Source organism: Chryseobacterium formosum (genome assembly GCF_026460885.1).
Lineage (GTDB): Bacteria > Bacteroidota > Bacteroidia > Flavobacteriales > Weeksellaceae > Chryseobacterium > Chryseobacterium formosus.
In genome coordinates this window covers 57,672-173,014 of record NZ_JAOVZW010000013.1, presented here as the reverse complement: position 1 = coordinate 173,014, position 115,343 = coordinate 57,672, and the positions used below count along the sequence as shown (strand labels likewise).

Annotated in this window: 101 protein-coding genes and 1 CRISPR repeat array (2 of these 102 cut by a window edge); of the genes, 43 read left to right on the top strand and 58 right to left on the bottom strand. The window is 32.5% G+C overall.

Annotation, left to right across the window (positions count from 1 at the left end):
* From pnuC to OF897_RS11300, 5 genes are all read left to right on the top strand, one after another.
* Nucleotides 1-84, top strand: partial view of a nicotinamide riboside transporter PnuC gene (gene pnuC, locus OF897_RS11320; RefSeq protein ID WP_267265794.1) — the final stretch only. 594 nt of this gene lie to the left of the window's left edge; the window shows 84 of its 678 coding nt (coding positions 595-678); its start codon lies beyond the left edge, outside the window; the stop codon is at nucleotides 82-84.
* Nucleotides 81-644 carry a hypothetical protein gene (locus OF897_RS11315; protein WP_267265793.1) on the top strand — a complete coding sequence of 188 codons (564 nt, stop codon included), beginning with the start codon at nucleotides 81-83 and terminating at the stop codon, nucleotides 642-644. Before pnuC ends, OF897_RS11315 begins: the two co-directional genes overlap by 4 nt.
* Before the next feature lie 99 nt (nucleotides 645-743).
* Entirely contained in the window at nucleotides 744-1,514 is a 771-nt protein-coding gene (gene dapF, locus OF897_RS11310; protein WP_267265991.1) for a diaminopimelate epimerase, read from the top strand.
* 31 nt (nucleotides 1,515-1,545) lie between these two features.
* Nucleotides 1,546-2,571, top strand: a complete 1,026-nt coding sequence (mltG, locus tag OF897_RS11305; protein WP_267265792.1) for an endolytic transglycosylase MltG — start codon at nucleotides 1,546-1,548, stop codon at nucleotides 2,569-2,571.
* Nucleotides 2,572-2,738: 167 nt separating this feature from the next.
* Nucleotides 2,739-5,243, top strand: a complete 2,505-nt coding sequence (locus tag OF897_RS11300; protein WP_267265791.1) for a TonB-dependent receptor domain-containing protein — start codon at nucleotides 2,739-2,741, stop codon at nucleotides 5,241-5,243.
* 51 nt (nucleotides 5,244-5,294) lie between these two features.
* Here the strand turns inward: OF897_RS11300 and OF897_RS11295 are convergent, their stop codons facing one another.
* From OF897_RS11295 to OF897_RS11285, 3 genes are all read right to left on the bottom strand, one after another.
* Entirely contained in the window at nucleotides 5,295-5,735 is a 441-nt protein-coding gene (locus OF897_RS11295) for an adenylyltransferase/cytidyltransferase family protein (protein WP_267265790.1), read from the bottom strand.
* A gap of 18 nt (nucleotides 5,736-5,753) precedes the next feature.
* Nucleotides 5,754-6,776, bottom strand: a complete 1,023-nt coding sequence (galE, locus tag OF897_RS11290; RefSeq protein ID WP_267265789.1) for a UDP-glucose 4-epimerase GalE — start codon at nucleotides 6,774-6,776, stop codon at nucleotides 5,754-5,756.
* Nucleotides 6,777-7,227: 451 nt separating this feature from the next.
* Entirely contained in the window at nucleotides 7,228-8,352 is a 1,125-nt protein-coding gene (locus OF897_RS11285) for a DegT/DnrJ/EryC1/StrS family aminotransferase (protein ID WP_267265788.1), read from the bottom strand.
* Between the two features lie 161 nt (nucleotides 8,353-8,513).
* On the opposite strand from OF897_RS11285, the gene OF897_RS11280 reads away from it, so the two are divergent.
* The gene (locus OF897_RS11280; protein WP_267265787.1) at nucleotides 8,514-10,115 is read left to right on the top strand and encodes a S8/S53 family peptidase; all 1,602 of its coding nucleotides are present in this window, start codon (nucleotides 8,514-8,516) and stop codon (nucleotides 10,113-10,115) included.
* 4 nt (nucleotides 10,116-10,119) lie between these two features.
* On the opposite strand, the gene OF897_RS11275 is transcribed toward OF897_RS11280, so the two are convergent.
* The 3 genes from OF897_RS11275 to OF897_RS11265 all read right to left on the bottom strand — a co-directional run bounded on the left by OF897_RS11275 (nucleotide 10,120) and on the right by OF897_RS11265 (nucleotide 13,583).
* Nucleotides 10,120-11,766 (bottom strand): alpha/beta fold hydrolase, encoded by a 1,647-nt coding sequence (locus OF897_RS11275; RefSeq protein WP_267265786.1) that lies wholly within the window; start codon nucleotides 11,764-11,766, stop codon nucleotides 10,120-10,122.
* 125 nt (nucleotides 11,767-11,891) lie between these two features.
* Nucleotides 11,892-13,022, bottom strand: coding sequence for an 8-amino-7-oxononanoate synthase (locus OF897_RS11270; protein ID WP_267265785.1), 1,131 nt, complete (start codon nucleotides 13,020-13,022; stop codon nucleotides 11,892-11,894).
* A 42-nt stretch (nucleotides 13,023-13,064) separates the two neighbouring features.
* Nucleotides 13,065-13,583 carry a DUF1761 domain-containing protein gene (locus OF897_RS11265; protein ID WP_323809047.1) on the bottom strand — a complete coding sequence of 173 codons (519 nt, stop codon included), beginning with the start codon at nucleotides 13,581-13,583 and terminating at the stop codon, nucleotides 13,065-13,067.
* Between the two features lie 115 nt (nucleotides 13,584-13,698).
* Here OF897_RS11265 and OF897_RS11260 point away from each other — a divergent pair, with 115 nt between their 5' ends.
* Nucleotides 13,699-15,597: an ABC-F family ATP-binding cassette domain-containing protein gene (locus OF897_RS11260; protein WP_267265784.1), complete on the top strand. Its 1,899-nt coding sequence runs from the start codon at nucleotides 13,699-13,701 to the stop codon at nucleotides 15,595-15,597.
* Between the two features lie 58 nt (nucleotides 15,598-15,655).
* Here the strand turns inward: OF897_RS11260 and OF897_RS11255 are convergent, their stop codons facing one another.
* Both OF897_RS11255 and OF897_RS11250 read right to left on the bottom strand, forming a co-directional pair.
* The gene (locus OF897_RS11255) at nucleotides 15,656-15,814 is read right to left on the bottom strand and encodes a hypothetical protein (RefSeq protein ID WP_267265783.1); all 159 of its coding nucleotides are present in this window, start codon (nucleotides 15,812-15,814) and stop codon (nucleotides 15,656-15,658) included.
* 51 nt (nucleotides 15,815-15,865) lie between these two features.
* Nucleotides 15,866-16,924, bottom strand: coding sequence for a Gfo/Idh/MocA family oxidoreductase (locus OF897_RS11250; RefSeq protein ID WP_267265782.1), 1,059 nt, complete (start codon nucleotides 16,922-16,924; stop codon nucleotides 15,866-15,868).
* A 156-nt stretch (nucleotides 16,925-17,080) separates the two neighbouring features.
* On the opposite strand from OF897_RS11250, the gene OF897_RS11245 reads away from it, so the two are divergent.
* From OF897_RS11245 to OF897_RS11235, 3 genes are all read left to right on the top strand, one after another.
* Nucleotides 17,081-19,339: a TonB-dependent siderophore receptor gene (locus OF897_RS11245; RefSeq protein ID WP_267265781.1), complete on the top strand. Its 2,259-nt coding sequence runs from the start codon at nucleotides 17,081-17,083 to the stop codon at nucleotides 19,337-19,339.
* A 97-nt stretch (nucleotides 19,340-19,436) separates the two neighbouring features.
* Nucleotides 19,437-19,952 (top strand): hypothetical protein, encoded by a 516-nt coding sequence (locus tag OF897_RS11240; protein WP_267265780.1) that lies wholly within the window; start codon nucleotides 19,437-19,439, stop codon nucleotides 19,950-19,952.
* 159 nt (nucleotides 19,953-20,111) lie between these two features.
* Complete coding sequence (locus OF897_RS11235; RefSeq protein ID WP_267265779.1) at nucleotides 20,112-20,702, top strand: hypothetical protein; 591 nt, start codon at nucleotides 20,112-20,114, stop codon at nucleotides 20,700-20,702.
* A 100-nt stretch (nucleotides 20,703-20,802) separates the two neighbouring features.
* Here the strand turns inward: OF897_RS11235 and OF897_RS11230 are convergent, their stop codons facing one another.
* Nucleotides 20,803-21,438, bottom strand: coding sequence for a peroxiredoxin (locus OF897_RS11230; RefSeq protein ID WP_267265778.1), 636 nt, complete (start codon nucleotides 21,436-21,438; stop codon nucleotides 20,803-20,805).
* A gap of 92 nt (nucleotides 21,439-21,530) precedes the next feature.
* Between OF897_RS11230 and OF897_RS11225 the strand changes: the two genes are divergently transcribed.
* A complete protein-coding gene (locus OF897_RS11225) occupies nucleotides 21,531-22,421 on the top strand; it encodes a mechanosensitive ion channel family protein (RefSeq protein ID WP_267265777.1) in 891 nt (296 codons plus the stop codon).
* A 35-nt stretch (nucleotides 22,422-22,456) separates the two neighbouring features.
* Here OF897_RS11225 and OF897_RS11220 read toward each other — a convergent pair whose 3' ends face one another.
* Nucleotides 22,457-23,197, bottom strand: coding sequence for a hypothetical protein (locus OF897_RS11220; RefSeq protein WP_267265776.1), 741 nt, complete (start codon nucleotides 23,195-23,197; stop codon nucleotides 22,457-22,459).
* 103 nt (nucleotides 23,198-23,300) lie between these two features.
* A complete protein-coding gene (locus OF897_RS11215) occupies nucleotides 23,301-25,835 on the bottom strand; it encodes a phosphoenolpyruvate carboxylase (protein WP_267265775.1) in 2,535 nt (844 codons plus the stop codon).
* 135 nt (nucleotides 25,836-25,970) lie between these two features.
* On the opposite strand from OF897_RS11215, the gene OF897_RS11210 reads away from it, so the two are divergent.
* From OF897_RS11210 to OF897_RS11175, 8 genes are all read left to right on the top strand, one after another.
* Nucleotides 25,971-26,630 carry a hypothetical protein gene (locus OF897_RS11210; RefSeq protein WP_267265774.1) on the top strand — a complete coding sequence of 220 codons (660 nt, stop codon included), beginning with the start codon at nucleotides 25,971-25,973 and terminating at the stop codon, nucleotides 26,628-26,630.
* Nucleotides 26,631-26,685: 55 nt separating this feature from the next.
* Nucleotides 26,686-27,090 (top strand): putative periplasmic lipoprotein, encoded by a 405-nt coding sequence (locus tag OF897_RS11205; RefSeq protein WP_267265773.1) that lies wholly within the window; start codon nucleotides 26,686-26,688, stop codon nucleotides 27,088-27,090.
* 142 nt (nucleotides 27,091-27,232) lie between these two features.
* Entirely contained in the window at nucleotides 27,233-27,634 is a 402-nt protein-coding gene (locus OF897_RS11200; protein ID WP_267265772.1) for a hypothetical protein, read from the top strand.
* A 10-nt stretch (nucleotides 27,635-27,644) separates the two neighbouring features.
* The gene (locus tag OF897_RS11195) at nucleotides 27,645-27,902 is read left to right on the top strand and encodes a hypothetical protein (RefSeq protein ID WP_267265771.1); all 258 of its coding nucleotides are present in this window, start codon (nucleotides 27,645-27,647) and stop codon (nucleotides 27,900-27,902) included.
* 143 nt (nucleotides 27,903-28,045) lie between these two features.
* Nucleotides 28,046-29,209: an iron-containing alcohol dehydrogenase gene (locus OF897_RS11190; RefSeq protein WP_267265770.1), complete on the top strand. Its 1,164-nt coding sequence runs from the start codon at nucleotides 28,046-28,048 to the stop codon at nucleotides 29,207-29,209.
* A 180-nt stretch (nucleotides 29,210-29,389) separates the two neighbouring features.
* Nucleotides 29,390-29,848, top strand: coding sequence for a lipocalin family protein (locus OF897_RS11185; RefSeq protein WP_267265769.1), 459 nt, complete (start codon nucleotides 29,390-29,392; stop codon nucleotides 29,846-29,848).
* A 61-nt stretch (nucleotides 29,849-29,909) separates the two neighbouring features.
* Entirely contained in the window at nucleotides 29,910-30,566 is a 657-nt protein-coding gene (locus OF897_RS11180; RefSeq protein WP_267265768.1) for a GDSL-type esterase/lipase family protein, read from the top strand.
* An 8-nt stretch (nucleotides 30,567-30,574) separates the two neighbouring features.
* Nucleotides 30,575-31,534, top strand: a complete 960-nt coding sequence (locus tag OF897_RS11175) for a tetratricopeptide repeat protein (RefSeq protein WP_267265767.1) — start codon at nucleotides 30,575-30,577, stop codon at nucleotides 31,532-31,534.
* Nucleotides 31,535-31,667: 133 nt separating this feature from the next.
* On the opposite strand, the gene OF897_RS11170 is transcribed toward OF897_RS11175, so the two are convergent.
* The 18 genes from OF897_RS11170 to OF897_RS11085 form a co-directional block, all read right to left on the bottom strand.
* A complete protein-coding gene (locus OF897_RS11170; RefSeq protein ID WP_267265766.1) occupies nucleotides 31,668-33,020 on the bottom strand; it encodes a DEAD/DEAH box helicase in 1,353 nt (450 codons plus the stop codon).
* A gap of 138 nt (nucleotides 33,021-33,158) precedes the next feature.
* Complete coding sequence (locus OF897_RS11165; protein WP_267265765.1) at nucleotides 33,159-33,674, bottom strand: hypothetical protein; 516 nt, start codon at nucleotides 33,672-33,674, stop codon at nucleotides 33,159-33,161.
* An 8-nt stretch (nucleotides 33,675-33,682) separates the two neighbouring features.
* The gene (locus OF897_RS11160; protein WP_267265764.1) at nucleotides 33,683-35,326 is read right to left on the bottom strand and encodes an ABC1 kinase family protein; all 1,644 of its coding nucleotides are present in this window, start codon (nucleotides 35,324-35,326) and stop codon (nucleotides 33,683-33,685) included.
* Between the two features lie 82 nt (nucleotides 35,327-35,408).
* The gene (locus tag OF897_RS11155) at nucleotides 35,409-36,110 is read right to left on the bottom strand and encodes a hypothetical protein (RefSeq protein WP_267265763.1); all 702 of its coding nucleotides are present in this window, start codon (nucleotides 36,108-36,110) and stop codon (nucleotides 35,409-35,411) included.
* 66 nt (nucleotides 36,111-36,176) lie between these two features.
* The gene (gene pheA / locus OF897_RS11150; protein WP_267265762.1) at nucleotides 36,177-37,013 is read right to left on the bottom strand and encodes a prephenate dehydratase; all 837 of its coding nucleotides are present in this window, start codon (nucleotides 37,011-37,013) and stop codon (nucleotides 36,177-36,179) included.
* A gap of 483 nt (nucleotides 37,014-37,496) precedes the next feature.
* Complete coding sequence (locus tag OF897_RS11145; protein ID WP_267265761.1) at nucleotides 37,497-38,324, bottom strand: GLPGLI family protein; 828 nt, start codon at nucleotides 38,322-38,324, stop codon at nucleotides 37,497-37,499.
* Between the two features lie 67 nt (nucleotides 38,325-38,391).
* A complete protein-coding gene (locus OF897_RS11140) occupies nucleotides 38,392-38,910 on the bottom strand; it encodes a hypothetical protein (protein ID WP_267265760.1) in 519 nt (172 codons plus the stop codon).
* Between the two features lie 93 nt (nucleotides 38,911-39,003).
* Nucleotides 39,004-40,533: a glutamine-hydrolyzing GMP synthase gene (gene guaA / locus OF897_RS11135; protein WP_267265989.1), complete on the bottom strand. Its 1,530-nt coding sequence runs from the start codon at nucleotides 40,531-40,533 to the stop codon at nucleotides 39,004-39,006.
* 207 nt (nucleotides 40,534-40,740) lie between these two features.
* Nucleotides 40,741-41,979 (bottom strand): phosphoribosylamine--glycine ligase, encoded by a 1,239-nt coding sequence (gene purD, locus OF897_RS11130; RefSeq protein WP_267265759.1) that lies wholly within the window; start codon nucleotides 41,977-41,979, stop codon nucleotides 40,741-40,743.
* Between the two features lie 124 nt (nucleotides 41,980-42,103).
* On the bottom strand, nucleotides 42,104-43,618 hold the full coding sequence (gene purH / locus OF897_RS11125) for a bifunctional phosphoribosylaminoimidazolecarboxamide formyltransferase/IMP cyclohydrolase (RefSeq protein WP_267265758.1): 1,515 nt from the start codon (nucleotides 43,616-43,618) through the stop codon (nucleotides 42,104-42,106).
* A gap of 337 nt (nucleotides 43,619-43,955) precedes the next feature.
* Nucleotides 43,956-44,519: a phosphoribosylglycinamide formyltransferase gene (purN, locus tag OF897_RS11120; RefSeq protein ID WP_267265757.1), complete on the bottom strand. Its 564-nt coding sequence runs from the start codon at nucleotides 44,517-44,519 to the stop codon at nucleotides 43,956-43,958.
* A gap of 174 nt (nucleotides 44,520-44,693) precedes the next feature.
* Nucleotides 44,694-45,686 carry a phosphoribosylformylglycinamidine cyclo-ligase gene (purM, locus tag OF897_RS11115; RefSeq protein WP_242801999.1) on the bottom strand — a complete coding sequence of 331 codons (993 nt, stop codon included), beginning with the start codon at nucleotides 45,684-45,686 and terminating at the stop codon, nucleotides 44,694-44,696.
* Nucleotides 45,687-45,953: 267 nt separating this feature from the next.
* Nucleotides 45,954-46,505: an NADPH-dependent FMN reductase gene (locus OF897_RS11110; RefSeq protein ID WP_267265756.1), complete on the bottom strand. Its 552-nt coding sequence runs from the start codon at nucleotides 46,503-46,505 to the stop codon at nucleotides 45,954-45,956.
* 140 nt (nucleotides 46,506-46,645) lie between these two features.
* Nucleotides 46,646-47,374 (bottom strand): pirin family protein, encoded by a 729-nt coding sequence (locus tag OF897_RS11105; protein ID WP_267265755.1) that lies wholly within the window; start codon nucleotides 47,372-47,374, stop codon nucleotides 46,646-46,648.
* Nucleotides 47,375-47,637: 263 nt separating this feature from the next.
* Complete coding sequence (locus OF897_RS11100; RefSeq protein WP_267265754.1) at nucleotides 47,638-48,168, bottom strand: nuclear transport factor 2 family protein; 531 nt, start codon at nucleotides 48,166-48,168, stop codon at nucleotides 47,638-47,640.
* 17 nt (nucleotides 48,169-48,185) lie between these two features.
* Entirely contained in the window at nucleotides 48,186-49,235 is a 1,050-nt protein-coding gene (locus OF897_RS11095; RefSeq protein WP_267265753.1) for a succinylglutamate desuccinylase/aspartoacylase family protein, read from the bottom strand.
* Between the two features lie 17 nt (nucleotides 49,236-49,252).
* Nucleotides 49,253-50,248, bottom strand: coding sequence for a bile acid:sodium symporter family protein (locus tag OF897_RS11090; protein WP_267265752.1), 996 nt, complete (start codon nucleotides 50,246-50,248; stop codon nucleotides 49,253-49,255).
* Between the two features lie 70 nt (nucleotides 50,249-50,318).
* Entirely contained in the window at nucleotides 50,319-52,472 is a 2,154-nt protein-coding gene (locus OF897_RS11085) for a glycoside hydrolase family 97 protein (RefSeq protein ID WP_267265751.1), read from the bottom strand.
* A gap of 382 nt (nucleotides 52,473-52,854) precedes the next feature.
* Here OF897_RS11085 and metG point away from each other — a divergent pair, with 382 nt between their 5' ends.
* A complete protein-coding gene (metG, locus tag OF897_RS11080) occupies nucleotides 52,855-54,891 on the top strand; it encodes a methionine--tRNA ligase (protein WP_267265750.1) in 2,037 nt (678 codons plus the stop codon).
* A 65-nt stretch (nucleotides 54,892-54,956) separates the two neighbouring features.
* Here metG and OF897_RS11075 read toward each other — a convergent pair whose 3' ends face one another.
* Together OF897_RS11075 and typA are read right to left on the bottom strand one after the other, a co-directional pair.
* Nucleotides 54,957-56,561 carry a glycoside hydrolase family 10 protein gene (locus OF897_RS11075; protein WP_267265749.1) on the bottom strand — a complete coding sequence of 535 codons (1,605 nt, stop codon included), beginning with the start codon at nucleotides 56,559-56,561 and terminating at the stop codon, nucleotides 54,957-54,959.
* Nucleotides 56,562-56,741: 180 nt separating this feature from the next.
* Nucleotides 56,742-58,550, bottom strand: coding sequence for a translational GTPase TypA (gene typA / locus OF897_RS11070; RefSeq protein ID WP_267265748.1), 1,809 nt, complete (start codon nucleotides 58,548-58,550; stop codon nucleotides 56,742-56,744).
* 336 nt (nucleotides 58,551-58,886) lie between these two features.
* Between typA and OF897_RS11065 the strand changes: the two genes are divergently transcribed.
* Complete coding sequence (locus OF897_RS11065) at nucleotides 58,887-61,298, top strand: hypothetical protein (protein ID WP_267265747.1); 2,412 nt, start codon at nucleotides 58,887-58,889, stop codon at nucleotides 61,296-61,298.
* A 75-nt stretch (nucleotides 61,299-61,373) separates the two neighbouring features.
* A CRISPR array of direct repeats spans nucleotides 61,374-66,348; the repeat unit is 47 nt; unit sequence GTTGTGAATTGCTTTCATTTTTGAGTATCTTTGAGATATAACACAAC.
* 57 nt (nucleotides 66,349-66,405) lie between these two features.
* Here the strand turns inward: OF897_RS11065 and cas2 are convergent.
* From cas2 to cas9, 3 genes are read right to left on the bottom strand one after another with little or no spacing between them, the layout of a single operon-like run.
* Entirely contained in the window at nucleotides 66,406-66,744 is a 339-nt protein-coding gene (gene cas2, locus OF897_RS11060; protein ID WP_267265746.1) for a CRISPR-associated endonuclease Cas2, read from the bottom strand.
* Nucleotides 66,745-66,794: 50 nt separating this feature from the next.
* Nucleotides 66,795-67,688, bottom strand: a complete 894-nt coding sequence (gene cas1, locus OF897_RS11055; RefSeq protein WP_267265745.1) for a type II CRISPR-associated endonuclease Cas1 — start codon at nucleotides 67,686-67,688, stop codon at nucleotides 66,795-66,797.
* A 2-nt stretch (nucleotides 67,689-67,690) separates the two neighbouring features.
* A complete protein-coding gene (gene cas9 / locus OF897_RS11050; protein WP_267265744.1) occupies nucleotides 67,691-71,533 on the bottom strand; it encodes a type II CRISPR RNA-guided endonuclease Cas9 in 3,843 nt (1,280 codons plus the stop codon).
* A gap of 446 nt (nucleotides 71,534-71,979) precedes the next feature.
* Between cas9 and OF897_RS11045 the strand changes: the two genes are divergently transcribed.
* The 5 genes from OF897_RS11045 to OF897_RS11025 all read left to right on the top strand — a co-directional run bounded on the left by OF897_RS11045 (nucleotide 71,980) and on the right by OF897_RS11025 (nucleotide 79,312).
* A complete protein-coding gene (locus OF897_RS11045) occupies nucleotides 71,980-72,822 on the top strand; it encodes a helix-turn-helix domain-containing protein (protein ID WP_267265743.1) in 843 nt (280 codons plus the stop codon).
* A gap of 92 nt (nucleotides 72,823-72,914) precedes the next feature.
* Nucleotides 72,915-74,225 (top strand): TolC family protein, encoded by a 1,311-nt coding sequence (locus tag OF897_RS11040; protein WP_267265742.1) that lies wholly within the window; start codon nucleotides 72,915-72,917, stop codon nucleotides 74,223-74,225.
* Between the two features lie 126 nt (nucleotides 74,226-74,351).
* Nucleotides 74,352-75,458: an HlyD family secretion protein gene (locus tag OF897_RS11035; RefSeq protein WP_267265741.1), complete on the top strand. Its 1,107-nt coding sequence runs from the start codon at nucleotides 74,352-74,354 to the stop codon at nucleotides 75,456-75,458.
* A gap of 67 nt (nucleotides 75,459-75,525) precedes the next feature.
* Nucleotides 75,526-77,118 (top strand): MFS transporter, encoded by a 1,593-nt coding sequence (locus OF897_RS11030; RefSeq protein WP_267265740.1) that lies wholly within the window; start codon nucleotides 75,526-75,528, stop codon nucleotides 77,116-77,118.
* A 310-nt stretch (nucleotides 77,119-77,428) separates the two neighbouring features.
* The gene (locus OF897_RS11025) at nucleotides 77,429-79,312 is read left to right on the top strand and encodes a PEP/pyruvate-binding domain-containing protein (RefSeq protein WP_267265739.1); all 1,884 of its coding nucleotides are present in this window, start codon (nucleotides 77,429-77,431) and stop codon (nucleotides 79,310-79,312) included.
* Nucleotides 79,313-79,659: 347 nt separating this feature from the next.
* Here OF897_RS11025 and OF897_RS11020 read toward each other — a convergent pair whose 3' ends face one another.
* From OF897_RS11020 to OF897_RS11005, 4 genes are all read right to left on the bottom strand, one after another.
* Nucleotides 79,660-80,217: a DUF4956 domain-containing protein gene (locus tag OF897_RS11020; protein ID WP_267265738.1), complete on the bottom strand. Its 558-nt coding sequence runs from the start codon at nucleotides 80,215-80,217 to the stop codon at nucleotides 79,660-79,662.
* A 226-nt stretch (nucleotides 80,218-80,443) separates the two neighbouring features.
* Nucleotides 80,444-81,898 (bottom strand): sigma 54-interacting transcriptional regulator, encoded by a 1,455-nt coding sequence (locus OF897_RS11015; protein WP_267265737.1) that lies wholly within the window; start codon nucleotides 81,896-81,898, stop codon nucleotides 80,444-80,446.
* Nucleotides 81,899-82,093: 195 nt separating this feature from the next.
* Nucleotides 82,094-83,233 (bottom strand): vWA domain-containing protein, encoded by a 1,140-nt coding sequence (locus tag OF897_RS11010; RefSeq protein WP_267265736.1) that lies wholly within the window; start codon nucleotides 83,231-83,233, stop codon nucleotides 82,094-82,096.
* Between the two features lie 105 nt (nucleotides 83,234-83,338).
* Nucleotides 83,339-84,100: a hypothetical protein gene (locus OF897_RS11005; RefSeq protein ID WP_267265735.1), complete on the bottom strand. Its 762-nt coding sequence runs from the start codon at nucleotides 84,098-84,100 to the stop codon at nucleotides 83,339-83,341.
* A 164-nt stretch (nucleotides 84,101-84,264) separates the two neighbouring features.
* Between OF897_RS11005 and OF897_RS11000 the strand changes: the two genes are divergently transcribed.
* On the top strand, nucleotides 84,265-84,969 hold the full coding sequence (locus OF897_RS11000) for a class I SAM-dependent methyltransferase (protein WP_267265734.1): 705 nt from the start codon (nucleotides 84,265-84,267) through the stop codon (nucleotides 84,967-84,969).
* 219 nt (nucleotides 84,970-85,188) lie between these two features.
* A complete protein-coding gene (locus tag OF897_RS10995; RefSeq protein WP_267265733.1) occupies nucleotides 85,189-85,740 on the top strand; it encodes a ferritin in 552 nt (183 codons plus the stop codon).
* A gap of 56 nt (nucleotides 85,741-85,796) precedes the next feature.
* Here the strand turns inward: OF897_RS10995 and OF897_RS10990 are convergent, their stop codons facing one another.
* Entirely contained in the window at nucleotides 85,797-86,864 is a 1,068-nt protein-coding gene (locus OF897_RS10990; RefSeq protein ID WP_267265732.1) for a DUF2891 domain-containing protein, read from the bottom strand.
* Nucleotides 86,865-86,933: 69 nt separating this feature from the next.
* Here OF897_RS10990 and OF897_RS10985 point away from each other — a divergent pair, with 69 nt between their 5' ends.
* Entirely contained in the window at nucleotides 86,934-87,812 is an 879-nt protein-coding gene (locus tag OF897_RS10985) for a DUF4349 domain-containing protein (RefSeq protein WP_267265731.1), read from the top strand.
* A gap of 66 nt (nucleotides 87,813-87,878) precedes the next feature.
* On the opposite strand, the gene OF897_RS10980 is transcribed toward OF897_RS10985, so the two are convergent.
* The 4 genes from OF897_RS10980 to dnaA all read right to left on the bottom strand — a co-directional run bounded on the left by OF897_RS10980 (nucleotide 87,879) and on the right by dnaA (nucleotide 91,154).
* The gene (locus tag OF897_RS10980) at nucleotides 87,879-88,256 is read right to left on the bottom strand and encodes a hypothetical protein (RefSeq protein ID WP_056078994.1); all 378 of its coding nucleotides are present in this window, start codon (nucleotides 88,254-88,256) and stop codon (nucleotides 87,879-87,881) included.
* A 149-nt stretch (nucleotides 88,257-88,405) separates the two neighbouring features.
* Nucleotides 88,406-89,104, bottom strand: coding sequence for an SAM-dependent methyltransferase (locus tag OF897_RS10975; RefSeq protein ID WP_267265730.1), 699 nt, complete (start codon nucleotides 89,102-89,104; stop codon nucleotides 88,406-88,408).
* Between the two features lie 17 nt (nucleotides 89,105-89,121).
* On the bottom strand, nucleotides 89,122-89,592 hold the full coding sequence (locus OF897_RS10970; RefSeq protein WP_267265729.1) for a low molecular weight protein-tyrosine-phosphatase: 471 nt from the start codon (nucleotides 89,590-89,592) through the stop codon (nucleotides 89,122-89,124).
* 107 nt (nucleotides 89,593-89,699) lie between these two features.
* A complete protein-coding gene (dnaA, locus tag OF897_RS10965) occupies nucleotides 89,700-91,154 on the bottom strand; it encodes a chromosomal replication initiator protein DnaA (protein WP_267265728.1) in 1,455 nt (484 codons plus the stop codon).
* A 135-nt stretch (nucleotides 91,155-91,289) separates the two neighbouring features.
* Between dnaA and OF897_RS10960 the strand changes: the two genes are divergently transcribed.
* From OF897_RS10960 to OF897_RS10950, 3 genes are all read left to right on the top strand, one after another.
* Nucleotides 91,290-91,709: an acyl-CoA thioesterase gene (locus tag OF897_RS10960; protein ID WP_267265727.1), complete on the top strand. Its 420-nt coding sequence runs from the start codon at nucleotides 91,290-91,292 to the stop codon at nucleotides 91,707-91,709.
* A 96-nt stretch (nucleotides 91,710-91,805) separates the two neighbouring features.
* Nucleotides 91,806-93,974, top strand: coding sequence for a DUF2339 domain-containing protein (locus tag OF897_RS10955; RefSeq protein ID WP_267265726.1), 2,169 nt, complete (start codon nucleotides 91,806-91,808; stop codon nucleotides 93,972-93,974).
* Between the two features lie 114 nt (nucleotides 93,975-94,088).
* Nucleotides 94,089-94,526 (top strand): hypothetical protein, encoded by a 438-nt coding sequence (locus tag OF897_RS10950; RefSeq protein WP_267265725.1) that lies wholly within the window; start codon nucleotides 94,089-94,091, stop codon nucleotides 94,524-94,526.
* Between the two features lie 51 nt (nucleotides 94,527-94,577).
* Here OF897_RS10950 and OF897_RS10945 read toward each other — a convergent pair whose 3' ends face one another.
* The gene (locus OF897_RS10945; protein WP_267265724.1) at nucleotides 94,578-95,855 is read right to left on the bottom strand and encodes a replication-associated recombination protein A; all 1,278 of its coding nucleotides are present in this window, start codon (nucleotides 95,853-95,855) and stop codon (nucleotides 94,578-94,580) included.
* Between the two features lie 177 nt (nucleotides 95,856-96,032).
* On the opposite strand from OF897_RS10945, the gene yidD reads away from it, so the two are divergent.
* On the top strand, nucleotides 96,033-96,275 hold the full coding sequence (gene yidD / locus OF897_RS10940; protein WP_267265723.1) for a membrane protein insertion efficiency factor YidD: 243 nt from the start codon (nucleotides 96,033-96,035) through the stop codon (nucleotides 96,273-96,275).
* 448 nt (nucleotides 96,276-96,723) lie between these two features.
* A complete protein-coding gene (lgt, locus tag OF897_RS10935) occupies nucleotides 96,724-97,572 on the top strand; it encodes a prolipoprotein diacylglyceryl transferase (RefSeq protein WP_323809055.1) in 849 nt (282 codons plus the stop codon).
* 27 nt (nucleotides 97,573-97,599) lie between these two features.
* On the opposite strand, the gene OF897_RS10930 is transcribed toward lgt, so the two are convergent.
* Nucleotides 97,600-99,114, bottom strand: a complete 1,515-nt coding sequence (locus tag OF897_RS10930) for an NAD(P)H-hydrate dehydratase (protein ID WP_267265721.1) — start codon at nucleotides 99,112-99,114, stop codon at nucleotides 97,600-97,602.
* A 134-nt stretch (nucleotides 99,115-99,248) separates the two neighbouring features.
* Between OF897_RS10930 and mscL the strand changes: the two genes are divergently transcribed.
* Nucleotides 99,249-99,638: a large conductance mechanosensitive channel protein MscL gene (mscL, locus tag OF897_RS10925; protein ID WP_267265720.1), complete on the top strand. Its 390-nt coding sequence runs from the start codon at nucleotides 99,249-99,251 to the stop codon at nucleotides 99,636-99,638.
* Nucleotides 99,639-99,686: 48 nt separating this feature from the next.
* On the opposite strand, the gene OF897_RS10920 is transcribed toward mscL, so the two are convergent.
* Nucleotides 99,687-100,646 carry a D-2-hydroxyacid dehydrogenase gene (locus OF897_RS10920; protein WP_267265719.1) on the bottom strand — a complete coding sequence of 320 codons (960 nt, stop codon included), beginning with the start codon at nucleotides 100,644-100,646 and terminating at the stop codon, nucleotides 99,687-99,689.
* Nucleotides 100,647-100,745: 99 nt separating this feature from the next.
* On the bottom strand, nucleotides 100,746-101,147 hold the full coding sequence (locus OF897_RS10915; RefSeq protein ID WP_179474488.1) for an LNS2 domain-containing protein: 402 nt from the start codon (nucleotides 101,145-101,147) through the stop codon (nucleotides 100,746-100,748).
* 239 nt (nucleotides 101,148-101,386) lie between these two features.
* Here OF897_RS10915 and idi point away from each other — a divergent pair, with 239 nt between their 5' ends.
* The 3 genes from idi (at nucleotide 101,387) to gcvT (ending at nucleotide 103,629) form a co-directional block, all read left to right on the top strand.
* Entirely contained in the window at nucleotides 101,387-101,896 is a 510-nt protein-coding gene (gene idi / locus OF897_RS10910) for an isopentenyl-diphosphate Delta-isomerase (RefSeq protein ID WP_267265718.1), read from the top strand.
* Nucleotides 101,897-101,904: 8 nt separating this feature from the next.
* Nucleotides 101,905-102,381, top strand: coding sequence for a hypothetical protein (locus OF897_RS10905; RefSeq protein ID WP_267265717.1), 477 nt, complete (start codon nucleotides 101,905-101,907; stop codon nucleotides 102,379-102,381).
* Between the two features lie 171 nt (nucleotides 102,382-102,552).
* The gene (gene gcvT, locus OF897_RS10900; protein ID WP_267265716.1) at nucleotides 102,553-103,629 is read left to right on the top strand and encodes a glycine cleavage system aminomethyltransferase GcvT; all 1,077 of its coding nucleotides are present in this window, start codon (nucleotides 102,553-102,555) and stop codon (nucleotides 103,627-103,629) included.
* A gap of 510 nt (nucleotides 103,630-104,139) precedes the next feature.
* On the opposite strand, the gene OF897_RS10895 is transcribed toward gcvT, so the two are convergent.
* Nucleotides 104,140-104,493 (bottom strand): arsenate reductase family protein, encoded by a 354-nt coding sequence (locus OF897_RS10895; RefSeq protein ID WP_267265715.1) that lies wholly within the window; start codon nucleotides 104,491-104,493, stop codon nucleotides 104,140-104,142.
* 115 nt (nucleotides 104,494-104,608) lie between these two features.
* Here OF897_RS10895 and OF897_RS10890 point away from each other — a divergent pair, with 115 nt between their 5' ends.
* Both OF897_RS10890 and OF897_RS10885 read left to right on the top strand, forming a co-directional pair.
* Nucleotides 104,609-105,076 (top strand): acyl-CoA thioesterase, encoded by a 468-nt coding sequence (locus tag OF897_RS10890; protein ID WP_267265714.1) that lies wholly within the window; start codon nucleotides 104,609-104,611, stop codon nucleotides 105,074-105,076.
* A 4-nt stretch (nucleotides 105,077-105,080) separates the two neighbouring features.
* Entirely contained in the window at nucleotides 105,081-105,956 is an 876-nt protein-coding gene (locus OF897_RS10885; protein WP_267265713.1) for a sugar phosphate isomerase/epimerase family protein, read from the top strand.
* A gap of 66 nt (nucleotides 105,957-106,022) precedes the next feature.
* Here OF897_RS10885 and OF897_RS10880 read toward each other — a convergent pair whose 3' ends face one another.
* The 8 genes from OF897_RS10880 to OF897_RS10845 form a co-directional block, all read right to left on the bottom strand.
* Nucleotides 106,023-106,208, bottom strand: a complete 186-nt coding sequence (locus tag OF897_RS10880; protein WP_267265712.1) for a hypothetical protein — start codon at nucleotides 106,206-106,208, stop codon at nucleotides 106,023-106,025.
* Nucleotides 106,209-106,250: 42 nt separating this feature from the next.
* On the bottom strand, nucleotides 106,251-106,454 hold the full coding sequence (locus tag OF897_RS10875; RefSeq protein WP_267265711.1) for a hypothetical protein: 204 nt from the start codon (nucleotides 106,452-106,454) through the stop codon (nucleotides 106,251-106,253).
* A gap of 233 nt (nucleotides 106,455-106,687) precedes the next feature.
* Entirely contained in the window at nucleotides 106,688-108,256 is a 1,569-nt protein-coding gene (rny, locus tag OF897_RS10870) for a ribonuclease Y (protein WP_267265710.1), read from the bottom strand.
* Nucleotides 108,257-108,481: 225 nt separating this feature from the next.
* Nucleotides 108,482-108,769: a cell division protein ZapA gene (locus OF897_RS10865; protein WP_267265709.1), complete on the bottom strand. Its 288-nt coding sequence runs from the start codon at nucleotides 108,767-108,769 to the stop codon at nucleotides 108,482-108,484.
* Nucleotides 108,769-109,071: a hypothetical protein gene (locus OF897_RS10860; protein WP_267265708.1), complete on the bottom strand. Its 303-nt coding sequence runs from the start codon at nucleotides 109,069-109,071 to the stop codon at nucleotides 108,769-108,771. The genes OF897_RS10865 and OF897_RS10860 overlap by 1 nt, the downstream gene beginning before the upstream one ends.
* Nucleotides 109,072-109,208: 137 nt before the next feature.
* Nucleotides 109,209-109,991, bottom strand: a complete 783-nt coding sequence (gene porT, locus OF897_RS10855; protein ID WP_267265707.1) for a type IX secretion/gliding motility protein PorT/SprT — start codon at nucleotides 109,989-109,991, stop codon at nucleotides 109,209-109,211.
* 3 nt (nucleotides 109,992-109,994) lie between these two features.
* The gene (ubiE, locus tag OF897_RS10850; protein ID WP_267265706.1) at nucleotides 109,995-110,726 is read right to left on the bottom strand and encodes a bifunctional demethylmenaquinone methyltransferase/2-methoxy-6-polyprenyl-1,4-benzoquinol methylase UbiE; all 732 of its coding nucleotides are present in this window, start codon (nucleotides 110,724-110,726) and stop codon (nucleotides 109,995-109,997) included.
* 3 nt (nucleotides 110,727-110,729) lie between these two features.
* The gene (locus tag OF897_RS10845; protein ID WP_267265705.1) at nucleotides 110,730-111,299 is read right to left on the bottom strand and encodes a hypothetical protein; all 570 of its coding nucleotides are present in this window, start codon (nucleotides 111,297-111,299) and stop codon (nucleotides 110,730-110,732) included.
* A 100-nt stretch (nucleotides 111,300-111,399) separates the two neighbouring features.
* Between OF897_RS10845 and OF897_RS10840 the strand changes: the two genes are divergently transcribed.
* From OF897_RS10840 to OF897_RS10830, 3 genes are all read left to right on the top strand, one after another.
* On the top strand, nucleotides 111,400-112,467 hold the full coding sequence (locus OF897_RS10840) for a 3-oxoacyl-ACP synthase III family protein (RefSeq protein ID WP_267265704.1): 1,068 nt from the start codon (nucleotides 111,400-111,402) through the stop codon (nucleotides 112,465-112,467).
* A gap of 75 nt (nucleotides 112,468-112,542) precedes the next feature.
* On the top strand, nucleotides 112,543-113,748 hold the full coding sequence (locus OF897_RS10835; RefSeq protein WP_267265703.1) for a metallophosphoesterase: 1,206 nt from the start codon (nucleotides 112,543-112,545) through the stop codon (nucleotides 113,746-113,748).
* Between the two features lie 20 nt (nucleotides 113,749-113,768).
* Nucleotides 113,769-114,056: a hypothetical protein gene (locus OF897_RS10830; RefSeq protein ID WP_267265702.1), complete on the top strand. Its 288-nt coding sequence runs from the start codon at nucleotides 113,769-113,771 to the stop codon at nucleotides 114,054-114,056.
* A gap of 10 nt (nucleotides 114,057-114,066) precedes the next feature.
* On the opposite strand, the gene OF897_RS10825 is transcribed toward OF897_RS10830, so the two are convergent.
* Nucleotides 114,067-114,819 carry a polysaccharide deacetylase family protein gene (locus tag OF897_RS10825; protein WP_267265701.1) on the bottom strand — a complete coding sequence of 251 codons (753 nt, stop codon included), beginning with the start codon at nucleotides 114,817-114,819 and terminating at the stop codon, nucleotides 114,067-114,069.
* Between the two features lie 84 nt (nucleotides 114,820-114,903).
* Nucleotides 114,904-115,343, bottom strand: the 3' portion of a protein-coding gene (locus OF897_RS10820) for an NAD-dependent epimerase/dehydratase family protein (protein ID WP_267265700.1). 526 nt of this gene lie beyond the right edge of the window; the window shows 440 of its 966 coding nt (coding positions 527-966); its start codon lies beyond the right edge, outside the window; its stop codon occupies nucleotides 114,904-114,906.

The window sequence follows — 115,343 nt, the reverse complement described above, 5'->3', positions numbered from 1 at the left end:
TATTTGGTATTTACAGGTATGGCTATCATGGGATATGTCAGTTGGACAAAAAGTTTTAAAGAAAAAAATACAGTAAAGTCATGAGAAATTTAATAAAAATAACGTTAGGAATCTTCATTGGTTTAAGCTTAACATCATGCGCAGTCTATAGCGACAATTATTCAGCTTACGGAGATCCTTATTATGATAACGGATATTATTATGCACCTCAAGCATATTATGGCACTGGTGGATATTATGGAAACGACGGATATTATTACAGAGATGATATGAGATACTATTATGATAATGGTGCACCTTATTATTACGGAAATAACAGAACGAAAGTTTATGTAGAAAAAAGAAGCGGTTCTTCGGGACAAACTAGTGGTTTCGGAAATAACAATACCGTTACTCCGAGAAACAATAATAACAGCGGAGGTTTTAGAAACAATACTCAATCCACAGTTCCTAGAAGGACAACTCCAAGAAACAACAATGGAGGTTTCAGAAATAGTACTCCACAAAACAACACGCAACAGGCGCCAAGAAATAACAGCAGTGGCTTTAGAAATAATTCAAGCGGAAATACAACGCAGCAAGCACCACAAAACAACAGTCAGCCACGTCAAAATAATGAAAATCGTTCCGGTGGTTTCAGATAATAAATAAGTATTCTAAATAGTAAAACGAGCAGTAAAATCTGTTCGTTTTTCGTGTAAAATAAAGTAATTTTGCAGGTTAATTTAAGAGAGATAGAAAGTATGGAATTTTATAAATATCAAGGTACAGGAAACGATTTTGTCATGATAGACAACCGTTCCGGAGAATGGGATAATTTATCAATTCAAAATATTCAAAAACTGTGCGATCGCCGTTTCGGAATCGGAGCAGATGGTTTAATTAAAATCAATGCAGCAGAAAATGTAGATTTTGAAGTTGATTATTACAATTCTGATGGTTCTAAAAGCTTTTGTGGAAATGGAGCACGGTGTTCTGTTGCTTTTGCTCATTTTCTCTCGATTTTTAAAGATAATAAAACAGTATTTACAGCCATTGACGGACTTCATGAAGCTGAAATCAAAGATGGTATTGTAAAGTTAAAAATGGGAGATGTTGAAACGATTTTAAATGATGGAAACGATTTAGTTCTTGATACCGGTTCACCACATTACGTAAAGTATGTTGAAGATATTGCTGATTACAAAGTTTTCGCAGAAGGAAACAGCATCAGAAATTCTGAAAATTACAAGGAAAAAGGGATCAATGTAAACTTTGTTGAAAATATTTCTGATGATGAAATTTTCGTAAGAACCTATGAACGAGGCGTTGAAGACGAAACTTTTAGTTGTGGAACAGGAGTTACCGCTTCTGCTTTAACTTTTCTGCGAAAAACCAATCTAACTTCTGTAAAAGTTAAAACGTTGGGCGGAAACCTTAAAGTGTATGCAGAAAAAAATGGAGAATCTTTCCATGAAATCTGGCTTGAAGGTCCTGCTAAACAAGTTTTCAGTGGTAAGGTTGATCTTATTTAAAAAAAACAAAAACTTTTAATCTATTGTAATAATGAAAAAAGCTATTCTCATTATCGTACTTATTATTCTTGCTGTGGCAGGATTTTTTGGTTTAAAATTCTACAATAAATATTATGGAAATAACGTATCAAAAGACGGATATGTTTTAATTCCGCATGGTGCAAAATTTAATCAGATTTTAGATTCTATCGCTCCTTATATCGACAATAAAGAATCTTTTCTTGAAGTAGCAAAAGATAAAAACATGGATGAGTTTTTCAAACCGGGTCGTTATCATTTCACAAAAGGTGCAAACAACACGAGTTTGGTGAACATGATTAAAGCCGGAAATCAAAGTGAAAATTCATTCAGAATTGGTGATTTTGGAGATATTTATCAGATGGTAGGAAAAGTGAGTAAAAAAACGGAATTAGATTCTCTAAAATTCGTTAATGATTTAGATAAAATAGCTGCTGAAAAGGGATATAAAAACGCTGAAGATTTAAAAAAATTTTTCTTCATTGATACGTATAACTTTTTCTGGACGGTTACTCCGCAAGAATTTTTCAAAAAATTTGAAGACCAATACAATGAATTCTGGACTTCTGAAAGAAAAGCTAAAGAACAACAATCTGGTTTAACAAGAGAGCAAATCTACGCTTTGGCATCTATTGTCTACAAAGAATCAGGAGGAAAACCAGATGAAATGAAGACGATTGCAGGATTGTATTTAAACCGTTTCAAAAAAGGAATGAAATTACAGTCGGATCCAACGGTAATTTACGCAATAAACAAACAGACAAATTTCAAAGAATCAATCAAAAGAGTTTTGTATAAACATCTTAAAACTCCATCGCCTTATAATACTTATGCCAATGCAGGAATTCCTCCGGGACCGATTTGTGTGGTTGATAAAAATTCGGTGGATGCAGTTTTAAGTCCAGATCAAAACAACTATATCTTTATGTGTGCAGATCCTGCGAAATTTGGTTATCACAAGTTTACAGACAGTGCAGAACAACATGTAATCAATGCAAAAGCTTATCAGGATTGGCTAAATTCAAAAAATATCAAATAATAAATAAATTTAACTTTAATTTAACAAATTAATAATTAACAAATCGCTCTCAAAGGCGACCTATCTATTAAAAATAATAAACGAATCGTAAAATTGTGGTATTAGCGCTTTTAATAATTTCATAAAATTAAAACCTTTTTATTACAATTTTATCTAAAGAATACCTTATGAATCAGACGGAAATAATCAGTATTTTCACAAAGAAAACCCTAGGACTTACTTTTGTACTTTCGGTAGCGGCTTTTGCTTTTGCTCAGGACAAAGTAGGAATTTCGGGAACAGTGGTAGATAAAAGCAATCAACCGGTAGCTTATGCATCTGTAACATTCAGTAATAAAGCAAATAAACTTTTCAGTGATGCGACACTTACTGACGAAAAAGGAAACTATAAATTAGACCTTACTCCCGGAAATTACGACATTACAATAGAAGCTATCGACTATAAAAAAAGTGTTCTAAATAAACAAATTACAAAACCTGGAAGCATTGGTGCACTTTCTATTGAAGCTGAAGCAGCAAGTACCAATCTAAAAACTCAGGATATTCAAGGTGTTACCATTACAGTAGCTCAAAAACCTTACAAAGTTGAGTTGGATAAGAGAACTTATGACCCTTCTCAGGATATTGTAAGTAAAGGAGGAAGTCTTCAGGATGTTTTGTCGAATGTACCTTCAGTTTCTGTTGATACAGATGGAACTGTTTCTATGAGAGGTAGCTCAAACGTTCGTTTTTTAATTAACGGTAAACCTTCTGCTCTTCTTGGAATTGACGACGGAGCAAATGCTTTACAAAGTATTCCAGCTGATCAGATTGAAAGAATTGAGGTGATTACCAATCCTTCCTCTAAATTTGAAGCGAGCGGAACAGCGGGTATTTTAAATATCATTTTAAAGAAAACCAAGAAAACAGGTTTTAACGGTAGTGTTATCGGAACTTTGGGATATTTACCTCAAACCAATTTAAATACTAATTTAAGCTGGAGAAAAGGAAATCTTACGTGGTTCTTAAATGGTGGCGGTGGTTATCGTGAATCTAAAAATACGAATAGAAACAATGCAACATTCTTCAATGCTGTAAATGGTGGAAGAACTCAAACCGATCAGGAATCGATTACTAAAAATAAAAACAGTAATTATAACGTTTCTTCAGGTATCGTTTATGATATTTCTGACAAAACATCTGTAAACGCTTCAGGAACTGTAAGAACTTTTGAAAGTGACAACATCGGAAATATTACTTACGATTATCGTTTTTTAAATACTCCTGGGCTGTTTACAGAAAGGATAAATACAGGTTCTAATAACAATTTAGCTTTTCAGGGAGACTTTGGTTTAGATCATAAATTTGACGATAAAGGTCAAAACCTTGCATTATCTTTAAGTTTACAAAGCAACAGATCGTACAACAATACAGATGTAAATCAGGTTACCAATAATATTTTTGAACTTCAAAATTCAATCAGCCAAAACACAAGAAATAAAACTTTGGTTGGAAAGGCTGATTATGAACTTCCAATTGGTGAAAATTCTAGAATTGAAGCAGGTTACAGATTAGACATCAATAATAACAATTATGATAATGATGTTTTGGAGCGTTATGCTTCCAATGAAGACTTTCATTATCTAAATAATTTTACATATAATGCAAATTATGAGGAAATGTTTAACGCAGGATATGTTCAGTTTAAAAGTAAAATTGGAAAATTAGGATATCAAGTTGGAGTAAGAAATGAATATTCTAATGTTAATATTAAATATTCTAATCTAAATGCAGATACAGATAATATTGACAACAAAAAAAGCTACAACAATATTTTCCCAACTGTATTCTTAAGCTACGAAATTGCGAAAGACAATCAGTTTTTACTTAATTACTCAAGAAGAATTGACAGACCGAGATCATGGTTTTTGATTCCTAATCCGAGTTATACTGATAACCAGAATATCTTTGAAGGGAATATTGATTTAAATCCTTCTTATGTTGATTCTTACGAACTAGGTTACAGCATTTCTAAAGGAAAGTTTACGATTAACCCTACTCTTTATTACAAACATTCTACAGATGACGTAAAAATGTTGGTATATTCTGATGAAGGAATTTTTAAAACTAAACCAATAAACTTAGGAAACAATGACAGCTATGGTTTAGATTTAAACTTTAACTGGGATGCTACAAAATGGTTAAAATTCTTAGGAAATGTAGATTTATTCGGTTACAATTCAACAGGAATTTACAGTGGACCTGAACTTAAAGGAAAAGATCCAATGTCTTTCGAAGGAAAAGGTTTTTCTACAAGGGCAAGATTGACTTCAACCTTTAAAGTTGATAAAACATTCAGTTTTCAGCTACAAGGTTTCTACAGAGGAGCTCAAAAAACAGCTAATCAAGACAGAAACGATATGTATGCTTTAAACTTTGGTGCATCAAAAACAATTTGGAAAGGAGACGGAACTTTATCATTCAATATTCAGGATATTTTCAATACCCGAGCAATGAGAAGTACTACCAACAATGCTGAATTTACCAGAGAATCTTATATGCAATGGCAACCAAGACAGTTTGCGGTATCATTAACTTACAGATTTAAACAAGGTGAAAAGATTGAACAACCTAAGAGAAAGAAAGATGTAAATTCTAATGCTACAGGAGACGATCAAGGCGGACCGATGTAACATCAAAATATTATTCAAAAAAATCCCGAAAATTTAATTTTCGGGATTTTTTTATTTTACTAAATTTTTAGCAGCTTCGGCTTCGTAGATTCTTTTCCTTAAATCACTTGAAGAAAATCTGTGATCTCTTTTATTATAAAAAATCTCAATTCCTTTTTCTTCGCAATATTTTTTACCTGTAAAATCTTTGTCAAGATAATCATCACCGATAATCCTAACATCAATTACAAAAGACTTTAAAATATCCTCCAAATCCTGCTCAGTATAATAAGGAATAATCTCGTCTACAGCATTTACAGCTTTCAACTGAATGTATCTTTCTACAATGGTTTGTGTTGGTTTATTTTTAGTCGGACGGTCATGTGAAGGATCAATCTGCAAGCCAACAATCAGGTAATCACAAACAGTTTTTGCCTCTTCCAACATTTTGATGTGTCCTGCATGCAGAAGATCAAATGAAGAAAATGTGATTCCTATTCTCTCGTTTTTCATGTGTTTTATTTATAAAGTTTAATTCTTTCTTGAATCTAAATATTTCTGCCATTCCCAGACAGTTCTCAATGATTCTTCTAGAGAAGTTTCAGATTTCCAATTCAAATTCTGTTCCGCTTTATCGGCATTTGCATAAGCAATCGTAATATCACCTTCTCTTCTATCACAAATTTGGTAAGGTACGGAAACTTCGTTTGCAATTTCAAAAGCTTTTATTACCTCCAAAACTGATGAACCTTTTCCCGTTCCTAAGTTAAAAATGTCTACAACTACCTCTTCCGAATGATTATCCATTAATTTCTTAAGAGCAGCAACATGCGCTTTTGCAACATCTACTACATAAATATAATCCCGAATTGGCGTTCCGTCTTCTGTTTCATAATCATTTCCCCAAACATTTAATTTCTCACGGATTCCTGCAGCAGTCTGCATTACATAAGGAACTAAATTATTAGGTACGCCAATTGGCAATTCTCCCAACAAAGAGGAAGGATGTGCTCCAATAGGATTAAAATATCTCAAAAGACTTACCTTTCTTTTATATGCCTGAGCAAAATCTTTCAAAATCTCCTCTCCCATTTGTTTTGTCTTTCCGTAAACACTTTCCGGCATTTTCAAGGGAGTGTTTTCGTCAATCGGCATTTCATCTGCTTGTCCATAAACAGTGCAAGACGAACTAAATATAAAGTTAGATATATTTCTTGATTTAAATTCCTGAAGAATATTTATTAAAGAAAATAAATTATTTTCATAATAATCAACCGGTTTTTCCTGACTTTCACCCACTGCTTTAAATGCTGCAAAATTAATACATCCATCAATTTGATGTGCATCAAAAACCTGATTAAGAAGTTCTTTTCTTTTTAGATCAAAAGGATAAAAAATAGGTCTTTTACCCGTAATTTCCTCAATATTATGTAAAATGAACTTTTCTGAATTTGATAAATCATCTACGATTACAACTTCAAATCCACTATTAATAAGTTCTACAACTGTGTGAGAACCGATGTATCCAAGTCCGCCTGTGACTAATATTGCCATTTTTTACTTATGTTTTTAAATTTTGGTTTTGTCCAATTTCATCAATCTCCAATTGAATAAAGTCAGTTTTAACTCTATATTTTATAATCAAGAAAAATAATCCGAATAATATACTATAAACAATAGGAGTCATAATATAATCCATAGAGTCATTTCCAAAATTCCTAAAAAAAAGTTTTTTAAAAATACCAAAAGTGATAATTAAAAAAATTAAAATTAATGATATTGAATAGGTTAAAATTGACAATTTATTTTTGCTAATTAGTAATAACACTGATGAAAAAGAAAGCGCCTCAATTATAAATATTAAAACGGTGTATATATCAAAAAGTGAATTAATTATTATTCTATTGTAAAGCCCAAACCCAAATGCAATACAGAAAAAAATATTTACCAGGAAAACTATCCAATAAACAAATTTATATTTAAAAACTTTCCTTTTCATTAATTACTAACCCATAAATTCCAACACAGCATCCGTAATATACTTCAACTGTTCTTCATCCAATTCGGTGTGCATTGGAAGAGAAATTACCTGATCCAAAAGCTTGTCTGTATTCACAAAATGAGCATCATTACTTTCTTGGTAATACGCTTTTTGTTTTCTTAAAGCAACAGGATAATAAATCATCGCAGGAATTTCCTTTTCAGTAAGGAATTTTTGTAAATCATTACGTTTTCCGTTTAAAATTCTTAATGTATATTGATGAAATACGTGCGTTGAATATTCTGCTCTTTTTGGCGTTAAAATATTTGCATTTCCGGCAAAAGCTTCATCATAATAATCTGCAGCTTTTCTTCTAGCATCATTGTAAGAATCAAGATTTGGAAGTTTTTTTCTTAAAATAGCAGCCTGAATACTGTCTAATCTTGAGTTTACCCCTACTTCATCGTGATAATATCTTTCATACATACCATGATTTACAATTCCTCTTAAACGATGAGCTAAATCATCATTATTAGTAAAAATTGCTCCTCCATCACCATAGCAACCTAGGTTTTTAGATGGAAAGAAAGAAGTTGTTCCAACTGTTGACATTGTTCCTGCATGTCTTACTTCACCACTCGAAAAAGTATATTGAGAACCGATTGCCTGTGCATTGTCTTCAACAACAAATAAATTATGATCTTCAGCAATTTTTAAAATCTCCTCCATATTCGCACACTGCCCGAAAATATGTACCGGAATAATCGCTTTTGTTTTTGGAGTAATTGCTTTTTTGATGGCCTCTGTTGAAATCGTAAATGTATCGTAATCAACATCTACCAATACAGATTTTAATTTTAATAAATGAATAACTTCCACAGTTGCTGCAAAAGTGAAGTCAGCCGTAATAATTTCATCACCTTCCTGTAAATCCAAAGCCATTAAAGCGATTTGTAAAGCGTCTGTTCCATTTGCACAAGGAATAACGTGTTTTACATCAAGATAGGTTTCCATTTCGTTCTGGAAAGATTTTACTTCAGGTCCGTTGATAAAAGCAGCAGAATCCATTACATTTAAAACTGCATTGTCTACATCATTTTTAATTTTGTAATACTGACTTTGCAAGTCAACCATCTGTATCTTTTTCATATAAATTTTATTTTTTTAAGTTTTTCTATCGCTTTTATTTATTGAGTTTTATTTTTTCAAACTGAGCGATTTCTTAAACGAATATTTTCGTAAAAATAAGGAATTTAAAGTGCTATCAAAAATTTTATTGATTTTGTTTTATCTTTATGCAAAATTATGAGATGAAAAAACTTTTACTCTTTTGTTTTTTAGCCGGTTACTCTACAACTTTTGCGCAGACTGAGCTTGTATTTGTTTATTTTACAGGAAAACCAAACAAAGCTGCCTTTTATGCAAATCCACTTTCTGAGCTTACCCAAAAGTCGTTGAACAGACGTACTGCATTAGGAATTGCATTAAATGACCAAGATGCTCCCATTGAGCAAACCTATATTCAAAACTTACAAAATTTAGGATTTACAATTACCGATTATTCAAAATGGCTGAATGGTGTTGCCGTAAATGTGAATCAGGCTCAGGTAAATATCATCAAAGCACAACCTTTTGTACAATCTGTGGAAAGTTTTGCTAAAAATTCTTCGTTGGTTTTAAAAACCAGCCAAACCAATAAATGGTCAGATTTTGAATTGGCTCAAAAAAACATGACTGTTTTTGATTATGGAACAGGTTCAGAGCAAATTGACCAGATAAATTTAAGACCACTCCATCTTGCCGGATTTACCGGAACAGGCGTAACAATTGCTGTTATAGACACTGGATTTCCTACTGTAAATACTGGTTCGGCATTTTCAAGATTATGGACGAATAGTAAAATTAAAGGCGGTTACGATTTTGTTTCAAAAGGAACAGATATTTATAATACTTCATTGAACAATCACGGAACGGTAGTTTTAGGTGCAATTGGCGGTTACATTGCGAATACTTTTGTAGGTTCCGCACCAGATGCAGATTTTTATCTTTACAGAAGTGAAACCACAACTGCAGAAATTCCTGAAGAAGAATTATATTGGATTGAAGCGGCCGAAGAAGCAGACAGAAAAGGTGTCGATATTATTACTACTTCTTTAGGTTACAATAATTTTGACGACCCAAGATACAGTTACACTTACGCCGATATGAACGGCTCAAAATCTTTTATTGCAAGAGCAAGTGAAATCGCTGTAAACAAAGGAATTTTTGTTTTAATTGCAGCCGGAAATTCTGGAGAAGTTCCTTGGCATTACATTACAACTCCGGGTGATAATGTGAAAGTTTTCACTATTGGTTCGGTTGATTCTGCAGGAAATTCATCCGGATTTTCTTCGTACGGACCAAATTCTTTAGGAATGATAAAACCAGACGCAAGTACAAGAGGAAGTTTTTCAACGACTGTAAGTGACAATACTACAATTTCGGTTTCGGGAACGTCGATTGCAACACCGATTGCTGCAGGTGGAGTTGCCTGTTTAATTCAGGCTTTTCCGGCAATGAACAGAGATGTTATGAGAACAAATCTGAGACAGACTGCCTCATTGTTTCCTTCCCACACGAATCAAATGGGTTATGGAATTTTGAATTTCGGGAATTTCTATAATTCAACATTAAACACTTCAGAACTCGTTAAAAAGAAAAATTTGGCAATCTTCCCAAATCCCGTAAAAAATATCCTTAATATTGCTAGTGAAGCACAAGTTAATTCAGTTGAAGTTTACGACAATTTAGGAAGACTGATTTTAAAATCTTCACAAAAATCAATCAAAGTAGAAGATTTTGCTAAAGGAACCTACTATTTAAAAATCCAGACAAAAGATAAAGTTTACTATGAAAAGTTTTTGAAAGAATAATCGATTATTTCTTCATAAACTCCAAAATATCCTGATTGAGCTGCTCTGCATTTTCAAAAGGAATCATATGAGTAGCATCTTTGTAGATTTTCAATTCGGAATTAGGCATTTGTTTAGCCATAAATTTGGTGTGCTCTTTTGTGATAACATCTTTTTCTCCGGCAATTACCAAAACTTTATTCTGAATTTTATTTAACTGTTTCTCAGTGATTTTCGGTTCTTTCAACATTAATTTTAATAATCTGCCTTCGTTAAAATTCTCCGGCTTGTTTTCAAGCTGTGAAACTTTATATTTAATACTGAAATTATCAATCAAATCCTTATCAATACCCTCAGGAAAAGCGTTTGCACCGATTGTAATCAATTTATTCAGACTTTCAGGATATTTTAAGGCAAACTCCAATCCTGTATTTCCGCCGTCACTCCAACCTGCAATATTTATCTTTTGTAAACCTAAATGATTTGCCAAAGTTTTTACATCATCTGCAAAAATCTTATAATTAAAATCTTTTTTAGTCTTATCTATACTTTTTCCCTGCGCTCTTGTATCCATCACAATTACTTTATATTGTTTTGAAAGCACCGGAATCTGCTGATAAAAATCTTTTATACTTCCCGAATTTCCATGTAACAGAAAAATTGGTTCGCCTTCGCCATACACTTCATAATAAAGGTTTGCATCTTTTAGATTTAAAAATTTTCCGGCTTCATTGTTTTTTCCATAAACCCCTTTATTTGCTTCTTCAACATATCTACTTACATCTCCAAAATCATAAGCAAGAGCTTTGTCATCAAATTCTTCCTGCTTATTTTCATCTTTAGCGTTTTTATCAACTTTCACATCAATATTAATCGCAGGAGCGGCGATACTCATTTTTTGCCAGTCACCATAAAACTTTCTTAAGTAACCTGTTCTGAAAAGGGCTGCACTGATATTTAATCTGCCTTCAAATTCTTTTAAGAACTGAATTCCAACAAAAAATTTGCCTTGAACCCAAATATTCTTATCATTGACATCCAAAGTAAAAGTTTGGTCAACAATTTTATCTTTTGTCAGTTCGACTGTAATTTCCTCATCAAGAATACTTTCATTTGGGAAGCCATTTTTTTCATTGTAAATCGTATATCGCATAATCACAGGTCGATCTGCAGTAATACTTGCAATATTCAGATTGATATTTTTGATTTTTGATCTCTTACTTGCCTTAAATTCCAAAGCAGTTTCACCTAAAAAATCTTCTTTTTTAAAAGCTGGATTGACTGAGTACATCACAGATTTTGTTTTTGTATTCACACCCCAGTTTTTATCAACTAATTTTTTAGGTTTTAATTTAACTTCCTGAATATTTTTAATTTTTTCTTTCAGATAAATTTTTTGAGAATTTTGCTTGATGAAATCTGAAACATTCTCAGTGTAGGTTTCATAACCCGCAACTTCAATTTTAATTTTATTTGCAGTATTTGCTTTGGAAAGGTCAATGGTGAAATTTCCGTTTTCGTCGGTAACTACTCCAATATTCTCTTTTTCTACACCGATTTTCACATAAGAAATAGGATGATTTTCATCTTTGGAAATAACCGTTCCGGAAATAGTTTGAGATTGATAAAGTCCAGCTATAAAAAGTGGAATTAGAAAATTGAGTTTTTTCATGATTATAATTTGAAGCAAAAATCTCAAATCTCAATACAATTCACTCTTAAAATCCTATTAAATTTGAGTTTGATTTCGTTAAATATTATTTAAAAAATCACATTAAAGTGAACCGAATTCTTAATTTATTTAAAAGGTTTTCTTTGAATCCACTCCACTTTTGGATTTAAGGATGTAAAAATCTTCTCTATAAAAGGATTGATTGCTTTATTGTTATGTTTGATTAAACCAAAAATCTCAACAGGTTCCGCACCAATTGTCGACTTTATTTCTAAAGCTGTTCTTCCAAAAATAATTCGCTTAAATTGATTGGAAATTCCAAATTCAGTCATATCAAAAAGCATATTCAGATAAATTTGTTTTTCTTTCTGAATATCTTTGTCATAACCTAAAAAGTAAGTATCAATATCCTGATTATTAATAATTAAAGTATAAAAACCAATCACTTTTTCGTCTAAAAAATATCCGAAAACTTTAAAATTTTCATGAAGATTTTCTTTCATACTTTCAAAATGATGGTCTGTAAGAAAAAAAGTATTGAAAGGAGCGTTTTCAGCAACATTTTGATATAAAATATTCATTTCTTTCTGATACTTTCTTAGAGTAGCTAAATCAAACTCAGTTTTCTGAATTCCTTCCAGTTTTTTCTTTGCAGATTTTAGTCTAGCTCTGTACTTTTTAGAAAAATCATCAGCATAATTTTCAAAAGTCTTCCATTCCGGTTTTATATTTAAAATCATATTCGGCTGAACTGAAAATCTAAAAAATGATTTAAATTTTTCTTCTTCAAAATTCTTTAAAAATGATCTCTGATAATCTTTAAAAATGATCAAAGAAGATTTCCCGAATTTATTCTGTAATGTTTTTGAAGCTTCATTTAATAAAGAAATTGATTTTTCTGCGGAAACTTTTGAAATATCAAAGTAAAAACCGTTTTGTCCGGTCAACATATTATTTCCCAAAATCATTACATCTTTGGTGAATTTTTTGGCTAAAAAATTTCTTACACTACACAAAACTTCATCTTTCTGAAAAGTCTTATGCTCGATGAAGCTCAGATATTGAAACAAAGCTCCGCCAATTAGATTTCCATCTGAAAAAAATCCAATAAAGAAACATTTCATATTAGTCGGTTTTGAATCTTCCAGAACACGAAAATATTCTTCAGACAACATAATATTCTGTTGCCCGATTATGAGATTCCAATGAGTTGGAAGCTCTTTTACGGAACTGAAAATTTGAAAAGTATAAGACATAAAAAAGGCCACAAATGTAGCCTTAAAATTTATATTTTGAAATTATTTTTGAGTCACCCAATTGAAACCGTCCATTGCATACCAACCGCAAATAATTCCGCCCATTATTGTTATGGTAATCGTCCAAAATCCGGTGTTTATGAAAACGTATTTCCAAGATTTTCTTTCGAACATTGCGTTGATAGCAATTAAAGGAAAAACAAATAAAATTCCTGTCATAAAAGAATGTAATGCACCGTGACCAAACGAACGATACGCCATTCCGTAATCACGCATGAAAGCTGTGTATGAGGGTTTTGCTAATTTTTCGTCACCTCCAATCATTCCCACTGCGCCAAACTGATGAATCGTCACAAACTGAAGAAACATCCCGATCAAAATTGATAAAATAATTGACAAAATAAAGACCACGCCCATATTTGCGCTTTTCATTTTCTCCTGTGTCAATCCTGATTCTCTCATCCAGACATTCCCGAAAAGCTTAGGATTATACCAGACAAACCCCATAACCAAAGGAACTAAAGCGGCAAAAAGTATTGCCAGAAAATTAATTTGCACCATAGTTTTTATAATTAGTTTAGTGTTTCAAATCTACATTAAAAAATCATATCACCATATATTTAAGCAGTTAAAGCTTTAATATTTCGTACTTTTGCACCACAAAATTTAGATATTCATGAATTACGTTGCTGCTGAGAATCTTACAAAGTCTTACGGAATAAAAACTCTTTTCAAAAACATCAATTTCAATATTAATGAGGGCGACAAAATTGCCATCGTTGCCAAAAATGGAAGCGGAAAGTCTACTCTTCTTAAAATTTTGATGGGAAAAGAAATTGCAGACAGCGGAACTGTAGTTATTAATAAAGACATTCAGGTAGTTTTGTTTGATCAGGAGATTGATTTTGAGTCTGATCTCACGATTGACGAATTTATGATGACTTTAGATTCTGCACCGATTTTGGCTTTAAAAAAATATCATCACGCTTTGCTATCAGGAAATCCTGATGAAATGGAAACGGCATTAGCTGAAATGGAAATTCACAAAGCTTGGGATCTTGAAAACGAGATGACTCAGATTCTTTCTCAGCTGAAAATTACAGATTTGACTGCCAAAATGGGAATGCTTTCCGGTGGACAAATTAAACGTGTTGCTTTGGCAAAACTTTTAACGGAAACCAGAGCTGAACATCGTCATACTTTATTAATTATGGATGAGCCAACCAACCACCTTGATGTGGAAATGGTAGAATGGCTTGAAAATTATTTAAATAAAGCAAAAATCACTCTTCTTTTAGTAACTCACGACCGTTATTTTCTTGATGCAGTTTGTGGAATTATCTGGGAAATGGAAGATCAGAATTTATATTTCCACAACGGAGCTTATGCAACTTATCTTGAAAATAAGATGATTCGTGAGGATAACATGAATTCTACGATTGATAAAGCGCAAAATCTTTACAGAAAGGAATTGGAGTGGATGCGAAGACAGCCGAAAGCAAGAACTACAAAGTCAAAATCCAGACAGGACGACTTCTATGAAACAGAAAAAGTTGCCAAAACCGATACCCGTAAAGAAAAATTAGAACTTGATTTTGAGATGAAAAGATTAGGAAATAAAATTCTTGAGCTTAAAGACATTTCTAAAAGTTACGGGGATAAATTATTACTAAAAGATTTCAGTTATTCTTTTCAAAGAGGTGAGAAAGTAGGAATTGTAGGCAAAAATGGTGCTGGAAAATCTACTTTATTAAATATCATTCAGGGATTTGAACCGAAAGATTCAGGAGAAATTGAAACTGGAGAAACCATCAAATTCGGTTATTTTTCTCAGAAAGGTCTTAAATATAAAGAAGAAGAACGTGTCATTGATTTTATTAAAGATATTTCAGAAAACTTCCCTTTGGCAAACGGAAGAACGATTACAGCATCGCAGTTTTTGAGATTATTCTTATTTGATGACCAAACACAGTATTCACCAATTTCTAAACTTTCGGGTGGTGAAAAAAGAAGATTGCATCTAATGTACATCTTATATCAAAATCCAAACTTTTTGATTTTTGATGAGCCTACGAATGACCTTGACCTTCCTACTTTGACGGTTTTGGAAAATTTCCTTTTGAATTTCCAGGGAAGTTTAATTATCGTTTCCCACGACAGATATTTTATGGACAGAATTGTTGACCATATTTTAGCGTTTGAAGGTGAAGGAAAAATAAAAGATTTTATCGGAAACTTCTCAGAGTACAGAGAAAATTTAAAGTTGGAAACTGACAATCAGAAGCAGGAAGATAAAAAACCTAAGCCTGTTGTTGAGCAAAAAGTTGAAGCAAAAGTTGAAGCACCTGTTGCAAAATCTCAGGCTCCGAAAAAGAAACTTTCTTTTAAAGAACAACGCGAACTGGAAACGATTGAAAAAGAAATTCCTGAATTTGAAGCAAAAAGAGCAGCAATTTTGGAACAGCTGAATAATGAAGCTGATTACGAGAAAATATCAAAACTTTCTGCAGAACTGGAAAATCTTTCTGAAAAGCTTGAAAACCATGAAATGAGGTGGCTTGAGCTTCAGGATTAAGATAAATTAAAGATGAAGAGCTGTTCAGAAATTGAGCAGCTCTTTTTTATATTGAAGATTATCTTTTCTTAAACATTGTAAAAATACTGTAAAAAAGAAATGCCATTCCTAATAAAAGGAAGCCATATCTTAAAAATTTGTTGTCATCTACTAAACTAATTCCGATAACGACAAACAAAAGACCAATTACCGTAAAACTTGAACTTCTTTTTTTCATAAGTTAATTTTATAATAGGTAGTCTGCTAATCAATATTTGTTACAAATATTCTAATTTAAATCTAAAACCTTTCCTTTTTTTGAACTTTCCAAAGCGGCTTCTATAATTTTCATGTTTTGAATTACCTCATTTCCAAGTGAAGGCAAAGCATATCCGAAGACAATATGTTCGTAGATTTGCTGGTAATAATTCATATAATTCCCAGGCTCAGTTGAAGTTAAAACTCTTTCTGTTTCTAAATTTTCATTAAAATAATTTAAAATTCCATCAGTATCTTTTAAGGGTTCAGTCCAGTCTTTTCCATAAGTAGGAATTGCTCCTGCTGTTAATTCATTCTCTTGATTATCTGTTCTTTCTTGTAAAAAACTTCCTTTATTACCATGAATTTTATATGCAAAATGATCTTCTTTCGTAAAAACCGAAGATTTTAGTCTTACTCGCAAATCATTTTTATAATATAAAAGAATTTCAAAATAATCATTAGCATAATCTGCTCCTTTCATCGAAAAAACATCAGCAAAAAGTTTTTCCGGAAAACCAAAAAACTGTGTTGCCTGATCTACTAAATGCGAACCTAAATCATGAATTGCTCCTGAACCATTTAATTCATGATTTTCTTTATGCTCTTTTGAACTCGGCTCAGTTCTGAATCTGTCAAAACGGATTTCCACTTCTCTTACATTTCCCAGTTTTCCTTCGGCCAAAACTTTTTGAACCTGTAAATAATCACGATCAAATCTTCTGTTTTGATAAACACTTAAAAAAAGATTTTTACTTTCAGCTAAATTCACCAACTCTTCAGCTTCAGAAACACTTACAGTAAAAGGTTTTTCAACAATTACATTTTTGCCTGCCTCCAAAGCCATTTTTACGTATTCAAAATGAGTCTGAACAGGAGTATTTACCACAACAACATCAATATCTGCATTTTGAAGCATTTCATCTACAGAACGATAAATAGTTGCGTCAGGATATTTGTCTTTCGATTCCTCTTTTGAACGTTCAACAATCGCCGACATAAAAAAACCGGGATGTTCTTTTAAAAATGGAGCATGAAAAACTTTTCCGCTCATTCCAAACGCACACAGACCTACTTTTACCAATTGCATAAAGATTTATTTTAGACAAAGATATTTAAATTTTAGCATAAGATTATTTTAGACTAAGAAACAGTATATGATATGATAAAGATCAGAAATTTATTTTTAATTATTCTAAACAAGAATCATACATTTGCCATTATTTAAAATAGCTCTAAATAACCAATGAAAAGACAAATTACGACTTTAGGATTTTTAGTAATATCCGCAACAATTAGCGCTCAGCTTAAGAATACAGAAAGTGATACACTGAGAATTACAACTATAGAAGATGTAAATCTACATAAATCTGGAAATCCAAATAAAGCAACTTCCATGACTACAAAGTCGAATTTGACGATCATGGAAACTCCGCAACCTGTTGCAATCGTTACTCACGAAATTATCGAACAGCAACAATCCAGACAGCTTAGTGATGTTTTACAAAACGTAAACGGAATGTATGTAACATCATCAAGAGGAAATTCTCAGGATAGTTTTGGAGGCCGTGGTTTTATTCTTGGTAACGATAATATGTTTAAAAACGGATCAAGAATCAACAGCGGTATTTTCCCTGAAGTGAGCGGTTTGGAAAGAGTTGAAGTATTAAAAGGAGCAAATGCAATGCTTTATGGAAATACTGCTGCAGGTGGTGTTATTAATATGATTACTAAAAAACCTAAATTTAATTTTGGTGGAAGTATCGGTTTGAATGCAGGAAGCTGGAATTCTTACAAACCTACGGTTGATATTTACGGACCTTTAAGTAAAAATATAGCATTCAGAGTAAATGGTGCATACGAGTACGCTGAAAGTTTCAGAGATGTTGTACAGTCTGAAAAATACTATTTCAATCCTTCTTTTGTTTTTAATTTAAGCCCAAAATCACAGTTAATTGTTGAAGCTGATTATCTTAAAAACAATTTTACTCCAGATTTTGGGATTGGCGCCATTGAAAATAAAGACAAAAGCTATTCTTTGAATACAGGATTGGGAAGAAATGTATTTTTAGGAACAGATTGGCAGTATCAAGACGTTGAGCAAGTTTCTACAAATGCAACGTTCAATCATCAGTTTAATAATAATTGGTCTTTAAATTCTACAGTTTCTTATCAGAATTATACTAAAGATTATTTTTCTACAGAAAGAGTTCAATGGGGTTATGCAACAGCAAGTCCTAATAAACTTTCATGGAACAGACCTTTAAACAGAACGTATAACGAGCAAAACTATACTTCTGCACAGGTAAATCTAAACGGAGAATTCAATACAGGAAGTATAAATCACAAAGTTTTAATCGGTACTGATGCAGATTATGGGGTAAGTGACTCTTACACTTATTATAACCCAACAAATAATAAAAACTACGGCACGAGTTATATTTACGGAACAAACGGCGGTTCAGATCTTTTGTATTTAGATAATCCATCAACTTGGATAGGTGGAAGCATGCCTGAATCTCAGAGATTGGAAAAAACCCGTGTCAATACAAGAAGAATCGGAGTTTACGCTCAGGATTTCGTAAGTCTTACCAAAGAATTTAAAGTTATTGCAGGTCTGCGTTGGTCATACATCGAAAATATGCCGACTTTGAACACTAAATTTAAAACCAATTTAAAAAGTGAGATTAACAATTCTGCCACTTCAGATCAGGCAATATCTCCAAAAGTTGGTTTAGTATATAATCCGAACGATAACCTTTCTATATTTGCAACATATACCAATTCTTTTGTAGCAAATACAGGATTAGATGTATCTACCTTAAATTCTCTGAAACCTTCAATGGTAGATCAATATGAAGTAGGTGCAAAGAAAAACTTATGGAATAATGCTGTTGCTGTAAATCTTTCTCTTTATCAGATTTCTTATAGAGATTTTTATCAGGCATTTATTGATCCTGCAACAGGGATAGCAACTACAGATCCGAGAAATCTAAAAGAATTTGTTGGAAAGATGAGAAGCCGAGGTGTAGAATTAGACATTACAGGAAACCCTACAACCAATTTATCAATCATAGGAGGTATTTCTTACAACAATTCAGTGTATTTGGACACGCCTGAAAAAGTAGGTTACGTAGAAAATCAGAGATTGGTAAGAACACCTGCTACAACAGCTAACTTATCTTTATTTTACACTTTTACTCAAGGATTTAAAGGCTTAAAAATTGGAGCATCCGCATATTACATCGGTGACAGATTGGCAGGTTGGAATGATACAAAGATTGGAGCAAACAGTTTAGCAGCCAGAAATGGAGTAAGCAGAGCTTTCGAACTTAAAGATTATACAACAGTTTCTTTATCTGCAGGTTATGAATGGAAAAAATTCATGATTCAGGCAAAAGTGGGTAATTTATTTGATGTAGAGAATTACAATGTTCACGAGAATTACTCTGTAAATCCTATTACCCCAAGAAATTATTATTTCACATTAACGTACAGACTGTAAAATTCAAAATTTTATAATAATAAAAATTTCTATAATCAAAGTGGAAGTTGCATTTTTGCAGCTTCCACTTTTGAAATAAAAAAAACAACCAATACATATGGATAAGATTAAAGATACAAGAAGTTTTATGAGAATTACCCACCGTTATCTGGGATATTTCATGGCGGGAATTATGGTCATCTATGCACTCAGCGGAATACTTCTTATCTACAGAGATACAGATTTTCTAAAGCAGGAAAAAAAATATGAAAAAACAATTGCCAAAGAACTTGATGACAAAGCAATTGAAAAAGAACTAAAACTAAAAAACTTTGAGATTACCAAAAAAGAAGGAACAGTAAGTTATTTCAAAGAAGGAACATACAATTCTGCGACAGGAGAAGCAAAATATTCAAAAATGGAACTTCCGTTGGTTTTAGATAAAATGGCAAAACTTCACAAAGCAAAATCAGCGGATACTTTATCACCTTTAAATGCATTTTTTGGAGTATGCCTTTTCTTTTTTGTAATATCAAGTTTTTGGATGTTTAATCCTAAAAGTAAACCTTTCAAAAGAGGTATTAAATTTACTGTTGCAGGACTAGTTTTGGCAATAATTCTAATTTTTATATAATTCTAAAACTTGACAAAAATCAGCTTAATTAAAGGTTTATAGTTTCTTTTTATGTTTATTTTAACAGAAAAAAAATGGTTTTAATAAAATGATGTGGCACATTTATTGATTTTATCGTTTTATCAAAATAACAAACATTAATTATTAAAATTATAAATTATGAAAAAGTTAATTTTTACAGGTATATTAGCAATCGCTGGTTTGAGTACATCTGCAAATGCACAAATTCAAGAAGGAAACTGGATGGTTGGTAGTAGTATTTTGTCCAGTAATTTTGGTTTAAATACAGGTGGAGGTTACAGCATCGGACTACAGCCAAAAGCTGCTTACTTTGTAGCAGATAATGTTGCAGTAGGTGGATATGTAAACTTGGGAATCAGCAAAGTAACTAACGGTAGCCCTACAAGATTTGACTATGGTGTAGGTGCTTTAGGACGTTATTTCTTATCACCGGGAGAAAAAGGGGTTGACAATTTATTAAATCACGGTAGATGGTTCTTCGAAGGTAACTTAGGAGTAGGAGGTTCTAATGTTGAAAATGGTAATTCTACAACAGGTTTAGACTTCGGAGTTGGTCCTGGTTATTCTTACTTCATTACTCCAAACATTGGTGTTGAAGGTTTAGTAAAATATCAAGGTCAATCAGGATTTGGTAACGAAGGATTGAACTCAAACATTACATTTAATGTTGGTTTCAGTATTTATTTACCAACTTCTAAAGCAAAATCAATTGCTAACGATATGAAATAATTAAAAATTTCAAACAACATACAAAAGCGGCTCAGAAAATTTTCTGAGCCGCTTTTTCAATTAAAACTAAACTATATATAATAAATAAAAAAATCTAAGCCTATTTATTGGGTTGTGGTGTATATCTTAAGTACGGTTTTACTTCGGTAACACCTTTCGGGAAAATATTTTTGGCATCTTCCGTAGAAATTGCAGGTGGAATAATCACATCATCACCATCATTCCAATTTACAGGAGTTGCAATTTTGTGAGAATCTACCAATTGTAGTGAATCTAAAACTCTATTAATCTCATTAAAATTTCTTCCTGTAGAAGCAGGATATGTAATAATCAATCTTACTTTTTTCTCAGGATCAATAATTAACAATGAACGAACTGTCGCAGTTACGGAAGCATTTGGATGAATAAAATCATACAACTCAGAAACTTTTCTGTCTTTATCTGCAATAATTGGAAACTTTACTTCTGTGTTTTGAGTTTCATTAATATCTTCAATCCATTTTTTGTGATCTTCTACTCCATCTACACTTAATGCGATTACTTTGGTATTCTTTTTCTCAAAATCTGATTGCAATTTTGAAGTAAATCCCAATTCTGTCGTACAAACCGGAGTGAAATCTGCAGGATGTGAAAACAAAATTCCCCATGAATTTCCTAAATATTCATAAAAATCAATATTTCCTACTGATGAATCTGACTGAAAATTCGGTGCGGTATCTCCTAGTTTGATTGACATAATATTTTGTTTTATTAGTCTACAAATTTAATAGACTTTTTGTAACTGGCAAAATTTTTGCTAAAAAATATTTTTAAATTTTAAAGATTATTATGGATTATGGCTTAGGTTACATCGATACCGTTTACAAAGTACTGCAAAACTGGTATATTACATTTGCAAAACTCACTCCCAAACTCGTTGTGGGAGTTCTTGTTTTTATGTTTTTTTTATTTACCAGTAAATATCTGAGTAAACTTGCCGTAAAAATCATGCATAAAGTCTTTCCTAATACAAAAAAAGAAGGCTCAGTAATAACCATTATCGGTATTTTCAGATTCCTTATCATGATGATGGGAAGTTTTATTGCCCTTGAAATCATGGGATTCAGTGGTTTTCTGTGGAAATTCATTGGTAGTTTAGGAGTTGCCGGTGTGATTGCAGGGGTTGCACTGAAAGATTTAGTTTCGAGTATTTTCTCAGGAATGCTGATTGGTATTGACAAAGCTTTTAAAGTTGGAGATTATATTACGATTGGAAACCACTCAGGAACCGTTCAGGATATTGGTTTTTTAACGACAAAACTGATTACGGATGACGGAAAGAAAGCCTACATTCCGAATCAGGTAATTTTTAACGCTCCGTTCTACAATATTACAGCATCACCACAGAGAAGAATTATTTTAGATTTTGAAATTCCTGCCGATGAAGATATAAGCAAAGCACAACAGGGAATTTTAGATGTTATTAAAAATTTAGAAAATATAGATAAACTTGAAACCGCTGAAGTTAATTTCACCAGTTTAAAACAGGGGATTTTCAATCTTCAGGCAAAATTTTGGATTGCAGTTGGTTCAAATATGCTTCACATTAAAAGTGAAGCTTTAGAAAAAATAAAAAAACGACTTGATGCAGATGGGATTCCTTTGGTAACTCCGACAAGTATAACTTTAGTAAATCAATCTACTCATGAGGAAAATTTAAATAATAACACTCAATTATAAAATAGAAAACCTTCCAGATTTGGAAGGTTTTCTATTTATAATAAGTCATCAAAATCTTTAATCTCTGATAATTTTGTAAGTTTCTTTGATTCAATTTTTGTCCAAGTTTCTTCAAAAACTTCATCCGCATCGGGATCGCTTTTATTAATATTATCTTTGATTTGTTTTTTACCTGTAAGATAATTAATACTCGTCATACTATTTACAATTGGACCATGATTATCGCTAGAATCGTATCCGATCAAATAAAAATCTGAATTCCTGTATTGAAAAGTATATGTCCAATATCCATATCTTCCATGGGCGTAATGCACAAATAATTTTCCTTTCTCAACAGACACATCCAATTCCGGGGCATAATAAACTCCACCTTCTTCATTTTCAGATGAGAAACAGGTGTCGTTTTTCAAAGCCAGATAATATTGATTTCCTTTTTTGAAAAGAATAATCAATCCTCTTCGGTTACGGTCTAATTCTCCACGATATTCATCATTTACAAACTTGCTTTTATCCGTTCCTTTGATCATTAAAACACAGTCAGTAATTCCATCATTATTCAGATCGCCCTCTGTTTTTTCAAAAAGTTTAAAGCCTTTTGGCACAAAATCTTGGGGTTTATTGGCTATTTCATTATCAACAACTGAAACATTTTTAATTGTATCATTCGTTTGTACTTTATCTTGTTGCTGAGTTATATTTATCTCTTCTGATTTTTTACAGCTTTGCTGAAAGCTAAGTAAAAATACAATAATGACTAAAAAAGTTACTTTTTTCATTGTAATTTGATTTATAATACAATAATAATTAATTTCTTATACCTAAAAAATAAACGTACCAGAAAATCTGATACGTTTAATTCTATTTTAACTTAAAACTTCTTTATGCTGAATTTCTACTTGCATTAATATTTCCAAATAAAGAACGTGTAACAAGCTTTTCATAAGCTTCTTTATTCCCTTCTCCTTTCTGAATTTTCATTAAAGCATATTGCTGAATGCTCAATAACGGAAGTACAATCTTCTCACGAATTTTCACCGATTTTCTTGAAAGCGGATCTTCCTGTTGAAGTAATTTAAATCCGGTCAATTCCAACATAATATCTTTTGAAAGATTGTACTCTGAGAATAATACATTCCAAAACTCTCCAAATTTCGAATTGTTTTTAATATAGTACGTTAATGGAAAATAAGACTTGTTCATACTCATCATTGAGTTTAAAACTAAAGTTTTAAAGAAATCTGAACCTTTATACAAATCGATAACTTCATCAAATCTACCCTGCTCTTTCATCTGTTGCATCGCAAAACCAAATCCGAAAAATCCTGGAACATTTTGTTTCAGTTGTGACCAAGAACCTACAAAAGGAATTGCTCTTAAGTCTTCAAATTTCAGCTCACTGTCTCCTCCACGTTTTGAAGGGCGACTTCCAATATTGGTTTTACCGTAATATTCCAACGTACTCATTTCTTGCAAGTACGGAACGAACATCGGATGTGCTTTTAAATCTGAATATTTTTTATAACTAATATCCGCCAATTCGATAATTAAAGCTCTTTCTTTTTCCGTTAAATCTTTTTTAGAATTTTTGAAAACGTCATTTTCAACTCCAGCTGTCAAAAGCTGCTCAAAATTATATTTTGCCTGTTCTTTATTCCCAAAAATACTTGTAATCGTTTGTCCTTGAATTGTTAATTCAATCTTGTTATTCGCAATAGTTTTTCCTTGAGAAGCGTAGAAATCGTGAGTTTTTCCACCACCTCTTGCTGGTGGCCCTCCTCTTCCGTCAAAGAAAATTACTTTAATTCCGTTTTCTTCAGAAAGTTTGGTCAAAACTTCTTTTGCTTTATATATTTCCCAGTTTGCTTTAAGATAACCGCCATCTTTTGTTCCGTCTGAGAAACCAAGCATAATCGTCTGTTGATTTCCTCGTCTTTCCAAATGTTTCTGATAAACAGGATTTTTGTACAATTCATTCATCACATTTTCAGCGTTGGCAAGACCTTCCATCGTTTCAAAAAGCGGAACAATATCCATATTTATTTCTTCATCCTGATAACCTGAAATTTTGAAAAATGCATACACATTCATCACATCTTTCACCGCATCAGAATTTGAAATAATGTAGCGATTCATTCCACGAAGTCCATTTGCCTGCTGAATTTCTTTGATTTGTGCAACGTTTATTAAAGTATCGGCAACAATTTCATCATAAGATTCAGTATCTATTTTCTCTGAAATTTCAATCAGTTTATTGAATTTTTCAGTGTAATTGGCATCAATATCTCCAAAAAGCTTTGAAAAAACATCATCAATCACTTTCTGATGAATTCTGCTGTCTTGTCTAATATCTAGAGTCGCAAAGTGAGTTCCGAAGATTTTCACACGATCTCTGAAATTCTGAAGCAAATCTAAAAACAAAGAATTGTGTTGACTCACCAATATTTTTTCAACATCATTTAATCTCGTTAAAATATCTTCAGTCGTAATTTTTTCATTTCTAAAAATAGCGCTGTACAATTCATTGCTTAATTGAGTTAAAATTTCAGAAACGCCTCTGAAACTCAATCTTCTTCTTACATCTTTTAAATTTCCGTAATAAGATTTTAAAATCGCGGTACGAAGTTCTTCTGAAACTCTTTTCGTAACCGGAGCTGTAACAAATGGATTTCCATCGCGATCTCCTCCAGGCCAAAAACCAAGCTGAATAATATCTTCATGAAGATTAAAATGTCCGTTATCAAAAGTTTTTCTGATTTTCGTAAACAATTCTCCGATCGTATCATAATAAACATAACGCAAGTAATGAATGATACTCAATGCTTCATCAACCGGAGTTGGTTTTTCTTTATTTACAAAAGGAGTTTTTCCTAATTGTTGCAAAAGTGTATCAATATTCGTGATTGAATCATCAGTAATCGCTTTTCGCAAATCATGAATAATCCTTTGAACTGAACTTGGGTAAAATTGCGTCGGGTGCGCCGTAAATACAACTTTCACCGTGAAATCTTTTAGTTTTTCACGTACTTTTTCCAGTTTATGATCGTGAAAAGATCTTTCATAAAGATTGGTAACGGTTCCGCTGTCACTTTCAGAATGTAATCCGGGAAAAGCTGCATCTTCAATACTATCAAACAAAACTACCTGTCTTTCAATGTACTGAATGATTTTAAAAAGCAATTCTAATTTCTGTTCTTCGGTTTCTAAATCGGTGTGGTTTTTAAAAAATTCCTCAACAATTACTTCCGGAGTTTTTCCTTCATCATACCCTATTTTACTTTCTTCACAAAGAAATGGAAGCAACATTCCAATATTAGTCATTTTATCATAAGGCAGGCTCATAAACAATGAATTGTAGATTTGGAACTTATTTTCCACAATCTGCCTGAATTTTTCTGCGCGCTGGTCGTGTATCATATAACAAATGTAAAGGATTTTAAATTTAATTGCGAGTAATTCGTTTTAAAAAAGTGTGAAATTTTTAAATATTTCTAAAGAGAATCTCTCCAAATAGTGTTTTAAATGTATATTAGAGAAAATTTACAAAAACAAATGAAGTTTGGAATCATTTTTTACGCTATTTTAGGATTTTTAGCCTTGATAATAGGTGTTTATTTAATTCAATATATATTTATCCTTTCCATTATTTTTTTTATTGGTGCGTTTATCAATGGAGTTTTTATTTATAAAGAATATTACATTCATAAAAATAACAAAACTGAATATGATGAAAATTTGTTATCCGATGAAATTATTGTAAAATATTCTCGTTCGGGCAGAATTATTGCGATTTCTATATACAGTATTTTTATGATGATTGGGATTCTTTTTATTTCATCAATCGTTTTTAAGTCTAATTTTATAACCCTATTTGTACTCGCATTTTTAACCGTATTTACAATTTATTTTATCGTAAAAATATTTTTAGAAATCAAAAAAATATCTAAAAACATGATTTCAATTAATGAAAAAGGAATTCAGCTTATTGATAATCAAAGATATTTATGGAATGAAATTCAGCTTGAAAAAATTATTACAAAACAGTTGGTAAGTCGTGAATCTAAGCATGATTATAAACCTGAAGTAAACTATCTATATTTTATTCATAATAATGAGAAAAAGGAAGTTAAGATTGATGATTTTGATATTACAGATTACCAACTTGCTCAAGTTCTAAAAATTTTCAGATCTCGTTACAACTCTGGTTTATAATAATTTTGAATCAAAGACAATATTGATTAATTTTACTAATCACAAAATTAATTCTATGAAAAAAATATTCATATTTCTTTTAATCTCGTTTCTTTTCACAGCTTGCGCAGAAACCTGTTACAATCCGCCGCAACCGATTGTTTTTGAATTTGTAAATTCTAATAATGAAAATCTTATTACAAATGGAACGCTGACTCAATATTCAATCAAAGAAGAAAATCAAACAGGAGTTCAAGTTACGAAAACATCAGATGATAAAATTCTTTTAGAAAACGTTGGCGCTTATAACGGTACAAAAAATTATACTTTCAGTTCAAATCTTAAAGAATTTGAATTTTCAATTGAATCTTCAGAGTTTAATTCGGGTTGTGATGGTTATCAAATTAATAAATTAACGTTTACAGGAATTGCAATTGATGTAAAAGACGAAAATGGTCGTTATAAAATAATTTTCCAATAAATTATAAAATACAGTTACAAATAACTGAAACATTAGTAAATGAACAATTTACAGCTACAACTTTTTCAACTTTAAGGGAATTTTAATTAAGAAATTCCCTATTTTTTTGTAGTTTCGTGATGACCAAATCTAAAATATGTTGATGATAAAGAAAATCTTGCTGTTGTTGTGTTTTTCAATCCTCGTAATTTCCTGTAAAAAAGACTGTTACACTGCTCCCGAAAAAGTGGTTTTTGAATTTGTAAACGCATCGGGAGAAAATTTAATGGAAAACGGAATAATTACATCCGTTGGAATTACAGAAGATACCGGAGTCGGTGTAGAAGTAACAAAAACTGATGATTACAAAGTTATTTTACAGCGTGTAGGCTCATTCAATGGAACTAAGAATTATAGAATCGCTTCCGTTGTGCAGTTTGTTGACTTTTCCATTCGCTCATCTAATGTGACAACTGATTGTGACGGATATCAGATTGATGAAATTAATTTTCAAAATACTGATGCAACAAAAGAAGCGGGATATTACAGAATTGTATTAGATTAAAAAACTAAAAATGATGAAACCAAATAAATTATCTGACCTCAGTTTAGAAAAACTCGAATCAAAGAAAAAAAAAGTACAAAGTTTGGCGATAGGATTAGGAATTGTAATCTTAATTGCGTGTTCCATACTCTTCTATTTTGCGATTACTTCTAAAAATTTTGCTTTAATTGCTGTTGCGATAGGAAGTTTAATGTCTTTGATGCCTATTTTTATTAGTATTAGTCAAATTAATGCTGAAATAAAATCCAGAAAATCTCAATATTTGTAATTGAATTACTGTTCAGTTTTAATAATTTAAATTAAAGCAAAATTTCAATAGTTTAAATAAAATTAAATCATACAAATTTTAAAATTTCCTTAACTCAGTTTTCGTGTTTCTATTCTTACATTTGATGTAAATAATTTAGAACAATGCTTAATTTCGAGTTTAAAAATCCTACAAAAATACTTTTCGGAAAAGGTGAAATTGCAAAAATTTCAACTGAAGTTCCCAAAGACGCTAAAGTTTTAATGATTTACGGAGGCGGAAGCATCAAAAACAACGGTGTTTACGACCAAGTAAAAGAAGCTTTAAAAGATCATAATTTACAAGAATTTGGTGGAGTTCCTGCCAATCCGGAATATGAGGTTTTAGTTGATGCATTAAATTTTATTAAAGAAAACAATATCACTTATCTTCTTGCAGTTGGTGGCGGTTCTGTGATTGATGGTGTTAAATTTCTTTCTGCAGCTGCAAATTACGATGGCGAACCTTGGGAAATTCTGAAAAAACCAGTTCGTACTTTTGAAGGTGAAGGAATGCCTTTCGGAACCATCTTAACTTTACCAGCGACAGGTTCTGAAATGAATTCAGGATATGTGATCTCAAGAAGAGAAACGAATGAAAAACTATCTTCAGGTGGACCGGGATTATTTCCACAGTTTTCGGTTTTAGATCCGGAAGTTATCAAATCAATTCCAAAAAATCAAATTGCAAACGGAATTGCCGATGCTTATACACACGTTTTAGAACAATACACGACGGCGCCATCTTCTGCAGATCTTCAGGAAAGAATTGCTGAAAGTATTTTAATCAGTCTTCAAAATGCCTCTCCAAAAGTAATGTCTGATGATTTTGATTACGATGCTGCCGGAAATTTTATGTGGTGTTGTACAATGGCTTTAAATGGCTTAATTCAAAAAGGAGTCATTACCGATTGGGCTGTTCATGCAATGGGACACGAATTAACCGCTTATTACGGAATTGATCATGCAAGAACTTTAGCTGTGATTGCTCCATCTCATTACCGTTATAATTTCGAAACCAAAAAAGGAAAATTAGCTCAATATGCTGAAAGAGTTTGGGGAATTACAGAAGGAAATGTTGAAGAAAAAGCTGAACAGGCAATTGTAAAAATGGAAGAGTTTTTCCACAGCTTAAATATTCAAACTAAACTTTCAGATTATACTCAAGATTTTAACGGAACTGCAGAAAGAATTGAAAAAGCTTTTACTGAAAGAAATTGGTTAGGTTTAGGCGAAAACAAAAATCTGACACCAAAAGACGCTTTCAAAATTGTAGAAATGAGCTATTAAAAAAGTGATAATGAACGATGGATATTGGAGTAAATTTGTTTTTTTATGACATTTTTGGTTCTCGCTTCCCTCTTGGAACCTTAAATTATCTTTTCTACAAACATTTGTTTAAAAAAGCTTAATTTCATTATAGATATTACAAATTTATTTATATTTTAGCATATTCTTAAATTTGTGAAAATGAAAAAACACTTACTCTTATTTGCCTTTTCTGCATTAGCTCTTACATCTTGTGAAGATGATGATGTTCAGGGTTACGAACTAGATATGCTAAAAGGTGAATGGAAAACAGTAAAGGAAGAAAGAATCTCTGGAGCTGATAATACCACAGTACTTTCTACTGATACACCTATAGGTTGCAGTACCCAAAGCGTTACAGAATTTAAAACTGATTATTATACTGCATACACTAAATTTTCAGGAGTTGGCGCAACATGTACAAGTCAAAAAACTGAAGGTACATACTCTTACGCAAATGAGTCTAAAGAATTAGTTATTAAATATGACAATGATATGGATAGAAAATATAAAGTTGTCATTTTAAGTAATACAGAACTTCGACTAATGCAGATGTTTGACAATATCGATATAAATGGTGATGGCAAAATTGATATAACCTACATTACTTACAAAAGATAAAACGAAACTCCCGATATACGGGAGTTTTTTATTATATTTATTTCCATAAAATTTAGAAACAATGAAGAAGATTTTCTCAGCATTCCTATTGCTGACTTTCGCCCTGATTTTTTCTCAGGAAAAACAGCCAATGTTTTGGCAAGACATTCAAAATTTCAAAAAACTTGATCAGGAAACAGCTCCACCTAAAAATTCTATTTTATTAGTAGGTAGTTCATCTTTTACAAAATGGCAAGATGTTTCAGATTACTTTCCAGGAAAAGTTATTATTAACAGAGGTTTTGGTGGTTCGAGATTAACAGATTTAAATTATTTTTCGGAAGATTTATTAAGCCCTTATCAACCTAAACAAATCATCATTTATTGTGGAGAAAATGATTTTGCAGACAATGCAAAACTAAAAGCGGATGTAGTTGTTGATCGATACAAAACTTTTTATAAAAAAATTCGTGCAAAGTTTCCGAATATTCAGGTTGATTATATTTCAATAAAATATTCTCCAAGTAGAGAAAACCTTTGGCCACAAATGAAAGAAGCTAATAAAAAGATTGCTAAGTTTATGAAAAAAGAAAAAAATGCTGATTTCATAGACATTACCAAAGTTATGAATGATTCAAACGGAAATATCCGAAAAGATCTGTTTGTAGAAGATATGCTTCACATGACTCCGGAAGGTTATCGACTTTGGACTTCTGTGATGAATCCTTATATGAAATAACCCAATTTATGATAAAAACTATAACCATTCTTTCAGCTATTTTATTTTCTTCGATGATTTTTTCACAAAAATCTGATGAGAAAAAATTAATTAAAGAATTATCTGATAACGCTTGTAAATGTATCGATTCTATTTCTGCATCAAATAAGGAGAAATCAGCAGTCGTTAATGAAATTCATGACTGTATTGATAAGCAAGCAGGAGTACTTCAACTAAGTTCTTTGCTTTCATCCGCCGAAAAAATGAAAGAAAATGCTCCGGAAGTCAATGGTAAGAAGCAAATTAATATTGAATTTAATACCAATAAAAATTCAGAACAGTACAGAGAAAGTTACAATAAAATTGAGAGAACCTTGATGAATGATTGTGAACATTTGAAAAAAATCATTAACACCGCTGAAACCAAAGACAATAAATTTTCAGATAATGAAGATGCAATTGAATATTACACCAAAGCAGTTAATTTTTCTAAACAAGAGGATTGGAATGGTGCTATTAAAAACTATAAACTGGCTTTAGAAAAAGATCCAAAATTTGTTTATGCATGGGATAATTTGGGAATCTGTTACCGTAGAATAGGCGATTATGACAAAGCTATTGATGCTTATAAAAAATCTGTGGCGATAGATCCTACTGGTAAGATGCCTTTACAAAATATAGCAATAGCATATATTTACAAGAAAGAATATCAAAAAGCGATTGATGCCTATTTAGATCTCGACAAAGTTCACCCAAATGATGCTGAAGTTTACTATGGAGTCGGTCAGATTTATGCTCTTCATTTGGAAAATAACGAAAAAGGATTAGATTATATATCAAAAGCCTATAAAATTTATACTCAACAAAAGTCTCCATATAGAACCGATGCAGAAAAGATTATAGGAATAATTTATAATAAAATGAAAGAACAAAACAAGCTTGATAAATTTAAAGAGATATTAAAAAAGAACGATATTAATTTTAAGTAATCAAACCAATTTATCAGTCATTATGAAGATGTAAATAATGATAACATTGATGATAAAATCATTTTTGTATTGGCGAAAACATAAAAACCAATTCCTGATGGAATTGGTTTTTTATTATTCTTTAAATAGGAAGCTATTTCTTTCTCTTAGATTTCGAAATTGCCTTCTGTTGCGCTCTGTTGGCTCCAAATTTCTTTGGAGTTTTTCTTTTTGAAGGACCACCCCAGTTTTCTTTTTTATTTTTGTCTTTCTTTTCGTGGAAAGCACCGCCACCGTCAAATAATTTCGCGTGAGCCGGATTTTTCATCAAAATTACATCTTCTTCAGACGCAATTTTCTTAGGATTGATTTTTACAGTCTCAGGGAAATCGATGTAAGCTAATTCTTTATCCATCAACATTTCAATTTCTAAAGCCCACTCTTCTTCTTTTTTCGTAACAAAAGTAACCGCTTTACCATCTTTATCTGCTCTACCCGTTCTACCGATTCTGTGAATATACTGCTCCGGAACTTCAGGAGTTTCAAAATTTACAACATGGGTAATATCTGAAATATCAAGACCTCTCGCCATAATATCTGTCGTAATCAACCCTCTTATTTCTTCATTCTCAAAGCGTTTCATTGCTTTCAGTCTGTAGTTTTGAGATTTATTAGAGTGAATTACATCAAAATCTTCAGGAAAAAGCTCGTTTATTTGTGTAAGAAGTAAATCTGCGTGTTTTTTATTATTTGTAAATATCAAGACTTTAGACATCTCTTCATCCGTCTTCAATAAATACTCTAGCAAGTTAATTTTTGTATTAAAATTTTCAACTTTGTAAGCAGTCTGCTCAATTTTTTCAAGCGGAGTTCCAGATTTAGCCAATGAAATTTCAATCGGACCTGCAAAATACTCATCCAACATATCATCAACCGCTTCAGTCATCGTAGCCGAGAAAAGAATATTTTGTCTCTTTTCACGCATCATTTCGAAAATATGCGTCAATTGTGGTCTGAAACCAAGATTCAGCATTTCGTCGAATTCATCAATGATTAATTTTTGAACTTCTTTTAAAGAAATTGCATTATCAATCGCTAAATCCATGATTCTACCCGGAGTTCCTACCAAAATATCACAACCATTATTAAACAATAATTTTTGTGTATTAATATTTTTTCCACCATAGATTCCTATTACTCTTGCAGTAAGATTTTCTGTCAGTTTTTCTACGATTTCTGTTACCTGAACGACCAATTCTCTTGTAGGAACCAAAACAACAACCGTAGGATTTCCATTTTTGTTATATTTCCAAGTCTTTAAAACCGGTAATAAATATGCCAATGTTTTTCCCGTACCTGTTTGTGCAATTCCCATTACATCACGACCCGAAAGGATAGGACCGATACTTTTTTCCTGAATTGGAGTGGGCTCAAATAAATTTAAATCTGCTAAAACATCAAGAACTTTAACCGGAAGGTCAAAATCTGCAAAAGTGAGTTTTTCCATTTTGCAAAGATAGGTAATTAATTCGATTGTTAATTTGGTTTAAAAACAACAATATTTTTATCAAAAATTTAATTTTTTTTTTTTTCTAAAGTAAAGCATAAAAATTTACTTATAATCAGAGTTTTACTTTGAATGAAATTATTTGACCTTTAAACTCTTAGTTACAAATTTAATATCATCATCAACAAACTGACTAGATGAAACAATGACATATCCTTTCTTCTTTGGATCTTTTTTAATTGGAAACTCATCACTCTCCCATTGCGAACAATGAGTTGAAATAGGTTGAACTAATGGTTCCCAACCTGTTTTTCGAAAAGTATAAACGTAGAAAGGATGCCAACAGCTCGTACACCAATTGGGATAGAAACCGATATCGTCTTTTCCATCGTTATTTAAATCTTTAAGATTATAGAGTGTACCACTTTTTGCGGGAGAAATAGTAAATGACTTTAATTTCTTATCACTGAAATAAATTATTGATTCACATTTCCCATCACATTCATCGTCGCAATCATTAAGCTTGATATGCGCATACTCTTTAGTCCCGTTACCGTCAAAATCTCCTAAAAGACCTTCGTCAGATTCTTTTTGAGCATTGAGAAGTGAACAAAAAAACATTAAAACAGCAGTAAAGAATAATTTAATCATCATCAAATATATTATTTTCTGGTAATTCTCAGCATAAGAATAATCACGAATAAAATCGAAAAGCAAAATCCTAAAATCGCAACCAAAGACATTTCTCCAATTTGCGGTCCAGATTCTGAAACAAAAACGATTGCTGTTGCAATAATATTTGCTCCCAAAATCATGGCTAAAATCAAATTAACAATACTAGATTTAATTAACTGATTGGTCTTTTCAATATTTTTAATTTCACTTGAAATCGTAAAACTGTTATCATCTAATTTCTGAAGTACAGAACGCAATTCTTTAGGAATTTCATCAATATTATCAGTAAAAGTCATTGCCTTTTCCATTCCTTTTTTCAGGAGTTTCTTAGGACTTATTTTGTTTGTAAATATTTTTTTAGTGTAGGGATGAAGACTTTTTACAATATCTAAATCCGGATTAATTGTTCTTCCAACACCTTCTATTAATCCAATTCCTTTAAACAAAAGATAAAAATAATCGGGCATATACAGTCTGTTATCTTTCAGAACGTCTTTCATTTTATTGATAATTACGTTGGGATCAATATCTTTCAAAGAAGTGCTGTGAACAAAATTAAGGACTTCTTCCACATCATTTTCAAATCTTCTTTCATCCGGAATTTCATAGCTTACCGCCATTTTCTTTAGATAACGAACGATTTTATTTGAATTTTTAGCAACAAAAGCCACGATTAAGCTTTCGAGAATTTCTTTATCATTCGGCTGAATTTTTCCGACTGCACCGAAGTCGATGAAAACTACTTTACCGTCTTTTTTCACTAAAATATTTCCGGCATGTGGATCAGCATGAAAAAAACCATAATCTAAAATCTGCGAAACAAACAACTGCAAACCTCTTTCAGAAATAACAACAGGATCAATACCGTGTTTCAGAAGTTCTTCTTTATCGGTCACTTTTATTCCGTCGATAAATTCCATGCATAAAACATTATTGTTGGAAAATTCATCATAGACTTTCGGAACGTATGTTTCTTTATTATTTTTAAAATTTAAAGCAAATTGGTTGATATTATTTCTTTCATTCACCAGAGAAACTTCTTCCAGCAAAGATTTTTCAAAAGTTGAAATTGCCTGTTTCAGATTTAATTTAGAACCGATTTCAGAATAAGTGGAAATTAATTTAACCAAATCTTTTATCAGCAATAAATCGTCTTCAATAACTGATAAAACATCAGGTTTTTTAATTTTTAAAATAACTTCTTCGTCATTTAGTAAAATCGCTTTGTAAACTTGTGCAATTGAAGCTGTTGCCAAAGGTTTAGTATTAATTTCTAAGAAATGTTCAGTCGGAATAATATTAAATTCATTCTCAAGAATTTCTTCCACGTTCATTTCCACCACTTCTACTCTATCCTGAAGCTTTTGAAGCTCTTGAATGAGTTCCGGCGGAAGCAAATCTTCACGATTGCTGAATGTTTGTCCGAGCTTCACAAAAGTAGGACCCAATTCTTCCAAAACGAGACGAATTCGTTCATAAACGGTTCCTTTTGAAATAATTTCGTCAGACTGCACAAAACTTTCTTCATGCTTTTTGCCCATTCTGGCAATCATATCTTTAAATCCGTATCTACTTAAAACGGAAATCAGTTTTGCAGATCTTTTGAGCTTTCGCTGTTGCTTGTCGAACATAATTGAGGATGAATTGAATTGCAAAGTACGTTCAAAAATTATTCCTATTAGAATAATTAACCTATATAAGGGATAGTTAATTTTAAATAACCTTAAAAACCGTCAACAATAAAATCAAAGTTTGCCATCCCAAAATAAGATAGAAAAACAGTCGGCTTGGTTCGGAAATATCTTTTAATTTATCAATAATTTTATTCTTTACAATCTCAGTAAAGCTTACATTCTCGTCTCTGAAATCAATTTCATTGAGTTCGACCTTCTTAAAACCAAAAGCAATAATTTTTTTGAACCATTTATTTTCTTTGGAATCTCTGATTTCCTGCAAAACCTTAAGCTGAAATTTGGTTTTATCAACTCCACTTTGCATTAGTTGAGGCTGATTGGCTTTTACTTTATTTAAAATTCTGTCAATAATCGGGAAAAGTATTTGCTCACCTTTATCAGCAATCAATCTGTTGATGGTACGAGTCATCACATATTTATTCCCTAATGTAAAAAGCAAAAAAGGAGCTCCGAAAACAGTCAAAATAGTCAAACCGAAAGAGATAGGTCTTGCTAAAAACAGAACCAAAACGGCAGCTTGTCCGCTTGTATGAACGGGGCCACCTCCATTATTAAAAGTCTGGGCAATAATTAAAACGATTGTAATGATGCACAAAACAACAATTGAAATTTGTCCAATAAGATTGATTTTCAAGAAACTTAATGTTGCCCGGCTTAGAAGTTTGGCAACATATTTCAATTCATCAGTAACTGTGCTTTTTGATTTTAATTTATCTATCATCTGTGAAAATTTTAATGATGTAAATTAAAAAATTTTTAGCAATTATTGTGAACAAACCAAATTTTATTACTCAGAGAAAGCATATTCGTTATAATGTCCTAAAAATTTCACATTAGAACCTAATGAAATAATCTCATCGATGGCATTTTGTGACAAAACGTTATGCCATTCACTGGCAACATTGATGAAGAAAAAATAGTTTCCCAAACCGGTTTTTAAAGTGCGGCTTTCAATTTTTGAGAGATTCATTTTTCGCCATGCAAAAACGGAAAGCACCTGATGAAGACTTCCTGCTTGATCTTCGGGAAGCGTAATAATCAGAGACGTTTTCTCTGAAGTTTTTGGTAAATCGAGCTGTAAATTTTCCTTATTTTTTGAAATCACAATAAATTTGGTGTGATTCTGCTCAAAATCCTGAATATTTTCTTGAATGATCTTCAATCCATACAATTTTGCTGAATATCGATTCGCAATTGCTGCCCATTTTTCTTGTGGATTTTCAGAAACCAATTTTGCTGAAGCTGCCGTAGAACTAAAATCCTGCGACGGAATATCTTTAAAATTGTCATACCTGAAATGAAAAGTCTGCGCCAAAGCTTGGGGATGAGAAATTATTTTTTCGAAAATCTCGTTATTCGGATGAATCATTAAATGATGCGCAATTGGCATAATTAATTCAGTTTCAATAAAAACCTCAAAATCATAGAGATAATCGAGAGTCATCGAAACAGTTCCTTCAATAGAATTTTCCAAAGGAACGACTGCTTTATCAACTTCATTATTTTTCACCGCATTGAAACAATCTAAAATACTCGATTGAGGAACCAATTCTTCATTCGGGAAAATCTGAGATGCCGCCAATTGCGTGAAACTTGCTTGTGGACCGAGGTAGGCTATTTTCATAGAGCAAATTTAGAAAATATTGAGCAAGTCAGTAAAATTAAAAACTATCAAAATATAAAATGCGTGTCAAAACAGTGTTTAGCTAAAACATAGGCTAAATTATTTCTATTTTTGTAAATAAAAAACATTCCCGTAAACAAATGAAATATCTTAGGTTAGTTTATATTTTCACTATTATTTTCGTCATTTTGTTAAATTTATTTTTCTCTGATTTAAGGAAAAATCTTGTTCACAATATCAACATTTTTTCTTATTCCGTTTTTGATGAAAACTACACAAAACAAGCAGTTAACTTTTTGATGTTTGGTTCAATATTCCTTTCTTATCTTTTGAATGGTAATAATAAAATATTTAAATTTTTATATTGTATTTAAATTGCACTGAATTTTGTAATAATTATAATGTATCTGTATCAATTTTAAATGAAAACAATAAATCCCACCAAATGGCAGGATTTAAAATGATCAATACTATGTGAAATTTTTATTTTACTTCCAATTCTATCGGGTTATTTGTTCTCTTCACGGCATTTTCAAGTTCTTTTTCTACATTTTTTGTACTTCTATCAAGTTGAATTACATTTCCGTCTTTCATTACAATTCCAACTGAATTTTGCTGAACAAACATTTCGCCAATATTTGAATTTATATTTTTAGCTCGATCATCAAATAATTGATTGAGCTGTTTTTGAGTGATTTCTTTCTCATTTTTATAGTCGTTACTTAATTTTAAACTTTTGATATTTTTAATTTCAGTAAGTTCAAATGAATGATTTTTTTCTGTGTCTTCAATTTTCACAATCAAACCGGGAAGATTATTAAATTTATACGGACCATCTTGAATGGCGATTTCAGGACTAAACCATGCAACCCATTTTCTACCGTACAAATCTGTTGTTGCTTTCTGACACTTTAAATTATTGATGGTTTTCGTTTCTTTTGAAATCTTCCAATTAATTGGTTTTGTTTCAGTTAATTTAAATTTAACTCCATTATCTTTGATGTGATAGGCAACAGAATTTTTAGAATAGTTTTTTGTAATGGTATAAATCAAATTAGGATTGTAGTAGGGTAAATTTGCCTTTATAGATTTATTACTTGCCATTTCCTGTCTTAAAGAATCAGAAACACTTTTAAATGAACTGTAAAAAACCGAATTTTTCATATCGGAATCCAAATTCATATAATCTGTAAGCACAGAATCTTTTTTTGAAACATCCGGAACAAATTTATATTCGTATACAAATCTTTTTTGAGAATAATTTTTAATAAAAACAAGAAAAACTAATAGAACAATAATTTTATTTTTCATAGAATCGTGATAAAATATATCTTTGAAATATACAAAAAAATCCTACCAAAAGGCAGGATTTATACTTTTATTTAGAGTAATCAGATAAAGATAGTTCAGAGATATTACTCAATTCAATAGAGTCTTTTGCTTCATCATACTTTACATACATGGTTCGCCATTTTTCCTTCATTGCTTCTTCTTTAGAAAGAGAATGTTCTTTTATTGTAAAATGTTCTTTCATGTCTTCAAAATCTTCATATTTCAGTTTAAAAATATTTTCAAGCTTCTGAGTCACAAGAAATTCGTAATCTTTATATTTAAAATATCCATATTTCTGGCTTTTAATTTCATCATTTACTCTGGGTGAATTATCATTAATGATGGTAGGTTTTTGATTTGTGAACAATAAATCTAATTGCTTCTTTTCGGGATTTTCAAATCCTGACACAATTATAAATTTCACTTTTTTCTTGGCATTAGAATCTTCAATAAATTTATCAATCTCAGTAATTATTTTCTTTTGACTAATAACTTCATTGATTTCGGGATTCTTATTACAAGCAGATAATATCAATAAAATGGCTACAATTAAAATATTTTTCATGATGATAGTTTAAAGATTTAAATGACAAAAATACTAAAACAAAAAAATCCTGCCTGTAAAAGGCAGGATTTATATTTAAAATTCAAGTCAAAATTATTCCCACTCAATGGTTGCAGGTGGCTTGCTTGAAATATCGTAAGCTACTCTATTGATTCCTCTTACTTCATTGATGATTCTGCTCGAAACAGTATCTAAAAACTCGTAAGGAAGTCTACTCCACGTTGCAGTCATAAAATCAATCGTATTTGCAGAACGAACTACGGCAGTATATTCATACGTTCTTTCGTCACCCATTACTCCAACAGATTTTACCGGAAGAAGAACTACAAAAGCCTGAGAAACTTTGTCATACAAATCGTTTTTGTATAATTCTTCGATGAAAATATCATCAGCTTCCTGAAGAATTTTCACTTTTTCAGCATCTACAGCACCTAAAATTCTGATTCCCAATCCAGGACCAGGGAAAGGATGTCTGTGTACCAAGTTATGAGGAATTCCTAATTCTTCACCAACTTTTCTTACTTCGTCTTTGAACAATTCTCTTAAAGGTTCAAGTAATTCAAATTCCATTTCTTCGGGAAGTCCACCAACGTTGTGGTGAGATTTGATTACCGCTGAAGGACCGTTTACAGACTGACTTTCAATTACATCAGGATAAATGGTTCCCTGCGCTAAAAATTTTGCTCCTTCAATTTTATGAGATTCTTCGTCGAAAACATGAATAAATTCGTTTCCGATGATTTTTCTTTTGGTTTCAGGATCATCAACTCCGGCTAATTTTGAAAGGAATCTTTCTTTCGCATACACTAATTTGATGTTCATATTAAAACTTTCACCGTAATTTTTCATCACTTTTACGTCTTCATCTTTTCTTAGAAGTCCGGTGTCTACGAAGATACAGTGAAGCTGATCACCAATCGCCTTGTGAATTAAAACCGCAGCAACAGAAGAATCTACACCTCCGGAAAGACCAAGAATTACCTTGTTATCTCCTACTCTTTCTTTTATTTCTTCAACTGTTTTGTCGATATAATTGGTCAGTTTCCAGTTTTTCTCTGAATCACAGATTGCGAAAACAAAGTTTTCCAACATTTTTCCACCTTCTTCTGTGTGAGAAACTTCAGGATGGAACTGTACGCAATAGATTTTTTTATCTTCATTTGAAATTGAAGCAATTACACCAGATTTTGCATTCAACTCAAAACCTGCAGGTAATTGTCCTACTTCGTCAAAGTGGCTCATCCAAACAATAGAATTGTCGGTAACTCCTTTTAATAACGAAGATTCTTTTACAATTTCCAAGTGCGCTTTTCCATATTCTCCTTTTACGCCTTTGTGTACTTTTCCGCCTAAAAGATGTGCAGTTAGCTGCATTCCATAGCAAATTCCTAAAACCGGAATTCCTTGCTCGTACAATTCTTTCTCAACCAAATGTGCATTTTCTGCATTCACAGAGCTTGGTCCTCCAGAAAGGATGATTCCTTTTGGCTGTTTTTCTAAAATTGTTTCTAATGGTGTATTGAAAGGTAAAATTTCAGAGTACACACCCATCTCACGGATTCTTCTTCCGATAAGCTGATTGTATTGAGATCCGAAATCTAATATGATAATACCGTTGTTCATTTTATAATTGATAAATGATGATTGATAAATGATTTTGTAAAAATGTCCGAAACCATAGCCCCGATTGCAGCGACATCCTTTTTTGTTATTGCGATTGCTGAGAATTTCAACAGATTGCTTCACTTTGTTCGCAATGACAAAAAAGATACAGCGGAAAGCGGGAAATAGCTTCTAACAAAAAAAGCCCCGAAAAATCAGGGCATTATATTAAAACTTTCCGATGTCTTCTCTGTAGAAGCCGTAATCGAAATGTACGTGACTTGCGTCTTCGTAAACTTTCTTACGAGCATCATCGTAAGTAGCTCCTGTTGCCACGATATTTAAAACTCTACCGCCATTGGAAACCACTTTATCTGCTTTTCTAACTGCTCCAGCGTATAAAAGCTGACTGTGTCTTACTTTTTCTTCACCAGTGATTTCAAAACCGGTTTCGATATTTCTAGGATAACCACCAGAACACATTACAAGACAAACTGCTTTTTCGTCTTTAAATTTAAGTTTGATTTCTTTTCCTTCCATACAGTCATTAATAACATCTAACAGATTATTTTCCATTAATGCCATCAAAACCTGAGTTTCCGGATCTCCGAATCTCATGTTATATTCTAATAAGTAAGTTCCGTTTTTAGTAATCATCAATCCGAAGAAAATCATTCCTTTGAAAGTGAAACCTTCAGCTTTAAGACCTTTTACAGTTGGATTCAAAATATTATTTTCGAAATCAACATAATGTTCTTCAGCAAATTCCGGACTTGGAGCAACAGAACCCATTCCTCCTGTATTTGGACCTGTATCACCGTTTCCTACTTTTTTGTAATCTTTAGCTGCAATACATGGGAATATTTTTTCACCATTTGAGAATGCAATAATCGATGCTTCAAAACCTTCTAAATATTCTTCAATAACCAAACGGATTCCTGCATCACCATAGATTCTTCTGATCATGAAATCGTGAATCGTAGCTTCTGCTTCCTCTAAAGTTTCGCAGATTACAACTCCTTTTCCACCAGCAAGTCCACTTGCTTTTACAACTAAAGGATATTGTTGATTTTGAACGTATTCTTTTGCTTCAGGATAAGAATCAAATACCACAGCTTTTGCAGTTTTGATATCATAAGTCTGCATAAATTTCTTAGAGAAAGCTTTACTTCCTTCAAGACTTGCCACTTTTTGATTCGGGCCAAAAACTTTAAGATCGTGTTTCTTAAATTCATCTTTTAAACCTGCAACCAATGGAGCTTCAGGACCTACAATCGTTAAATCTACCTTTTCTTTAATTGCAAAATCTCTAAGTTCTTTAATTTCTGATAAATGAACATTTTTTCCTATTGCATCGGTAGTTGCGTTTCCGTTAGCGAAAAACATATGACTCACTCTAGAGTCTTTCTGAAGTTTTGCTGCTAATGCAGATTCTCTTCCACCTTCACCTATGATTAATATTCTCATGCTTTTTTTATTATCTAGTCTATTTTACAAATATATAATTTTCAGATTAAGAAATTAAGAGATTTAGGAATTATGAGATTACTAATTTCCAAATCTCTTAATTTCTTAATTATTTAATTTTATTCTAATGGAAAAAATGTCTAATACCTGTAAACATCATCGGAATTTTGTGCTCATTTGCTGCTTCGATGCTGTCTTGGTCTTTTACACTTCCGCCCGGCTGAATAATTGCCGTAATACCCTCTTGAGCGCAGAAATCTACCACATCACGGAAAGGAAAAAATGCATCAGAAGCTAAAACTAATTCTCCTGTGAATTTCTCTTTTGCTCTTTCAATTGCCTGTTGAGTTGCCCAGATTCTGTTCACTTGTCCGCCTCCGATTCCGAAAGCCTGAATTCCATTTGAAACAACGATTGCGTTTGATTTTACGTATTTTACCACTCTCTGAGAGAATAATAAAGCTTTTTTCTGCTCTTCGGTCGGTTGAGTTTCAGTAACCACTTTAATATCGTCTGAGAAAATACTGTCGTTATCCTGAACCAAGATTCCACCATCAACTTTTACCCAAGTTTGCTTGTCTGAAACAGGATTAACGATTTTTATAATTCTTAAATTTTTCTTTTTTCTTAAAACTTCTAAAGCTTCTTCATCAAAATCAGAAGCCATTACGATTTCAAGGAATGTTTTGTTTAATTCTTCCGCTGTTGCTGCATCGATTTTGTAGTTCATTGCAACAATTCCGCCAAAAATTGAAACAGGATCACACTCAAAAGTTTTTGTATATGTTTCTAAAGCTGATGTTCCGATCGCTACTCCGCAAGGTGTAGAATGCTTTACAGCACAACAAGCCATTTCGTCTTTGAATTCAGTAACCACTTTCCAACAAAGATCCATATCACGAAGGTTATTGAACGACAATTCTTTACCTCCCAATTGTTCGAAATCTTTCATTGCTCCATTTTCGAAAGTTGAAGCGTAGTACGCTGCAGTTTGATGTGGGTTTTCACCATATCTTAAGTCAGCAACTTTTTTGTAAGAAGCACTTAAATACGTTGGATATTCTTCATCTAAAAGCATTCTTGAGATTGCCGCATCGTAAGCTGAAGTTAGATTAAATACTTTTCCGGCTAATCTTTTACGAGTTTCAATAATAGTGTCACCATTTTCTTCCATTTCAATTTTTACTTTTTCGTAATCTTCTACGTCAGTAATTACTGTTACAGAATCGAAGTTTTTAGCAGCTGAACGAAGCATTGAAGGTCCACCAATATCAATAAACTCTACCTTTTCGTGAAGAGGAATATCTTTATTTACATTTTCAAAAAATGGGTAAAGATTTACGATAACCATATCGATCAAACCAATATTGTGCTCCTGAACGGTTTTCATGTGCTCTTCGTTTGAACGAACTGCCAATAAACCACCGTGAACTTTCGGGTGAAGAGTTTTTACTCTACCGTCTAACATTTCAGGGAAATCGGTTACTTCATCGATTTGGATTGGATTTAAACCAGCGTCTTTCAAATGTTTGAATGTCCCTCCCGTAGAAATCAATTCATAATTTTGGGATTCTAAAAACTGTGCGAACTCTGTTAATCCGCTTTTGTCAGAAACACTGATCAAAACTCTCTTGCTCATAAATTTTTCATTTTTTGAAGCAAAAACCGCAATAAATTGCGATTTTCACTCATTTTTACTTTTGTCCCTTGCGGGACTTTTCAACTTTTACTTTTTACAGTTATTTCAAACTGTAGACCGGTTCTTTCACCTCCGATCTTACTTTTACTTAGATTTTTTACTTTTCGAAATATTTTTTAATCAATCTAAGTGTGTCTTTATATTTTATTAAGAGATGCTTCGACAAGCTCAGCATGACATCTCTAGTAATAACTGTTTTATTTTTCCGTTATGTTTGTCATGCTGAAAGCATCTCAACTGTGCTTAGGTTCCTACGGAATGACAAACTGGATGGATATTAGTTACCTAAAACCTTATTAATTGCTATAGGGAAAATTTCATATTCAATTTTATGAACTTTTTCTGCTAACGTTTCTGGAGTGTCGTTTTCTGTGACTTCGAATGATTTTTGGAGGATTGCTTCTCCTTCGTCGATTCCCACGGTTACGAAATGAACGGTTGCTCCACTTTCTTTTTCATTGGCTTCAATGACTGCGTTGTGAACGTGATGTCCCCACATTCCTTTTCCGCCGTATTTTGGAAGTAAGGCCGGATGAATATTGATAATGTTTCCTGCCCAACTTTCGACAAACTCAGGTTTGAGAATGGATAAAAATCCTGCCAATACAATTAAGTCTGTATTTTCCGGAATGATTTTACCTAATTCGCTGCTGAAGCTTTTTCCTCTCGGAACTAATGCAGTTTCTATGTTGTGGTTTTTTGCTCTTTCGAGTCCGTAACATTCTCTGTCGGCAACTACTAAAGATACTTTTGCATTTTGGATTTCTCCATTATCAATAGTATCAATAATTCTCTGAAGATTGGTTCCTGAACCTGAAACGAGTATAACTAAGTTTTTCATTTTTATTTTGTGAGCCTACAAGGTTTAAAACCTTGACAAGGCTTTGACTGTTATTAACTAGCCCTGATTGAAGCGGCATCCTTTTTTGTTATTGCGATTGCGGAAAAATTCAACGGATTGCTTCAGCTTGTTCGCAATGACAAAAAAGATACAGCGGAAAGCGGGATTAAGCTCCTAAAATTTCAAATCAATCTTTTCAGCTCCTTCTGTGATTTCTCCGATTTCGTAAGCATCATCTAAAAGGTGAAGCACTTTTTCAGCGTGTTCAGGATCAACAACTACGATCATTCCAACACCCATATTGAAGGTTCCGAACATTTCTTCACGAGCAATGTTTCCTCTTTTTTCCAACTCCAACATTACGCTAGGAATCTGAATTTTTGAGGCATCGATTGAAGCACACAATCCGTCACCAATAATTCTTGGGATATTTTCGTACAAACCGCCACCTGTAATGTGAGCAATTCCTGAAACTTCAACTTCTTCGATTACACTGTGAATATCTTTGAAATATAATCTTGTAGGAACCAAAAGTGTTTCGTACAAAGGTTTTCCTTCAAATTCTTCTTCGAAATTCGGGAATATTTTTCTTACCAAAGAGAATCCATTTGAGTGGAAACCTGAACTTGGTAAAGCGATGATTTTATCTCCGGTTTTGATTTTTGAACCGTCAATAATCTGATCTTTTTCAACAATTCCTACACAGAATCCTGCAACATCGTAATCTCCAGGTTGATACATTCCCGGCATTTCGGCAGTTTCACCACCAATCAATGCACAGTTATTATCTTTACAAGCTTTAACCATTCCTAAAACGATTTCTGCAGCGATTTCAGAATCTAATTTTCCACATGCCAAATAATCAAGGAAAAACAATGGTTTTGCACCGTGACAAAGTATGTCGTTTGCACACATTGCGAAACAGTCTACACCTATAGAATCGTATCTTTTTGAATCTAAAGCAACCTTTAGCTTCGTTCCAACACCATCAGTTCCTGAAACCAAAACCGGATTTTTGTACCCTCCGATTTCGTAAAAAGCACCGAAGCTTCCCAAATGATTCAATACATTGGAATTGTGCGTTTCGCCCACCGCTTTTTTGATTTTATCAACGGTTTTGTAACCTTCTTCTTTGTCTACTCCTGCAGATTTGTATGTGTTGCTCATATTTTTAATGTAACAGTGTATCAGTTTAACAATCTAACAAATGAATCGTTTTGTGCTAAAATGGGACATATTATTTCTATTTTATTAAGTACAAATTTTGAAAACAAAAAAGCCGACAATCTTGGTAGATTATCGGCCGTTATTTTATCTCAGAATTTCAGAGTCCACAACATTCCCTTTTTTGGAAAAACATTCTTTAAAAGTGGTCTGAATTTTCATTACTTTTTCTTTTTGCAAAGATATTAATTTTATGTTAATATTCAAATGCTATTTTTCTAAGATTATTTCAACAGCAGAAATCTTTGCTATTTTTTCTTTTAACTCACTGTCTTTCTCCGTATTAGAAATATTTTGATTTTCTTTATCAAAGTTATCGTTAAAATGTGGCAATGTAAATGTATCAACCACATTTCCTGCGTGTAAAGGAAACCTTTTAGATGCCGCTTCTAAAACTCCTAAACCACCTCTTGGTCCTGTTGCTGTTGCCATTAAAAACATGGGAATATCGTTCCATACTTTTCTGCCTTTGATTCTTGACGTCCAGTCGAATACGTTTTTGAATGCTGTTGAGTACGTTCCGTTGTGCTCTGATAAAGAAACTAAAAGCAAATCTGATGCATCTATTTTTGAAGCAAAATCTACAGCTTGTTGCGGAACTCCGCTTTCTGTTTCGAGTTGATGTTTGTAGATGGGCATTTCGAAGTCGTTCATATCTACGATTTCTATTTCTGCATTTTCAAAAAGTGAAGCTGCGTAAGAAACTAATTGTTTGTTGATTGATACATCGGAATTGCTTCCGGCTATAGCTAAAATTTTCATTGTATAATTTAAATTTGTCTGATTTTAATGTATTATTATGATTGTTTAAGTGGCATTTAAACCACCCCGTCAAAAATTTCTTTGAAATTTTCGCCACCCCTCCACTGGAGGAGAATTTTTATCCGGCAAAAATATTCTAATTATTTTAAATAAGAAGGTAATTCCATTGGAACTTCCATTAAAAGAATTTCGGTGTCTTCTGTTGCTTCAATATTAAAGCTTTGGGTATCCCAAATTCCTAATCCGTCTCTTTCATTTAAGATTCTGTCGCCCACTTTTGCACTTCCTTTTAAAACAAATGCGTAAACGCCATTTCCTTTTTTGTTAATGGTATAGTTTTTACCGTTTCCTTGTTTGAAATTAGCTAAATTAAACCACGCGTCCTGGTGAATCCAAACGCCGTCGTCATTTTTATTTGGAGATAAAATCTGTTGAAAACCGTTAATTTTTTCTCCGTCTTTGATGCTTTTTTGGTCGTATCTCGGCTCTACATTTTCTTCTCTCGGGAAAACCCAGATCTGTAAGAATTTTACAGCTTCATCTTTATTCTGATTGTATTCGCTGTGCATTACTCCGGTTCCGGCGCTCATCACCTGAATTTCTCCTTTTTTGATTACCGCAGTAGTTCCCATAGAATCTTTGTGCTCTAAGTTTCCCTCTAAAGGAATTGAAATGATTTCCATGTTCTTGTGTGGATGTGTTCCGAAACCCATTCCCTGAGAAACGGTGTCGTCATTTAAAACTCTTAAAACTCCGAAGTTGGATCTTTCTCTGTTTTGATAATTGGCAAAACTGAAGGTATGGTAAGAATTTAACCAACCATGATCGGCGTGACCTCTTGAATCTGCCTTGTGATATACTGTTTTCATATTGTGATTATTTTTGTTACTTAATTATTGTTGCTATTAATTATGATACAAATGTACAGCTTGCAAATTCCGGAAATGTTGACGTAGGATAAGAAAGTTTTTTGTTGTGAATGACAAATTGTGAATCGTCAATTTTCTTCGAAGTGAATTTTATTGGTGAATTTTTAAAATTAAATTTTGGCTAAAGCCAATTTTCTACCAATATAAAGAAAGCGGACTAAAGTCCGCTCCTATTGATGGTTTTACTATTTTTTTATGCCATTTTATTTTTTAGAAGACTTTAATTCCTGCAACAAAACATCTTCTAAAACAGATTTTTCTAAAACTACTTTATCAACAACATCATTGGGAATTGTCATTGATAAAACATATTGCTTTACTTTCCATTGTCCGTTTATTTTTTCTAAAACTCCTGAACCACGACAGATTTTCATTTGCGTATCTAACAATTCGTCAAACCAAGCCAATTTTCCATCTTTACTGAAGTAGATATTTCTTCTGACAGATGTGAAATTCCATGTCTTTTTTTTGTCGAAATGAGGTTTTGCCCAAACTTTAAATTCCTGTTTGTTCCAGATTTCGGTTGCGTCTGTTCCAATAAAAGTAGATTCATCAGCAAAAAAACTGAAGTATTTTTCAAATTCTGCGTTGGCTGCAGCAACATTGAAATCATCAAGCATTGTTGAGACTTCAGTTTTCTCTTTTTCAAATTTAGCATTTTTAGATTGCGCTGAAAAATTTGAAAAAGCAAATAAAAAGGTTGCTAATACAAAGAATAGTTTTGTTTTTTTCATTATAATAGATTTATATTTTATTCATTATATCCGATACAAAAAAGAGTTTCGCCTTTATTTACCGGCGGAGTTCCTACTTTGTACAAAATAATTCCGTTGGTTTGCGAAACAATATCGTGTTTTTTGTTTCCAAATTTGTCTGTAATATAGCCTAAAATCTGATTCTTTTTAACTTTATCTCCGCTTTTCAGTTCACTATAAAAAATTCCATCTTCCGGAACTCTTATATAATCTTGCTGGTTTAAAAGAACGATTGATTTTTGATTGACCATTTTTGATTTTCTCTTCACAGAATTTCCAGAATTTTCAAGCATGTTGTAAACTGCAGTTTTAATCAAATCAACATTATCTTTCTGTACAGTTCCCAGCTTTCCGGCTTCAATACTCAAAGCCGTAATTCCCTGCTGGGTAGCTTCTTTGAAAGCATATTTTGCGGGTTCAGTTGGAGTTAAAGTGTAAGAATAAGAAACAACATATTGAATTCCTGATTTCAAAGATAAATCGTGAGCTTTTTTAGTATTTTCAGGGATATCTTTTCTGTTGTAATAACAGACAAATGGCAGCAAATCTTCACTAGCATCACCGCCATGAATATCTAAAAATATGGTTGAATTAGGAATAATTTCTTTTGTGATTAAATGGGCAATCTGGTCAGTTGGAGTTCCGTTTGACGAACCCGGAAAAGCGGTGTTTAAATTTTTGCCATCCAATGGATTGATGAAAGGCGTTCTTTTTTGAAAAGATTCCACATTAGCAATCGGAATAATAATTAAACTTCCTTTGATATTTTCGGGTCTAATTTCATTTAATAATTCCTGAACCGCAACAATCGGCGGATATTCGTAACCATGAATTCCTGCTACAATCGTAAACACAGATCCTTTTTCTTTTCCTTTAATAATCGTAACCGGTAAATACGTTTCTTTTGAATCGCTTTTAATAGAAAATATCGTGTCTTTCCTGAATGAACCTTCTTGATTTAAAATTTCCTTTACTGATTGAGATTTCATCATTGAAAAAGCAACAAAAACTGATAATAGAGCGGTTTTGGAGATTAATTTTATCATTTTTAAATATCATTAAATTATGCTTCAACCAATTCCATACGTTTTGCAATTCTGTTTGCCAACCAACTTACATAAAACAACTGGAAACTGTGGTAAACCATTACTGGAAGCAAAAATAAAACTTTTTTTTCGTCGGGAATTCCTAAAACCAAAAGAAATAAACTTCCATGAACCAACGATTTTTTTGAACCACAGAATGTTGTTGTAATGACATCTTTCGGTTTGAAATTCATTTTTTCTGCAATCAATTTTAAAATGTAATACGTCGCGAAAAACAGAAATATAACACTGAATGCTAATACAATAAATACAAATGACGGAACCGCAGCGAAGATATTTTCAATAAATGCCGTTGAGAAACTTTCGTAAACAATCAATAAAATAATTAGGCGATCAAATTCTGCGATAATATTTGAATATTTTGTTACCCATTTTTTCAGTAATGGATTTAATAAAACACCTAAAATAATCGGCAATAAAACTTTAATTAAAAGCTGTTCAATAATTTCCGTCTGATCTCCAGAAGATGAATTTGAAACTAAGAAAAAACTCATCAAAAGTGGTGTCATGATTATTCCGATTAACCCAGAAATAGACGCATTAAAAATGGCTGAAGTTACATTTCCTTTCGCAATCGAAACCATAACAACCGATGAAGAAACTGTTGAAGGCAAACTTGCGAGAAAAAATACCGAAAGCCAGATATTATAATACTCAGAATCTTTAATCAAGGGATAAAAAGCCAATGCCAATAAAGGAAAAATGATAAACGTTCCAGACTGAATCAGCAAATGTAATTTCCAGTTGGATACGTCTTTTACTACTTCTTTAAGATTTAGTTTTAAACCATATAAAAGAAAAATTCCGGCAATTCCCCAATCGATAAAGTCTGAAAGATTGAAATATTGGTTATAAGATTCGTGGAAGGGAATCAGCTTTGCCATGAAAACCATTCCGATAAGCAAAAAGAGAAAAGTGTTTTGTTTGGTAAATACTTTAGATATCAACTTCATTATATATTCATTTAAAAAATAAAAAATCCTTAAAGTTTTCGGCTTTAAGGATAGTAAAATTACGAATAATTTATTTTATAGGCTTTATGGAAACAGCAAAACCTCCACTTCGAGCCATCTTAAAATTGATTTTGGATTTGCTATTAATCTGTTTTTTATAAATGTTATAACTCTGAGGATTTTCGATGTAATCTGCATCTTTTCCATCTTCGTAGATTGTCGCTTCATATTTTTTTCCTTTATCTAAAAATGAAAAATCTACGGTGTATTCTCGCTTATTTTCATCGGTAATTCCACCAACAAACCAATTTTCGGTTCCTTTCGCTTTTCTTGCGGTAATGACATAATCTCCAGGTTCCGCTGAAAGAATTTTCGTATCATCCCAATCTGCCGCAACATCTTTAATAAACTGAAAAGCATCCATGTGTTTTGCATAGTTTTCCGGCAAATCTGCAGCCATTTGAAGCGGCATATACATCGTTACATAGAGCGCCAATTGCTTTGCTAAAGTAGTTTTCACAAAACGCTTATCTCCTGGGAAGTAATAATCTAATTTGGTCTGAAAAATCCCCGGCGTGTAATCCATCGAGCCACCCATCCATCGTGTGAACGGAAGAATCGTTTGGTGGTCTGGATTATTCCCTGCAAAAGCTTCGTATTCTGTTCCACGAGCTGCTTCTGCTGAAATATAATTAGGATAAGTACGACTTTCTCCTCCAGGACGAACCGATTCATGAGAATTCACCATAATTTTATACTCATTGGCTTTTTCTACAATCCTATAATAATGATTAATTGTCCATTGCGAATAATGATGTTCTCCTCTCGGAATAATATCTCCTACATAACCCGTTTTCACAGAAGTGTAACCGTATTTATTCATCAATTGAAAAGCCTGATCTGCCCATCTTTCGTAATTGGTTGCTGAACCGGAAGTTTCATGATGCATAATCAGTTTAATACCTTTTGAATGTGCGTATTCATTCAGTATTTTAATATCAAAATCTGGATAAGGCGTCAGAAAATCAAAAACAGATTCTTTGGAATGACCGAACCAGTCTTCCCAACCGATATTCCAACCTTCGATTAACAATCCGTCGAAACCATTTGCAGAGGCAAAATCAATATATTCTTTAACCCTTGTAGTATTTGCTGCGTGTTTTCCGTTAGGTGTTAATTTAGAAAAATCGGTTACTCCTAAATGAACATTATCTGCTGTAGAATACGCCCACTGTGCTTTTCCGATAATCATTTCCCACCAAACTCCCATGTATTTTGTAGGTTTAATGTAAGAAGTGTCGGTATATTTTGTCGGTTCATTCAGATTAAACAACATTTTAGAATCCATTAACTCTTCTGCTTTTGGCGAAACGATAATTGTTCTCCAAGGTGTTACAGAAGGCGTCTGAATATATCCTTTTGCACCTTGTCGATCTGCTGTAAGATGCGTTTTAAATTTAAAATTCTGAGCATCAACTTCAAGATGTGAAGCTGCATAATTGAGAACTGCCGCTTCTGCAATATTGATATACAAAGGTTCTTTTCCGTCCTTTTTTAACATCAACGGCGACTGAACTGCATTTTTAATTAATTTCTGAGAAGCATTAGAATCAAAAGCTTTATCCCATTTCGCAGGAATTTCTGAAATATTGGTTTCCTGATATTTATATTCCTGAGAATCGTAATCGGCAACCATCCACCAAGCTTTCATGTCAGTTGGAAAATCGAATTCGGTATCTTCTTCTTTGATAACAAAATAATTCAGGTTTTTCTGCTGTGGAAACTCATATCTAAAACCTAAACCATCATTAAACAGTCTAAACTTTACAACAATACTTCTGTCCGTAGATTTTTGATTTAACGTAACTGCCAATTCATTATAATGATTGATATAATTTTTCTTTTCGCCTAAAACAGGTTGCCACGTTTCGTTTTTTGAATCTCTTTTTTCGGAAGTTTTAACAAAATCATTATTTAAATCAAATTTTGCATCTTCAGTTTTAGTAATTTCTGAAGAAAACTGCACCGATGTATCTTTAAAAAGTCTCAAACCTAACTTGGAATCTTCAACAACTGCAGCTCCGTTATATTTTAAATTGTAAAAAGGAACTCCGTTTTTCAGCTGGAAATTCATTTCAAATTTCCCATCGGGAGATTTCAACGATTGCGAATTTGCACCCGTAAACATCATGGTAAGTAAAACTGCGCCAATTGTAATTTTCATCTTATTGAATTTTATAAAGTTTAAAAATAAAAAATTAGCATCAACAATTGGTAATAAATCAAATTAAAGATTCTTTTTATCTTTTATATAAATCTTTGTATCTCTAAAATAAGTGAAACGGCATTGTTTATCCTAAATTTTTCACTGCGTTTATTTCTCTTCGTTTTGCTTTGCGTTTAAAATTATCGCAAGGTTAGACAAAGTCTTTTTCTAAAAATGATTATTTTTTTTGCTAAACAAAGCCACTTTGTTTAATAAAGAAATACAAAAAGTCTAGTTACCAATAAAGCTTATCAAAAATATATTACATACATTATACTAAGCTTATTCGGAAATTTTGGCAGATTATCTTTATCTTTGCAGACTTAAAACTATACTATAAATGTCAAACAGAAAGATGATTACGGCGGCTTTGCCATATGCAAACGGACCGGTTCATATTGGGCATTTGGCGGGAGTTTACATTCCTGCAGATGTTTACGCTAGATTTCAGAGAAGATCGGGAAAAGATGTTGCTTTTATCTGTGGATCAGATGAGCACGGAATTCCTATCACCATAAGAGCTAAAAAAGAAGGAGTTACACCACAAGATATCGTTGATAAATATCACGAAGTTATCAAAAAATCTTTTTCGGATTTAGGAATTTCTTTTGATGAATATTCGAGAACAACATCGGTTAATCACCGCAAAACAAGTCAGGATTTCTTTAAAGTGCTTTATGAAAAAGGAAAGTTCACCGAAGAAATGTCTGAGCAATATTTTGACGAACAGGCTAATGAATTTTTGGCTGACCGATATATCGTTGGAACTTGCCCGAACTGCGGAAATGAAAACGCTTACGGAGATCAGTGTGAGAAATGTGGTTCTACCCTTTCTCCATCAGAATTGATCAATCCAAAATCGATGTTGAGCGGAAACGTTCCTATCTTAAAAGAAACAAAAAACTGGTATTTACCATTAAATGAATATGAAGATTTCCTAAACAAATGGATTATTGAAGGTCATAAAGACGACTGGAAACCGAACGTTTACGGACAGGTGAAATCGTGGTTAACCGATGGTTTAAAGCCTCGTGCGATGACCAGAGATTTAAATTGGGGCGTTCCTGTTCCTCTTCCAAATGCAGAAGGAAAAGTTTTGTATGTTTGGTTTGACGCACCTATTGGTTACATTTCTTTCACAAAAGAATGGGCAGAGAAAAACGGAAAAGACTGGAAAGATTATTGGCAAAGTGAAAACTCAGATTTGGTTCATTTTATCGGAAAGGATAATATTGTATTCCACTGTATTATTTTCCCTGCAATGATGAAAGCTCACGGAGATTACAAAATGCCGAAAAACGTTCCTGCTTTTGAATTTTTGAATCTTGAAAATGATAAAATTTCAACTTCAAGAAACTGGGCAGTTTGGGCACACGAATATGTAGAAGAATTTCCTGGACAACAGGATGTCCTGCGTTATGCATTGCTTTCTTCAGCTCCGGAAACGAAAGATAATAACTTTACGTGGAAAGATTTCCAGACGAAAAACAATTCTGAATTGGTAAACAAGTTTGGAAACTTTATTAATAGAGTAATTTCTTTCACTAATAAAAATTTTGAAGGAAAAGTTCCAAATGGTACTTTAGATGAAGAAAGCAAAACAGCTATAAAAACTGGAATAGAGAAAGTTAGCTATCATTTAGAGAAATATGAATTCAGAAACGCTTTGAATTCATTTATGGAACTTGTTGATTATGGTAACTTATATCTTCAAAATGCTGAACCTTGGAAAACAATAAAAAATGATCCAAACGAAGCCGGGCAGTCAATGTTTGTTGGAGCACAAATTGCAGCTGTTGTAGCACAATTATGTGAACCGTTTATGCCATTCACTGCAGAGAAGTTATTTGGGTATTTTAATATCGAGAAAAAGAATTGGGAAGAATTACAAAATTCTGAAATTCAGATTGAAACTGGACATAAAATTGAAGAAGCTCCTTTATTATTTACCAAAATTGAAGACAATGTTATTGAAGCTCAGATTCAGAAATTAGAAAATACAAAACAAAGTAATAAAAAAACAAATTCTAACGCTAACCCAATGAAAGAGGAAATACAGTTTGATGATTTTACAAAAATCGACTTGAGAACAGCAACGATTATTGAAGCTGAAAAAGTAGAAAAAGCTGATAAATTATTAAAACTAACTGTTGATACTGGAGTTGACGTAAGAACGGTTGTTTCAGGGATTGCAGAAAGTTTTACTGCAGAAGAAGTAATCGGAAAGCAGGTGATGATTTTATTAAATCTTGCTCCAAGGAAAATCAGAGGAATTGAATCTCAGGGAATGTTGTTGTTGACAACTAAACCAGACGGAAAATTATCTTTTGTAACGCCGGATGATAGCAATGTTGAGAACGGTATTGAGATTGGATAATCTTTAATTTTACATAAACAAAAAAGACGCAAAATTTGCGTCTTTTTTTATTCTTAAATATCTTTTTATTTAATTTTCTTCGCCATATAATCACTTTCATTTCCTAAACGGTCAATAGCTTTTATGGCAATTGCTTCAAGAGTTTTCTCAGATTTTAGTTTAGGAATTTCTTTTGATAATTGATCTAAAGTCAAAATCTCGGTTTCCCAAACTCCATTATACTGAGTGAAAAGCACCCATTGAAAAACATTTCCAATATTTTTAGCACTCCAACTTGCCTGCACAAAAAATCCGTTGTCTTTTACAAACAGATCAGGCTTTTGTAATGGAATTGCTTTTATCCACGGACTTTTCGGTGTTAAAGCCTTTTCTTTATAAGGTCCGTTTTTCAAAGTCGGAAGCATGTTTGCGTTTTTGGTTAAACCTGCAATACTCCAATGAACTTCTCCTGCATCATTCGTTAAAATCTGTCTTGATAATTCAACCTGATTTTTAATTTCAGTAGGTCGGTCAGAGGTTTTTATTTCAACTGTGTTTAAACCTGGCCAAAGATGGCGATTCATGGTATTTTCAGATTTCCACCAGTTTAATAATGAAGCAAAAGGTTGCCCTTTAGATTCAATAGGCCAATATAATTGAGGTGAAAAATAATCTACCCAACCATTATTTAACCATAATTTAGCATCAGCAAACAATTCGTCATATTGCGAAGAACCAACAATTCCTTCAGGATAACCCGGTTTCCAGATTCCAAAAGGACTAATTCCGAATTTCACATGACTTTTTTCTGCGTGAATTTCTTTATAAATTCTTTCAACAAATTTATTTACATTATCTCTTCTCCAATCAGCCCTTGATAATGTTCCGCCCGAACTTTGATAAACCGCCCAACTTTTATGGTCTGGAAAATCTGCACCCCGATTGTATGTTGCATAAGGATAAAAATAATCGTCAAAATGAACGGCATCAATATCATATCTTTTTACAATATCTTTCACAACATTCGAAACATGTCCTTGAGTTCGAGGATCTGCAGGATCAAACCAATACATTCCGTTTTTTAGTTTAATCGTAATATCCGAAAGTTTACTCGCCATAGACTGATTTGTAACCGCTCCACCGTTGGAATGATGCGCTCTGTAAGGATTTAACCAGACATGAAGCTCCAAACCTCTCTTGTGAGATTCTTCAATCCAAAATTGCAAAGGATCATAATTCGGATAAGGTGGTTCACCTGTTTTTCCGGTTAAAAAATACGACCAAGGTTCCAACTCACTCGTGTACAAAGCATCTGCAGAAGGACGTACCTGAAAAATAACGGCATTAAAATTATTTTCCTGAAGCATATTCAACATATTAATTGCTTCTGCTTTTTGCTGCTCTACAGAAAGATTATTTCTTGAAGGCCAGTTGATATTGGCAACACTCGCAATCCAAACTCCACGGAATTCACGGTTGATTGCAGGAAGATTTACTTTAAAATCTTCGCCAACAGGAATTGCTGAAATTGGCGGAACATTTTTAGAATCTGGAGATTTGAGACTATTCTTTGAAGTTTTCGCTGTTTGTACAGGTTTAGTTTTCGACGTGTTTTCTCTTACCGCACACGAAGTAGTGAATGAAGCGAACAAACCTAATATACAGACTAATTTTATTTTAGTGATTTTCATATTTAATTCAAGGAAAATGATTTCTGAATTGTTAAAAGACAAAACTAATAATATAAAGATAATATTAAAAGTCTTATACTGTAAAATTTAGTTAAAACAAAAAAGATAAAGAAGTGATGTTTTATTTTCATAAAAAAAGCCCCGAAAATCGAGGCTTTAATTATCTTTAAGAATTTTAGATTAAGCTTTTGCTCCTCTTTCGATTCTTTTTCTTTCTTCTTCAGAAAGTACTTTCTTTCTCATACGGATGAAGTTAGGAGTTACCTCGATTGCTTCATCAGCTTGGATATATTCCATACATTCTTCAAGAGAGAATAAGATTTTTGGTGCAACACCAGTATCTTTATCTTTACCTGAAGCTCTCATGTTATTCAACTGTTTTGCTTCAACGATGTTTACAACTAAATCTCCAGGCTTGTTTTGCTCACCGATAACCATACCTGCATAGATTTCCTCGCCCGGATCAACATAGAACTTACCTCTATCCTGAAGTTTAGCAATAGAATATTCTGTAGCCGGACCTTGAGTTTTGGAGATTAACACCCCATTACTTCTTCCAGGAATAGCACCTTTGAAAGGCTTGTATTCTGTGAAACGGTGTGCCATAATAGCTTCACCAGCAGTAGCAGTTAACATCTGAGAACGCAATCCGATCAAACCTCTTGAAGGAATTTCGAATTCCATGTGCTGCATTTCACCTTTAGTTTCCATAATGTGAAGATCACCTTTTCTCTGAGTTGCCAAATCGATTACTCTAGAAGCAAATTCGTCTGGTACATCAACAACCAAAGATTCGTAAGGCTCCAATTTTTGACCATTTTCATCTTCTCTCAAGATAACCTGAGGCTGTCCGATAGTCATTTCGTAACCTTCTCTTCTCATTGTTTCAATTAAAACTGACAAGTGAAGAATACCTCTACCGAAAACCAGGAACGTGTTTGCATCATCAGTCTGTTGAACTCTTAATGCTAAGTTTTTCTCTAATTCTTTTGTTAATCTTTCTTTCAGGTGGTTTGAAGTAACATATTTACCATCTTTACCGAAGAAAGGTGAATTGTTGATTGAGAACGTCATATTTAACGTTGGCTCATCAATTGAAGTTCTTGGCAATGGCTCCGGATTTTCGATATCTACGAAAGAATCTCCAATTTGGAAAGCATCAAAACCTACAACAGCACAGATATCTCCTGCTAAAACTTCGGTTACTTTTTTCTTTCCAAGACCTTCAAAAACATATAATTCTTTGATTTTTCCTTTTACTATTTTTCCGTCTGCTTGTGCTAAACCAATCCACTGGCTTTCTTTAAGACTTCCACGGATTACTTTACCAATCGCAATTCTTCCTAAGAATGAAGAGAAATCTAGAGAAACAATCTGCATCTGTAAGTTACCCTCCTCTACTTTCGGCTCCGGAACATATTGTAAAATACCATCCAATAACGGGAAGATATCTTCTGTTTGCTCTAATGAAGTGTTGAACCAACCTTGCTTAGAAGAACCGTAGAATGTTGGGAAATCCAATTGCTCTTCTGTAGCATCAAGTGCAAAGAACAAATCAAATACTTTGTCATGAACTTCTTCAGGACGACAGTTTGGTTTGTCTACTTTGTTAATAACAACCAAAGGTCTAAGACCTAATTCTAAAGCTTTCTGCAATACGAATCTTGTCTGAGGCATTGGTCCTTCAAATGCATCTACCAACAAGATAACACCGTCTGCCATTTTCAAAACACGCTCTACTTCACCACCGAAATCGGCGTGACCAGGAGTGTCGATTACGTTAATTTTAACGTCTTTATAGTTAACAGAAATATTCTTAGATAAAATGGTAATACCTCTTTCTCTTTCAAGATCGTTATTATCCATTATTAATTCTCCACTTTCCTGATTTTCTCTGAAAATGTTTGTAGCATGAATAATCTTATCAACCAAGGTAGTTTTACCGTGGTCAACGTGTGCGATAATCGCAATATTTCTAATGTTTTGCATGAATGATTTTTACGGGTGCGAAATTAGTGATTTTTAATCAATTAATCATCATCAATATTTATTAATTAACAAATTCATAATGAGAAGTTTACTTTAAAGTCTTTAATATTTAGATATAAACCATTAATTTAAATCATCTTATCATCGTATTTTTAGGACTAAATAGAATTTTATCATTATTAAAATTTAAATAATTAAAAGGAAATTTTATGAAAATGAATATTTGTTTATAATTTTTTTTAAATTAACGTCATTGTTAAATCACAAAAACTCACAATTATTTTATCAGGTAATCAGTTTTTTATTAATTTGCATTATACTAAATGTAGTACGGCAATGAAAAGAATCATTACTTTCTGTTTTTTGTTGGCTCTTAATAGCCAATTTTCTTCACAACAATCAGCTTACAAAGCGCTCCAAACTTTAAACGAAAATTATTCACAGGAACATATTTATATCTTAACCGATAAAGATCTGTATCTTTCTGGTGAAACAGTTTGGTTTAATGCGATGATTTTCAGAAATTTTTCGACTTCTGATTTATCAACAAATTTCTTCATCGAAATATATGACAGAAATAAAAAACAGATTTTAAGAAGAAGGTTTCCTGTTTTTAATGGTCTTGCACAAGGAAGTATTCAGCTTCCTGAAGATTTGAATGAAGATGTTTATTTTTTCCGTGCTTATACCCCGATGATGAGTAATCTGAGTGAGGATTTTCAGTATTTAAAACAAATTCCGGTTTACAATCCTTCGTCAGCAAAAAAATTGGTGGCAGACAAAACATCTTCATGGTCCGCAACCTTGCATCCTGAAGGAAATTCTTTCATCCAAAATATTCCAAGTAAAATTGCAGTACGACTTCATTCTAAAGGAACTCCGCCATCACAATGGGAAGGCTATGTTGTTGAAAAAAGTGATCCTGAAAAGAAAATTTCTACCTTCAAAGGATTAGACGGAAATGTTGGCGTTTTTACACTGACTCCGCAAAAAGATAAAGTTTACGAAGCTGTCATTACAGACAATAACGGTGTTAAAAATACTGTAGCACTTCCAAAAGTTTCTGAAACAGGAATCAGTCTGCAAGTAATTAGTGAAAAAGATAATATTAAATATAAAATTCAAAATACTGGTGGAAATCTTCCTTATTATAATGTCGTTGCCAATATTGGAGAACAGGTAGTTTATAAAGCTAAAATTAATCAGCTTAAAGATGCATTTCAGTCAATCCCAACCAATCAGCTAATTAATAGTGTTTTGCAGATTACGGTTTTTGATGATAAGGAAAATGTTTTGACAAGCAGAATGTGTTTTGTGATGCCTCAAAATCTGAACATTTCTGTTCCTGAAGTGAAATCTGAAACTTTAAGCACTGAAAAAAGAGGTTTCAATTCATTTGATGTAAAATCTAAGGGTGTTTCAAATATTTCTGTCGCAGTATTCGATCCTGAAGATAAAAAATCACTGCAAGATGAAAATTTTTTAAGTTCTCTATGGCTTACAAGTGTTATTAAATCTAAAATTGACCGTCCTGCACAATATTTTAGCGATAAAAGAAATACAGAAGCTCTTGATGCTTTATTGATTTCTGAACAGTGGAAAATGTTCGACTGGAAAGAAATTATTTCAGGAAAATATCCAACAATTATTAATAATCCTTCAAAATATATTTCTTACAAAGGAAAACTTACAGTTAACGCAAAACCAGCACCTCAGCAAGATCTCATCATGTTTGTGGAAGGTGATAAATCTGGAAATCAAGTTTTTCAGGTGGAAACTGACAGTAACGGAGAATTCTTTTTTGATAATATGATTTTTGAGAAACCAATTAAAATTACTTATCAGGTAAATGGAGCCAATGCCTCTCTTAAAAGCAGAACCAATGTTTATGTAAGTCCTACAAATACTTTCATTCCATTAAAAAAAGAATTGCCTTCTATTGAAAATTTTAGCCTTATTGATAAAAAATCTTCTCCTGAAACTCCACAATCACCTGAAATTACACGAACGATTGAAGCAAGAAAATATAAAAAGGAATACAACGAAAAAGTTACTTTGATTGAAGAAGTTAAGATTAAAGCAAAAAAGAAAAATCTTACTGAAGATCTTAATAATAAACTAAGTAGTTCTCTTTATAGAAGTATGAATGAAATTGTTTTTGATTTGGTGAATGACAATCAGTCAGCCGCAAGTTCTCAAAATATACTTCAATGGCTTCAAGGTCGTGCAGCCGGATTAACCATTAATTATGAAAACGGAGTTCCAACTCCTTATATCCGTCAGACAAAAGCGAATGTTTATTTGGATGAAATGCTAACTGATGCAAGTGCGCTTAGTGGCTTATCAACTGATAATATTGCTATGGTAAAAATTATCAAAGATGGCGCCATCGGTATGAGTGGCGGTGGTAGTGGCGGTGTCCTTATTTACACAAAAAGAGGTGATACCCAACCTGTCTCTAAAGGAAATTCCCTATCAAATATGACTGATATTAACTTTTTTGTAATGGAAGGCTATAATGAGTCTGAAAAATTTCCCGATTCTGATTACGGAAATTCTGATTTATCTAAAATCGGCTATGACTATCGCTCAGTTTTATATTGGAATCCTCTTGTTGAAGAAAATGAAGCTAGTCCTACCAAAATCGATTTTTACAACAATGACACGGCAAAGAAGTTCAGATTTATTATTATCGGATCTGATAATGAGAAGTACATGCCTGTTTATTATGATAAGATTGTTCCTTAAATATGATTTAAGAATGATACTTATAAGCGGAAAATATTTTAGAATATTTTCCGCTTATTTTTTTCCATTACTATTCTTACAAATTATTTTCACTTTTGAGTATCTTTGAGATATAACACAACTAATCATTGCAAGTAATACTGCACACCAGAGTTGTGAATTGCTTTCATTTTTGAGTATCTTTGAGATATAACACAACTCAAAAAGGATTTTTCAATAGCAAAAGGGCGTTGTGAATTGCTTTCATTTTTGAGTATCTTTGAGATATAACACAACTGCTGATAAATAAGCAAATCCGCCATTTCCGTTGTGAATTGCTTTCATTTTTGAGTATCTTTGAGATATAACACAACATACATTTTCAAATTACCGTTTTTGTTGACGTTGTGAATTGCTTTCATTTTTGAGTATCTTTGAGATATAACACAACTGCTGATAAATAAGCAAATCCGCCATTTCCGTTGTGAATTGCTTTCATTTTAGAGTATCTTTGAGATATAACACAACTGCTGATAAATAAGCAAATCCGCCATTTCCGTTGTGAATTGCTTTCATTTTAGAGTATCTTTGAGATATAACACAACATACATTGTCAAATTACCGTTTTTGTTGACGGTGTGAATTGCTTTCATTTTTGAGTATCTTTGAGATATAACACAACTTTCCTCATCTATTTCCAGATGATGGCTGCGTTGTGAATTGCTTTCATTTTTGAGTATCTTTGAGATATAACACAACTTTACTCATATATTTACAGAAGATGGCTGCGTTGTGAATTGCTTTCATTTCTGAGTATCTTTGAGATATAACACAACTTTACTCATATATTTACAGAAGATGGCTGCGTTGTGAATTGCTTTCATTTCTGAGTATCTTTGAGATATAACACAACTTTCCTAATCTATTTCCAGATGATGGCTGCGATGTGAATTGCTTTCATTTTTGAGTATCTTTGAGATATAACACAACTCGCTTTCCATTTTAATGTTCAATATCCAAGTTGTGAATTGCTTTCATTTTTGAGTATCTTTGAGATATAACACAACTACATAAAACATTAATATGGAATCAAATAAGTTGTGAATTGCTTTCATTTTTGAGTATCTTTGAGATATAACACAACGTGGAGAAGCCCGGACTCGAACCGGATATCGTTGTGAATTGCTTTCATTTTTGAGTATCTTTGAGATATAACACAACGTTATGGGTTCTGAGTGTCATCCAATGGTGGTTGTGAATTGCTTTCATTTTTGAGTATCTTTGAGATATAACACAACCGGTGCTCAATATGGAGCTTCTGTAGACTTGTTGTGAATTGCTTTCATTTTTGAGTATCTTTGAGATATAACACAACTTCAGAGGTTTTGTGGAACTTAAAAAAGCAGTTGTGAATTGCTTTCATTTTTGAGTATCTTTGAGATATAACACAACAAATCTCTTAAACTTATTGTTGACGGTTTTGTTGTGAATTGCTTTCATTTTTGAGTATCTTTGAGATATAACACAACTGTCGTCCTCTAGTGCAAGATGATTTAGCCGTTGTGAATTGCTTTCATTTTTGAGTATCTTTTAGATATAACACAACAAAACTTCCTGCAACATATTTCGATTTAATGTTCTGAATTGCTTTCATTTTTGAGTATCTTTTAGATATAACACAACAAAACTTCCTGCAACATATTTCGATTTAATGTTCTGAATTGCTTTCATTTTTGAGTATCTTTGAGATATAACACAACCAACAGATCTTTCACAGTTAAATTTCACGCGTTGTGAATTGCTTTCATTTTTGAGTATCTTTGAGATATAACACAACTTTTGCGAGATTAGTAATCTTGTTAATTAGGTTGTGAATTGCTTTCATTTTTGAGTATCTTTGAGATATAACACAACAATACTTCCTGCAACATATTTCGATGTAATGTTGTGAATTGCTTTCATTTTTGAGTATCTTTGAGATATAACACAACTTGAAGTACTGCGGTATCATTTGAAATTAGGTTGTGAATTGCTTTCATTTTTGAGTATCTTTGAGATATAACACAACAGAATGTCACCATAATTGATATGATTTTGCGTTGTGAATTGCTTTCATTTTTGAGTATCTTTGAGATATAACACAACGGACTTTGGGATAGACGTGGTTACAAACGTGTTGTGAATTGCTTTCATTTTTGAGTATCTTTGAGATATAACACAACCAAACCTGCTTTCTTTAAGATAGATTCTTCGTTGTGAATTGCTTTCATTTTTGAGTATCTTTGAGATATAACACAACTAGAACAATTGCGAATGAATCTGTTGCATCGTTGTGAATTGCTTTCATTTTTGAGTATCTTTGAGATATAACACAACAAAACTCATGCTTATGAAGTGATGGGTGTTGTTGTGAATTGCTTTCATTTTAGAGTATCTTTGAGATATAACACAACCAAACCTGCTTTCTATAAGATAGATTCTTCCTTGTGAATTGCTTTCATTTTTGAGTATCTTTGAGATATAACACAACAAAACTCATGCTTATGAAGTGATGGGTGTTGTTGTGAATTGCTTTCATTTTCGAGTATCTTTGAGATATAACACAACTAGCTGTGCTTGAGCCATTAGAGAGTTTGTGTTGTGAATTGCTTTCATTTTTGAGTATCTTTGAGATATAACACAACAAAACTCATGCTTATGAAGTGATGGGTGTTGTTGTGAATTGCTTTCAATTTCGAGTATCATTGAGATATAACACAACTAGAACAATTGCGAATGAATATGTTGTATCGTTGTGAATTGCTTTCATTTTTGAGTATCTTTGAGATATAACACAACGGTTCCTCCAATTGACAACCATTTATCACTGTTGTGAATTGCTTTCATTTTTGAGTATCTTTGAGATATAACACAACAAAGATCAGTCATGATCCGGTGCTTATTCTGTTGTGAATTGCTTTCATTTTTGAGTATCTTTGAGATATAACACAACTGCATTCTCTGACTACTGCATTTTAGGTGAGTTGTGAATTGCTTTCATTTTTGAGTATCTTTGAGATATAACACAACCCAACCTTCACCTAAATGTTGATCTTCACTGTTGTGAATTGCTTTCATTTTTGAGTATCTTTGAGATATAACACAACTCTGGTGAAAAAACAGAAGAATATAGAATTGTTGTGAATTGCTTTCATTTTTGAGTATCTTTGAGATATAACACAACTGGAACTTTCCTTGTGCTGTATTCTTCTATGTAGTGAATTGCTTTCATTTTTGAGTATCCTTGAGATATAACACAACTGGAACTTTCCTTGTGCTGTATTCTTCTATGTAGTGAATTGCTTTCATTTTTGAGTATCCTTGAGATATAACACAACTGGAACTTTCCTTGTGCTGTATTCTTCTATGTAGTGAATTGCTTTCATTTTTGAGTATCTTTGAGATATAACACAACTGGAACTTTCCTTGTGCTGTATTCTTCTCTGTTGTGAATTGCTTTCATTTTTGAGTATCTTTGAGATATAACACAACAATAGCATCGAAAATAAAGGCAAAAACAAGGTTGTGAATTGCTTTCATTTTTGAGTATCTTTGAGATATAACACAACATCTTTGTAATGTTTTGTCTGATATGTCGAGTTGTGAATTGCTTTCATTTTTGAGTATCTTTGAGATATAACACAACACAATTTCAAATTGAAATATTCTCAGTACCGTTGTGAATTGCTTTCATTTTTGAGTATCTTTGAGATATAACACAACATTATCTGCAGAATCCCATTCATTTTTGTTGTTGTGAATTGCTTTCATTTTTGAGTATCTTTGAGATATAACACAACTTTGCTTTTTAATTCTTCATAATCGGCTTTGTTGTGAATTGCTTTCATTTTTGAGTATCTTTGAGATATAACACAACATAGACCACAACTTGCCAATCGTCCGAATAGTTGTGAATTGCTTTCATTTTTGAGTATCTTTGAGATATAACACAACTACATTAGCAATGTATTCATCAGGTACAGGGTTGTGAATTGCTTTCATTTTTGAGTATCTTTGAGATATAACACAACTGAATATAATTTGTGGGTTTTTTGTTGTGTGTTGTGAATTGCTTTCATTTTTGAGTATCTTTGAGATATAACACAACCTGTTACCCTTTCATTGTAGGCGTTTTGGAGTTGTGAATTGCTTTCATTTTTGAGTATCTTTGAGATATAACACAACTACATTAGCAATGTATTCATCAGGTACAGGGTTGTGAATTGCTTTCATTTTTGAGTATCTTTGAGATATAACACAACTGAATATAATTTGTGGGTTTTTTGTTGTGTGTTGTGAATTGCTTTCATTTTTGAGTATCTTTGAGATATAACACAACCTGTTACCCTTTCATTGTAGGCGTTTTGGCGTTGTGAATTGCTTTCATTTTTGAGTATCTTTGAGATATAACACAACATGATGGGTTATGTTATCACCCACATGAACGTTGTGAATTGCTTTCATTTTTGAGTATCTTTGAGATATAACACAACAGAATATCTAGGTACAAAGCCAAAAACTCCGTTGTGAATTGCTTTCATTTTTGAGTATCTTTGAGATATAACACAACTAATTTTATGAATGAATTCTTTTTTTTCATGTTGTGAATTGCTTTCATTTTTGAGTATCTTTGAGATATAACACAACATCTATTTTTTTCACTAACATCTTTATCATGTTGTGAATTGCTTTCATTTTTGAGTATCTTTGAGATATAACACAACACTTCACGAAGCATTCTCTCATCAGTATCCGTTGTGAATTGCTTTCATTTTTGAGTATCTTTGAGATATAACACAACATAGGTTTTTCGGTAGATTTATCGTTTATAGTTGTGAATTGCTTTCATTTTTGAGTATCTTTGAGATATAACACAACAGCGGTTGTTGATTCAACCCTTGCGATTCCGTTGTGAATTGCTTTCATTTTTGAGTATCTTTGAGATATAACACAACGGGCTAATCGCATCATCTGCTGTGTTGACAGTTGTGAATTGCTTTCATTTTTGAGTATCTTTGAGATATAACACAACCTCAAAAGTTAATCCACTGAATTTCAGTGGATTTTTTATTCATTTAGGATTCAAAAATTAGAACAATTCAAGCTGTTGGAAAGTTGGTGGTGGTTCTTCTTTATTTCTGGCAAAGAAAATTTCTATATCACCAAATTGCTTATCCGTGATGCACATAATAGCTACTTTGCCTGATTTTGGTAGCATAAACTTCACTCTTTTGATATGAACCTCAGCATTTTCTCGACTAGGACAATGTCGCATATACATCGAAAACTGAAATAGCGCAAAACCATCATCCATCAAAGCTTTACGAAAGCGGTTGGCATCTTTCATATTGGCTTTGGTCTCTGTCGGCAAGTCGTATAATACTAAGACCCACATAATTCGATAAGCGTTAAACCTTTCGGCATTCATTTTCTATTGTATTATGTACGATGTAAAAGTACACTGTCTAAACTGTTCATTTATTTGAACTCAGGATAAGAAATCAATCGTTTTTCTCCTTTGTAGCATTTATAAAGCGAAGTAGCAGTTATTTTTACTGCCACCAACAATGGTCTTGTTTTACTATCTATCACTACATCTTTGGTTGCAATCTGCAAAATATGTGATTTGAATTCTTTTGTCAGTTCCTCAATATTCGGATTTTTTGTTAGCCAATCCATTACCAACAAATCTATAAATGGTCGGTAAGGTTCCATCAAATCATCAGCGAGGCAATAAGGATTGTATTTATTCTTATGAAAAATTCCCAACACCGGAAGTAAGCCTGTTTCTACAATCGCCCTCGCCACAATACTCCTGAGAACGGCGTAACCGAAGTTGAAGAATTGATTGGGCGAATCTCCAAAGCGCTGTCTAAGGAAATCCAAACTGATGAGATATTTCCAATAATGTTGTGCTGCAATACCTTCCATATTGGTAATGTCGCCACTTTTAACGTTATTTTGGTAATCCAGCATTGGTTCAAAATAATTCCCTAATCTTCTTAAAACTTCTTTCTGGTTTTCAATTTTACACTCAATGGTCTGTTTCCAGAGTTGCTTTTTGAGAGGTTCGCTGGCCTCTAATTGGTCTTTTATTCGGTCGGAATGTTCTGAATGACCGTAAAGTGGCAACATTATTCCGTGTGGCAAATGATGACTGTCACAACTAACTACAACCACATTCTTTCCCATCATTTTTTGAATCAATTGATGGGAAATTGTAATTTGAAAATGGTCCAACATCAGCAAGCCTAAATCTTCTACAGGAACCTTCCCTTTCATCTCGTTGGAAGAAGGTTCCATAATGTACATTTGCTCATCTTTGAGTTTGAGGTAAGCAGGATTACCGATGTAGATGGAGCGGGTGATCATAGTTACAACTCTCCTACTTTAGTTATCTCTCCTAAATGATTCAGCCTAATTTTCACTGGATTCATTCCTACTAATGCACCGACACTTTTAAATCTAAAATATCGTTTGGAATCTTTTGCTGTTGAAATATTCTTCAGCTCAGTATTTTTTGTTTCTAAATGATGTCTAAAATAGTAATCATTGCTTGAAATACTCCAAACCAAATACAAGTGTTTACTCAATAACGATTTGTCATTATTTTTCAGAGCTCCGTCAAATTCTTCTTGTGATAAACCCAGAATAAACATTTCATTTTGCTGCATACTGAATTTTAAATTGAGATTATCAGCAGGTAATTTATTTAAAAATGATTCTGGAAGTTGTCTGTCTAATAATTGATTCCAAACTTCTGAAGAGTTATTGATGACAGTAGGAATATTATATTTTTTTCTTTCTACTGCGTGCCAAAATGTACAACTATGCTGAATAAGCTTACCGTCTTTATCTTCATAAATAGCGATATGATGATTGTTGCCCATCACAACAAACCCAATTTCTTTTCCGTTTTCATCGGTTTTAATTGCCTGTAAATTATTAGCATCCGGACGAGCAAACAGACGAACAGTTATTATTGGAATTTGTTTTTCCTCATTGAACCAAAGCGTATCCTTGAAGGCTTCTTTTTCCTTATTTCCGAACTGAGCTAGTCTCTCTTTTACTAAAAATTTAACTCTTTCATCAACAATATCATTTGCTTGATTTGCTTTTAAACTCTGTAATTTATATTTCAAGACAGTTGCATCATTATAACAAGATGATTTCTCTAGGATTTCTGTTTTTTCATCATTCAGAAAAATTGGATTTTTCTTTAAAGACGACAAAGCTATTTTTGCATCATTTTTATTCTTATTAAGCCTTTCCTCAACTAAACTTTTAATTTTTGGATTGACAATTTTATCTGAATTTTCAAATAAATATTTTAAAGGCTTATCTTTTTCAATGATTTTTATCTTACCGTAAATAGATTGCTCGTGTAAAGCTCCTCTTGGAACAATCACGCCTTGTTCTTTATTTTTTCCGGTTGCTTTAAACTTTGTTATCGTAGCAACTTTTTTACCTGCCTTGAAAGAAATAAGAATTTTATCGGCTTCCTGTTCCACATACTTCGTAGTGAATATTGATGGTTTTTGTGAGCATAGATAATCGTCTAATAGAGTAGCTTTTTCTTTGTGCAAATGCTCATAATTATCTTCATTAAAAGATTTGCCTAATCGTTTTTTATGCTCCTCAATTTCTTTTTTAAATTCATCTCTAGTCTCACTAGAGTTCAAAGTATTGATACGCTGAATAAACCCTTGTTTTGTACAGGCAATTACCAGAGCATCAATGGCGTGGTGACGATGGTCATCTCTCTTGGTCCAGTTTTCTATTTCTTCTTTTTGATGTTTCCTTTTGCCGTGGTCACTTGTCCATTCTTTCACAACGGTTTGCCCCAAGTCTTTATATTTAGGCATTTGCAGATTCATTAAAACATCATTCCATCCCCAGACATTGCGAAGTTTAGCTGTAACTCCACCTTCCGTTGTAGTCACATTATTACAAACTTTCTGCAAGATTTCTTTCGATTTCCTAGCAATATATTGAGTATCTCTTAATTGTCTGTCAATGAAGTTTTCCCAAAGTTTTTTATCTGTCTCCGTCTCTTTTTGTAAGCTCTTCCGTTCAATATATTCTTTATGTGAAACTTTAAGCCTTTGCATTTTACTGTAAGAGATAATTCCTCTCTTGAACCAATCATCTACACGTTCAGAATAAACACGAACCCGTTCTTCTCCTTTTGTAGCGATATAATCATAAGCTGTTTGATTGGTTTTTGTGGAATTACATTTCCTGTGAACCAAAACTTTATTAGTCTGAGAATCATCAAATAACAATGCCTTTGGAACAATATGGTCAACATCGTAAGCATCACCACTTAAAGCCTCACTCAGATTAAATGTGTCTCCACAATAGATACATTGATTATTAACCTGAGCATCTTTCAGATTTTTACTGAGTGACGGAAAAATGAATTTATATTTTTGAATGTATCGCTTCGTTACGGGCAATCCCAATTCAGCCAAACGTTTACCAATTTCGTCATTAAGCTTTTTATTTTTGGAGTTTTGCAAATCAGCATTGTTTCGCTCATCTTTACTTTGTTTAAGTTCACGGGCAAGCTCAATTCTTATTTCAGAAGGTTTTCCGTATTGTTCAATAATTGCATTGACCACATTAATCATCTGATTCAATATTTTCTCGACAATAGGTTGTCTTAAACTATTCTTTGGAAGAAGTTCTAGTTTTTCCAAAGTCTGTTGCTCTTCTCTTTCTGTTTTTGTTAAAGAATCAGAGTGATTGTATCCTGCCAAACTGCAGGCTTGAGAATAATCATAACCTTCCATTAAAAAAGGTAGGATTTTCCGCATCGATTTATTTGATTTATTTCCGAATGCTTGTTTATTGAAATCGATTCTGGACAATTGTTCCGCAATTCCATCATCAAAACCAAATCTTTTTATGAGAGCATTTTTGCATTCATCCAAATCTTTCAAAGAATATATTGTATGCCACAACTGATACAGAGGTTCTTGTTCCACAGAAGCATCCAGCTCAAGACCTGCCCTTTCTTCCAATATTTCTCCGGTCTTTTTATCTACCAACATTGAAGTATGATTCGATGGAATAATTGAAACATTAAAATTCAAAAGTTCATCATCGCCTAAAATACTTTGAAGAACCGAATATGTTTCATTGCCTTTTATTCCTTTAAGAATCTGCTTATTGACATACACATCACTTTTATTTAATGATAAAATTTCAAGCAATTTTGTAAAGCTTAGGCTTTCATTTTTGAAAAGATAATCTGCCAAAGCTTCTTTCTCTTCCAAATTTGGAATTTTATCACCCCATTTATATTTGCTTCCCTCAGGATTTTTAATTTTAAAAGAAATATTATTGACAACTTCCCAAATACGACATAACTGAAATAATGGAGAGGTTTTGGGAGCAACTTTAGGACCTACGAAAACATCTTTATTTTTATTTTTTTCCTTATCAAAAATAGTTTTTTCAAATCCTTCAAACTCACAAATACTGACTAATCCTTTCTGTGACTTGAGCTTTCTCTGATAATAGATAATCTCATTTCTTAGTTGATTGATAACCTCTTCTGTAAGAAAATCGTGTTTGTCTTTTTGCACATTGATAATTGTGTCAAACTCTTCAATATATGCTTCTCGTGGATAAACCTCTTCCTTAATTCTGAAATAAGAATCATTTACATTTGCATTATAGAGTCCATCATAAAAAAACTGTCCAATGGTCTGATTTTTATCTTTTAATTGAGCATATCTTCCTTTTACTGCCTGTACATAATCTGTATCTTTTTTGTCTGCATTAGCTTCACTTCTTGCTGATTTGTAACCACGTTTTTGATTGAGCATATATAAAATACGTCCCAATTGCTCCGCTGAAATATTTTCGTTTGGATTAGCAGAGTCACTTCTAAGTTTCCACAAATCAAGCGTAGGAAGAGTTAATAATTCTTCTGATGGAAAAATATTATACTTATTCAAAATTTCTTTCAGATAGCTTTTTTTCAGTTGCTTTCGGTCATAGCCTTTTCTTTGAGTTCGGCTGACTGTTCTATTTTGATTCTTAGTAATAGACAAACCTCTTTCAAATTCATCTCTATCGTTTGATGACATTGGTATAATTCTCGAACCCATTGCTATGATTCTTATAGGAGTTCCATTATCATCTATCTCTATCAATGCCCAACCAATCGAGTTCGTTCCCAAGTCCAATCCAAGTATATTTTTCATTGTTATTTAGTTCTATTTTAAAAAGTTACAATAAAATAATCAAACAAATTTAATTAAAATTTTCGGAACTAGTCATTAATAAAATATTTATACATACATTTGTAAAGTTGAAAGAGGTTATTTATGACGATAAATATTTATTAAGGTCCAAACTTAATTTAGTTAATTTCCAAGATTAATTACTTTTTTAATATCACTTAGTCTTTAATTATTTTTTAATTAATGACTGTTGTGAATTGCTTTCTGGCTACTCAAATTTGAGTAGCCATTTTTATATTTTCTAAAATTAAATAGAAATTAATTCATATAAATACGGAAAACCGTAAAGTGATTAAATAATTAATATTTACATTTGTATCCGAAAGCAATTCACAATAAGGATTATTCCGTTGTGAAAACATTCAAGGCGGGGCAACTCGCCTTTTTCATTTAAATTCCACTCAATAATGACTGCTTTAGAAAAATTCGGAGTTGAGATTTTTACTCAGGAAACTATTCACCAGAGAATTGCTACAGACAAACCATTTCGTCCGGATAATCCTGCATTCTTATTCATAAAAAGTGGAACTATAAAATTAAGACAACATCTTAACGATATTGAACTTTCTGCCAATACTTTCATCGTAACTGACCCACAAACCGTATATGAGCTAATTTCTATCAGCGACGATTTCCAGTCCAGGATGGTTTCTTATAAACGGGATTTTATTTCTGCGTTATCTCTGAAATTCAATAGATTAATTACGTATCGGTATTTTCGTCAGCAGATGAATGTTGCAGTTCCATTTTCTCAAAATGATTTAGATGTCGTCTGGAAAAGCGTCAATTTCCTCAAATATATTCTCGATTCTGAAACCGAAATGACCTATAAAAAGGAGATTGTGGAACATCTTTTCTCGGTTTTCTGTTATCAGATGGCAGGAATTATTTCCAATGAAGATAACAGTGCGATGAGCCAAATGTCAAGACAAGAAGAAATTGTTTTTGTCTTTCTTAATGACCTTGCGAATCATCATCTTAATAATAGGAATGTTGAGTTTTACGCAGAACGGCAGTCGATTACAACCAGACATCTTTCATCGGTTATCAAGTCGGTTACCGGAAAGTCTGCAAGTCAGATTATTGCTTCTATCGTAATCAATGAAGCTAAAGTCTATTTGAATTCATCTAAAATGCCTATTTCAGAGATTTCCACAGTTCTTGGTTTCAGCGACCAATATTCGTTTTCGCACTTTTTTAAGAAGCATTTGGAGATAAGTCCGAGTCAATACAGACAACAATACCAGTAATCTAATCCTACATTTGAACATCTTTTTCCAAAATTCAAACATTTATTTGAATCTGTTTGCACCATAACTTTGCATCTGTAAAACAAGGTAAAATGGTTAAGAACATAAAAACAGCACTATCAGTTTTGATAGGTCTTTTTCCTGCGCTGTTTTTTTCACAAGAAATAAAACAGATGACAGCAGATGAAGTTGCCGATTTGGCAATTCAGAATCATCAGCAAATAAAAGTTTCTGCTCAGAATATCGATATTGCAAAACAGCAGACTGATATTACAAAGCTTCAGAAACTTCCAACTATCACAGCTTCTACAAGTCAGTTTTACTTGGGAAATGTGATAGCTATCGACAAAGATTTTTCCAATTCAACAACGATTCCGATGCCGCATTACGGGAGTTCGTATGCGGTTCAGGCGACTCAACTCATCTTCAAAGGGGGATTGGTGAATAAATCTATTGAATTGGCTGGACTTCGTGAGCAACTTTCAGAATTGGATTTAGAGAAAAACAAACAGGATGTGAAGTTCCTCGTGATTTCAAATTATTTGGATATTTATAAAATCATCAATCAGGAAAAAGTTTTTCAGAACAACAAAAAACTGGCTCAGGAAAGATTAAAAAATATCAATGATTTTTACAAACAAGGAATGATTACCAGAAACGAAATCATCCGTGGAGAATTAAATATTAAAAATCTCGACCAGGGAATTTTAACCTTAGTCAACAACAAGAAAATCCTTAATTATAATCTCAACATTGTTTTAGGTTTAAATCCTGAAACACAGATTGTCCCTGTAGAAGATTTAGGAAACAAAGAAACCGGAATCGGAATGGATTATTATCTGAATCTTGCTCACGACAACAATCCACAGATGAAATCAGCAAAAACCAACATCGAAGTTGCCGATAAAAACATCGAAATCATTAAAACCGATAAAATGCCTACGCTCGCAGGTTTTGGAGGTTACACTCTGCAAAAACCGATTACGACGAGAAATCCTGTTCTAGATATGTATGCCAGCGGTTGGCAAGGTGGCGTTTCTTTGAGTTATAATATTGATAATTTGTATAAAACCAAAGAAAGGGTAAAGCTTGGCGAAATACAGAAAAATCAGGCGAATGATGCGATGACTTTAGTACAGCAGAATCTCGATATGGCTGTGAATGCAGCCTACACAAAATATCAGGAAGCGATTCAGCAGGCAGAAATTCTGAATGATGCTAAAAATCTGGCCGATGAAAACTACAAAATCACAGAAGCCAAATATCTGAATCAATTAGCTGTTCAGGCCGAAATGATTGACGCACAAAACCAAAAACTGCAGTCGGAATTAGACTTTGCCAACGCAGAAATCAATGTGCTGTATCAATATTACAATCTTTTGAAATCAACAGGAACATTATAATAAATGTTCTGCGGTCTTAGCTGAGTTTACGGCTTTGCGAACTTAAAAACAGTTAGTAGTCAAAAAAACTTCGCGCACTTTGCGTTAAAAAAAACATTCAATTTATTAAAACTGAAAATCAAGATAATGGAAAACAAGGAACAAAATACTCAAGATACAAAACCTGCGGTTTCAAGCGCAGAAGCTAAGAAAAGACAAAATAAAAAGAATAAAATCAGAGCCATCATTTCGAACGTTATCGTTTTTGTGGTGATTGGTTTCGGATTGTATTGGCTGGTTCGTCAGTACTTTCACATCGGCGACAAAACTTATACGGAAGCCGCTCAGGTGGAGGAATTTATTAATCCAATCAACACGAGAGTTTCAGCTTACATCAAGGAAATTAAATTTATTGAACATCAACAGGTAAAAAAAGGCGATACTTTGGTGATTCTGGATGACAGAGAAATTCTAACACAGCTTGGTCAGGCGGAAGCGGCTTATCAAAATGCTATGGCTCAGAGGTCAGCAACAAGTTCGTCTGTGAATACAGTTTCCAATAATGTAAGCGTGATGGAATCTAATATCGCCGGAGCAGAAGCAAGACTTTGGAATGCCGAACAGAATTTAAACCGATATAAAAACTTATTGGCTTCGGAAGCCGTGACAAGACAGCAATATGACCAGATGAAAACCGAATATGACGCCCAAAAAGCAGCGTATGAAACATTGGTCAACCAAAAGCAATCGGCAAATCTTTCAACGACCGAAGTGAAATCTAAATTAGGAATCAACGATGCGGAAATCAAAAGAACAAAATCTGCATTAGATATGGCGAAAATCAATCTTTCTTACACGGTAATTACAGCGCCTTATGACGGTGTGATGGGAAGAAGAATGATTTCTGAGGGGCAGCTGATTCAGCCGGGACAACAGGTTGGAACCATTGTTTTGAATAATCAAAAATGGGTAACTGCCAACTTTTTGGAAAGCCAAATGCCCAATATCAAAATCGGACAAAAGATTAGGATGACAGCCGATGCTTTAGGCGGAAAACAGTTTGAAGGAACAGTAACTGCAGTTTCTGCGGCAACAGGTTCAAGATATTCCAGCGTTCCAACGGACAATTCAACAGGTAATTTCATCAAAGTTCAACAGAGAATTCCGGTAAGAATCGAGTTTACTTCTTCCAACAAAAAAGAAGATGTTGCGAAATTGAGCGCGGGAATGAATATGAATGTGTCTATAAATTAAAAGATTAAAAAATTATGGGATTCAGAAATTTCTAAAATCTAATTTCTAAACTCTAACTTCTACAAAAATGTACAACAAAGGTCTTTTCAGCGATTGGGTTTCCAAGCCTGTTCAGCTGTTAATCATAGTTTTGCTTCTCACAGTTGTAATGCCATTAGGTGGCGTTTACACAGGGAACATCAGCTTTGTGGTGAGCGGAACAGGACAACTTACCGAATATTTTATGTGGGCAAATTATGCCACAACCATCGGAATGGGCGCTTGTATGCCGGTTGTTCTCAGATTCAAAATGAGATATAAAGTCCGTGATAAAGTCGTGCTTTTACTCGTGCTTTTGGGCTTGCTGAGTTACATCAACGGTTCTACAATGGAACCTGCAATTATCATCGTCAGTGCTTTGATTATCGGATTTTTAAAAATGATGATTACCATCGAACTGTTTCTGCCTTTGATGGCGATGATGGGCGGAAGAGGAATTTTCTACGGTGTATTTTACACTTTTGTTTTGACGTTAAATCAGATTTCAAGTTATTATGCGGTGGAGATTTCCATATTATATAATTGGCAACAGTTTTTCATCATCGCAGCGATTCAGTGTTTTGTGATGGCTTTGATTTGCTGGATTTTTATGCACGATAAATATTTTGCTTTAAAAGTTCCGTTGCATTACATCGATTGGTTAAGTATTTTGCTTTTCGTGTCCACGTTTATGTTTTCGGCTTATGTTTTTTCATTTGGAAAGCAACAGGATTGGCTGAATTCAACCAAAATCATCAACGCAAGTATCGCGGCATTCGTCAGTTTTGCACTATTGGCAATTCGACAATTGACTTTGAAAAGACCTTATCTTTCATTTAAAATATTTGCGAGAAGCAATGTTCAGAACGGATTGTTTTTATTGTTTTGTTTGGGAATGTTTTTAGGAACAACTTCCATTCAGAATATCTTTTCAGTCGGTATTTTGGGTTATGACCAATTGACCAATGCGAAACTTAATCTGATGATGATTCCGGGCTTGATTTTAGCCGGAATTGTCGCAGTTTTTTGGTTCAAAAAAGAAAAACCGCTCAAAATGTTCATCTTCTCAGGATTTTCAGCGATGTTGGGATATTCCATCATTATGTATTTTTCGATGGTGTTGGAATTCAATTATGAAAACTGGTATTTGCCCATGTTTTTGAAAGGTTTTGGGATGGGTTCACTTTTTATTTCCGTTTGGTATTATACATTAGATAAATTGGAATTGGATGATATGTTGGCGGCCATCGGATTGGTTTTGGTATGGCGAACGTTCCTTGCAGTAGGATTTTTCTCCGCCTTATTTTCATGGTTTCAATATCAGTTTCAGGTTGAAAGTCTTGGTGATTTGGCAGTCTATTTAGACGGAATGACACTGACTTCACAAAATCTTTCCACTAACCTAAAAAGTATTCAGCTCAATGCGATTCTTTCAGCCAATAAGAAGATTTTCGGATATATCATTGTGGCTGGTTTCGGAGTGTTGTTGTTTGTTTTGACGCATCATTTCGGAGAAGAGAAATTCAAATATCCAAGATTGATAAGACTTGTAAGCGGAAAATCAGTCATCGCCAGAAGAAGATTACGAGAAAGAAATAAATTGGCGCAGGAACTGAAAGACGCTTCCGGTTCGGCGTTGTAAAAAAAATACCTTGTTTTTACCTGCAAAACCCTTTCTTGTTTGAGATTGGGTTTTGCTTTTATAATAATTATCTATATCTTTAGGAGCTTACTGACTCCATCGAAAAGCTAATATTTAACTTTTATTTGAAGCTTTTTCCGGCTATCCACTATATCTTTTGCTACGCTTTGCTCCACAAAAGGATGCCGTTTCTATCCGGGCTAGAATTATTACAAATCAGAAAAAAAGAAAAATAAAAATCATCAAATTTCTTTACTATTTGCCAAATTCAGGATATTCTCTACATTTGCGAAGTAATCTTCACAAAGACATGAAAAACATTTTATTATTCTTATTTCTTACCTATTCGCTTTTAGCCTATTCACAGGACAATTATGTTCATTCTATCACAAAAAAACAACAGTTCCTGAATCTTGCTGGAAAACCATTGACTGATAAGTTTACCAACATGAAATCTGTAAAAGTGGTGTATGATTACAGTAGTAAAAAAATGTACTTCTTCAACAGTACAAAATATACCTATCACTACGAATTTTGTGTTGAAGTTTTAGGATATAATCAAGATAATGGCGAATTCAACAAACGATCTTACAACCCGACGAATGACAGAATCTATCTTCTTGCCAATATCAATTATTTGGCAGATTCTGACGATTGGGTGATGGAACTCGCTGCATCAGATGAAATGAATGCCGGACTGATTAATTTCTTTTACAAGGAAGTCAATAAGAATGTGTTTTTTAAGGATAAGTTGAAATTTTATCTAAATTCACCTCATGTCATTAATTTAAACTCAAAAACTCAACTGAAAATTCCAACCGTATTTTCTGATTTTATTTTTAAAAGAATTACTGAACAGTCGATTGAGAAAGCTTCTAATGTGGGTATTCTGAGAAAATATGATTTGCAGAAGAAGGAAGAATTTAATCCGAAATCAGATGAAATCATCATTATCAATACTACTCCTGAATTTATTCCGACTGTAAAAGGAATTATTATTACTGAGCTTCAAACCCCATTAAGCCATTTGGTTTTACTCGCAAAAAACAGAAATATTCCTGTATATGTGGATACGAAAGTTTGGGATAAAGAGTCTGTCAATACTCTTTTAGGCAAAAAAGTAGAACTGATTACCAAAGAAAATTCATATTCATTAAAAGCTTCACAGAAAGTAATTCCAGCTAAAAAAGCGGTAAAAGAGATCGTTTTAAAAAGAGATTTATCGGTTACAAACTTGGTCGATTTAGAAGCAACTACTCCATTAAATATTGTCGATGCAATTGGTTCAAAAGCTACAAATCTTGGACTTTTAAAACAAATTCAGAAGGAAATGAAATCCTACAAAACTCCTGAATATGCTTTTGCAATTCCATTTTATTATTTTGACCAGCATATTAAGGATAATCAATTTCAAGATAAGATCAATGCTTTGTATGCGATTCCCAAAGATTCTGTAAAACTTCTTGACAGAGAGCTAAAAGCTTTCAGAAAAACAGTCAAAAATTCAAAAGTTAATCCCGAACTTCTGAAAATGATCGAAGAAAAACTGAATGCTCAAAGTGATTTTAAGAATTTCAGATTCCGTTCATCAACGAATGCGGAAGATATGGAAGGTTTCAACGGAGCGGGATTGTATGATTCTAAAAGTGCCATCATCGGAGATACCGATAAAACTGTAGAAAAAGCAATATTGGATGTGTGGTCAAGCTTTTGGAATTTCCGTGCATTTCAGGAAAGAGATTTATTTGGAATCAATCACGAAAGCTGTGCAATGGGAGTTTTGGTGCATCGTTCTTTCCCTGATGAAAAAGCAAACGGAGTTTTGGTTACAAGGAATTTATACCGTGATAAATATGCAGGAATTACCGTGAATGTACAGTTAGGCGAAGAGTCTGTGGTTAAACCTGAACCAAGCGTAACTTGCGATGAATTTTACTGTCACAATTTCAATTTCTTGGGTTCGTTTGTTGTTGATTACCGCTCTACATCAAGCTTAAATAAAGGAAAGCCAATTCTTACTGAAACTGAAATTAAAAAGCTATTTGATATTTCTCCAGTTTTGGAGCGTAAAATGTATTTGCTTTGGCAGAAAAGAAAAATGGCAAAGAAAAGTTATCCTTTAGATATTGAATTTAAATATTTAGGAGATCAAAAGCAGTTGTATATTAAGCAGGCAAGAGCTTATATGGATTGATTTTTTGTTTAGGTATCTCTCTCAGATTAAGCTGATTTCGTATAAAAATCTGCGTATTTAAGTTTTATCAAAAGGGGTTTTTGTCATTCTGAATGGAATTTTGCGCAGCATTATGAAATGAAGAATCTTTTAAAATTGAAATATGCAAGATTTTTCGACTCCACTTCAGAACTTCGTTCGTTGACCTTCAGTCAATACTCAAAATGACACTCTGTAAAATTTAAACAAGCTCTTAAATAGAGATTTTTATTAAAGTGTGTTTATCATTCCGTAGGAATCTAAATCTTGAGATTCCTACGGAATGACAAACTTTATGATTGTTACTTTAAATCCTTAATCACAAAATTCTAATGCGAAAGCTTCAAAATAACAATATTATCATTCAGATTAATACTTTTAATATTATAGCTGAAGTTTTTTAACTTAGTTTTTTCGGTAAGTACTCTCTTTCGCTCCGATTCTTCCAATTGTAGAAAATCTAAAGAAGAAATAACCTCAATTGAACTTTTCTCAGAAACAATTGGAGATTTTTTCTCGAAATAATTTAAAGCTAAATAAATTGCAACAATCGTAATATTGATTCCTAAAAGAATTTCAAGATTCTTAATAGGTAAAAGTCCATCTAAAAGAGAAAGTGTAATTGAAACAAATAGAAAAACAATCGTCTGAATCGTAAAAGTTTCCGTTCTGAAACGTAGAATCGAAAAGACTGCAAAAAGTCCGAAACCAACGCCAAGACTGTATTCAGCTTTTGTAAAAACCATACACATAAAAAATGTACAGATACTGATTAATCCCAAAAGCGGATGTAATCTGATATTACGGTTTCTGTTTGAAAAATAATAAAGGGTAAAAATCGATAGACAAAGTATCGCTAAACGTTCAAAAAGTTCCTGTAGTTCCAAAATTGTGCTTTAATTTTTGACAAATATACAATTTAGAACTAATGATTTTCATAAAAAATGTAATCCGTCATTTCGAGTAGGTTTTTGAAGAAAACCGTATCGAGAAATTTTTTAGTAAGAGTTGTCGATACGCTTCACTAATCGAATTGAAGAGAAAAAATATTCTAAAATAAAAAAGGAAACATAATCTCTGTCATGTTTCCTTTAATATTATTATTAAAAAAAATTAGTTTCTGAACAATTGTCTTACATCTGCCGAATCAAAAGTATAAGTTGCTTGATTTTCAGACTTATCTAGCTTTTTACTGATTGTCAGCGCCCATAAAACCAATTCTTTGCAGAAGTTTTTGTCTTCTTTGCTTAGTTCTGAGGCATTTTCTTCAATTAAAGTTGTCAGAGGCGTTACATTTTCTAATTTAGTGAAGAATTCTTCGTCAGTATCTGTATAATTCAGTTCAAGCTGATTTTTATTAAACCATTTTATTAGATCTGTATAAGGTGTTTTAATGCTTTCTTTTTCCAGCTTAGAAATGCGTGGGAAAACACTTTCAAATTGCGTCATTACAGCTTTGTCAATCAGAATTTTAGCTACATAATCTGCGCCTTCCTGTTCTCCTTCATATACCAATTCAATTTTCCCTGTGATTGAAGGAATAATCGACATAAAATCAAGCAAACGAACTGTCGTTTTTACGGCATCAGTTTCTATGAGGCGTAATTTTGCGGCAGCAACCAGATTTTCCATTGCACTGATTGTCAATCTTGCACTTACCCCACTTTTCGCATCTACATATTCGCTGTCACGAGCTGCAAACGCAACTTCTTCCAATAAATCTTTTGCCAAACCTGAAATTTGAATTGCAGATTTATCTTCTTCAGAAATCAAAGCTTCCTGTTCTGTAATTTGCCTTGCCAAAGTAATCGTTTTCGGATAATGGGTGAAAATTTGTGATCCGATTCTGTCTTTCAATGGCGTAACAATACTTCCTCTGTTGGTATAATCTTCAGGATTTGCCGTAAACACAAACTGAATATCCAAAGGCATTCTCAACTGAAAACCACGAATTTGAATATCACCTTCCTGCAAAATATTAAACAAAGAAACCTGAATTCTAGCCTGTAAATCAGGAAGTTCATTTAAAACAAAAATTGAACGGTTCGCTCTTGGAATCATTCCGTAATGTAAAACTCTTTCGTCGGAATAAGGCAATTTTAAAGTAGCTGCTTTAATTGGGTCGATGTCTCCAATCAAATCCGCAACATTCACATCTGGAGTTGCTAATTTTTCAAAGAATCTTTCAGAACGATGAACCCAAAAAATCGGAGTTTCATCACCTAAATCAGCAATTAAATCTCTTGCATATTTTGAAATCGGCTGAAACGGACTGTCATTAATTTCAGAACCTTTTACAATCGGCATGTATTCATCCAAAAGATTAATCATGCTTCTTGCAATTCGGGTTTTTGCCTGTCCGCGCAAACCCAAAAGATTAATATGATGACCAGCCAAAATTGCTTTTTTCAATTGAGGCACCACAGAATCTTCATATCCCCAAAGTCCTTCAAATACGGGTTCTTTAGATTTAATTTTCGAAATTAAATTAGCCTGAATTTCCTGATTGATTGTTTTATCTGTATAACCGGAATTTTTTAATTCCTTGAATGTAATATCGTTTTTCATTTTTTATAATGATGTTGTTTTATTGAATGAGTGCAAATTTTTAACGCAAAGTCCGCAAAGTTTTTTTAATACTAACCGCTATATTTTTAAGTTCGCAAAGGCGTTTGACTTCGTCGAATCTTCGATTTCACTTAGCAAAGACTACAAATATTCTTATATTAAATATCTCCATTTACTTTTTACTTTGCTCTTGTTTTAAATCCTTTTAATTCTGTTTTTTTCGTAATCCTCAAAAATCATTTGTCCCAAACCTGAAAGTCCGGTTAAGAAAGCTTTCCCTTTATTTTGAGCGGTGAAAGCATTCACAAATTGGCGCAGGTAAGGATCTTGTGCAATCATAAAAGTCGTGATTGGGATTTTTAGTTTTCTGGCTTGTGCTGCTTTATTCAGACATTCGGAAACAATTTTTTCGTCCAAACCTACACTGTTCATATAATATTCTCCAGTAGGCAATTTCAGGCAACTGGGTTTTCCGTCGGTAATCATGAAAATCTGTTTGTTGGTATTTCTTTTTCTGCGGAGAATATCCATTGCCAATTCTAATCCGGCAACGGTATTTGTGTGATAAGGTCCGACTTGTAGATAAGGCAAATCCTTAATTTTAATCGGCCACGCTTCGTTTCCGAAAACGATAATGTCGATAGAATCTTTCGGATATTTTCGTTTGATTAATTCCACCAATGCCATCGCCACTTTTTTGGCAGGAGTAATTCGGTCTTCACCATACAGAATCATAGAGTGACTGATATCAATCATCAAAACTGTACTCATTTGAGCTTTATGTTTGGTTTCTTCTACAATGAGATCGTCTTCCGTCATCCGAAGATCTGAAATTCCGTTATTGATTTGCGCATTTTTCAGACTTTCGGTCATGTTGACGGTTGATAAATCATCACCATATTGAAAGTTTCGGTTTTCGCCATCGCGCTCGTCACCAACTCCCGTTTTCGTAGTTCTATGATTTCCGATTCCACTTTTTTTAAGCTTTCCAAAAATCTGATCTAACGCAAATTCTCGTAAAGCTGCCTCCAATTTTGCAGTCAATATATTTTTGCCTTTTCCAGTTCCTGAATTGCCATCTTCAGGATCTTCTTCTTTAATATATCCTCGTTTTTTAAGGTCTTCTTCAAAATCTTCAAGCGTATATTCGTCGGTAAAAATATCGTATTCTTTATCGAGCATATCAAGCCACTCAAAAGCTTCTTCAATATCACCAGAAGTATGCGTTAAAAGATCTTTGAAAACATCAAAAACTCTGTCAAAATGGGAAATTTCCTCCGGAATATGTTTGCTAAATGTAAATCCTTGTTGAAAATTAAATTGTTTATCTGTCATGAGATTAATCTCGTTTTTAGAAAAGACAAGTTAGGGAAATTTTGCAGGAGTGGAGTGATTTTAAAAATAGAAAATGTGGATGATGGTGATTTATAATTATTGGTTTTATGATTTTTTAAAAGGAGAAAATACTTTTGTTTTAATATTGTAGATATTATAAGCAACTAAAGCTTTGTTTCTTGTTCTTTTATCATTTGATATAAATGCTTCACAAAAACTTGCGAAATATGCGTGATTTGAATCCCATAAACGAGCGTAATTAGATTTCTCATTGAATTTGTCTTTCCAATAACCAATCATATCTAATAATTCAAAAATACCACCGAATCTATTATGTATTCCAAATGATTTTCCATCATGATGAAATTCTACACTTTTTTCAATAATTTCTAAAAATGAAAAACCTTGTAATACGTCTAATTTTTTGTTTATATGTTGTATGACATCACTTGGTTCATAATTGTTAATTTCCATTAAATTAATTCCAATGTACTCTCTAAAGGTTTCTTTTTGTTTTTCACTTACGATATTTATCATTGATTTCATTGAGTCTCTCGCAAAAGGAATTTGATTAATTGTTTCATATACAACTTTAGGAGATTCTAACTGTTCATAAACTATGTTGCTTGGAAGTTCATGAAATAAATATTTATTTTTCGTTATTTCCTCAATTGTTTGAAATCTTTTTGTTAGACGATTCGTTAGCTCTTCTTTATTATCGGCAGTAATTTCATTAAGTTCATGGATATGAGCAGCAGAATAATAAATATCAGTAATTTCTTCTCCTAAATTTTGACTTAATCCATTAATATCAATTTTTTCTTGTTCAATATCAATTATTACGTTATTGTCTAAATACACTTTCATATCTTATAATTTCATGTTCAAAGCTAAATAACTTTTTAATATTTGCAAATACAATTATATAGTGATTATTTTTCATAATCTCCTTTTTTAATATTGATAATTAGACATCTTAAATAATTAATTATACTTTCAAACCATTATCTTTGCCCTCAATAAAATTCAGCATGAAAGACTTAATGGGAAGTGCAATCTGGGATTATTTTCACAACGAAAATCCTGAAGATCTGCAGACTGAAACTTCAATTTCCGAACTCGATGAGCTTCCGGTAGAATATCTTTTCAGAGATTTTGAAGAGATGAATGATATTGAACAAAAAGCATTGAAATTATCTCAAGGAAAAACTTTGGATATCGGAGCTGGAGCTGGTTCTCATTCATTGTATCTTCAAAATGAAAGAAACCTTGATGTTATAGCATTGGATATTTCTCCAAAATCGATTGAAGTTTGTAAATCAAGAGGTATCAAAAAAGCTGTTTCCGAAAATATGCTTCATTTTTCAGAAGAAACTTTCGATACTATTCTGTTATTAATGAACGGAACAGGAATTTTCCAAAGCTTAAATGTGATTGATATTTATCTTGAAAAATTATATTCATTATTAAATACAAACGGACAAGTCTTGATTGACAGCACCGATATTTTATATATGTTCGATAAAGATGAAGATGGCGGAGTTTATATTCCAGCAGAAGGATATTACGGTGAATTGGATTATACGGTTCATTACAAAGGCGAATCTGAAGATCCAATAAAATGGCTGTATCTTGATTTTAACACACTGAAGAATGCTGCAGAACATAACGGTTTCCAAATAGAAAAAGTCTTGCAAGATGAAGATTCTTACTTGGCTAAACTGACGAAGAAATAAGTTTGATTTTCAAATTTTAAATTCTTTATTATTACAATCTATTAAAAGTCAATTCCGAAGAAGTTTTGGCTTTTTTTATTTTAGACTAACTATAAATTATACTCGCAAACAATTGATTTACAAATTTTTACATATCATAGGTTTTAATATTTCATAAACAAAACTTTTCACGGAATCATTTTTGTATCAATAATCATAATTACACTAAAATATACAATTATGAATACCAACAGACTTTCACCTACGCTGGAAAAAGCATTGAGCGATCAAATGAATAAAGAAATTCACGCTTCACATACATTTTTATCGTATGGAATTTGGGCCGATGACAAAGGTTACAGTGGGATTGCTAATTTCTTGTACCGCCATTCGCAGGAAGAAAGAAATCATTCGATAAAATTTATGGAATATGTTTTAAACAGAGGTGGAAAACCAAAAGTTGATGCCATTCCTGCTCCACCTGCAGATCCTGAAAATTTAACGGCTTGTTTTGATGGAGTATTCCAACATGAAGTTGATAATACGACATCTATTTACGCATTGGTTGATCTGGCTTTGCAAGAAAAAGATTGGGCAACTTGGAATTTTATGCAATGGTTTGTTCAAGAACAAATCGAAGAAGAAACTTTGGCTTCAAATTTAATTGATAAATTGAAAATTGCGGGTGGTGACCGTGCTACAGATGAATCGCTATTTACTTTAGATAATGCAATGGCTTCAGCACCAAATGATGTTCCTTTAGCGCAGGAAGCTACAGGAGCTAATCCATAAAAAATTTACAAAAAATTATTCACAAAATCTGTCAAAATTTGGCAGATTTTTTTGCTTTACTCTTCCAAAGCATATACTGCAAAACTTGCGAGCCAATGATCTCCGCCATAATTCCCTTGAAATAGTAATGGAAGTCCATTATTTAAAAATATAGTTGCTATTTTTTGAAATTCTTTTTTCAAAGGATGATTTTCAGGAAGAGATTTTGCAATTCCTTTCATACACCAAGCTTTTGTGAACGACAAACCAACCAAATGAACGGTTTGATAATCGCTCAAATCACTTACTACTGGGATTTTAGAAATATTTTCAAGACTTCTTTTTTCGTAGAAATTGTCAAGCCAATTTACAAATTCTTTTTGAGGAAGAATTCTTCGCATTAAATCTGCAATTTCAAGACTTGGAGAAAAGAAATCTGAACCATCCGGTTCAAGATATGCGGGAGTTTTTATATTGTTTAAATAAAAATATTTTGCTTTCTCAATCAGTTCGTTCTCAAAAGCTTTATCACCAGTTGCTCTCGCCCAATCGAGTGCAAAAACCATTGCAAAAGCAGTATTTGGATGAACTCCAGTTCTGTTTGGATAGGTTTGTTTTGGCAAAAAGGTTTTCCATGAAGCAAGAATTTTATCCGTTAAAGGTTTTAAATTCTGATGCCATATTTTTGCTTTTGGATGATTCCAGGTTGTTAATTCTTCGTCAAGTTTTAACAACCAGGCCCAACCGTAAGTTCTTTCGAAAGTCGTCGTTAGCTGATATTTTGTAAAATAATCTGCTTCAATCTGTAAATTTTCTTTTTTAAATGAATTGTCTAAAATATTTTCAATGTCTTTTGCAACCGATAAATTAGGCTTTGTTTTTAACAAACGAACCAACATCCAATGTCCATGAACAGAGCTGTGCCAATCAAAACAACCATAAAAACTTGGGTGCAAATCTTTCGGACTAAGAGTTACTTCATTTTCATTATTAATAATATGTGCCGTTTTATTTGGATATTCCTGATTGATGCAGTGAAGTGGTTTTTCTGAGAGTTTTATGGCCATTTCATCCGTTAATTTCGGAGTTTCCTGAGCGAAAAATAAATAAGGTAAAAGCGAAAATACTAAAAGACTCTTTTTCATTTGATAAAAATATAAAAGTAATTCTGATTTTTAAGCATAGTTTTTGCTCAAACTCACAAAAATTGATCTATGAAAAAAATATTTATTCCATTATCCCTCCTTCTCCTTTTTAGTTGCAATAAATCTGAAAATCAGGAGGAAGTAAAAACTCAACTAATGGAAGTTATTTCTGAGGATAAAGTTCCTCCTCCACCTCCACCCAAACAGGAAGTTCCAATAAGTGCAATGGTTTCTGCTAAAGAAGAAAATATCGAGCTCAAAGTTTCAGCACCGGAAAATAATGTCATTGCAAAGAAAATCATTAAAAATGGTGAAATAGAAATTCAGATTGCAGAAATTAGAGAAGCTCAAAATCAAACCACTGCAATTGTAAAAAAGAATAATGCTTATATCCAGACAGAACGTTTTGTTAACACAGATATTGATGAAAGATTGTTTTTAACGATACGGGTTCCGCATAAAAATTTTGATGGTTTGGTTAATTCTTTTTCTAATGGAATAGGTTCCGTTTTATCTAAAAGCATTTCTTCAGATGATGTGACAGAGGAGTATACCGATGTTTCGATAAAATTAGGCAACAAGAAAATTTATCTTGAAAAATACAGAGATATGCTTCGAAGTGCAAAAACAACGAAAGATATGTTGGAAATTCAGGAGAATATTCGTGAGCTTGAAGATGAAATTGACGTTTCAGAAGGCAGACTTCGCTTCATTGATGACCGTGTAAATTACAGCACATTGAATTTAGTTTTATATAAAGAAAAAGTAAGAAGTTCTACAACTTCAAACATTGGTTTTAGAAGCCGTTTCGGAGATTCTTTTACAGAAGGTTGGAATAGTTTTGTCACTTTTTTCCTTGGAATTATCTCTTTTTGGCCTTTCCTTTTATTAATTCCGATTATTATTTTAATTTGGAGGAAATGGCAAAAAAGCAGACTGAAAAAATAATATCCTAAAACAAAAACATCCGAATATCAAAAGTATTCGGATGTTTCTTTGCAATAAACAATTTATTTAAGCATTAAAATGTGTTTTAACAGTTTCTAAAACCTGCTCATCAGACATTTGCTGTGAAGTTTCTAAAGTTATTTTTAAATCCTTAAACTGTGCAGTGTCATGCAAATGTTTTTTTAGTTCCTCCTGAATCGTTCCCGGACCGGTAATCAATACCTCTTCAGAATTTGTAAGAAGATGCTCCACCTCTTTGAAGAATTTTACTTTATTGGTTTGTTCAGCATTGTTTCCCGCATTTTCACTTGAATTCCCGTGCTGAATAATTGCTTTTACCGGACTGCATAAGAAAAACTTGAATGCATTTTGTGCATCATGATTTTTTACAACTACCGCTTTCTGAGTATCGATCCAAAGACCAGCTAATTTTTTGTCAGACATATTTAATAATTTTTAATGTTATAAGTATGTAATGACAAGAATGATGCTAAAGAGTTGTTAATGGCTGTTAAATAATAAATTAAGGATTTTTTGAAACACAAATATCACTAATAATCCGCTCAATTTGTTTAATCTGTCCGACGTTAAAATTATTTCCCTAAAACAAAAACTGCGGGAATTTTATGTAATTCAGGCTTCTGTTTTTGCCAGTCTTTTATCGTTTTTGTTTTGATAAATTCATGCTCAGGATCATTAATATTTGCAGCAATACAAAGCTTTGTATTGGGTGATAGAAATTTAGTTAAATCTTCAAATAGCGCATTATTTCTGTAAGGTGTTTCCATGAAAATCTGCGAGTAACCAGTTTTCTGAAGTTCGCTTTCTAAATGTTGGATTCTCTTTTTCTTCTCACCTTTTTCAATCGGAAGGTAACCGTTGAAAGTGAATTCCTGACCATTAAAACCACTTGAAATTAAAGCTAAAATAATAGATGATGGCCCTGAAATCGGAATAACTCTGATATTTTTTTCGTGACACCATTTTACAATTAAATTTCCGGGATCAGCAATGCACGGAAGTCCCGCTTCTGAAAGCAAACCAAAATCCTGACCGTTCAGCATTCTGTCCTGAGCTTCTTTGATATCTGCATTTTCTGTGTATTTATCTAAAAGAAAAAGTTTTAAATCCGACTGTTTTTTCTCTGGAGCAAAAAATTTGATTACTTTTCTGGCTGTTTTTTCATTTTCAACAAAAAAATAATCGGTCTGCATGATATAATCTTTTATTACAGGCGAAAAATGATTGATAGAAGTATTTTCTGAAAGATAAGCGGGAAGTAGAAAAAGCATATTTGAAGAGTTATGAATTATGAATTTTGAGTTTTTGAAATGAGAAGTTTTTCAGCAATTTTTTCGCAGGCTTCATCCAATTGATGATATACTTTTTCGAAACCATCAATTCCGTCCCAATAAGGATCGGGAACTTCTCCTGAAGCATGATTTAAATCTGCGGCTTCCATTAATAATGAAACTTTACTTCTTTGTTCCTCGTTTTGAGCTAAAGAAATTACATTTTCCAAATTACTCAAATCCATACAATAAATTTTATCGAAATGATTCAAGTCTTCTGTAGTAATAGGTCTTGAAGTCTGTTTTGAAATATCTATTCCGTATTTTAAAGCCGTTTTTACTGATCTTTTATCGGGTTGATTTCCTTTGTGCATATCAATTGTTCCGGCAGAATCTACGAAGAAATGCTCAGGAAGTTTCGACCTCATAATTCCTTCTGCTAAAGGGCTTCTACAAATATTTCCGAGACAAACCATTAAGATTTTCATTTCAATACTATTTAAAATTTAATTAATAAAAATTCCTTTCAAAAACAAAGCTAAATAAAAAAAGGAGAATAATTCTATTCTCCTTTCTATAAATATTTTGTACAGAATTAATGTTTGATTTTTTCTGTCAATTCTTTTACGTATTTTTTTATTTCCTTATCAATTCTAGAAACATCTTTAATTGTTTCACAAGCGTACATTACAGTTGAATGATCTTTACCTCCCATTTCTTCTCCAATTTTGGTAAAAGTAGCATTGGTAAATTCTTTTGCAAAATACATTGCCAATTGTCTAGGAAGAGCGATTTCTCTTTTTCTGGTTTTAGATAAAAGTTGCTCTCTTTTAATTCCGAAATAATCACAAACAACATCCTGAATATAAGGAATATTGATGACTTTTTTCTGATTAGCCGCAATTTTACTAATTGTTTCCTTTAATAATTCAAGACTTAAATCTGATTTATAAATTGTAGAATAAGCAATTACAGAATTAATAACGCCAATTAGTTCTCTAACGTTTGTTTTCACTTCTGCTGCAAGGAAATCTAGCATATCTTCGGTAAGAACAATACCGTCTCTGCTTAATTTATCCACGATAATTTGCTTACGTGTACTCAAATCCGGAGATTTGATTTCCGCAGAAAGTCCCCATTTGAAACGAGAAACAATTCTGTCTTGAATATCCATAATATCAACCGGAGCTTTATCTGAAGTAAGGATAATCTGCTTTCCGTTTTGATGTAAATAGTCGAAAATATGGAAGAAACTGTCTTGTGTTGCAGATTTTCCAGACAAAAACTGAATATCATCAATAATCAGAACATCTACCATTTGATAAAAATTGGCAAATTCTGTCTGTTTATGAGCTTTTGCTGATGAAATAAATTGTTGAATAAACTTCTCTGAAGATAAATAAAGCACCACTTTATCAGGAAACTGACTTTTTACTTCCAAACCTACAGCCTGACCTAAGTGCGTTTTACCAACACCATAACCTCCGTATAAAAATAATGGGTTGAAAGCCGTTGCTCCAGGTCTTTTTGCAATTGATCTTGCAACAGTCGAAGCAAATTTATTGCTTTCTCCTTCCACATAATTATCAAAAGAAAAATCAGCTTTAAGATTAGAATCAATATTTACTTTTTTGATTCCCGGAACGACAAAAGGATTTACAATATTACCGGAAAAGCCTTGTGGCATTGTCTCCTGAACTTTTGGAGTAGGAACAGTTTTCCCTTTCATGTTCATGGTAACAGGTTTTTCTAAACCACTTGGCTTATTTTCCATTACCGAATACCAAAGTTTAACGCCTTTACCAATGTTTTTCTTTAGGGCAGCAGAAAGCAATGACAGATAGTTATCTTCAATATATTCTTTGTAAAAATCACTCGGAACCATCAACGTAAGATTATTGTCAACCAACGAAATTGGCTGTACTTTGTCAAATAGTAAATCGAAAGATTTTTCAAGCTTTTTAAGATCAGAATTATCTTCAGCTGCATTGAGATTGTCTCGCATAAACTGAAGGCATTTCTGCCATATCATCATTAAATTTTCATCCATTTTTTATGCCCTGATTATTCTTTGGTTAGTCGTTTTTAGGAGGAAGACAAAGGTCATGTTTTTTATCTTTAAAAAAAAATATTTCGCTTATTGATTATTTAAAAATATATTTGTATGTATAATTCAAAGCTTAAAATGATACACTCAAAACACTCATTACGAGTACGTTACGCAGAAACAGATCCCATGAAATACGTTTATTACGGAAATTATGCAACATATTTTGAATTGGGCCGCGTGGAACTTTTTCGCAGCATCGGAATCTCTTATGACGAGATTGAAAAGCAGGGGATTTGGCTTCCGGTTTCTGATTATAAAATTAAGTATTTAAAACCAGCACTATACGATCAAAAATTAGAAATTCACACTTTTATGAGAAAAATTCCTGGAGTGAGAATAGAATTTGAATATGAAATTTTCAACGAAGATCAAGTAAAAATCACAGAAGCTTCCACTACCCTTTTCTTCTTAAATGCCGAAACAAATAAAGTAATAAAATGTCCTGATTTTTTAATGAAATTAATAGAAGAAAACTGGAAGGAAGAAAATAATTAAATCTACTCGAAAACCTTCAAGGCTTAAACTTTCAAATCACTATATTTGGTACAAATGAAATGAATGGTTTATGCTTTGATTGTCATATTAATCGTATTGATAATTTTAATTTATCAAAATCTGAACAGAAAAATTCAAATTCTGGAACAGAGAATTTCCGATTTATCAAAAGACAAAATAAATACTGAGCAATCTCATCATACTTTCACGGAAACTATTAAACCTGAAAACCTAAAAAACGAGAAAGTTGAAATTCAGGAAAATTTATTTTCAGAAACCATTCAAAACAATTCTGAACCTGAAAAAGACTGGCTGACTCCGCTATTTGATTTTGTAAAACAGAATATTTTAACCATCATCGGGATTTTCACTTTGGTTTTAGGAATCGGTTATTTTGTAAAATATGCGATCGATAAAAACTGGATTGGCGAAAACGCAAGAACAGGAATTGGTTTTCTTTCAGGATTCATTCTGATTATTACAGCACATTTTATTAGGAAAAATTACAGCATATTTTCGTCAATCATTACAGGCGGAGGAATTGCTGTGCTTTATTTTACGACAACGATTGCATTTCGAGAGTACAATTTATTCACGCAAAACATTGCATTTTTAATTACTTGTGCAATCACACTGCTTTCAATCTTCCTTTCTTACCGATATAATAGTGAAACACTCATCATTTTTTCTTTGTTTGGAGGCTTTTTGGCTCCTTTGATGATTAGTACAGGACAAAGCAATTACGTTTTCCTTTTCACTTATTTGTCACTTTTAAATATAGGAATGCTAATTACTGTTTATTTGAAAAGCTGGAAAAGTGTGGGCTGGATTGCTTTTATTTTCACGGCAACCTATCTTTATTTTTGGACGGTTGAGAAAACTGATCTTACGAGCATTATCTTTTATATTGTTACTTACATTATATTTTATGCTTTTGCACTTCAGAATTACTTTAAATCAAATCAGCTTTCAAAACTCGATATTTTGATGTTGGTTCTGATTAATTTCTCCAGCATCATCGGATTGGTTTACATCTTTAACGTTTTGAAATATGAGCCTTTAAGTATTTTTCCGCTGACTTTTGCTATGGCGAATACATTTTTTATGTTCAGAGAATATCAAAATAAGAAATTCGAAAGAAATTATTCTGCTTTTGCCGGAATCAGCATCAGTCTCTTGACTTTAGCGATTGCTTTACAGTTTAAAACTCATTTAATAACGAGTGTTTGGGCAATCGAAGCTTCTCTCCTATTATATATATGGAAAAAAACCAATCACAATATTTTCAAAATATTTTTCTATTTCCTTTTTCCGTTGGTGATATTATCTCAAATGATGACTTGGACGGAGTATATTAATGGAAATAAAAATTTAACCATCATTTTTAATCCTGTATTTCTGACAAGTTTAGTGGTGATTGCGACGGTTATTTTCAATTTAATTTTACTTAAAAAAGAAGCCAAAGAAAAAAGTGATACCGAATTTTTTGAAAATATTTTTAAAATCGTATGTTTTGGAATTATCTATTTTTCAGGTTTATTTGAATTAATTTATCAGCTTTCTCCTGAAAATTTTGTACTTATCCTTACCTACTGTTTTCTCTACAGCATTTCGTTTGTGACTTTATTATTAATCGCAAAAAACAAATTAAGCTTATCCGAAAAATTAGTCAATACTTTAATTTATGGCTTGCTGTTTCTATTTATTGCACATATTTCTTCATCTCAAATTGTTGATGCTATCATTAAAAATGAAATTGGTTTCAATTTTTACTTCATCCATTTGATTTACCTTTTGCCATTTTTATATTTAGTTTTAAAAATAATTCATCAAACAGAATTTTTGAAAGAAAAAATCGGTTACTGGCTTGTTTCTTTTGTTGGCATTCTTGCCATAAGTTTTGAATTTTACCGAATTTATATTTTCTTGAATACTATAACTATCGAAAATCTTATTCAGCTTGAAGAACATTTCAGTATTTTATATTTACCGATTATTTGGGCGGTTTTAGCTTGTGGATTTATTTTTTCCGGACTTAAAAAAGATATTTCTGAACTCAACAAAATTGGTTTTAGTTTACTCGGAATTACCATTCTCAAATTGTATCTCTACGATGTTTGGCAAATGGATAATGTCTCAAGAATCATCGCATTTATTATTTTAGGAATAATTTTATTGCTCAGCTCATTTATGTTTCAAAAATTTAAAAATATGCTTAAAAATTTGGTTGAAAAGAATGATGATTTTGATGATAAGAATATTTAAAACAGCGTAAAAAACCATTATCTATCAATATTTTATAAATAATTTTAAATTTTCATTGATATTTTGTGAAAAGTAAGTATATTTATCAAGTTTTTAACACTTATATTATTAACTATGAAAAAAATTCTATATTCTTTACTAATCTTCGCTTCCGCAACTTTATTTGCTCAAAAAAATCCTGACGTAAAATTTGCTGTTTCAAATGGTAATGTTGGAACTGTAGCTTTATTTGACTCAAACAAGGAACATTTACAAAAGGTAAATGTTTATAAAACGAAAGCAAACCTGCCTCAAAATCTTAAAAAATATGAGTTTTTAGCAGATAACGGATTATCAGAAGTTACTTTTAAAAGTAGTTTCGGAACCTTAGACTTTATGTCTTTAGCTAAATTTAATGCTCAAAACGGTCTTCCACAAGATACCCCTGTTTTCATCGAAGGATATGAATTCAAGAATACAGATATCAATATTTTTGCAGACATTATTGCAGACATGAAAGTAGAAACTGTAGATGGCAGAAAATCTTTAGTGATTACTACAAACAAGAAATAATTTATAAATTATATTGAAAAACGGCTATTCAAATTTGAATAGCCGTTTTTTTTAGTACTTATGAGACCACTTTTTCTTGAGCTCATCGTAGATTTTCTTTTCAGTTACATTATTTCCAGGTTCATAAAATTTCACATCTTTTATTTCTTCAGGTAAAAAATCCTGATCTACAAAATTTCCATCGTAAGAATGTGCATATTTATATTCCTTTCCATAATCTAAATCTTTCATCAGTTTTGTCGGAGCATTTCTCAAATGTAGTGGAACAGGAAGATTTCCCGTTTTCTTCACAAAAGCCAGTGCCTCATTAATCGCCATATAAGCAGAATTACTTTTCGGAGAAACCGCAAGATAAATTGCAGTTTCACTCAACAAAATTCTCGCTTCAGGATTTCCAATCACGTTAATCGCCTGAAAACAATTATTTGCAATCACCAAAGCATTCGGATTTGCCAAACCAATGTCTTCAGAAGCCAAAATCAACATTCTTCGAGCGATAAATTTAATATCTTCTCCACCCGCAATCATTCTTGCCAACCAATACACAGCTCCATTCGGATCACTTCCACGCATCGATTTAATGAAAGCCGAAATAATATCATAATGTTGTTCACCATTTTTATCGTAAAGCGCCATTGTTTCCTGAAGAACAGACATTACATCATCATTGGTAATTTCTTTAGTTGAAGAATTTTTAAACTGATTCAAAACCAATTCCACAGAATTAATTAATTTCCTTCCATCTCCCCCAGAATATTGAATCAAAGCCTCTTTTTCTTTAATGACAAATTGAGAATTTTCGTCTTTATTAAATCTTTCTGAAGCAATATCAATCAGTTCTTCCAATTTATCATAGCTCAAAGCTTTCAAAATATAAACCTGGCTTCGTGAAAGCAATGCCGAAACCACCTCAAAACTCGGATTTTCAGTTGTCGCACCAATCAAAACTACCCAACCTTTTTCTACAGCATGAAGTAAAGAATCTTGTTGAGATTTATTAAAACGGTGAATTTCATCAATGAAAAGGATCGGTGATTTTCCGGAAAAAAGATTTTGTTTTTTTGCATCTTCAATTACATCACGCACATCTTTTACCCCTGAAGAAACTGCAGAAAGTTTAAAAAATTTTCTTCCTGATTTTTCAGAAATGATTTCCGCCAAAGTAGTTTTGCCTGTTCCCGGAGGTCCCCAAAGAATGAGAGAATTTAAGCTGTCGTTTTCCAGCATTTTTCTTATCGTCCCTTTTTCTCCTGTAAGATGCTCCTGTCCCAAAACTTCATCTAAAGTTTTCGGTCTTAATCTTTCTGCTAAAGGAGTATTATGATTCAATATTTTTTTATTTGAAGTTAAAATATAGTTTCAAACCTATTAAAAGGAATTGAGATAATCTGAATAAAACAGAATCGTCAAAATAATTAATTGATCCTACGACTCACGTCTTCACTGCCCGAAACTTGAAACAAATTTAAACTAAATTTCAATTTTTTAGCCTACTTTTGCAATGTTTTGAAACTTTCATTTAATAAAATCATTACATCACCTTTGGTAATTCTCATCAAAATTTACCAATGGTTTATCTCGCCTTTACTTCCCAAAAACTGCCGTTATGAGCCGACTTGTTCGCATTACATGGTAGAATCTCTGCAGGTTCACGGTATTTTTAAAGGATTTTGGCTGGGTGTAAAAAGAATTTCAAAATGTCATCCTTGGGGTGGAAGCGGTTATGATCCCGTTCCTCCGAAAAAATAAAAAATATTCAATTAAAAATATAAAAATGAATACTATTTTCTTCCGAATTTATCTCGTGGTATTTGCACTGGTTACCCAATGTATTTTTGCTCAGAATTACAAAGATGGTTTGTCAGACGGAACTTTAAAAGTTAATGCTAAAGATATTCCTGTAAAGGTTTTTGCAACTTCAGAACTTTCAGAGCTTGAATCTTTTGCTCAGGTTAATAAAAACCCAAACACTTTGGTCATTCTGAATAAATCTAATGTTGAAAAATCACATTTCATCAGCAGTTCAATGATTTTAGCAAATTATAAAAATGCAAAATATCAGTTTTTTGATAAAGATTTTAAATTAGTTGAAAACATAACGGTTACCGAAGACAATATTGAAACTCTGAAATATGTGGTCAAAACGCAAACACCGATCACTTCTGCAGAAACTGTTTCTTTAGAAACTCCTTATAAAATTTGGGATCCGGTTTCAGGAATTAATTTAGGACCTATAACATTGCATTTTTATAGCTTAATGTTTATTTGTGCATTTGGTTTAGGGTATGTTTTAATGACAAAAATGTTTACCATCGATCATGTAAATCAAAAATATCTTGAGCCGCTTTTCACTTGGACATTGATCGGAACGATTTTAGGTGCAAGAATGGGACACGTTATTTTTTATCAGCCTGAATTATTCAAAGAAGATTTTTGGAGTGTTTTCTTACCAATAAGTACAAAAAATGGTTTGAAATTCACAGGATTTTCAGGATTGGCAAGTCATGGAGCAACCATTGCATTGATTTTCACAACGCTTTATTATTCATTTAAAATCATCAAGAAAAATCCGTTTTGGGTATATGACAGATTAGGAATTGTGGTAGCAATCGGTGGCGCATTTGTAAGAATGGGTAACTTTTTCAATTCTGAAATTATCGGTAAACCAGTTGACCCTAACTCACCATTTGCATTACTTTTTCCACAACAAAGCAGCGAATACGGAGTAACAGTTCCACGTTATCCAGCTCAGTTATTTGAAGCAATTGGATACGTTTTATTATTTGTTTTACTTTGGGTTTTATACAGAAAAACTGATAAAAAATATCAGCAAGGTTGGTTATTCGGATTGTTTTTCATCATACTTTGGGCAATTAGATTCTTTGTAGAATTCCTGAAAGAACCTCAAGGTGACGAGTTTATTTCTTTTGCAGGTTTAAATACTGGTCAAATTCTTTCAATTCCATTTATGATTGCGGGAATTGTAATTATGCTTTATTCTAAAAAGTTTAAAATTACTGAAGCTGAAAACGGAAAGCCAGAATAATTTTCAATTCAAATAAATATCAGAAAGTCACAACAATGTTGTGGCTTTTTTGTTTAAATCAAGAAATACATTTCCGATTTCATCAATAAGATCTGTTGGCTGCATCGATTCTTTTGAATACTTTTCGGCTGCAAAATCAGCAGCTTGTCCATGAATCCAGACTCCTAAAATTGCAGCTTCCTCGGAAGAATATTTTTGAGCTAAAAGTGAGGTAATAATTCCTGTCAAAACATCACCACTTCCACCTTTTGCCAAACCGGAATTTCCTGTGATATTATAAAAAATTGTTCCTTCAGGATTGATAATTTGTGTATGATGGTCTTTTAAAACAATATAAATCCCCAAATCTTTTGCCTTTGTTTTGGCTAGATTTAATCTTTCAATCGAATTTTCAGTTTTACCAAAAAGTCTTTCAAATTCTTTCGGATGTGGAGTAATAATCGATTTTTTCGGAATTAATTTTAAACCGTTTTCGTTTTCAGAAATAATATTCAAAGCATCTGCATCCAGAATTAACGGAGAACTATGATTTTCAAGAAATTTTAACAAAGTTTTTTCTGTTTCTTCATCAGTTCCTAAACCGGGACCAATTCCGTAAACTGCATTTTCCATTTCATCAATTTGAGTGATAAATTTTTCACCACCTTTTATAAACATGGCTTCAGGACAGGTAGTTTTAAGAATTTCATAACCGCAATTTGAAGCTAAAACAAATGTCAAACCTGAACCACTTTTCAAAGCCGACTTCGTAGCTAAAACAGCCGCTCCAATTTTCCCATAACTACCACCAATAATAATTGATTTTCCATAAGTTCCTTTGTGAGAAAAATCTTCACGAGGCTTAAAAATTTTTAAAATCAAATCATCATCAATCACAAAATCATCAGTTTGAGTTTTTTCAATAAATTCATTTGACAAATCAATATTTAAAACAACAACTTTTCCTGCAAACTTACCCGTTTCAGGATGAAGAAATGTCTTTTTCCAAAACTGAAAAGTCAGCGTATAATTTGCTTTAAAAATAACAGAATTTCCATCATTCAATTGATCTGCAAACATTCCTGAGGGAATATCTATTGAGATTTTAGGATTGGTTTTAATGTTTAAATTTTCGATTAAATCTTTATAAATCCCTTCTAAATTTCTCGATAAACCTGTTCCGAAAAGCGCATCAATAATAATCGTTTTATCAAAATTATATTTTTCAATTTCACTAAAATCTTTCACAGAAATTCCGGAAATATCTTTTAATCTTTTAAAATTAATTAAAGCGTCATCCGAAAATTTCGGATTTTCTTTATTAATAAAAACATCGACATCAAAACCTTTTAAATAAAACATTCTTGCAATTGCAAATCCATCACCGCCATTATTTCCGTTTCCACAAAAAATAGCAAATCTTGTATGATGTTTACAGTTTGTAGAAATCCAATCTACACAACTTGAAGCTGCTCTTTCCATTAAATTCACGGATGAAATCGGCTCATTCTCAATCGTATATTTATCTGCTTCTCTGATATTTTCTGTTGTAAAAATTTTCATTAACTCCGATTTTAATTAAATTTAATCATAATTATTTAAAAATATTAATAATTTAAACCAAAAAAGTGCCCAAAACTTTTAAGATTACTATTTTAAAATAATACTTTTGTGTAAAACAATTAAAAATATAAATTATGGGATTTATTAAAGATTTTAAAGATTTTGCTTTTAAAGGCAATGTCGTTGACTTGGCAGTCGGTGTAATTATCGGTGCAGCTTTCAGTGCGATTGTAAAATCATTTGTGGATGATATTATCACTCCTCTATTGTTGAATCCGGCCTTGGAAAAAGCAAATGTAAAAAACATTGCCGAACTGTCATGGAACGGTGTAAAATATGGAAATTTCTTGTCGTCCGTTATCAGTTTCTTAATTGTGGCATTTGTTTTATTTATGCTAATTAAAGGAATTGCAAGTTTGAGTAAAAAAGAAGAAGCACCTATTGAAGCTCCTGCAGGACCAACTGAAGACCAAAAATTATTAATGGAAATCAGAGATTTGTTGAAAACAAAAAACAATATATAAAAAACGCCGCAAAATTTGCGGCGTTTTTTTATTCCCAAAGATTCAAAATTAATGAATCTGAAAAATGCTTGAAATTTGTTCAGCCAAAGAAAGCCCTATTCTATCCTGAGCTTCCAAGGTTGAAGCACCTGTATGCGGAGTTACAGAAATTTTAGAATGCGTGATAATTTCTTTTGCCGGAGTAGGTTCGTTGATGAAAACATCAAGACCCGCAAAACGTACTTTTCCTGAATCCAAAGCTTCAATTAAAGCTGCTTCATCAATTACTCCACCTCTTGAACAGTTTACAATCGCAACCCCATCTTTCATCATTTCAAACTGAGATTTCCCAATCATATAGCCTTCTTTCTGAGCAGGAACGTGAAGTGTGATAAAGTCAGAATGCTTCAAAACAGCATCCAAAGGTTCAGTTTCAATATCAACATTGATGAACTGATTGTTATAAAAAGTTACTTTTATACTCGCTTTTCCAATCATATTATCTGCAGCGATTACTCTCATACCAAGACCTAAAGCAATTTTAGCAACTTCCTGACCGATTCTACCCATCCCAATAATTCCGATGGTTTTTCCTTTCAATTCAATTCCTGCAGCATAAGCTTTTTTAAGTGAAGCAAACTCGGTATCTCCAACTAAAGGCATTCTTCTGTTAGAATCCTGCAAAAATCTTGCTCCAGAAAATAAATGTGCAAAAACCAATTCAGCAACAGATTCTGAAGAAGCAGAAGGCGTATTGATTACATGAATTCCTTTTTCTCTCGCATAGTCTACATCAATATTATCCATTCCTACCCCACCTCTTCCGATGATTTCCAGTGACGGACAGTTATCAATAATATCTTTTCTTACCTGAGTGGCACTTCTTACCAAAACTGTACGAATTTTGTGCTCGTTGATATAATCTAAAAGAAATTCCTGAGGAACTTTTGTTGTGATTACTTCAAATCCTTTTTCTGTTAATGCATCAATTCCTGACTGGTCTAAACCGTCGTTTGCTAAAACTTTCATAAAATGTTTTACTATTTAAAAATTGAAAGATTTAAAAATTAAAGAATTTCAAGTGTTATACTTTAGTTGTTTAATTTTTAAATCTTTTTATATTAGATTTTAATCTTTAAAAACTTCAATGGTTACTTGTTTCTCAACCAAATCCGTAAATTTTCCTTTGTAGCGTGTTGCTCTTACCAAATGATTGTCGATCCAGTGATAATTTCCACCTCTTGGTTTTCCACACAATACACTATGATATTTAAAACCGTGCTTGTCTAACCAATCGATTGTAATTTGTTTCAGATTTTCTGTTCTTGAAGTGAAAAAACAAATTTGATGACCTTCATCGTACCATTTATTTACGGTTTCCAATGCATCGGGATAAGGTTCGCAAGTAACCATTCTTTCCGGCTCTTCATTTGGAACATCGTCTGTAATTGTCCCGTCAATATCGATCAGATAATTCTTTACTCCATCCTTTAAAATCGGACTGATATGCTCAATATAATCTAGTTCCATCGTTCAAAATTTTAAAGTGCAAAGTTACACTTTATGATTCAAAGAGAAGTATTAATCTTAGTTTATGTTAAAAATTTAACACAAAATCAATTTTAAACTTAATAAATTATAAGATTCTGTTGCATTTTTCATAATTATGGCGAATATTTTTCACTTAATGAAAAGCCAATATTTCATAAATATTAAAAAAACTAAACATTTATTTTACAAAATCACGTTTAAAACTTAAATTTGTAGGAATGGAAGAATTGGTAGTTTTAGTAAATCCCGAAAATGAAGTTCTTGGTTTAATGGAAAAACAGCAGGCTCATATCAATGGTTTGCTTCATCGTGCTTTTTCGGTTTTTTTATTTAATGAAAACGGAGAAATGCTTTTGCAGAAACGTGCTTCAGAGAAATATCATTCTCCAAATCAATGGACGAATGCAGTTTGTTCGCATCCCAGAATTGAAGAAACTTATCTTGAAGGCGCAAAAAGAAGGCTGAATGAGGAACTGGGAGTTGATACAGAACTTACAGAAAAATTTCATTTTATCTATAAAGCAGATGTTGGAGGCGGACTTTGGGAGCACGAACTCGACCATGTTTTCACAGGAACCTACAATTCTGAGTTTAATTTAAATAAAAATGAAGTGGACGAAATTCGCTACATTTCGCTGGAAAATTTAGATAAAGAAATTTCAGAACATCCAGAACAATTTACAGAATGGTTCAAAATCATTTTGGAAGAATATAAACATCATTTTTAAACACACCGATGAAAAAAACTTTATTAATTGTAACATTTTTACTGAGCATTTATTCGTTTTCACAGAAATTAGGAAGTGAACTTTATGAAAGTGAAAATTACTCAATCACCGTTCCCGATACCTGGAAATCAACCAATGATGACGGAATAGTAAACATTTTCCCGACCAATCAGATTGGAGCGATTACCATTTCAGAGTATCATGATTTGGAATTACCAAAAACTGAAGTGAAGAAATTTATTTTGGCGCTGTATAATTCTTCTGATGACGAGAAAAAAGTAAAAAATACAGGAAGCAAAAAAGGATATTCAGAGTATCAGTATGAATATTTTGATGAAAAAGAAAAGCTTTTCTGGATTACAAAATTGTATCAGAAAAACACAGATATGTTCTTGATTAGCATTAATTGCCAGGAAAAACACTGGAACGGAAATTATATGAAAGTTTTCAACGAAGCTTTTGAAAGTTTTAAAATAAAAAAATAATTTTTTAAAATACTTTGTGATCTTATTTAAGTGAAACGCCTTTGCCTCAATTATAAATTATTATTTGAATCGGCGAATCTGCGTTTTGCGAACTTAAAAACATTTAGTAGTTAAAAAAATCTTTGCGCTCTTTGCGTTAAAATATATTGATATTAAAACTAAAATTTAAATATGAACAAAACAGCATTGTACGACAAACACGTTTCTTTGGGAGCGAAAATAGTACCTTTTGCAGGATTTGAAATGCCTGTACAATATTCCGGAGTAACGGAAGAACACTTTGCCGTAAGAGAAAAAGCGGGATTATTTGACGTTTCTCACATGGGACAGTTTTTCATCGAAGGAGCGGGTGCAAAAGACCTTTTGCAGTTTGTAACGACAAACAATGTAGATGTTTTAGAAAACGGAAAAGCACAGTATTCTTGCCTTCCGAATGAAGATGGCGGAATTGTAGATGATCTTATCGTTTACAAAATGGATGATGAAAAATATTTCGTTGTAGTAAATGCTTCAAACATTGATAAAGACTGGAATCACATTTCAAAATACAATACTTTCGGTGCAAAAATGACGAATGCGTCAGATGAAATGTCTTTGTTGGCAGTTCAAGGGCCGAAAGCTACTGAGATTCTTCAAAAATTAACGGAAACTAATCTTTCTGAAATTCCTTATTATAACTTCACTGTAGGTTCTGTTGCAGGAGTAAGCGATGTGATTATTTCAAATACAGGATATACAGGAAGCGGTGGTTTTGAAATTTATTTCAAAAACGAATCTGCTGAAAAACTTTGGGATGCCATCATCGAAGCGGGTGCCGAAGAAGGAATTATTCCTTGTGGATTGGCTGCAAGAGACACTTTGAGACTTGAAAAAGGCTTCTGTCTTTACGGAATGGATATCGACGATACTACTTCTCCAATTGAAGCTGGATTAGGCTGGATTACAAAATTTGACAAAGATTTTGTGTCTAAAGATATTTTCGCAAAACAAAAAGAAGTAGGTGTTAGCAGAAAATTAGTTGGTTTTGAATTGACAGATAAAGGAGTTCCAAGACACGACTATCCTGTTGTAGACGCAGAAGGAAACGTAATTGGGAAAGTAACTTCAGGAACTCAGTCTCCGATGAAAAAAATCGGTTTGGGGATCGCTTATGTAGACAAACCACATTTCAAACTGGGAACTGAAATTTTCATTCAGGTAAGGAACAAAAATATTCCTGCAAAAGTGGTAAAAATGCCATTCGTGTAAGCAGAAAAAGTTTAATTATAAAAAAACCGCTTTATCATTTTGATGAAGCGGTTGTTTTTTAGAAGCTATTTCCGGCTATCCGCTGTATCTTTTGTGTCACTACTTCTTGTCGAAGTTTCGGCATTTAGCTGCCACACAAAAGGATGTCGCTTCTATCCGGGCTAAAATCTGGTCATCCAATTGATATTTATTCAATTAATTCACGCTTTCTGAAAAGTTCTTTGGTCATGTTTTATAACTTATATCCATAGCGTTTTGTTTCCCACAATCTGTTTGAAACTTCCGTCAACTGCATTTTGTCTCCCGCAACCTGTTTGGAACTTCTGTCAACTGTGTTTTGTTTCACGCAGTTTGTTTGAAACTTCCGTCAATTGTGTTTTGTCTCCCGCGACCTGTTTGGAACTTTCGTCAACTGCGTTTTGTTTCCAGCAGAATTCTTGAGCCATAAAAAAGCCTCACAAGATTCAAAAAATCTGTGAGGTTTTTTATTAATTACATGAGATAAAGTTATTATTCTCCTCTGAAATAATCTTTAAGGCTTGTAACAGTGGTTTTTTCACTTCCTACAAAAATCTCTTTATCTGTAAGGAAAACGGGACGTTTTAAGAACGTATAGTGATCTAAAATCAATTCTTTAAAATCATCTTCCGTCAATGTTTTTAAATCTAATTCTCTCAATTTGATTTGAGTTGATTTTTTGCTGAACAAAGCTTCATAAGACTTTGTATGCTCGTACATTGCTTCTATTTCCTCTTTCGTTATAGGTTCTTTTTTGATTTCTCTAAGTTCCCAATCTTTAAGATTAAATTGTCCTATTATTTTTCTGCAAGTGTCACACGTATTAAGATAAAATACTTTTTTCATTAAAGTTTTACATTTCTAATGGTTAAATGAAAACTCTGATGTTTTCAATCCACAAAAATACTATTTAATATACTGTTTTAAAAATTATTAAATACCTTTATTAAAATTTAAAATAATGGATAACAAACCTGTTACATTTCAGTTTATTTCCGAGCCTTCTGATGTCAATTATGGTGGAAATGTACATGGAGGAAGTGTAATGAAATGGATTGATCAAGCAGGATATGCGTGTGCAACAACATGGAGTGGAAATTATTCTGTAACAGTTTATGTGGGTGGAATCCGTTTTTATGAACCTATAAAGATCGGTGAACTGGTAAAAGTGGAAGCACATGTGATTTACACAGGTTCGTCAAGTATGCATATTTCGATTAATGTGTTCTCAAGAAGTCTGAAACAACCGAATTTTGATAAAAAAACGCACTGCATCATTGTATTTGTTGCTGTTGACGAAAACGGAAAAAAACTTCTCGTTCCTAAATGGATTCCCGAAACAGATGAAGAAAAACAACAGGAAAAATACGCCAAACGTCTGATGGAACTGAGAACGCAGATTGAAGATGAAATGAAACCTTTTCTTTAAATTTATGAACCGTAAAGACTTTTTAGCCCTTTCTTCATTGGGATTTCTCGGAGTTTCATGTGGAATGTCAATAACAAACCTTTCAACAAAAAATTTGGGAATACAATTATATACTGTTCGAAATGCAATTTCTAAAAATTTAGAACAGACTTTAGAAAAACTTGCTGTTTTAGGATTTAAAAATCTTGAAATTTATGGTTATAATGGAACTTTCTTCGGAAAAACTAAATCTGAGTTTCAAAATATTCTTAAAAATACCGGTTTACAAGTAATCAGCTCACATCACAGAACTGGAGTGACAGACAAAGAAAACGGAACTTTGTTACAAAACTGGGAGAAAACATTAGAAGATCTTAATTTCATCGGGTCAAAATATGCAGTCTGTTCCTATCTTCCTGAAGCTGAAAGAACCATTGAAAACTACTTAAAACTTCCTGGAATTTTAGATAGTGCAGGAAGAGTTTCAAAACAAAACGGAATTCAATTAGCCTACCACAACCATGATTTTGAATTTCTGAAAATGGATGAGGAATATAATTATTATGATTTTATTCTAAAAAACACATCAGCCGATTTAGTAAAAATGGAACTCGATCTATATTGGATTTCAAAAGCCGGCTTAGACCCATTAATTTACTTTGAAAAACATCCCGGAAGATTTCCTTTGTGGCACGTGAAAGATATGAAATCTGACACGAAAGAATTTACAGAGATTGGTTATGGAATTATTGATTTTAAAAGAATTTTTGAAGCGAAAGAAAAAGCAGGCTTAAAACATTGGTTCGTGGAGCAGGATTCTAGTGATAAAGATATCTTTGAGAGTATTCCGATGAGTACAAAATATATTGAAAGCAATTCTTATTTCTTCAATAAGAAATAAGAAATAAGAAATAAATGCAAAAGTCTTCCAAATAATGGAAGACTTTCTATTTTTAAATGTTTTTTATTAACAAGTAATTACTTGCGGGCATCCCATATATTGATTGCAATATTTAGGACCGGTCACAGCTCCAGTGCAGCTACAACCGCAAAGTGATAAATCCGGAGTTCCAATTTTACCGATACCTCCTACGATCTCTTTCAGATCAGCACTTTTTAATTTCTTAGCGTTTTTTAAAATTTCGTTTAACATAATGATTTGGATTTTAAATTAAAAAATATAAAGATCTTTAATTTATACAGCAGAATCATCACAAGTATACACTTGTAGACAGCCAATATAAGTTGGGCAGTACTTAGGTCCTGTGACAGCACCTGAACAGCTGCATCCGCAAAGTGATAAATCTGGAGTCGCATTATCTACACTTACACCTCCGACAATAGCTTTAAGATCAGCACTTTTTAATTTCTTAGCGTTTTTTAGAATTTCATTTAACATAATAATTTGGTTTTAAGTTGAAGTTCAAATTTAATAATTAAAACAACTACTTCGTAAATTATTTTATATTATTTATAACGTTGAACATCAATTCTTATTATTTAATTCTAAAAAAACCAATATTTAATTCACTTTTAATAAATAATATCATTTAATAGTTTAAACTTTATTTCAATAAAAAAATCCTTCCAAATTTCTTTGAAAGGATTTAATATTTATTGATAAGCTTAAAATTATCTTGCGATGTTTACAGTTCTTGTTTCTCTAATTACTGTAACTTTTACTTGTCCAGGATATGTCAGTTCGTTCTGAATTTTCTCTGAAATATCGTATGAAAGCTGAGAAGACATTTCGTCGTTTACTCTTCCGCTTTCTACCATTACTCTCAATTCTCTACCTGCCTGAATTGCATATGCTGAAGAAACCCCTTCAAAACTTAACGCTGCAGCTTCAAGATCTTTTAGTCTTTGAATGTAAGATTCTAAAACCTGTCTTCTTGCTCCCGGTCTTGCTCCTGAAATTGCATCGGCAACCTGAATGATCGGTGACAATAATGATGTCATTTCTACTTCGTCATGGTGAGCTCCAATCGCATTAATAACTTCAGGGTTTTCACCGTACTTCTCTGCCCATTGCATTCCTAAAAGTGCGTGTGGAAGTTCAGATTCTTGTTCTGGTACTTTTCCGATATCGTGTAAAAGACCTGCTCTTTTTGCTAATTTTACGTTTAGTCCTAATTCAGCGGCCATTGTTGCAGCAATATTGGCAACTTCTCTTGAGTGCTGTAAAAGGTTTTGTCCATAAGAAGAACGATATTTCATTCTACCAACGATTTTAACTAATTCTGGATGCAATCCGTGAATGCCAAGATCGATGATCGTTCTTTTACCAACTTCGATGATTTCTTCTTCGATTTGTTTTCTTGTTTTTTCAACAACTTCTTCAATTCTTGCAGGGTGAATTCTACCGTCTGTTACCAATCTGTGAAGTGATAATCTTGCAATCTCTCTTCTTACAGGATCAAAACATGAAAGAAGAATTGCTTCCGGAGTATCATCAACGATAATTTCTACACCAGTAACCGCTTCTAAAGCACGGATATTTCTACCTTCTCTACCGATAATTCTACCTTTTACTTCATCAGATTCGATATTGAAAACAGAAACAGAATTTTCTATTGCCTGTTCTGTACCAATTCTTTGAATAGTCTGAATAACGATCTTTCTTGCTTCACTTTTAGCGTTTAACTGAGCTTCTTCCATGATACTCTGAACGTGCGCCTGAGCTCTGGTTTTTGCTTCAGCTCTCATGGTTTCTACCAATTCTGCCTTAGCTTCCTCCGCTGTATAGTTTGAAATTTTTTCAAGCATTTCCACTTTTCTAGCTGTTGCTGAGTCAAGATCACTTTGCTTTTTCTCTAAAATTTCATTCTTCTTAGCGTAATCAGCGATTTGTCTGTCAAGATCTTTCTCTAATTTTCCTGCTTTGCTAAGTTCATCATTTAGCTTGTTTTCTTTATCTTTAGTTCTCTTCTCAGCTTCCTGCATTTTCTTTTCACGTCCCTGAATGTCTGCATCGTGCTGAGATTTTAGTTCTAAGAATTTTTCTTTAGCCTGAAGATTTTTTTCTTTTTTTATAGATTCTGCCTGTAAATTAGCTTTCTCTAATAAATTATCTGCATTTTTTTTAGCATCGTCGATAATAAATTTAGCTTTTGTATTTAGTGAGCTTTTAGAGAAAACTATCCCTATTACAGCTCCTATAACCAAACAAATCACGCCTACTATTATGGCTGTTGTCATATATATATTTAGTTTTAATTGTCTTGTTTAAATAAAATAAAAAAGCCTACAATAATCCAGTGATATAGAGTAAACTCCTAATCTCCACGATTTGAACTGATTTCTATCGTCTGTAATCCTGCAAGCAGGCGCGCCATTCGATAGACATTTGTCCGTTAATTGTTTAGCGTTGAGTTTACCTTTAATGTGTTAGAATTACTGTAGGCAGGTTTTTGGAAAAAAAATCTATTTTCCTATATCGTTCAACGACTGATTAATTTTTACTAATCTTTCGTTGGTTGATTTTATATTTTTATCATGATTCAGAGCAACAACTTCTGCATTGGTTCCTAATTTCAGGGCACACATTGCCAAAGCATCCTGTTTATCTCTTACATCAAAATTCTGTTCAAAATCTTTAATCATATTTTCAATTTGCTTTCCCACTTTACGCAAAGTTTCTTCTTCTGCTGCGGGTACATTCAGCGGATATACTCTTCCTGCAATATTGATGGTTATTCTCCTTACCTCCATTATAATCCACTGTTTTGAAGCTGTGCAATACAAAAGTCTACTTCTTTTGCCAATCTATTGATATGGTTTTTCATGAGTCTGTTGTGTTCAGGATTTCCTGATATTGCTGAATAAAGCTTTATATTTTTCTGTTCTTCTGCTAATACCTGATTTTTCTTTCTTTCCGCATCATATTTCACCTTCAGTTCGTTATGCTCTTTATTTAATTCCGAAAACATTTCAGATAAATTTTGATGACTTTTTTGAAGATTCAAAATCTTTTTTTCTAATTCTGAAAAATTATTTTCTAATTCTTGAAGCATTTCAGGTTTATAAATATTCTAACTATTAGCAAAAATAGGAAAATATTGGTACTAATGAAAATTATTATCTCTATATTTTGATTAAAACAAAAAAGGAGATGCCAAGCAACTCCTTTTAATATTAATTTTGTATTATATTATTCAAATTTCAATACAAACATGACAGCTCTTGTCTGTAGTGTAGATACTGCTGCAGACCAATAAGGAGGTGTTGTAGCGTTATCTGAGACCATTTCGTTATTCATAAAGAACGTTCCTCTTACAGCCGGAGTCAATTTAAATTTATTAAAGTAAAACTGAATACCCATCTCTGCAGACCAAGCAAAGTTATGCGTTGTAGATCTGAATGTCTGTTGTTGATTATCCTCTACAGAACCTGAATTTGACTGTAAATTAACAATATAATTCACACCAGCTGCAACATATGGTCTAGAGTTGTACCATCTTTCTCCGTGAAACTCTAAAAGCACAGGAATATCAACTAAAGTAGATTTAATATCTCTAATTCTATCTTTATCAGTCAAAGCAATTGGAATAAACGGTGCATTTGTTAAGCTTCCATCTCTATATATATCGTTTGATTGAGTATTGAAAGTCAATTGTCTTTGAGCAAACTGCAAACCTGGTTCTAATCTTACATCTAAGTAATCGTTCATTCTGAATTTTGCAATAAGACCTGCTCCGAAGCTTGTACTTTGTTTTGAAGATACTAAATTATGGTTTTCAAACATTCCGTATCTTGGATCAAGCACAATTTTATAGTCTATCATATTTGCATTCAAATAAAAACCCCAACTGACTTTTTTCTGGTCAAAGTCTTCCAACCTGTCCATCCTGTCTTGAGTTCTAAATTGAGCATTTCCAAGGAATGCAATATTAACTGAGGCTAAAACCAGAGCTTTTAATAGAAATTTATTCATAGGTTATTTTGTTGCTTTATAAATTGTGGCTATACCTAAACTTAGTTTTTTGTATTCTACTTTTTTAAATCCTGTATCTAAAAGAATTTGTCTCATTTTTTCTCCAAAAGGGAATGCATTTACAGAATCGGGAAGATAAGTATATGCTCTATTGTCTTTAGAAATCAATCTTCCGATTGCCGGTAATATATTTTTGAAATAAAACATATAAAACGGCCCTAAAAAACCTTCTACTTTCGAAAACTCAAGAATATAAACGCTTTTGTTTTCTTTCACTACTCTTCTTAGTTCTGACAAACCTTTATTTAGATTTTCAAAATTTCTCACTCCAAAAGCAACGGAAACAGCATCAAATCTATTGTCCTCGAAAGGTAAATTTTCTGCATCGCCCTTTTGCATGGAAATTTTGCCGTCTAAATTAAGTTTTTTTATTTTAATAACGCCAACATTTAACATTTGTTGCGATAAATCTAATCCAACTACCTTTGCACCTGTTCCTTTTTCAACGGCAATGGCTAAATCTCCGGTTCCTGTAGCAACATCCAGTGTTTCTTTAGGATTATCGTAATTCATCCATTTCACCAACTTATTTCTCCAAAGTACATCTATCTTCATAGATAATACATGGTTTAGTAAATCGTATTTAGGCGCAATATTGTCGAACATATCCTCTACCTGACTCTTTTTGCTAGATTCAGAATTGTAGGGCGTTACTTGGTTGATATCTTTTGTCAAAACTTAAAACTTGTAATATTCTTTATAATAATTAAGATAATCCTCTTTGCGGAAAATCTTTGAGCGGGATTCTACTTTCTGAATATTTTTAATCAGTTGATCATAATCTTCATCTACATTAAAATAAAAGTCGTCGGTATAGAGTTTATTAAAATGTTTCGCACCGCCATAATACTCTTTTCCGTCAATCTCAGTCTTATCCAACGCCAAAAGTAATGAATCTTTTTTAAGATTGTACCCATAATATTGATCATTAATGTAATAATCTTTGTGAGCAATATTTAAAAGACCACGAACTTTCTTTACTTCAAAGGCAGAATCGTAAAGCATTTTCTTGTTTTGATCAAATACTTTAATCGAGTTTTTTCCTTTATTTAAGTCTACTTGCACAAATTGCCCTGCCGAGATAATTCCTTCAGAACCATTATTTATTTTAAAATAATAAGTATTTGGAGTAGGATTATCTACCAAATAATAATTTTTTTTAGCCAAAAAGAAATTATAAATAGCAAAAGCACCGATAAATACCGCAAGAGCAATAAGTAAACCTTTTAAAGACGGGTTGTTTTTCATAGATTGTCGGAAACAATTTTTGCAAATTTAATAATATTTTTAATTCTTTCTTATTAATATTAATTATTAACTTTGCATCTTTAAAAAATTACATAAACGAATGCCGAATACGATCATTATTGGTTCCGGATCTTACCTACCGAATAGAGTAATTGGAAGAGACTTTTTCATGGATTCAGAGTTTTATTCAGAAGATGGTGCTAAAATCGACAAACCTACTGAAGAAACTATTTCAAAATTTGTAGAAATTACTGAAATTGAAAACAGGCGATTTATAGATGAAGACCTTTCAAACTCACAAATAGGTTTTGAAGCGGCAAAAATCGCTATTTCAGACGCAAATATAGATCAGGAGGAACTTGATTATATTATTTACGCAAGTAATTTTGGTGAAGTTACCGTAAATGGATATGTAGATTTTATGCCAACAATGGCAGCAAGAGTTAAGAATAAATTAGGCATTAAAAATAGAAAATGTATCACTTATGATATGGTTTTCGGATGTCCGGGATGGGTGGAAGCAATGATTTTGGCAGATAATTTAATTAAAGCTAAAGTAGCTAAAACGATTCTTGTAGTCGGTGGTGAAACTCTAAGCAGAGTTACCGATCCTTACGATAGAAATAAAATGATTTTCGCAGACGGAGCCGGAGCAGTTGTAGTAAAAGCGACTGAACAGGAAAATGTAGGAATCATCGCTCACAACACTATCTGTGACAACGGTATCGAACTCAATTATCTTGCAAACGGGCCATCTATCAACAAAGAAGCAGATCAAACACGTTTATATGTAAGAATGTTGGGAAGAAAAATCTATGAGTACGCTCTTAAAAACGTTCCTACAGCGATTAAAGATACAATTGATGACGCAGGATTATCTATTGAAGACATTGATAAAATTTTAATTCACCAAGCAAATGCAAAGATGGATTATGCAATGATAGACAGACTTCACAAGCTATATGATGTGAAAAATTATGACCATGCAGTATCTCCAATGACTGTTCAGGATTTGGGAAATACCTCTGTTGCGACGATTCCAACAATGTTTGATTTAATAATTAAAGGAAAAATGCAGGGTCATTCGTTTAAAGATAATGGTAACATTGTGATGACTTCTGTAGGAGCAGGAATGAACATCAATGCTATTGTTTACAGATTTCCTTAAGACTTAAATAATTTAAATAAAAATATAGAAGCACAAAAGGAAATTTTCTTTTGTGCTTTTTTATAAAATTCAGTTATGCAAAGAAATTTTTTAATTATTGCCGGAATTTTCCTTTTAATGGAAATCTATATTTATCAGGCAATAAGAACGTTGACCGATAATTTTTGGATAAGATTAGGCTATGTTATCGTGTATTTGGGAGTTTACGGTTTGTTCGCTTACGAAGTCCTGAATTTCCAAAGAAGTGACAGAGATTCACATCGACCACACTTAATCAGTATTTTATTTTTAGTTTTTATTCTTCCAAAAATATTTGTTGTTTTATTTCTTTTAATCGATGATATTTTCCGTACTGGAAATTATTTGGTAGGATTTACACGTTCTACCGAAAATTTCTTTCCAGAAAGACGTAAGTTTCTAAGTTTAGTTGGATTAGGGTTAGGCGGAGTTCTTTCAGCTCTATTTATTGACGGAATTACTTTCGGGAAATACAGACACAAGGTAAGAAAGGTAAAAGTGAAAATTGCAAATCTTCCGAAAAGCTTCAAAGGTTATAAAATCATTCAGATTTCAGACGTCCACAGTGGAAGTTTCGATGATCCAAATAAGTTAGCTCATGCAATTGACTTAATTAACGAACAAAAACCTGATCTAGTGTTATTTACAGGAGATATGGTAAATAATGTTTCGGATGAATTTAAACCTTTCATTCCTTTATTTTCTAAAATAACTGCCAAAGATGGAAAACTTTCTGTTTTAGGAAACCATGATTATGGTGATTATGTGACTTGGAAATCTCTTGACGAAAAGAAACAAAATCTTGATACTTTAATTGGTTATCAAAAACAGGCCGGTTTTGATATGTTGAGAAACGAAAACAGAGTTATTGAAAAAGACGGCGAAAAATTATACATTTTAGGAGTAGAAAACTGGGGCTTAAAACCTTTTCCACAGTTCGGACAAATCGATAAAGCCTTAGAAAACGTGCCACAAAATGCCGCAAAAATTCTAATGAGCCACGACCCTACTCATTTTGATTACGTTGTTAAAAAGCACCCTGCAAATATCTCTTTAACACTTTCCGGTCATACGCACGGAATGCAGTTTGGTTTAGATTTAAAAAATATAAAATGGTCTCCGGTTCAATACAAATATCCAAAATGGGCAGATTTGTATGAAAGCGAAGGAAAACTATTGTACGTTAATCGTGGTTTCGGAGTTTTAGGTTACCCTGGAAGAGTTGGTGTTTTACCTGAAATTACACTTTTGGAACTTTCTTAAAGAAAAATTTTATTTACAATATGAAAATAATTGATTTTGAAGATAAAATTTGGTTTTTCTTAAGTGACGGAAACAGCTATTACATTGATGTAAATTGCAAACATTCATTTATTGGATTTAATATGCTGATCCAATTAGATACTGCTGAATTTAATGAGTATCAAATTAATGGTAAAAACTATTTAGACTCTTTATCAAATGATATTCAGCATTATGCACTATCAAAATATAAAGACAGAAATATCAAAGGAGAAGCTCAAAGAATCGTTAACGAAACAATCGTAAAGTTTTTAGAAATTAATATTTAATCTTCCAATATTAAAATATATAATCCTTCATTCTAGAAGTTGCCAATTCTTTTTCATTAATCCACGAAAGAAAAGCTTCAAGCTTATCTTCCATTTTTTTGCCTAAATTATAGCTTCTGTAAAACGGAATTTTAAACTGATATCTATTCATATCAGTAAATTGCCACGAATCAAGATAAACCAAAACAAAATCATCCTTCTTCAAAGTCTCAAAAACCATATTTTGGTAATACTGCATTGGCAAAACCTGAAAAACAAAATCATTATAAGGCAACTGACTGTATGGAGAAATACTTTCCGGAACAATGCTCAATCCGTTCTCTTCAATAATTTCTGAACTTCTTTTTAAGCGTTTAAAAGGAAATAGAATATCTGCGTTGTCAATATTTGAAATGTAATTGAAACCGATAGATTTTAATTCTTCTAGTGAAAATTGATGATTTTTTTGTCGAATTCCTTTAATCTGTTTTTCTAGAAAATCCTGAACAGATTTTTTCACTTCATCAATTTTTTCCAGACTGGAGTCTTTATTGAAAAAAGCAATTTCATGCCCTTGAGCAGAAATTGCTTTTAATAGATTTTGAAGTTTTTCTGCGATAGAAATCTCGATAAAAAAACTTGCTTTTATTTCGTGAATATCTAAAATTCTTAGAATTGCTTTTGTATTACTCTCGGTAATTTTTAATCTTTCTTCATCAGAAACATCTGTACTTTTTTTAGTTTCAGCTTGAATATTTATGATGTTAAAAGTAAGTAATATCATTCAATTTAAATTTAGATAAAATTTATAATTAATTAAAAATCAAATGTTAATACAATTTTTAATTAAACTAGTACTTGAAGTAAGTTAATTCTTATTTAATTTTACTTTAAGATTCTTAATCATTTCTTTTGACATTTCAGTAATTCCGAAATCATAAGATAATCCCCAATCTTTTTTCGCAACAGAATCATCAATCGAAGCTGGCCAAGAATCTGCAATTGCCTGTCTGAAATCCGGTTTATAATCAATTTCAAATTCAGGAATTTCGTTCTTAATTTCCTGCGCTAATTCTTTTGGAGTAAAAGACATTCCACCCAAATTGTAAGAAGAACGAACCGTTAAATTCTCTTTTGGAGCATCCATTAATTTCAAAGTTGCATTGATTGCATCATCCATATACAACATCGGCATTCCTGTATTTTCAGAAATAAAACTTGTATATTTTCCTTCTTCAATTGCTTCGTAAAAAATCTCAACTGCATAATCTGTTGTTCCTCCACCTGCAGGAGTTTTCCAGGAAATCA

Coding starts and splice junctions, on each gene's coding strand:
- OF897_RS11315 (WP_267265793.1), top strand. CDS start 81: ATGAGAAATTTAATAAAAATAACGTTAGGAATCTTCATTGGTTTAAGC.
- dapF (WP_267265991.1), top strand. CDS start 744: ATGGAATTTTATAAATATCAAGGTACAGGAAACGATTTTGTCATGATA.
- mltG (WP_267265792.1), top strand. CDS start 1,546: ATGAAAAAAGCTATTCTCATTATCGTACTTATTATTCTTGCTGTGGCA.
- OF897_RS11300 (WP_267265791.1), top strand. CDS start 2,739: ATGAATCAGACGGAAATAATCAGTATTTTCACAAAGAAAACCCTAGGA.
- OF897_RS11295 (WP_267265790.1), bottom strand. CDS start 5,735: ATGAAAAACGAGAGAATAGGAATCACATTTTCTTCATTTGATCTTCTG.
- galE (WP_267265789.1), bottom strand. CDS start 6,776: ATGGCAATATTAGTCACAGGCGGACTTGGATACATCGGTTCTCACACA.
- OF897_RS11285 (WP_267265788.1), bottom strand. CDS start 8,352: ATGAAAAAGATACAGATGGTTGACTTGCAAAGTCAGTATTACAAAATT.
- OF897_RS11280 (WP_267265787.1), top strand. CDS start 8,514: ATGAAAAAACTTTTACTCTTTTGTTTTTTAGCCGGTTACTCTACAACT.
- OF897_RS11275 (WP_267265786.1), bottom strand. CDS start 11,766: ATGAAAAAACTCAATTTTCTAATTCCACTTTTTATAGCTGGACTTTAT.
- OF897_RS11270 (WP_267265785.1), bottom strand. CDS start 13,022: ATGTCTTATACTTTTCAAATTTTCAGTTCCGTAAAAGAGCTTCCAACT.
- OF897_RS11265 (WP_323809047.1), bottom strand. CDS start 13,583: ATGGTGCAAATTAATTTTCTGGCAATACTTTTTGCCGCTTTAGTTCCT.
- OF897_RS11260 (WP_267265784.1), top strand. CDS start 13,699: ATGAATTACGTTGCTGCTGAGAATCTTACAAAGTCTTACGGAATAAAA.
- OF897_RS11255 (WP_267265783.1), bottom strand. CDS start 15,814: ATGAAAAAAAGAAGTTCAAGTTTTACGGTAATTGGTCTTTTGTTTGTC.
- OF897_RS11250 (WP_267265782.1), bottom strand. CDS start 16,924: ATGCAATTGGTAAAAGTAGGTCTGTGTGCGTTTGGAATGAGCGGAAAA.
- OF897_RS11245 (WP_267265781.1), top strand. CDS start 17,081: ATGAAAAGACAAATTACGACTTTAGGATTTTTAGTAATATCCGCAACA.
- OF897_RS11240 (WP_267265780.1), top strand. CDS start 19,437: ATGGATAAGATTAAAGATACAAGAAGTTTTATGAGAATTACCCACCGT.
- OF897_RS11235 (WP_267265779.1), top strand. CDS start 20,112: ATGAAAAAGTTAATTTTTACAGGTATATTAGCAATCGCTGGTTTGAGT.
- OF897_RS11230 (WP_267265778.1), bottom strand. CDS start 21,438: ATGTCAATCAAACTAGGAGATACCGCACCGAATTTTCAGTCAGATTCA.
- OF897_RS11225 (WP_267265777.1), top strand. CDS start 21,531: ATGGATTATGGCTTAGGTTACATCGATACCGTTTACAAAGTACTGCAA.
- OF897_RS11220 (WP_267265776.1), bottom strand. CDS start 23,197: ATGAAAAAAGTAACTTTTTTAGTCATTATTGTATTTTTACTTAGCTTT.
- OF897_RS11215 (WP_267265775.1), bottom strand. CDS start 25,835: ATGATACACGACCAGCGCGCAGAAAAATTCAGGCAGATTGTGGAAAAT.
- OF897_RS11210 (WP_267265774.1), top strand. CDS start 25,971: ATGAAGTTTGGAATCATTTTTTACGCTATTTTAGGATTTTTAGCCTTG.
- OF897_RS11205 (WP_267265773.1), top strand. CDS start 26,686: ATGAAAAAAATATTCATATTTCTTTTAATCTCGTTTCTTTTCACAGCT.
- OF897_RS11200 (WP_267265772.1), top strand. CDS start 27,233: ATGATAAAGAAAATCTTGCTGTTGTTGTGTTTTTCAATCCTCGTAATT.
- OF897_RS11195 (WP_267265771.1), top strand. CDS start 27,645: ATGATGAAACCAAATAAATTATCTGACCTCAGTTTAGAAAAACTCGAA.
- OF897_RS11190 (WP_267265770.1), top strand. CDS start 28,046: ATGCTTAATTTCGAGTTTAAAAATCCTACAAAAATACTTTTCGGAAAA.
- OF897_RS11185 (WP_267265769.1), top strand. CDS start 29,390: ATGAAAAAACACTTACTCTTATTTGCCTTTTCTGCATTAGCTCTTACA.
- OF897_RS11180 (WP_267265768.1), top strand. CDS start 29,910: ATGAAGAAGATTTTCTCAGCATTCCTATTGCTGACTTTCGCCCTGATT.
- OF897_RS11175 (WP_267265767.1), top strand. CDS start 30,575: ATGATAAAAACTATAACCATTCTTTCAGCTATTTTATTTTCTTCGATG.
- OF897_RS11170 (WP_267265766.1), bottom strand. CDS start 33,020: ATGGAAAAACTCACTTTTGCAGATTTTGACCTTCCGGTTAAAGTTCTT.
- OF897_RS11165 (WP_267265765.1), bottom strand. CDS start 33,674: ATGATGATTAAATTATTCTTTACTGCTGTTTTAATGTTTTTTTGTTCA.
- OF897_RS11160 (WP_267265764.1), bottom strand. CDS start 35,326: ATGTTCGACAAGCAACAGCGAAAGCTCAAAAGATCTGCAAAACTGATT.
- OF897_RS11155 (WP_267265763.1), bottom strand. CDS start 36,110: ATGATAGATAAATTAAAATCAAAAAGCACAGTTACTGATGAATTGAAA.
- pheA (WP_267265762.1), bottom strand. CDS start 37,013: ATGAAAATAGCCTACCTCGGTCCACAAGCAAGTTTCACGCAATTGGCG.
- OF897_RS11145 (WP_267265761.1), bottom strand. CDS start 38,324: ATGAAAAATAAAATTATTGTTCTATTAGTTTTTCTTGTTTTTATTAAA.
- OF897_RS11140 (WP_267265760.1), bottom strand. CDS start 38,910: ATGAAAAATATTTTAATTGTAGCCATTTTATTGATATTATCTGCTTGT.
- guaA (WP_267265989.1), bottom strand. CDS start 40,533: ATGAACAACGGTATTATCATATTAGATTTCGGATCTCAATACAATCAG.
- purD (WP_267265759.1), bottom strand. CDS start 41,979: ATGAGAATATTAATCATAGGTGAAGGTGGAAGAGAATCTGCATTAGCA.
- purH (WP_267265758.1), bottom strand. CDS start 43,618: ATGAGCAAGAGAGTTTTGATCAGTGTTTCTGACAAAAGCGGATTAACA.
- purN (WP_267265757.1), bottom strand. CDS start 44,519: ATGAAAAACTTAGTTATACTCGTTTCAGGTTCAGGAACCAATCTTCAG.
- purM (WP_242801999.1), bottom strand. CDS start 45,686: ATGAGCAACACATACAAATCTGCAGGAGTAGACAAAGAAGAAGGTTAC.
- OF897_RS11110 (WP_267265756.1), bottom strand. CDS start 46,505: ATGAAAATTTTAGCTATAGCCGGAAGCAATTCCGATGTATCAATCAAC.
- OF897_RS11105 (WP_267265755.1), bottom strand. CDS start 47,374: ATGAAAACAGTATATCACAAGGCAGATTCAAGAGGTCACGCCGATCAT.
- OF897_RS11100 (WP_267265754.1), bottom strand. CDS start 48,168: ATGAAAAAAACAAAACTATTCTTTGTATTAGCAACCTTTTTATTTGCT.
- OF897_RS11095 (WP_267265753.1), bottom strand. CDS start 49,235: ATGATAAAATTAATCTCCAAAACCGCTCTATTATCAGTTTTTGTTGCT.
- OF897_RS11090 (WP_267265752.1), bottom strand. CDS start 50,248: ATGAAGTTGATATCTAAAGTATTTACCAAACAAAACACTTTTCTCTTT.
- OF897_RS11085 (WP_267265751.1), bottom strand. CDS start 52,472: ATGAAAATTACAATTGGCGCAGTTTTACTTACCATGATGTTTACGGGT.
- metG (WP_267265750.1), top strand. CDS start 52,855: ATGTCAAACAGAAAGATGATTACGGCGGCTTTGCCATATGCAAACGGA.
- OF897_RS11075 (WP_267265749.1), bottom strand. CDS start 56,561: ATGAAAATCACTAAAATAAAATTAGTCTGTATATTAGGTTTGTTCGCT.
- typA (WP_267265748.1), bottom strand. CDS start 58,550: ATGCAAAACATTAGAAATATTGCGATTATCGCACACGTTGACCACGGT.
- OF897_RS11065 (WP_267265747.1), top strand. CDS start 58,887: ATGAAAAGAATCATTACTTTCTGTTTTTTGTTGGCTCTTAATAGCCAA.
- cas2 (WP_267265746.1), bottom strand. CDS start 66,744: ATGAATGCCGAAAGGTTTAACGCTTATCGAATTATGTGGGTCTTAGTA.
- cas1 (WP_267265745.1), bottom strand. CDS start 67,688: ATGATCACCCGCTCCATCTACATCGGTAATCCTGCTTACCTCAAACTC.
- cas9 (WP_267265744.1), bottom strand. CDS start 71,533: ATGAAAAATATACTTGGATTGGACTTGGGAACGAACTCGATTGGTTGG.
- OF897_RS11045 (WP_267265743.1), top strand. CDS start 71,980: ATGACTGCTTTAGAAAAATTCGGAGTTGAGATTTTTACTCAGGAAACT.
- OF897_RS11040 (WP_267265742.1), top strand. CDS start 72,915: ATGGTTAAGAACATAAAAACAGCACTATCAGTTTTGATAGGTCTTTTT.
- OF897_RS11035 (WP_267265741.1), top strand. CDS start 74,352: ATGGAAAACAAGGAACAAAATACTCAAGATACAAAACCTGCGGTTTCA.
- OF897_RS11030 (WP_267265740.1), top strand. CDS start 75,526: ATGTACAACAAAGGTCTTTTCAGCGATTGGGTTTCCAAGCCTGTTCAG.
- OF897_RS11025 (WP_267265739.1), top strand. CDS start 77,429: ATGAAAAACATTTTATTATTCTTATTTCTTACCTATTCGCTTTTAGCC.
- OF897_RS11015 (WP_267265737.1), bottom strand. CDS start 81,898: ATGAAAAACGATATTACATTCAAGGAATTAAAAAATTCCGGTTATACA.
- OF897_RS11010 (WP_267265736.1), bottom strand. CDS start 83,233: ATGACAGATAAACAATTTAATTTTCAACAAGGATTTACATTTAGCAAA.
- OF897_RS11005 (WP_267265735.1), bottom strand. CDS start 84,100: ATGAAAGTGTATTTAGACAATAACGTAATAATTGATATTGAACAAGAA.
- OF897_RS11000 (WP_267265734.1), top strand. CDS start 84,265: ATGAAAGACTTAATGGGAAGTGCAATCTGGGATTATTTTCACAACGAA.
- OF897_RS10995 (WP_267265733.1), top strand. CDS start 85,189: ATGAATACCAACAGACTTTCACCTACGCTGGAAAAAGCATTGAGCGAT.
- OF897_RS10990 (WP_267265732.1), bottom strand. CDS start 86,864: ATGAAAAAGAGTCTTTTAGTATTTTCGCTTTTACCTTATTTATTTTTC.
- OF897_RS10985 (WP_267265731.1), top strand. CDS start 86,934: ATGAAAAAAATATTTATTCCATTATCCCTCCTTCTCCTTTTTAGTTGC.
- OF897_RS10980 (WP_056078994.1), bottom strand. CDS start 88,256: ATGTCTGACAAAAAATTAGCTGGTCTTTGGATCGATACTCAGAAAGCG.
- OF897_RS10975 (WP_267265730.1), bottom strand. CDS start 89,104: ATGCTTTTTCTACTTCCCGCTTATCTTTCAGAAAATACTTCTATCAAT.
- OF897_RS10970 (WP_267265729.1), bottom strand. CDS start 89,592: ATGAAAATCTTAATGGTTTGTCTCGGAAATATTTGTAGAAGCCCTTTA.
- dnaA (WP_267265728.1), bottom strand. CDS start 91,154: ATGGATGAAAATTTAATGATGATATGGCAGAAATGCCTTCAGTTTATG.
- OF897_RS10960 (WP_267265727.1), top strand. CDS start 91,290: ATGATACACTCAAAACACTCATTACGAGTACGTTACGCAGAAACAGAT.
- OF897_RS10950 (WP_267265725.1), top strand. CDS start 94,089: ATGAAAAAAATTCTATATTCTTTACTAATCTTCGCTTCCGCAACTTTA.
- OF897_RS10930 (WP_267265721.1), bottom strand. CDS start 99,114: ATGAAAATTTTTACAACAGAAAATATCAGAGAAGCAGATAAATATACG.
- mscL (WP_267265720.1), top strand. CDS start 99,249: ATGGGATTTATTAAAGATTTTAAAGATTTTGCTTTTAAAGGCAATGTC.
- OF897_RS10920 (WP_267265719.1), bottom strand. CDS start 100,646: ATGAAAGTTTTAGCAAACGACGGTTTAGACCAGTCAGGAATTGATGCA.
- OF897_RS10915 (WP_179474488.1), bottom strand. CDS start 101,147: ATGGAACTAGATTATATTGAGCATATCAGTCCGATTTTAAAGGATGGA.
- idi (WP_267265718.1), top strand. CDS start 101,387: ATGGAAGAATTGGTAGTTTTAGTAAATCCCGAAAATGAAGTTCTTGGT.
- OF897_RS10905 (WP_267265717.1), top strand. CDS start 101,905: ATGAAAAAAACTTTATTAATTGTAACATTTTTACTGAGCATTTATTCG.
- gcvT (WP_267265716.1), top strand. CDS start 102,553: ATGAACAAAACAGCATTGTACGACAAACACGTTTCTTTGGGAGCGAAA.
- OF897_RS10895 (WP_267265715.1), bottom strand. CDS start 104,493: ATGAAAAAAGTATTTTATCTTAATACGTGTGACACTTGCAGAAAAATA.
- OF897_RS10890 (WP_267265714.1), top strand. CDS start 104,609: ATGGATAACAAACCTGTTACATTTCAGTTTATTTCCGAGCCTTCTGAT.
- OF897_RS10885 (WP_267265713.1), top strand. CDS start 105,081: ATGAACCGTAAAGACTTTTTAGCCCTTTCTTCATTGGGATTTCTCGGA.
- OF897_RS10880 (WP_267265712.1), bottom strand. CDS start 106,208: ATGTTAAACGAAATTTTAAAAAACGCTAAGAAATTAAAAAGTGCTGAT.
- OF897_RS10875 (WP_267265711.1), bottom strand. CDS start 106,454: ATGTTAAATGAAATTCTAAAAAACGCTAAGAAATTAAAAAGTGCTGAT.
- rny (WP_267265710.1), bottom strand. CDS start 108,256: ATGACAACAGCCATAATAGTAGGCGTGATTTGTTTGGTTATAGGAGCT.
- OF897_RS10865 (WP_267265709.1), bottom strand. CDS start 108,769: ATGGAGGTAAGGAGAATAACCATCAATATTGCAGGAAGAGTATATCCG.
- OF897_RS10860 (WP_267265708.1), bottom strand. CDS start 109,071: ATGCTTCAAGAATTAGAAAATAATTTTTCAGAATTAGAAAAAAAGATT.
- porT (WP_267265707.1), bottom strand. CDS start 109,991: ATGAATAAATTTCTATTAAAAGCTCTGGTTTTAGCCTCAGTTAATATT.
- OF897_RS10845 (WP_267265705.1), bottom strand. CDS start 111,299: ATGAAAAACAACCCGTCTTTAAAAGGTTTACTTATTGCTCTTGCGGTA.
- OF897_RS10840 (WP_267265704.1), top strand. CDS start 111,400: ATGCCGAATACGATCATTATTGGTTCCGGATCTTACCTACCGAATAGA.
- OF897_RS10835 (WP_267265703.1), top strand. CDS start 112,543: ATGCAAAGAAATTTTTTAATTATTGCCGGAATTTTCCTTTTAATGGAA.
- OF897_RS10830 (WP_267265702.1), top strand. CDS start 113,769: ATGAAAATAATTGATTTTGAAGATAAAATTTGGTTTTTCTTAAGTGAC.
- OF897_RS10825 (WP_267265701.1), bottom strand. CDS start 114,819: ATGATATTACTTACTTTTAACATCATAAATATTCAAGCTGAAACTAAA.